Genomic DNA, 113,117 nt, shown 5'->3' with positions numbered 1-113,117 from the left:
TCAAGGGCGAGAACATCCCTGAGCCCGGCATCCCCGAGTCCTTCAAGGTGCTCATCAAGGAGATGCAGTCCCTGTGCCTCAACGTGGAGGTGCTGTCCTCGGACGGCATGTCCATCGAGATGCGCGACACCGACGAGGACGTCTTCCGCGCAGCGGAGGAGCTCGGCATCGACCTGTCCCGGCGCGAGCCGAGCAGCGTCGAAGAGGTCTGACGGGAGTCCGGCCGGGGGGACCAGTCACGGTCCCCCCGCCGGCCCCAGGACCCCCGTATCAGACCCACAGCCTTACAACCCTGAGAGGGATTGACGCATAGTGCTCGACGTCAACTTCTTCGACGAGCTCCGGATCGGTCTGGCCACCGCTGACGACATCCGTCAGTGGAGCCACGGCGAGGTCAAGAAGCCGGAGACCATCAACTACCGCACGCTCAAGCCCGAGAAGGACGGACTCTTCTGCGAGAAGATCTTCGGTCCGACCCGGGACTGGGAGTGCTACTGCGGCAAGTACAAGCGTGTCCGCTTCAAGGGCATCATCTGTGAGCGGTGTGGCGTCGAGGTCACCCGCGCCAAGGTGCGCCGCGAGCGGATGGGCCACATCGAGCTCGCCGCTCCCGTCACCCACATCTGGTACTTCAAGGGCGTCCCGTCGCGCCTCGGATACCTGCTCGACCTCGCCCCGAAGGACCTGGAGAAGGTCATCTACTTCGCGGCGTACATGATCACGTACGTCGACGACGAGCGCCGTACGCGTGACCTGCCCTCCCTGGAGGCGCACGTCTCCGTCGAGCGCCAGCAGATCGAGAACCGTCGCGACTCCGACCTGGAGGCCCGCGCCAAGAAGCTCGAGAACGACCTCGGCGAGCTGGAGGCCGAGGGCGCCAAGGCCGACGTGCGCCGCAAGGTGCGCGAGGGTGCCGAGCGCGAGATGAAGCAGCTGCGCGACCGCGCGCAGCGCGAGATCGACCGTCTGGACGAGGTCTGGTCGCGCTTCAAGAACCTCAAGGTCCAGGACCTGGAGGGCGACGAGCTCCTCTACCGCGAGCTGCGTGACCGCTTCGGCACGTACTTCGACGGCTCGATGGGCGCCGCGGCGCTGCAGAAGCGCCTGGAGTCCTTCGACCTGGAGGAGGAGGCCGAGCGCCTCCGCGAGATCATCCGCACCGGCAAGGGCCAGAAGAAGACCCGCGCGCTCAAGCGCCTCAAGGTCGTCTCGGCGTTCCTGCAGACCGCGAACAGCCCCAAGGGCATGGTTCTCGACTGCGTGCCGGTCATCCCGCCGGACCTGCGTCCGATGGTGCAGCTGGACGGTGGCCGCTTCGCGACCTCCGACCTGAACGACCTGTACCGCCGCGTGATCAACCGCAACAACCGCCTGAAGCGGCTTCTCGACCTCGGCGCGCCCGAGATCATCGTGAACAACGAGAAGCGCATGCTCCAGGAGGCCGTGGACGCCCTCTTCGACAACGGTCGTCGCGGTCGCCCGGTCACCGGTCCCGGCAACCGCCCGCTGAAGTCCCTGAGCGACATGCTCAAGGGCAAGCAGGGTCGTTTCCGTCAGAACCTGCTCGGCAAGCGAGTCGACTACTCGGCCCGTTCCGTCATCGTCGTCGGCCCGCAGCTCAAGCTGCACCAGTGCGGTCTGCCGAAGGCCATGGCGCTGGAGCTCTTCAAGCCGTTCGTGATGAAGCGCCTGGTCGACCTGAACCACGCGCAGAACATCAAGAGCGCCAAGCGGATGGTCGAGCGCGGCCGCACGGTCGTGTACGACGTCCTCGAAGAGGTCATCGCCGAGCACCCGGTCCTGCTGAACCGTGCGCCCACGCTGCACCGCCTCGGCATCCAGGCCTTCGAGCCGCAGCTGGTCGAGGGCAAGGCCATCCAGATCCACCCGCTCGTCTGCACCGCGTTCAACGCGGACTTCGACGGTGACCAGATGGCCGTCCACCTGCCGCTCTCCGCGGAGGCGCAGGCCGAGGCCCGCATCCTGATGCTGTCCTCGAACAACATCCTCAAGCCGGCCGACGGCCGTCCGGTCACGATGCCGACCCAGGACATGGTCCTCGGTCTGTTCTTCCTGACCACCGACGGCGAGCTCCGTGACACCAAGGGCGAGGGCCGCGCGTTCGGCTCCACGGCCGAGGCGATCATGGCGTTCGACGCCGGCGAGCTCGCGCTGCAGTCGCCGGTCGACATCCGCTTCCCGGTGGGCACCATCCCGCCGCGCGGCTGGACCCCGCCGGCGCGCGAGGAGGGCGAGCCCGAGTGGCAGCAGGGGGACTCGTTCCGCCTGCGCACCACCCTGGGCCGCGCGCTCTTCAACGAGCTGCTGCCCGAGGACTACCCGTTCGTCGACTACTCGGTGGGCAAGAAGCAGCTCTCCGAGATCGTCAACGACCTGGCCGAGCGCTACCCCAAGGTCATCGTGGCGGCGACGCTCGACAACCTGAAGGCGTCCGGCTTCTTCTGGGCGACCCGCTCCGGCGTCACCGTGGCCATCTCCGACGTCGTCGTCCCCGAGGCGAAGAAGGAGATCGTCGCCGGGTACGAGGCGCAGGACGAGAAGGTCCAGAAGCAGTACGAGCGCGGTCTGATCACCAAGGAAGAGCGCACGCAGGAGCTCATCGCGATCTGGACCAAGGCGACCAACGAGGTCGCCGAGGCGATGAACGCGAACTTCCCCAAGACCAACCCCATCTTCATGATGGTCGACTCGGGTGCCCGAGGAAACATGATGCAGATGCGGCAGATCGCGGGTATGCGCGGTCTGGTGTCGAACGCGAAGAACGAGACCATCCCGCGTCCCATCAAGGCGTCCTTCCGCGAGGGCCTGTCCGTCCTCGAGTACTTCATCTCGACGCACGGTGCCCGTAAGGGTCTCGCCGACACCGCCCTGCGCACCGCCGACTCGGGTTACCTGACCCGTCGTCTGGTGGACGTCTCGCAGGACGTCATCATCCGCGAGGAGGACTGCGGCACCGAGCGCGGTCTGAAGCTGCGGATCGCGGCGAAGGACGAGACGGGCGCCCTGCGCAAGACGGACGACGTCGAGACCTCCGTGTACGCGCGGATGCTCGCCGAGGACGTCGTCGTGGACGGCAAGGTCATCGCGCCGGCCAACGTCGACCTGGGTGACGTGCTCATCGACGCCCTGGTCAACGCGGGCGTCGAGGAGGTCAAGACCCGTTCGGTCCTGACCTGTGAGTCCGCCGTCGGCACCTGCGCGTTCTGCTACGGCCGTTCGCTCGCCACCGGCAAGCTGGTCGACATCGGTGAGGCGGTCGGCATCATCGCCGCCCAGTCCATCGGTGAGCCCGGTACCCAGCTGACGATGCGTACCTTCCACACCGGTGGTGTGGCCGGTGACGACATCACCCAGGGTCTGCCCCGTGTCGTCGAGCTCTTCGAGGCCCGGCAGCCGAAGGGTGTCGCCCCGATCTCGGAGGCGGCCGGCCGCGTCCGCATCGAGGAGACCGAGAAGACCAAGAAGATCGTCGTCACCCCGGACGACGGCACCGACGAGACGGCGTTCCCGATCTCGAAGCGTGCCCGTCTGCTCGTGGGCGAGGGCGACCACGTCGAGGTGGGCCAGAAGCTCACCGTGGGTGCCACCAACCCGCACGACGTGCTCCGGATCCTCGGTCAGCGCGCGGTCCAGGTCCACCTGGTCGGCGAAGTCCAGAAGGTCTACAACTCGCAGGGCGTGTCGATCCACGACAAGCACATCGAGATCATCATCCGGCAGATGCTGCGCCGCGTGACGATCATCGAGTCCGGCGACGCGGAGCTCCTGCCGGGCGAGCTGGTCGAGCGGTCGAAGTTCGAGACCGAGAACCGTCGTGTGGTCACCGAGGGCGGTCACCCCGCCTCCGGCCGTCCGCAGCTGATGGGCATCACCAAGGCCTCGCTGGCGACGGAGTCCTGGCTGTCGGCCGCCTCCTTCCAGGAGACGACCCGAGTGCTGACGGACGCGGCGATCAACGCCAAGTCCGACAGCCTCATCGGCCTCAAGGAGAACGTCATCATCGGTAAGCTCATCCCGGCCGGTACGGGTCTGTCCCGCTACCGCAACATCCGGGTCGAGCCGACCGAGGAGGCCAAGGCCGCGATGTACTCGGCCGTCGGCTACGACGACATCGACTACTCGCCGTTCGGCTCGGGCTCCGGCCAGGCCGTTCCGCTGGAGGACTACGACTACGGTCCGTACAACCAGTAAGCGAGTCGCGCTCGACGCCGAGGGCGGTCATCCCGATCACGGGGTGGCCGCCCTCGGCGGTTTCCGGCGGCTTCGGTAGGTTGGCGGCCCCGCCCGACCGAGGAGCCGCCCCGTGACCGCCCGCCCCTGCCTGCTGTACGTCACCGACCTCGCCTATCCGGCCCGGGGCAGGCGCTACGGCGACGAGGACGTGGCGCTCACCGCCCGGCTGCGGGAGGACTTCGACCTGGCCCTCTGCCACCCGCTCGACGCCACCGCCCTCCTGGACGCCTTCGACGCGGTCGTGGTGCGCAACAGCGGCCCGGTGCTCGGCTACCGGGAGGCGTACGAGGCCTTCCGCGAGCGGGCCCTGGCTCTCGGCACCCGGGTCTACAACCCGCTCCACGGACGCGGCGACATGGCGGGCAAGCAGTACCTGCTCGACCTCACCGCCGCCGGATACCCCGTCATCCCCACCGTCGACCGGGCCGAGGACCTGGAGCGGCTGCCCGGGGCCGCGTCGTACGCGGTGAAGCCCAAGGCCGGGGCCGACTCCATGGGGCTGAGCTTCCTGCCGTACGAGGAGCTGGCCGGCCTCGCGTACGGCGAGCTCCTCGTCCAGCCGCGCGTCGACTTCCGGTACGAGGTCTCCTTCTACTTCGTGGACGACCTCTTCCAGTACGCGCTGTACGCCCCCGACCCCGAGCGCCGCTGGGTTCTGGAGCCGTACGAGCCGACCGCCGGCGACCTCGCCTTCGCGCGCCGCTTCGTCGACTGGAACGCCCTCGGCCACGGCATCCAGCGCGTCGACGCCTGCCGCGCCCCCGACGGCGGGCTGCTCCTCGTCGAACTGGAGGACCTCAACCCGTACCTCTCGCTCGACCGGGTGCCCCCGCCCGTGCGCGAGGAATTCGCCGCCGCGATGGTCCGCTCCCTCGGCGCCTTCCTCGCGCAGGGGCGTCCCTGAGCGTTCCGTCACTCCAGGTCACGGGCTCGCAGGTAGTCCGTGATCAGGCGCTCCGGCAGTCTGCCCCGCTCGTTGACGGCACGCCCCCGCGCCTTGGCCCATGCCCGCACCGCGGACGCCGGGACGTCGGTGGAGGCCCGCTGCTGGTGGGGCACGGAGGTCTGTCCCGGCGGCACGGGGCCCGGTCGTCCCGGGGGAGCGGGCGTCCCCTCCCGGCTGTGGTCTCCGGGCGGTCCGTCCTCGCCGGCCGACTCGACGGCGGCGGCCAGCGCGCGCAGACGGGCCGCGATCAGCGAGGGCGGCGCCGTGATGACGTGGCCGCCGCCCTGTCGTTCCACCCCGGAGAGGAACGGGGTCTCCAGGAAGGCGAGAGCCGCCCCGGTCTCGTCCGGGTCCAGCGGCGTCTCCAGCGCCTTCCTGGTCTCCCGCCAGATGTCGTTGACGCCCAGCGCGCCGGTGGTGTGCCTGACCTCGACGGGATCGTTCCCGCTCCGCCACAGCGTATGCACCACCAGGCCCAGGGTCTCCTGCCTCCGCTCCGCCGCCCCCCAGGTGCGCTCCAGCGCGTCCGCCTCCCCCCAGGTGACGAGTGCGGCGAGCTCGCGCGGCGCGAGCGGCGTACGGGCGTGCCGCACGAGGGCGTCCGCGAGCTCGCGCGCGGTGAGCAGGGCCACTTTCTCGCTCGCGGCCTCCCGCACGAGCCTGGCGTCGAACCCGGGGCCGACCAGTACGGTCCCCTGCGCCGCGTGACGGGCGCGGTGCTCGCCCAGCCGCCGGAACCTGACGTCCTGATCGGTCACCAGCCCGGCGCCGTCGGTCTTGGCCTCCACGGCGATCCGGTGCCGCACGGTCGGCGACCGCCACAGCTCGATGACGGCGTCCGTCCTCCTGGGCCCGCCGTGGCTCTCGACGTCGACGCCGAGGGCACGGAAGGCGGCCGCGACGGCCCGCTCGAAGCGGCGGTGGTCGGAGCTGTCACCGGCTGCCCGGACGACTTCGGCGGCCAGTGATCCGACGTGGTGCGCGCGGTCGCCGTCGGCCGCGGCGGCCGACGGCGTGCCGGGACCCGCCGGGGCGGCCGGGGCGTCGGCGCAGTCCGCCGGGCCGGAGTCCGCCGGCCTGAGCAGGGGCAGGGTGCGGACCAGCGCGGCGCCCAACTCCGTTCGCCGGACGGTGAGTCCGATCCGCTCGGCCAGGCCGGTCTCGAGGAACAGCGCGACGCGGCGCGTGACGTCCTGGTGGGTGAGCGGGATGTCGGGGTACCGCTCCGCCAGGACGAGGGCGAGCGCGGACGTGGGCGCGCTGTTCTCCAGCGCGTCGAGCGTCTCGCCCAGGAGGGCGACGTGGAGGTGCAGCAGGCGGACGAGATCCACGGGCTCGTCGGACTCCAGGCAGCTGGTCGCGTACTCCGTGGCGGCGAACGTGTCGGTGCCCACCTGGGTCAGGAGACCGAGTGCGCGCAGCGTTCCCAGCGTCTGCTCCGCGGAGGACTCCAGGACGCCGAACTCCTCGGCGCAGAAGGCCTTGAAGCCGGCCCGGGTGATGTCCGGCACCGCCGCGTTGACGAGGCGGGCCAGCGCGTCCATCCGCACGCCCCCCGCGACGTAGCCCAGCAGGCGCTTCCTCGCACGCAGCGCGGCCTGGTCCGCTCCGCTCAGGGCCAGGGCCAACGGGGCCGGGAGCGGGGGGAGTTCCACGGGCTCCGGGGCGGGCGGGCGCCGGTGCGGAAGCTGGTCCCGGTCGGCGGTCTCCAGGCGCTCCAGGAACGCCCGTCCGCGTTCCGTGGGGACGATCCTGCCGTTGGTCCAGTACTCGACGAGCCCGGCCGCGCGCAGCCAGTACACCCGTCGGCGGACCTGGTCGAGGGAGTTCCAGGACAGGCCGTACTCCGTCCCCGCGACCTCGTTCAGCCCGGCGTGGGTGATGCCGTCCCCCACCTCGGCGAGCGCCTCCCCCAGGAACCTGACGTTCGCGTGGAGGACGGCGACGAGGTGGAGCTCGTCCCCGGAGTCGAGGAAGTGCCGGGCCGCGCGGGTGAGTGCCAGGCGGGGAGGGCGGCCCTCGCGCGTCACCAGTCCGCAGGAGCCGAGCGCGTGCACCGCGTTCCGCAGCGGGATCGGCCTCTCGGCGCCGGGCCAGGCGAACGGCCGGTCGATCGTTCCGTCCTCCGCGACGCTCAGCAGGAGGGCGCGGAGGTTCCCGACGATCTCCCGGGGGGTGCCGGGGACGTAGGGCGAGGCACCGGCTCGTGTCAGCCATGGGAGCGGTGTCGGGAATCCTTCGGCGGCTTGCTGCTCTGGTGAATCCACGGTTCCTCTTCGTGATGGAAGGGCTTCAGGAGGCGATGGGCCTGGAGCTTGTCACGCTGTGGAGTAGCCTGGATGCATTGAGTGAGGAAATTCAGTCCTTCGGGTTCACCGGGCCCCCGGGTCCCGCGCGGTCGCCGCCGGTCGGGCCCGGGTGCGCGTGGCCATTTGTTTTGACCGGAGTCCGTGCGATAGGTACGCTCAGACCTTGTGCCTGGGGTGTGCCTGGGCTCGCGTGCGTGTCTTCAACCGCAAGGCGAGTCATATATCGGCCGCCGCGATCCGCGCCGTTCCTTCCGCTTCCGGCGGGGGTCCGCAGGATCCGACACACCCGACCGCGTGGGTCGGTGAATGTTCCAGGTTAGTTGTACCGACGGCACACAGAAACCGGAGAAGTAGTGCCTACGATCCAGCAGCTGGTCCGTAAGGGCCGGCAGGACAAGGTCGAGAAGAACAAGACGCCCGCACTCGAGGGTTCGCCCCAGCGTCGCGGCGTCTGCACGCGTGTGTTCACGACCACCCCGAAGAAGCCGAACTCGGCCCTCCGTAAGGTCGCGCGTGTGCGTCTGACCTCCGGCATCGAGGTCACGGCCTACATCCCGGGTGAGGGTCACAACCTGCAGGAGCACTCCATCGTGCTCGTGCGCGGTGGCCGTGTGAAGGACCTGCCGGGTGTTCGTTACAAGATCATCCGCGGTTCCCTCGACACGCAGGGCGTCAAGAACCGTAAGCAGGCTCGCAGCCGCTACGGCGCCAAGAAGGAGAAGTAAGAATGCCTCGTAAGGGCCCCGCCCCGAAGCGCCCGGTCATCATCGACCCGGTCTACAGCTCTCCTCTTGTCACCTCGCTGATCAACAAGATCCTGCTGGACGGCAAGCGTTCCACCGCCGAGCGCATCGTGTACGGCGCCATGGAGGGTCTTCGCGAGAAGACCGGCCAGGACCCGGTCATCACGCTGAAGCGCGCGCTGGAGAACGTCAAGCCGGCCCTTGAGGTCAAGTCCCGCCGTGTCGGTGGCGCCACCTACCAGGTGCCGATCGAGGTCAAGCCGGGCCGCGCGTCCACGCTGGCCCTCCGCTGGCTCGTCGGTTACTCCCGCGCCCGTCGCGAGAAGACCATGACCGAGCGCCTCATGAACGAGCTCCTCGACGCCTCGAACGGCCTCGGTGCTGCCGTCAAGAAGCGTGAGGACACGCACAAGATGGCCGAGTCCAACAAGGCCTTCGCGCACTACCGCTGGTAGTCGCAACCCACATCGAGACCGAGAGAAGACTGAGCCGATATGGCTACCACTTCGCTTGACCTTGCCAAGGTGCGCAACATCGGCATCATGGCGCACATCGACGCGGGCAAGACGACCACCACCGAGCGGATCCTGTTCTACACCGGTGTCTCGTACAAGATCGGTGAAGTCCACGACGGCGCTGCCACGATGGACTGGATGGAGCAGGAGCAGGAGCGCGGCATCACGATCACGTCCGCCGCGACGACCTGTCACTGGCCGCTCGAGAATGTCGATCACACGATCAACATCATCGACACGCCGGGCCACGTCGACTTCACCGTCGAGGTGGAGCGTTCGCTGCGCGTGCTCGACGGTGCTGTCACCGTGTTCGACGGTGTGGCCGGCGTCGAGCCCCAGTCCGAGACCGTCTGGCGTCAGGCGGACCGCTACGGCGTTCCGCGCATCTGCTTCGTCAACAAGCTCGACCGCACCGGCGCCGACTTCCTGCGCTGCGTCGACATGATCGTGGGCCGCCTCGGCGCCACCCCGATCGTCATGCAGCTGCCGATCGGTGCCGAGGCCGACTTCGAGGGCGTCGTCGACCTGGTCCGCATGAAGGCGCTCGTCTGGTCCGCCGAGGCCAGCAAGGGCGAGATGTACGACGTCGTCGACATCCCGGCCAACCTCACCGAGCTCGCCGAGGAGTACCGCGGCAAGCTGGTCGAGACCGTCGCGGAGAACGACGAGGAGCTCATGGAGCTCTTCCTGGAGGGCGTCGAGCCCACCGAGGAGCAGCTCTACGCGGCTGTCCGTCGCATCACCATCGCTTCCGGCAAGGGCGGCGAGACCACGGTCACCCCCGTGTTCTGTGGCACCGCGTTCAAGAACAAGGGCGTCCAGCCCCTGCTCGACGCGGTCGTCCGCTACCTGCCCTCGCCCCTGGACGTCGAGGCCATCGAGGGCCAGGACGTCAAGGACCCCGAGGTCGTCGTCCGGCGCAAGCCGTCCGACGACGAGCCGCTGTCGGCCCTCGCGTTCAAGATCGCGAGCGACCCGCACCTCGGCAAGCTCACCTTCGTCCGGATCTACTCCGGTCGCCTGGAGGCCGGCACCGCGGTGCTGAACTCCGTCAAGGGCAAGAAGGAGCGCATCGGCAAGATCTACCGCATGCACGCGAACAAGCGTGAGGAGATCGACTCGGTGGGCGCCGGCGACATCGTCGCCGTCATGGGCCTCAAGCAGACCACCACCGGTGAGACGCTGTGCGACGACAAGAACCCGGTCATCCTGGAGTCCATGGACTTCCCGGCGCCGGTCATCCAGGTCGCCATCGAGCCCAAGTCCAAGGGTGACCAGGAGAAGCTGGGTGTCGCCATCCAGCGTCTCGCGGAGGAGGACCCCTCCTTCCAGGTCCACTCGGACGAGGAGACCGGCCAGACCATCATCGGTGGCATGGGCGAGCTCCACCTCGACATCCTCGTCGACCGCATGCGTCGCGAGTTCAAGGTCGAGGCGAACGTCGGCAAGCCGCAGGTCGCGTACCGCGAGACGATCCGCAAGACCGTCGAGCGCGTGGACTACACCCACAAGAAGCAGACCGGTGGTACCGGTCAGTTCGCCAAGGTGCAGATCGCGATCGAGCCCATCGAGGGCGGCGACGCCTCGTACGAGTTCGTGAACAAGGTCACCGGTGGCCGCATCCCGAAGGAGTACATCCCTTCGGTCGACGCGGGTGCGCAGGAGGCCATGCAGTTCGGCATCCTGGCCGGCTACGAGATGACGGGCGTCCGCGTCATTCTTCTCGACGGCGGCTACCACGAGGTCGACTCCTCCGAGCTCGCGTTCAAGATCGCCGGTTCGCAGGCCTTCAAGGAGGCCGCGCGGAAGGCTTCGCCGGTCATCCTCGAGCCCATGATGTCCGTCGAGGTCACCACGCCCGAGGACTACATGGGTGAGGTCATCGGCGACATCAACTCCCGCCGTGGCCAGATCCAGGCCATGGAGGAGCGCAGCGGCGCTCGCGTCGTGAAGGGCCTCGTGCCCCTTTCGGAGATGTTCGGCTACGTCGGAGACCTCCGCAGCAAGACCTCGGGTCGCGCAAGCTACTCGATGCAGTTCGACTCCTACGCCGAGGTTCCCCGGAACGTCGCCGAGGAGATCATCGCGAAGGCCAAGGGCGAGTAACTCTCCCGAGTTCACGCTTTAGGCTTGACACCAGACGCCGGGGCTCGGCCCCCGAGACCCGAGGACCGGGCTCCGGCGGATGGCATCCCAGCAAAGATCACCTGGCGCCGATGAGCAAGGCGTACAGAACCACTCTCCAGGAGGACCCCCGTGGCGAAGGCGAAGTTCGAGCGGACTAAGCCGCACGTCAACATCGGCACCATCGGTCACATCGACCACGGTAAGACGACCCTCACGGCCGCCATTACCAAGGTGCTGCACGACGCGTACCCGGACCTGAACGAGGCCTCGGCCTTCGACCAGATCGACAAGGCTCCCGAGGAGCGCCAGCGCGGTATCACCATCTCGATCGCGCACGTCGAGTACCAGACGGAGTCGCGTCACTACGCGCACGTCGACTGCCCGGGTCACGCCGACTACATCAAGAACATGATCACGGGTGCGGCGCAGATGGACGGCGCCATCCTCGTGGTCGCCGCCACCGACGGCCCGATGCCGCAGACCAAGGAGCACGTGCTCCTGGCCCGCCAGGTCGGCGTTCCGTACATCGTCGTCGCCCTGAACAAGGCCGACATGGTGGACGACGAGGAGATCCTGGAGCTCGTCGAGCTCGAGGTTCGTGAACTCCTCTCCGAGTACGAGTTCCCGGGCGACGACCTGCCGGTCGTCCGCGTCTCGGCGCTCAAGGCGCTCGAGGGCGACAAGGAGTGGGGCGAGAAGCTCCTCGGCCTCATGCACGCGGTGGACGAGTCCATCCCGCAGCCCGAGCGCGACGTCGACAAGCCGTTCCTGATGCCGATCGAGGACGTCTTCACGATCACCGGTCGTGGCACCGTCGTCACCGGTCGTATCGAGCGCGGCATCCTCAAGGTCAACGAGACCGTCGACATCATCGGCATCAAGACCGAGAAGACCACCACCACGGTCACCGGTATCGAGATGTTCCGCAAGCTGCTCGACGAGGGCCAGGCCGGTGAGAACGTCGGTCTGCTCCTCCGTGGCATCAAGCGTGAGGACGTCGAGCGCGGCCAGGTCATCATCAAGCCGGGTTCGGTCACGCCGCACACGAACTTCGAGGCCCAGGCCTACATCCTGTCGAAGGACGAGGGTGGCCGTCACACCCCGTTCTTCAACAACTACCGCCCGCAGTTCTACTTCCGTACCACGGACGTGACCGGCGTCGTGACCCTCCCCGAGGGCACCGAGATGGTCATGCCGGGCGACAACACCGCCATGAGCGTTGAGCTGATCCAGCCCATCGCCATGGAGGAGGGCCTCAAGTTCGCCATCCGTGAGGGTGGCCGGACCGTCGGCGCCGGCCAGGTCGTCAAGATCACTGCCTGATCTCGCACCGACCTGGTGGCTCGCAGGAGCCGCTGAGCAGTAGGGAGAAGCCCCGCACCGGAAGGTGCGGGGCTTCTTCGCGTTCCCGGGGCTTCTTCGCGTTCCCGGGGCTTCTTCCACGTGTCCGGGGCTTCCTTCGCGTGTCCGGGGTCCTACGGGCGCCAGCTCCAGGGGTGGCCGTCCGCGCCGAGCCCCACCACGGTCGCGCCCCGCGCCCCCAGGTGCAGCGCGGCCGGGCCCGCCGATCCGCCCCGCGCGGTACGGACCCGGGTCCGGCCCCCGGCCCGCACCGCCGTCCGGCCGCGCGGGTCCGTGCCGAGCAGGACCGTGCCGAGCGCCGCCGAGCGCGCGGCGACCACCTCGCCGTACCCGTCGAGACCGGTGTCGCCGGCCGGGCCGAGCAGCCGGGCGTCCGCCGGGGGCCGGTGGAACAGCTCGCCGTCCGCGCTCGCCAGGGCGGACCCGGAGAGCGGCAGCCGCTCCGCCCGCTCCCGTCCGTCCACCCAGTGCCGTACGGACTCCCGGCCCGCCGCGTACACGTGGACGCGGCCCGCCGCGTCCACCGAGACGGCCGGGCCGTCCTGGACCTCGGCGTCCCCGGGGAGCGTGCGCCAGGGGCCCCAGGAGCCGTCCGCCGCCCGGACCCGGGTCGAGAGGCGCTTGTCCGCGTTCCGTACGAAGAGGTGGACCCGGCCGTCGGGGGCCGCCACCGCCACCGGGGAGCCGAGCCGGCGTCCCCGGTCGTCGCTCCGCTCCGGGTTCCCCAGGCCCCGCCAGGCGAGGAACGGGCCGCCGGGGGAGCGCTGTTCGAGGAGCGCCACCTCGCGCCGGTTGGCGCCGCCGTGCCCGTCGAGCGCGGCGAACCGCACCCCGAGGAGCAGCACCCGCCCGTCGGGGAGGACCGCCCGGCCGAGCGCCGGGGCGAGCGGGCCGCCGCCGAGGTCCTCCGGCTCGCTCCAGCGGCCGCTGCCGGGCGCCGACTCGCGCCAGCGGACCGCGCGCAGGCCCAGCACCCCGTACGCGGCGAGCCGGCCGTCCGGCTCCTCGGCGAGGGCCGGGCGGGCGCCGGGCCAGCGGTGGTGGGTGGAGCGGACCCAGCCCTTGCGGTTGGTCAGCGGGCGGTCGCCGCCGACGCCGTAGTCGCCGCAGCCCGACGGGTTCCCGCACCGCCAGGAGGGGTCCCCGCCGTACGGGACGAGCCGGGCCGCCTTCTCCTCGAGGACCTCCGGCGGGAGGTTCTTGGGCCAGTGCCGGTTGTAGTAGCCGCGGAAGGCCGTCGTGGTGAACACCGGTATCGGCTCGCCGTCCCGGACCGCGTCCGAGACCCGGCGGCACAGCGCGGCCCAGGTGAAGCAGGCGACCGCCGTGTGGTCCCCGTGGTCCGAGTGGCCGGGCTGCTCGGAGTCCCGCCGCCGGGTGGCCTCGTCGCTGTGCTGGACGTCCGGGTCGGGGTCCAGGGTGTGCACCACCGTGGGCCGGTAGCGGGCGAGCAGCCCGGCGAGGACGTCGACAAGGCCGTCGTAGTCGTAGGCGTCCGCCCGGGCGACGGGGGAGCCGGCCGGCAGGTGGGTCCGCAGCTCCAGGGCGCGGTCCTCCCAGAGCGCGGGCAGGGCCGTGTACCGGCGGGGGGTGTGCATCGGCAGGTTGAGGAAGACCAGCTCGACCCGGCGCCCGCGGTGCGTCAGCGTGTCGACCTCGGCGCGCCGGCCGCCGGGCAGCGCCAGCGTCCCGCGCCGCCACGGCGTGAACACCGGCAGGCCGAGCGCCACGGCGTACGACTGGCGCAGGCCCTGGTGGCGGGCGGCGGCGTAGGCCGCCCGGTCCGGGGGCGTCTCGGGCATCCCCTCGATCCGGTTCCGGCCGGTGTGCTCGCCGGCCGTCACGTACACGGAGACGAGCGGGACGCCCGCGTCGAGCAGTCGCTGGGAGTCCGGGTTCATGAAGTACAGGTCGTCGTCCGGGTGCGCGGCGACCTGCATGAGGAGCGCCCGGCGCGCCCGCGTCGACGCGATCGGCTTCCCCGGTGCGGGGTCGGCGGTCGGCGCGCTCCGGCGCGGCTGCGGTACGGAGCACCCGGCGGCGGCCGCGGTGGCGGCGAGGGCGGCGGTGAGCACCGTCCGGCGGCGGGGTCGGGTGTGCGGCACTGCGGGGCCCTTCGCTCGGCGGTCTCCTGGAAGACGAAAACCTGTGCGAAAGGGTTGTGTGTGTGCGAGAGGGGCGTGCGGAGGCGGGACCGGCGGCCGTCTCGGATGGCGGACCCCGGCACCCGCTTACTGGTGCTTGCATTCACATGGATGTAACAGTGGGCGCGGCGGCGGGGACGACGGAGTCCCGGAGCGGCCGTCCGTCCCTCCCCGCGCGCGGCAACGGCGCCGAGCGCTCCCACCCGGTTCTCCGCCGGCGTACAGCCGTGCCAGAAGGGGGTTCCACGTGCCGAACCGACCCGACCCGCAGACCGCCCGCTCCAGCCTCGACGCCCTCCGCGCCGGGATCGAGCACCGCAATCCGGCGCAGCCCGAGTTCCACCAGGCCGTCCACGAGGTGCTCGACACCCTCGCCCCGGTGCTCGCGGCCCGGCCCGAGTTCGCCGAGCCGGGGCTCCTGGAGCGGCTCGTCGAGCCCGAGCGGCAGATCGTCTTCCGGGTGCCGTGGCAGGACGACCGGGGCCGGACGCACGTCAACCGGGGCTTCCGCGTCGAGTTCAACAGCGCCCTCGGCCCGTACAAGGGCGGCCTGCGCTTCCACCCCTCCGTCAACCTGGGCATCGTCAAGTTCCTCGGCTTCGAGCAGATCTTCAAGAACGCCCTGACCGGGCTCGGCATCGGCGGCGGCAAGGGCGGCAGCGACTTCGACCCGCACGGCCGCAGCGACGCCGAGGTCATGCGCTTCTGCCAGTCGTTCATGACCGAGCTGTACCGGCACCTCGGCGAGCACACCGACGTGCCGGCCGGTGACATCGGCGTCGGCGGCCGGGAGATCGGCTACCTCTTCGGCCAGTACCGGCGGATCACCAACCGCTGGGAGGCGGGCGTCCTCACCGGCAAGGGCGCCGGCTGGGGCGGCTCCGCGATCCGCCCGGAGGCCACCGGCTACGGCAGCGTGCTCTTCGCGGCGGCGATGCTCCGCGAGCGCGGCGAGGACCTGGAGGGCCGGACGGCCGTCGTCTCCGGCTCCGGCAACGTGGCGCTGTACACGATCGAGAAGCTGCTCGCCCTCGGCGCCCACCCGCTGACCTGCTCCGACTCCAGCGGTTACGTGTACGACGACAAGGGCATCGACCTCGCCCTGCTCAAGCAGGTCAAGGAGGTCGAGCGCGGCCGCGTCGCCGACTACGCCGAACGCCGGGGCGCCTCCGCGCGCTTCGTGCCCGGCGGCCGGGTCTGGGAGGTCCCCGCCGACGTCGCCCTGCCGTCCGCGACGCAGAACGAGCTCGACGGGAACGACGCGGCGGCCCTGGTCCGCAACGGGGTGAAGGCCGTCGCCGAGGGCGCCAACATGCCCACCACGGCGGAGGCGGTCCGCCTGTTCCAGCGGGCCGGCGTCGCCTTCGGCCCGGGCAAGGCCGCCAACGCGGGCGGCGTCGCCGTCAGCGCCCTGGAGATGGCCCAGAACCACTCCCGCACGTCCTGGAGCGCGCGGAAGGTGGAGGCGGAGCTCGCCGGGATCATGACCTCGATCCACACCGCCTGCCACGAGACGGCCGAGCGGTACGGTGCCCCGGGCGACTACGTCACCGGGGCCAACATCGCGGGCTTCGAACGGGTCGCCGAGGCGATGCTGGCGCAGGGCGTCATCTGAGCCGTACGCACGCGGGCGGGGGACGGGGCCCACGGGTCGGGCTCCGGGCGCGCGAGGCGGAGGCATGCGCGCGCGGCGAGGCCGCGGCCCTCGCCGTCCCGGACCGCGCTCGTCCTGCGCGCCGTCGGCGGTCTCCCCGCCGCGCGGGTCGCCGCCTTCTTCGACCTGCCGGAGGAGACCCTGGAGCGGTACGTGGCCAGGGCCAAGGCGACGATCGTGGAAGGGGGTTGGGCGCGGGCCCTGCCCGAGGGGGAGGAGCGCGCGGCCCGGATCGCCGAGGTGCGGCACGTGCTCCGGCTCGTCCTCGACCGGGGGTACGGGGCCGAGGCGGCCCGGCTCACCCGGCTGCCGCACCGGATCCTCCCGGCCGACACCGGGACGGCGGAGCTGCTCGCCCTGATGCCGCACGGCGGAGAACGCCCTCCGGGATGACCCCGGCCCATGCGCCCCGGCGCATGGATGTACGTGACGTGGGGTACAGTCTTCGATCCCGATTGGCGGCCGGATGGCCCCGTATGGCAGACTGTCGGGGTTGCTCGGTTGAGTGCCGATGCTGCGCGCCTCCCGTCGGGAGGACCGGAAGCGAGTCCCACAGTACTCGTCGCCCCTCGTCAGGGGCGGACGTACGGGAATCTTCTGGGAAGCGTCAGCGGGGTACCGGCCAGGCACTCGGCGGGCCCTTTGCAGATGTTGCAGCTGCCCCCCGGCTCCGCGGTACTTCGGGACCGCGCCCCCTTGGTTGGGAAGTCCTCAGGGACTTCTGCGTAGAGGGAGCGCGACACGCCCGACCGCGTGGGTCGGAGGTGGAGTCATGAGGACCCCCGAGTCCAGAGCGTTACGAGACAAAGGACTACTAGTAGCCATGGCGGGACAGAAGATCCGCATCCGGCTCAAGGCCTACGACCACGAGGTCATCGACTCCTCGGCGAAGAAGATCGTCGAGACGGTGACCCGCACTGGTGCGTCGGTCGCGGGCCCGGTGCCGCTGCCCACTGAGAAGAACGTGTACTGCGTCATCAAGTCGCCGCACAAGTACAAGGACTCGCGCGAGCACTTCGAGATGCGCACGCACAAGCGCCTCATCGACATCCTCGACCCCACGCCGAAGACGGTCGACTCGCTCATGCGTCTCGACCTGCCGGCGGGCGTCGACATCGAGATCAAGCTCTGAGGTGACGCGCGAGATGGCTAAGAACATCAAGGGCATCCTGGGCGAGAAGCTCGGCATGACGCAGGTCTGGGACGAGAACAACCGGGTCGTCCCGGTCACCGTCGTCAAGGCCGGTCCGAATGTCGTGACCCAGGTCCGCACGAACGACAACGACGGCTACGAGTCGGTCCAGATCGCCTTCGGCGAGATCGACCCGCGCAAGGTGAACAAGCCCCTCAAGGGTCACTTCGCCAAGGCCGACGTCACCCCGCGCCGCCACCTGGTGGAGCTCCGCACCGCCGACGCCTCCGAGTACACGCTCGGCCAGGAGATCACCGCCGAGGTCTTCGAGGCCGGCGTGAAGGTCGACGTCACCGCGAAGAGCAAGGGCAAGGGCTTCGCCGGTGTCATGAAGCGCCACAACTTCCGTGGTGGCAAGGCGTCGCACGGTGCCCACCGCGTGCACCGCAAGCCCGGTTCCATCGGTGGCTGCGCCACCCCGGGCCGTGTCTTCAAGGGCATGAAGATGGCTGGTCGCATGGGCAACGAGCGTGTGACCACCCAGAACCTGACCGTCCACGCCGTTGACGCCGAGAAGGGTCTGCTGCTCATCAAGGGCGCGGTCCCCGGCCCGAACGGTGGCCTCGTCCTGGTCCGCACCGCGGCCAAGGGGGTTTGAGGAACCGATGAGCACCATTGACATCCTTTCGCCGGCAGGCGACAAGGCCGGGACCGTCGAGCTCCCCGCGGAGATCTTCGGCGCCAAGGTCAGCGTCCCGCTGATCCACCAGGTCGTCGTCGCGCAGCTGGCCGCGGCCCGTCAGGGCACGCACAAGACCAAGACCCGTGGCGAAGTCCGCGGTGGTGGCAAGAAGCCTTACCGCCAGAAGGGCACCGGCCGCGCCCGTCAGGGTTCGACCCGCGCCCCGCAGTTCGCCGGTGGTGGCGTCGTCCACGGCCCGCAGCCGCGTGACTACTCGCAGCGGACCCCGAAGAAGATGAAGGCCGCCGCCCTCCGCGGTGCCCTCTCGGACCGGGCCACGCACTCCCGCATCCACGTCGTCACCGGCGTGGTCGAGGGTGAGGTCTCCACCAAGGCCGCCAAGACGCTGTTCGGCAAGATCTCGGAGCGCAAGAACCTGCTCCTGGTCGTCGAGCGCTCCGACGAGGCCGCGTGGCTGTCCGCTCGTAACCTGCCCCAGGTGCACATCCTGGAGCCGGGCCAGCTCAACACGTACGACGTGATCGTCTCCGACGACGTGGTCTTCACCAAGGCCGCCCTCGAGTCCTTCGTGTCTGGCCCCCAGACCGCTGAGACCGAAGGGAGCGACGCCTGATGAGCGAGGCCGTCGTCACCAGCAAGACCTTCTCGGACCCGCGTGACATCCTCGTCAAGCCGGTCGTCTCGGAGAAGAGCTACGCCCTGCTCGACGAGAACAAGTACACGTTCATCGTCGCGCCCGGCTCCAACAAGACCCAGATCAAGCAGGCCGTCGAGGCGGTCTTCTCGGTCAAGGTCACCGGGGTCAACACGATCAACCGCCAGGGCAAGCGCAAGCGGACCAAGGCCGGTTTCGGCAAGCGCAAGGACACCAAGCGCGCCATCGTGACCCTTGCTGAGGGCAACCGAATCGACATCTTCGGCGGCCCGACCGCCTGACGGCGGTCGAGTCGTCCGATATCGGACGAGGACTGAGAAATGGGTATCCGCAAGTACAAGCCGACTACGCCGGGCCGTCGTGGCTCCTCCGTAGCCGACTTCGTCGAGATCACGCGGTCCACGCCGGAGAAGTCGCTGGTCCGCCCCCTGCACAGCAAGGGCGGCCGTAACAACACCGGTCGTGTGACCGTCCGTCACCAGGGCGGTGGCCACAAGCGCGCCTACCGCGTGATCGACTTCCGTCGTCACGACAAGGACGGCGTGCCGGCCAAGGTCGCTCACATCGAGTACGACCCCAACCGCACCGCGCGCATCGCGCTGCTCCACTACGTGGACGGCGAGAAGCGCTACATCATCGCCCCCAAGGGTCTGACGCAGGGTGACCGCGTCGAGAACGGCCCCGGCGCGGACATCAAGCCCGGCAACAACCTGGCGCTCCGCAACATCCCGGTCGGTACCACGATCCACGCGATCGAGCTCCGTCCCGGTGGCGGCGCCAAGTTCGCGCGCTCGGCCGGTGCCTCCGTGCAGCTGCTGGCGAAGGAGGGCACGATGGCCCACCTCCGCATGCCCTCCGGCGAGATCCGTCTGGTCGACGCCCGCTGCCGCGCCACCATCGGCGAGGTCGGCAACGCCGAGCAGTCGAACATCAACTGGGGCAAGGCCGGCCGTAAGCGCTGGCTGGGTGTTCGCCCGACCGTCCGCGGTGTGGCGATGAACCCGGTCGACCACCCGCACGGTGGTGGTGAGGGCAAGACCTCCGGTGGTCGCCACCCGGTCTCCCCGTGGGGTCAGAAGGAGGGTCGTACTCGTTCGCCGAAGAAGGCTTCGAACAAGTACATCGTCCGCCGCCGCAAGACGAACAAGAAGCGCTAGGAGCGGGTTTAGATGCCGCGCAGTCTCAAGAAGGGACCCTTCGTCGACGGCCACCTCGTCAAGAAGGTGGACGCCCAGAACGAAGCCGGTACCAAGAACGTCATCAAGACCTGGTCCCGTCGCTCGATGATCATCCCGGCCATGCTCGGCCACACGATCGCGGTGCACAACGGCAAGACCCACATTCCGGTGTTTGTCACCGAGTCGATGGTCGGCCACAAGCTCGGCGAGTTCTCGCCGACGCGCACCTTCCGGGGTCACGTGAAGGACGACCGGAAGTCGAAGCGCCGCTAGTAGCGGGGTGGAATGACCATGACAGACACTGGAAGGACAACCATGGAAGCCAGGGCCCAGGCGCGGTACATCCGCGTCACGCCCATGAAGGCCCGCCGCGTGGTGGACCTTATCCGTGGCATGGACGCCACGGAGGCTCAGGCGGTCCTGCGTTTCGCCCCGCAGGCCGCGAGCGTGCCGGTTGGCAAGGTGCTGGACAGCGCCATCGCCAACGCCGCGCACAACTACGACCACACTGACGCCTCTTCGCTGGTCATCAGCGAGGCGTACGTGGATGAGGGCCCGACCCTGAAGCGGTTCCGTCCGCGTGCTCAGGGCCGTGCCTACCGGATCCGTAAGCGGACCAGCCACATCACCGTGGTCGTCAGCAGCAAGGAAGGAACCCGGTAATGGGCCAGAAGGTTAACCCGCATGGGTTCCGGCTCGGCATCACCACGGACTTCAAGTCCCGCTGGTACGCCGACAAGCTGTACAAGGACTACGTCAAGGAAGACGTCGCCATCCGTCGGATGATGACGTCCGGCATGGAGCGCGCCGGCATCTCGAAGGTGGAGATCGAGCGCACCCGTGACCGTGTGCGTGTGGACATCCACACCGCGCGTCCCGGCATCGTCATCGGCCGCCGCGGCGCCGAGGCCGACCGCATCCGCGGCGACCTCGAGAAGCTCACGGGCAAGCAGGTCCAGCTGAACATCCTCGAGGTCAAGAACCCCGAGATGGACGCCCAGCTGGTCGCCCAGGCCGTCGCCGAGCAGCTCTCCTCCCGCGTCTCCTTCCGTCGTGCCATGCGCAAGAGCATGCAGGGCACGATGAAGGCCGGCGCCAAGGGCATCAAGATCCAGTGCGGCGGTCGTCTCGGCGGCGCCGAGATGTCCCGCTCGGAGTTCTACCGCGAGGGCCGCGTGCCCCTGCACACGCTCCGCGCGAACGTCGACTACGGCTTCTTCGAGGCCAAGACGACCTTCGGCCGCATCGGCGTGAAGGTCTGGATCTACAAGGGCGACGTCAAGAACATCGCCGAGGTCCGCGCCGAGAACGCCGCGGCCCGTGCGGGTAACCGCCCGGCCCGTGGTGCGGGTGGCGCTGGCGACCGTCCCGCCGGCCGTGGTGGCCGTGGTGGCGAGCGTGGCGGCCGCGGCCGCAAGCCGCAGCAGCAGTCCGCGCCGGCTGCCGAGGCCCCCAAGGCCGACGCTCCCGCCGCCGCTGCCGCTCCGGCTGAGAGCACCGGAACGGAGGCCTGACCGACATGCTGATCCCCCGTAGGGTCAAGCACCGCAAGCAGCACCACCCCAAGCGCTCGGGCATGAGCAAGGGTGGTACGCAGGTCGCGTTCGGCGAGTACGGCATTCAGGCCCTCACGCCGGCGTACGTGACCAACCGCCAGATCGAGGCGGCTCGTATCGCGATGACCCGCCACATCAAGCGTGGCGGCAAGGTCTGGATCAACATCTACCCGGACCGCCCGCTGACGAAGAAGCCCGCCGAGACCCGCATGGGTTCCGGTAAGGGTTCTCCGGAGTGGTGGATCGCGAACGTCAAGCCGGGTCGGGTGATGTTCGAACTGTCCTACCCGAACGAGAAGATCGCGCGCGAGGCCCTGACCCGTGCGGCCCACAAGCTGCCGATGAAGTGCAAGATCGTGAAGCGCGAAGCAGGTGAGCTGTGATGTCGGCCGGTACCAAGGCGTCCGAGCTGCGCGAGCTGGGCAACGAGGAGCTTCTCAACAAGCTCCGCGAGGCCAAGGAAGAGCTGTTCAACCTCCGCTTCCAGGCGGCGACGGGCCAGCTCGAGAACCACGGTCGGCTCAAGTCCGTCCGTAAGGACATCGCCCGGATCTACACCCTGATGCGTGAGCGCGAGCTGGGCATCGAGACGGTGGAGAACGCCTGATGAGCGAGAGCAACGTGACTGAGCAGAAGACCGAGCGCAACGCTCGCAAGGTCCGCGAGGGCCTCGTCGTCAGCGACAAGATGGACAAGACCGTCGTCGTCGCTGTCGAGGACCGCGTCAAGCACGCGCTGTACGGCAAGGTCATCCGCCGTACGAACAAGCTCAAGGCTCACGACGAGCAGAACGCTGCCGGCATCGGTGACCGCGTCCTCCTGATGGAGACCCGGAAGCTGTCGTCGACGAAGCACTGGCGCGTCGTCGAGATCCTCGAGAAGGCCAAGTAATTCTTGAAGGGGTAACCCTTCGAGTTCGTTCCGCCAGGCTCGGCCGGGGCTTCCTCGTGAAGCCCCGGCCGGGAACCGGCAGACAATCAGGAGATAGACGTGATCCAGCAGGAGTCGCGACTGCGTGTCGCCGACAACACTGGTGCCAAGGAGATCCTTTGCATCCGTGTTCTCGGTGGCTCGGGTCGCCGCTACGCGGGCATCGGTGACGTCATCGTCGCCACCGTCAAGGACGCGATCCCCGGTGGCAACGTGAAGAAGGGTGACGTCGTCAAGGCGGTCATCGTTCGCACCGTCAAGGAGCGCCGCCGCCAGGACGGCTCGTACATCCGCTTCGACGAGAACGCCGCCGTCATTCTCAAGAACGACGGCGACCCTCGTGGCACCCGTATCTTCGGCCCGGTCGGCCGTGAGCTGCGCGAGAAGAAGTTCATGAAGATCATCTCGCTCGCGCCGGAGGTGCTGTAAGCATGAAGATCAAGAAGGGCGACCTGGTCCAGGTCATCACCGGTAAGGACAAGGGCAAGCAGGGCAAGGTCGTCACGGCCTTCCCCCGCGAGAACCGCGTCCTCGTCGAGGGTGTCAACCGGGTCAAGAAGCACACCAAGGCCGGCCCCTCGCAGGCCGGCGGCATCGTGACGACCGAGGCCCCGATCCACGTGAGCAACGTTCAGCTCGTCGTGGAGAAGGACGGCAAGAAGGTCGTCACGCGTGTCGGTTACCGCTTCGACGACGAGGGCAACAAGATCCGCGTTGCCAAGCGGACGGGTGAGGACATCTGATGGCTACCACCACTCCGCGTCTCAAGACGAAGTACCGCGAGGAGATCGCGGGCAAGCTGCGTGAGGAGTTCTCCTACGAGAACGTCATGCAGATCCCCGGCCTCGTGAAGATCGTGGTCAACATGGGTGTCGGCGACGCCGCCCGTGACTCGAAGCTGATCGACGGCGCGATCCGCGACCTCACGACGATCACCGGTCAGAAGCCGGCCGTCACGAAGGCCCGCAAGTCCATCGCGCAGTTCAAGCTTCGCGAGGGCCAGCCGATCGGCGCCCACGTCACGCTCCGTGGCGACCGCATGTGGGAGTTCCTGGACCGCACCCTGTCGCTCGCGCTCCCGCGCATCCGCGACTTCCGCGGCCTGTCCCCCAAGCAGTTCGACGGCCGTGGCAACTACACCTTCGGTCTCACGGAGCAGGTCATGTTCCACGAGATCGACCAGGACAAGATCGACCGTGTCCGGGGTATGGACATCACCGTGGTGACCACGGCGACCAACGACGACGAGGGCCGTGCCCTTCTGCGTCACCTCGGCTTCCCGTTCAAGGAGGCGTAAGCGAGATGGCGAAGAAGGCTCTCATCGCGAAGGCTGCCCGCAAGCCCAAGTTCGGCGTGCGCGGTTACACGCGCTGCCAGCGCTGTGGTCGTCCCCACTCCGTGTACCGCAAGTTCGGCCTGTGCCGCGTGTGCCTCCGTGAGATGGCTCACCGTGGCGAGCTGCCGGGCGTGACCAAGAGCTCCTGGTAACTCCCTTTCACCCTTTGGGTGTCAGGAGTTCCGGAGTCTCTCGGTAAGCATTGGGTCGGCGGAGGCCCACCCCCGTCATGCCGTAGGCTGGTGGGGTTGGGCGTCCGCCGCCCGTACGACTTACTACGCCGTAGGTCCCCGCGCCGCACCCGTCCCGCCCCTGTGTGGGGAGAGGGATGGCGCACTGGAAACCCCGGCGAGAGAGGCCGAAGGCCAATTCATGACCATGACTGATCCGATCGCGGACATGCTGACTCGTCTGCGTAACGCGAACTCGGCATACCACGACAGCGTGACGATGCCGCACAGCAAGATCAAGTCTCACATCGCGGAAATCCTCCAGCAGGAGGGCTTCATCACGGGCTGGAAGGTCGAGGACGCCGAGGTCGGCAAGAACCTCGTCCTCGAGCTCAAGTTCGGTCCGAACCGTGAGCGCTCCATCGCGGGCATCAAGCGGATCTCGAAGCCCGGCCTCCGGGTTTACGCGAAGTCCACCAACCTGCCGAAGGTCCTCGGCGGCCTGGGCGTGGCGATCATCTCCACGTCCCACGGTCTCCTGACCGGCCAGCAGGCAGGCAAGAAGGGCGTAGGTGGGGAAGTCCTCGCCTACGTCTGGTAGTCGGGAACGGAGGAATAGCTAATGTCGCGTATTGGCAAGCTGCCTATCCAGGTTCCCGCCGGCGTGGACGTCACCATCGAGGGCCGCACGGTCACGGTGAAGGGTTCCAAGGGCACCCTGAACCACACCGTCGCCGCGCCGATCGAGATCGTTAAGGGTGAGGACGGCGTTCTCAACGTCACCCGCCCGAACGACGAGCGTCAGAACAAGGCCCTCCACGGCCTGTCCCGCACGCTGGTGGCCAACATGATCACCGGTGTGACCCAGGGTTACGTCAAGGCGCTCGAGATCAGCGGTGTCGGTTACCGCGTCGCCGCGAAGGGCTCCAACCTGGAGTTCCAGCTCGGTTACAGCCACCCGATCCTGGTCGAGGCGCCCGAGGGCATCTCGTTCAAGGTCGAGTCGCCGACCAAGTTCTCGGTCGAGGGCATCGACAAGCAGAAGGTCGGCGAGGTCGCCGCCAACATCCGCAAGCTGCGCAAGCCCGACCCGTACAAGGCCAAGGGCGTCAAGTACGCGGGCGAGGTCATCCGCCGCAAGGTCGGAAAGGCTGGTAAGTAAAGCCATGGCATACGGTGTGAAGATCGCCAAGGGCGACGCCTACAAGGGCGCTGCCAAGAAGCGCCGCCACATCCGCATCCGCAAGAACGTGTCGGGTACGGCGGAGCGTCCGCGCCTCGTCGTGACGCGTTCCAACCGCGGCATCACCGCTCAGGTCATCGACGACCTCAAGGGTCACACCCTTGCGTCGGCGTCGACCCTGGACGCGTCGATCCGCGGTGGCGAGGGCGACAAGTCCGCGAAGGCCAAGCAGGTCGGTTCCCTGGTCGCCGAGCGCGCCAAGGCCGCCGGTGTCGAGGCTGTCGTGTTCGACCGTGGTGGCAACAGGTACGCCGGGCGCATTGCCGCTCTGGCTGACGCCGCCCGCGAAGCCGGGCTGAAGTTCTAAGCCCCGGTTCCGGGACTAACGGACGTAACAGAGAGAGGTAAATCCAATGGCTGGACCCCAGCGCCGCGGAAGCGGTGCCGGTGGCGGCGAGCGGCGGGACCGGAAGGGCCGCGACGGTGGCGCTGCCGCCGAGAAGACCGCGTACGTTGAGCGCGTCGTCGCGATCAACCGCGTCGCCAAGGTTGTCAAGGGTGGTCGCCGCTTCAGCTTCACCGCGCTGGTCGTGGTGGGCGACGGTGACGGCACCGTAGGTGTCGGTTACGGCAAGGCCAAGGAAGTTCCCGCGGCCATCGCCAAGGGCGTCGAGGAAGCCAAGAAGAACTTCTTCAAGGTTCCCCGCATCCAGGGCACCATCCCTCACCCGATCACGGGCGAGAAGGCCGCGGGCGTCGTCCTGCTCAAGCCGGCTTCCCCCGGTACCGGCGTGATCGCCGGTGGCCCGGTGCGCGCCGTGCTCGAGTGCGCCGGCGTTCACGACATCCTGTCGAAGTCGCTCGGCTCGTCGAACGCGATCAACATCGTGCACGCGACCGTGGAGGCCCTCAAGGGCCTGCAGCGTCCCGAGGAGATCGCGGCCCGCCGCGGTCTGCCCCTCGAGGACGTCGCTCCCGCGGCTCTGCTCCGTGCGCGTGCCGGGGCGGGTGCGTAATGGCTCGCCTCAAGGTCACGCAGACGAAGTCGTACATCGGCAGCAAGCAGAACCACCGCGACACCCTGCGTTCGCTCGGCCTCAAGAAGGTCAACGACGTGGTTGTCAAGGAGGACCGCCCCGAGTTCCGCGGAATGGTGCACACCGTCCGCCACCTCGTGACGGTCGAGGAGGTTGACTGACATGGCGGAGAACAACCCGCTGAAGGCCCACAACCTCCGTCCCGCCCCCGGTGCCAAGACCGCGAAGACCCGTGTCGGTCGTGGTGAGGCGTCGAAGGGTAAGACGGCCGGTCGTGGTACCAAGGGCACGAAGGCCCGTTACCAGGTTCCGCAGCGCTTCGAGGGTGGGCAGATGCCCCTCCACATGCGTCTGCCGAAGCTCAAGGGCTTCAAGAACCCCTTCCGCACCGAGTACCAGGTCGTGAACCTGGACAAGCTCACCTCGCTCTACCCGCAGGGTGGCGAGGTCACGGTGGCCGATCTGGTCGCCAAGGGTGCCGTTCGCAAGAACCAGCTCGTCAAGGTCCTGGGCCAGGGCGAGGTCTCCGTGGCGCTGCAGGTGACGGTCGACGCCGTCTCCGGCTCCGCCAAGGAGAAGATCGCCGCCGCCGGCGGCACCGTCACCGAGCTCGTCTGAGACGACCGCTCGATGGCTTGAACATCCGACCGGGGATGCCTCTCAAAAGGGGCATCCCCGGTTGGTCGTTCCTAGGGGGGCATGGTCGCCGGTAAGGTGGCGTGCACTGTCCAGGCTCCATGCGGTATGCCCGCGCGGAGCCGATGACTGAATCATCTATTCGTCGAACCTCAAGACCGTCACCCTTGACGCATAGCGCGGGGGTCGCAGGAGGCACCGTGCTCACCGCGTTCGCCCGGGCGTTCAAGACGCCCGACCTGCGCAAGAAGCTGCTCTTCACGCTCGCCATCATCGTGCTGTACCGGCTCGGGGCGCACGTCCCGGTGCCCGGCGTCAGCTACGAGGCCGTCCAGCAGTGTGTCAAGCAGGCCAGCGAGGGCAACAACAGCCTGTTCGGCCTGGTCAACATGTTCAGTGGCGGGGCGCTGCTGCAGATCACCATCTTCGCGCTCGGCATCATGCCGTACATCACGGCGAGCATCATCCTGCAGCTGCTGACCGTCGTGATCCCGCGTCTGGAAGCCCTCAAGAAGGAGGGACAGTCCGGTACCGCCAAGATCACGCAGTACACCCGGTACCTGACGATCGCCCTCGCCATCCTCCAGGGCACCGGTCTCGTCGCGACCGCCAAGAGCGGCGCGCTCTTCAGCGGCTGCATCGTCGCCGACCAGGTCGTTCCCGACCAGTCGATCTTCACCATCGCCGTCATGGTCCTCACCATGACCGCCGGCACCGCCCTCGTCATGTGGCTCGGTGAGCTGATCACCGACCGCGGCATCGGCAACGGCATGTCGATCCTGATGTTCATCTCGATCGCCGCCGGCTTCCCGGGCGCCCTGTGGGCCATCAAGAAGAGCGGCAAGCTCGCCCAGGGCTGGATCGAGTTCGGCGTCGTCATCCTCATCGGCTTCGTGATGGTGGCCCTGGTGGTCTTCGTCGAGCAGGCCCAGCGGCGCATCCCGGTCCAGTACGCGAAGCGCATGATCGGCCGGCGCTCCTACGGCGGTACGTCCACGTACATCCCGCTGAAGGTGAACCAGGCGGGTGTGATTCCGGTCATCTTCGCGTCGTCGCTGCTCTACATCCCGGCGCTGGTGGCGCAGTTCTCGAACTCCACCTCCGGCTGGAAGACCTGGATCGAAGCCCACTTCGTCAAGGGTGACCACCCGTACTACATCGCCGCCTACTTCCTCCTGATCGTGTTCTTCGCCTTCTTCTACGTGGCGATCTCGTTCAACCCCGAGGAAGTCGCCGACAACATGAAGAAGTATGGTGGCTTCATCCCGGGTATCCGGGCCGGTCGACCTACTGCCGAGTACCTGAGCTACGTGCTCAACAGGATCACTTGGCCGGGCTCGCTGTACTTGGGTCTGATCGCTCTCGTGCCGACGATGGCGTTGGCAGGCTTCGGTGGCGCCAATGCCAACTTCCCCTTCGGCGGGACGAGCATCCTCATCATCGTGGGTGTGGGGCTGGAGACCGTGAAGCAGATCGAGAGCCAGCTCCAGCAGCGCAATTACGAAGGGTTCCTCCGCTGATGCGAATCGTCCTCGTCGGACCGCCCGGTGCGGGCAAGGGCACGCAGGCCGCGTTCCTTGCCAAGAACCTGGACATCCCGCACATCTCCACGGGTGATCTGTTCCGCGCCAACATCTCTCAGGGCACGGAGCTGGGCCTCAAGGCCAAGGCGTTCATGGACGCCGGCGACCTGGTGCCCGACGAGGTCACCATCGGGATGGCCAAGGACCGCATGGAGCAGCCGGACGCCGTCAACGGCTTCCTGCTCGACGGGTTCCCCCGGAACGTCGCTCAGGCCGAGGCGCTGGACGCCGTCCTGAAGGCCGAGGGCATGGAGCTCGACGCGGTCCTGGACCTGGAGGTCCCCGAGGACGAGGTCGTGAAGCGGATCGCGGGTCGCCGCATCTGCCGCAAGGACAGTGCGCACGTCTTCCACGTGACGTACAACGCGCCGAAGACCGAGGGCGTCTGCGACGTCTGCGGCGGCGAGCTCTACCAGCGCGACGACGACTCCGAGACGACGGTCCGCCGGCGTCTGGAGGTCTACCACACGCAGACCGAGCCGATCATCGACTACTACCGGGCGCAGAACCTGGTCGTGACGATCTCGGCGCTCGGCAAGGTGGACGAGGTCACCGCCAAGGCGATGGACGCGCTCAAGAAGTAACCCCGGTTCGTTCGACACGGCCGCGGTGCCCCTCGGGGGCGCCGCGGCCGTATCGTTGTTCCGTCCCCCTTTTTACCCAGCGGAAAGGCCCCGGCCACGATGGTGCAGATCAAGACCCCCGAGCAGATCGCGAAGATGCGCGAGGCGGGGCTGGTCGTCGCCGCCATCCACGCGGCGACCCGCGAGGCGGCCGTGCCGGGCGCCACGACCCGGGACCTGGACGAGGTCGCGCGCAAGGTCATCGCCGACCACGGGGCGAAGTCGAACTTCCTCGGGTACGGCGGGTTCCCCGCGACGATCTGCACCTCGGTGAACGAGGTCGTCGTCCACGGCATCCCCGACGACAAGACCGTCCTCAAGGACGGCGACGTCATCTCGATCGACTGCGGCGCGATCGTGGACGGCTGGCACGGCGACGCGGCCTACACGGCCTTCGTGGGCACGGGCCACGCCCCGGAGCTGATCGAGCTCTCCCGGGTGACGGAGGAGTCGATGTGGGCCGGCATCGCGGCCATGAAGACCGGCAACCGCCTGGTCGACGTCTCCCGGGCGATCGAGACCTACATCAAGCGGCAGCCGCGGCCGGCGGTCGGCGACCACAGCCTCGGCCGGTACGGGATCATCGAGGACTACGGCGGCCACGGCATCGGCACCGAGATGCACATGGACCCGCACCTGCTGAACTACGTCTCCCGCAAGCGCGGCAAGGGCCCCAAGCTGGTCCCCGGCCTCTGCCTGGCGATCGAGCCCATGGTCTCCCTCGGCACCCCCCGCACGGAGGTCCTGGAGGACGACTGGACCGTCATCACCACGGACGGCACCTGGTCCTCGCACTGGGAGCACAGCGTGGCCGTGACGGAGGAGGGGCCCCTGGTCCTGACGGCGGTCGACGGCGGCAGGGCGAAGCTGGCCGAGCTGGGCGTCGTGGCGGCGCCGGACCCGCTGGCCTGACGGCCGGGGCGGGCGTCGGGGGCGGGGCGGCGGGGCCGGGAATCACGGTCGCGCCGGATCCGTTGGCCCAGGTCCGGAAGGTACGCGTTTTCTACCGGGTGGCGGCTTGCGTAAGGATCATTTCGGGTGGGCAGACTTCCCGATTCGTCTTTTCCTGGGCCCTGACGTAGACTGATGCGTCGGCTCTCGTGTACCCGTGTGTCCGCACGCGGCGGCGAAAGTCGATCAAGGTAGCCGATTCGAAAGGCGAAGCGTGGCCAAGAAGCAAGGTGCCATCGAGATCGAGGGCACCGTGATCGAGTCCCTCCCGAACGCCATGTTCAAGGTGGAGCTCCAGAACGGTCACAAGGTCCTCGCGCACATCTCCGGCAAGATGCGGATGCACTACATCCGAATCCTCCCGGACGACCGGGTCGTCGTGGAGCTCTCTCCGTACGACCTGACGCGTGGCCGGATCGTCTACCGCTACAAGTAGATCTTGCCCGCACCCCGCCTCCGCGCGCGGGTGGTGGCACTGACCCGGAGAACCTCACATCCCATGAAGGTCAAGCCGAGCGTCAAGAAGATCTGCGACAAGTGCAAGGTGATCCGCCGTCACGGCCGGGTCATGGTCATCTGCGACAACCTGCGCCACAAGCAGCGCCAGGGCTGACGCACGCCGACCGACCTGCATTTCGCAGTTCTTCGCGCGACGCATAGCAACACGTACATACGCAGAGCCCGTCCGACCGTGTTCCACGGTTGACGGCACCTCCGGCGGGGGCCGGGGACCCGACCTGTACCTCATACGGCAGCCGGGAACGGTTCTGCAGCAGACCCCCGAGAACACAGGAGCCATTGAATGGCACGCGTTTCCGGTGTTGACATCCCGCGCGAAAAGCGTGTGGTGGTCGCACTCACCTACGTCTTCGGCATCGGGCGCACCCGGTCCGAGGAGATCCTCGCCGCGACCGGCGTGAACCCGTCCACCCGTGTCCGCGACCTTGCCGAGGAAGACCTCGTCAAGATCCGCGAGTACGTGGACGCCAACCTCCGCACCGAGGGTGACCTCCGCCGCGAGATCGCCGCCGACATCCGCCGCAAGGTCGAGATCGGCTGCTACCAGGGCCTCCGCCACCGTCGTGGCCTGCCCGTCCGCGGTCAGCGCACCAGCACGAACGCTCGTACCCGCAAGGGCCCGCGTCGCGCCATCGCCGGCAAGAAGAAGCCGGGCAAGAAGTAGTCCTCAGCGGACGCTCGACCACGCGGTCTTCGCTGTAGGACCGACCACCTCCCGTAGGAGTTATAGATGCCCCCCAAGGGTCGTCAGGGCGCTGCCAAGAAGGTGCGCCGCAAGGAAAAGAAGAACGTCGCTCACGGCCACGCGCACATCAAGAGCACGTTCAACAACACGATCGTCTCGATCACGGACCCCTCGGGCAACGTGATCTCCTGGGCCTCCGCCGGCCACGTCGGCTTCAAGGGCTCGCGCAAGTCCACCCCCTTCGCCGCGCAGATGGCCGCCGAGTCGGCCGCCCGCCGCGCGCAGGAGCACGGCATGCGCAAGGTCGACGTCTTCGTCAAGGGTCCCGGCTCCGGCCGTGAGACCGCGATCCGCTCCCTCCAGGCCACCGGCCTCGAGGTCGGCTCGATCCAGGACGTCACCCCCACGCCGCACAACGGCTGCCGTCCCCCCAAGCGCCGCCGCGTCTGATCAGGGCGGCGGCATTCCCCGCGCGAGCGGGGGTGAACCGCGCCGCCGCGTCTGACGCACGGCTGCTTGTTCAGGACTTCGGGCGGTACGGCTCTTCGGGGCCGTGCCGCCCGTACCCTTGCAGGACAAGTCGGACGTCAAATAGTGGGCGTCCACGACTGAAGGACACAACATGCTTATCGCTCAGCGTCCGTCGCTGACCGAAGAGGTCGTCGACGAGTTCCGCTCCCGGTTCGTGATCGAGCCGCTGGAGCCGGGCTTCGGCTACACCCTCGGCAACTCCCTCCGCCGTACCCTCCTCTCCTCGATCCCGGGTGCCGCCGTCACCAGCATCCGCGTCGACGGCGTCCTGCACGAGTTCACCACCGTGCCGGGCGTCAAGGAGGACGTCACCGACCTCATCCTGAACATCAAGCAGCTGGTCGTCTCCTCGGAGCACGACGAGCCGGTCGTGATGTACCTGCGCAAGCAGGGCCCGGGTCTGGTCACCGCCGCCGACATCGCGCCCCCGGCCGGTGTCGAGGTGCACAACCCCGACCTCGTCCTGGCGACCCTGAACGCCAAGGGCAAGCTGGAGATGGAGCTGACCGTCGAGCGCGGTCGCGGCTACGTCTCCGCCGTGCAGAACAAGCAGGTCGGCCAGGAGATCGGCCGCATCCCGGTCGACTCCATCTACTCGCCGGTGCTCAAGGTCACGTACAAGGTCGAGGCGACCCGTGTCGAGCAGCGCACCGACTTCGACAAGCTGATCGTCGACGTCGAGACCAAGCAGGCCATGCGCCCGCGCGACGCCATGGCGTCCGCCGGCAAGACCCTGGTCGAGCTGTTCGGTCTGGCGCGCGAGCTCAACATCGACGCCGAGGGCATCGACATGGGCCCGTCCCCGACGGACGCCGCCCTGGCCGCCGACCTGGCGCTGCCGATCGAGGAGCTGGAGCTCACCGTCCGCTCCTACAACTGCCTCAAGCGCGAGGGCATCCACTCCGTGGGTGAGCTCGTGGCGCGCTCCGAGGCGGACCTGCTCGACATCCGCAACTTCGGTGCGAAGTCGATCGACGAGGTCAAGGCGAAGCTGGCCGGCATGGGCCTGGCGCTCAAGGACAGCCCGCCCGGATTCGACCCGACCGCGGCCGCCGACGCCTTCGGCGCCGACGACGACGCGGACGCCGGGTTCGTCGAGACCGAGCAGTACTGATTCGCCTGGGGTCCGCCCCAGAGGATTGCAACGTCGAGACCGAGCAGTACTGACGGTCGCGATTGCGCTGCGGGCCGGCTTCGGCCGGTCACGCAGTTCCCCGCGCCCCTCCGGGGTGCGGGGTCTCCGACGGGTGACCGCCCGCTCGGACACTGACATCGGTACCTCATACGGCCGGTGCAGATCACAAGGAGAAACACCATGCCGCGTCCCGCGAAGGGTGCCCGCCTCGGCGGTTCCGCCGCGCACGAGAAGCTGCTCCTCGCCAACCTGGCGAAGTCGCTCTTCGAGCACGGCCGCATCACCACGACCGAGGCCAAGGCCCGCCGCCTGCGTCCGGTCGCCGAGCGCCTGATCACCAAGGCGAAGAAGGGCGACATCCACAACCGTCGCCTGGTGCTGCAGTCGATCACCGACAAGGGGATCGTCCACACCCTCTTCACCGAGATCGCCCCGCGTTACTCGGAGCGTCCCGGTGGCTACACCCGCATCACCAAGATCGGCAACCGTCGTGGCGACAACGCCCCGATGGCCGTGATCGAGCTGGTCGAGGGCGAGATCGCCAAGAAGGCGACCGTCGCCGAGGCCGAGGCCGCCACCAAGCGCGCCGTCAAGGAGGCCGACGAGGCCCCCAAGGCCGAGGAGACCAAGGCCGACGAGGCCGCCGAGGAGTCGAAGGACGCGTAAGCGTTCTTCCAGGCTGTTCCGTGTGCGGGCCCGTACCCCCTGGGGTGCGGGCCCGTTCCCGTGTGTTTGAGAGGATCTTCCGCGTGAGCGACGACGTGCAGGACGGTTTCGTACGGGTCCGGCTGGACCTTTCGTACGACGGCAGGGACTTCTCCGGCTGGGCCAGGCAGGCCGGGGGACGGCGGACCGTGCAGGGCGACATCGAGGCGGCCCTGCGGACCGTGACCCGGTCCCAGGAGACGTACGAGCTGACCGTCGCCGGCCGGACCGACTCCGGGGTGCACGCGCGCGGGCAGGTCGCCCACGTCGACCTGCCCGTGGAGCTGTGGGAGGAGCACCGCGACAAGCTGCTGCGGCGGCTCGCCGGGCGCCTCTCGCACGACGTGCGGGTCTGGTCCCTGACCGAGGCCCCCGCCGGCTTCAACGCCCGCTTCTCCGCGATCTGGCGCCGCTACGCCTACCGCGTCACCGACAACCCCGGCGGGGTCGACCCGCTGCTGCGCGGGCACGTCCTCTGGCACGACTGGGCCCTCGACATGGACGCCATGAACGAGGCCGCCGCCGCGCTCGTCGGCGAGCACGACTTCGCCGCGTACTGCAAGAAGCGCGAGGGCGCCACCACCATCCGCACCCTCCAGGAGCTGCGCTGGGAGCGGCGGCCCGGCGGCGTCCTCGAAGCGACCGTGAAGGCGGACGCCTTCTGCCACAACATGGTCCGCTCGCTCGTCGGCGCCCTGCTCTTCGTCGGCGACGGGCACCGGCCGGTGGACTGGCCGGGCAAGGTGCTCGCGGCCGGCGTCCGGGACTCGGCCGTGCACGTCGTGCGCCCGCACGGGCTCACCCTCGAAGAGGTCGGCTACCCGGCCGACGAGCTGCTCGCCGCCCGCAACAAGGAGGCGCGCAACAAGCGGTCACTGCCCGGGAGCGCCGGCTGCTGCTGAGGCCTGGGCGCGCCCGCGGGCGTAGATCTGGTTGAAGGCGAAGGTGCCGAGGTCGTCGCTGGCCCGGAAGACGCCCTGGTCGGCCTTGGTGACCTTCCTGCCGCTGGTGAAGCCGGCCTGGGTGAAGTAGGCGTACCGGCCGATCGAGTTCGACCGGCGCAGGCAGACCGTGGCGTGGCAGAAGTCGCCCACGCCCGCGCCGACCAGGGGGGCGACGCCGCCGGTGGCCTGGCCCTTCGCCTTGAGGGCCGCGGCCTCGGAGGGGAAGACGGCGACGCCGACGGTGACCGCCACGCCGTCCCTCACGTAGGTGGCGCGGAGCACCTCCCGGCAGCCGTTCCTCTTCAGGACGGTGCCGAGGCCGCCCTGGGTGACGGCCGCGCAGTTCGTCGTGGCGGAGGTCGCGCCCTTCTTGTACGGGCGGCCGCTCATGGTCAGCTTCCTGCCCGGGAAGAGGCCCTCGGCGGTGAGCGGGGCCTTGTCCTTCTTCGGGTCCGAGATGTAGTCCTTCGGGTTCGGCGGGGGCGGCGGCGCCACCGAGGAGAACGTCGGCTCGGGGGTGGGGGCCTCGGTGGGGGAGGCCGAGGCGGTGGGGGTCCCGCCGCCCTTCCCGGCGGTGTCGTCCTTCGTGCCGCTGGCCACCACGGCGGTGGCGACGACCGCGCCGACGACCAGGGTGGCCAGGACGCCGCCGCCGATCATCAGCCGGCGCCTGCGGCGGTTGCGGGAGGCCGAGGCGTCGGCCAGGGCGCTCCAGTCGGGGGTGGGGCCGCCGCCCTGCGGGCCGGGGAAGGGGGCCGGAGCGCTGCTGCCCTGAGGGCCGGGGTAGCCGTAGCCGCCCGCCCCCTGCCCGTACCCCTGGCCCTGCCCGTACCCCTGCTGCCCGTGGCCGCCGGGCTGCTGCCCGTGCCCCTGGCCCTGCTCGCCGTACCCCTGCTGCCCCTGTTGCGGCGGCTCCTGCGGCCACTGCGGTCCCCCAAAGCTCATGCCGCGCATCCTAAACCGGTTGGGCCGGGCCGACGCGGGCGGCGACAATGCACCTCATGGGACACGTCGAGGCCGCACATCTGGAGTACTACCTTCCCGACGGGAGGGTCCTGCTCGGGGACGCCTCCTTCCGGGTGGGGGAGGGGGCCGTCGTCGCCCTCGTCGGGGCCAACGGCGCCGGAAAGACCACGCTGCTCCGGATGATCGCCGGAGAGCTCAAGCCGCACGGCGGCTCCGTCACCGTCAGCGGCGGCCTCGGCGTGATGTCGCAGTTCGTCGGCTCCGTACGGGACGGCTCGACCGTCCGCGACCTGCTCGTCTCGGTCGCGCAGCCCCGGATCCGGGAGGCCGCGAAGGCGGTCGACGAGGCCGAGCACCTGATCATGACCGTCGACGACGAGGCCGCGCAGATGGCGTACGCGCAGGCGCTCTCCGACTGGGCCGAGGTGCAGGGGTACGAGGCGGAGACCCTCTGGGACATCTGCACCACGGCCGCGCTCGGCGTCCCGTACGACAAGGCGCAGTTCCGGGAGGCCCGGACGCTCTCCGGCGGCGAGCAGAAGCGGCTGGTGCTCGAAGCGCTGCTGCGCGGCCCCGACGAGGTGCTGCTCCTGGACGAGCCGGACAACTACCTCGACGTGCCCGGCAAGCGGTGGCTGGAGGAGCGGCTGCGGGAGACCCGCAAGACCGTGCTCTTCATCTCCCACGACCGGGAGCTGCTCTCCCGGGCCGCGCAGAAGATCGTCGCGGTCGAGCCCGGCCCGGCCGGTTCGGACGTGTGGGTGCACGGCGGCGGCTTCGACACCTTCCACGACGCGCGGCGGGAGCGGTTCGCCCGCTTCGAGGAGCTGAAGCGGCGCTGGGAGGAGAAGCACGCCCAGCTGAAGAAGCTCGTGGTGAACCTGCGGCAGGCGGCCTCGATCAGCCACGAGCTGGCCTCGCGGTACGCGGCGGCGCAGACCCGGCTGCGGAAGTTCGAGGAGGCCGGGCCGCCGCCGGAGCCGCCGCGCGAGCAGGACATCCGGATGCGGCTGCGCGGAGGACGGACCGGGGTCCGGGCCGTGACCTGCGAGAACCTTGAGCTGACCGGTCTGATGAAGCCGTTCTCGCTGGAGGTCTTCTACGGGGAGCGGGTCGCCGTCCTCGGCTCGAACGGCTCCGGCAAGTCGCACTTCCTGCGGCTGCTCGCCGGGGACGACTCGGTCGCGCACACCGGGACGTGGAAGCTGGGCGCCCGGGTCGTGCCCGGCCACTTCGCGCAGACCCACGCCCACCCGGAGCTGGCCGGGCGCCCGCTCGTCGACATCCTGTGGACCGAGCACTCCAAGGACCGGGGCGGGGCGATGTCCGTGCTGCGCCGGTACGAGCTGGAGCGCCAGGGCGACCAGCCCTTCGACAAGCTCTCGGGCGGCCAGCAGGCCCGGTTCCAGATCCTGCTGCTCGAACTGGCGGGGACGACCGCGCTGCTCCTCGACGAGCCGACGGACAACCTGGACCTGGAGTCGGCCGAGGCGCTCCAGGACGGTCTGGAGTCGTACGAGGGGACGGTGATGGCCGTCACGCACGACCGGTGGTTCGCGAAGAGCTTCGACCGCTATCTGGTCTTCGGCTCCGACGGGGTCGTGCGGGAGACCACCGAGCCGGTGTGGGACGAGCGGCGGGTCGACCGGGCGCGGTAGGGCCCGCGCGTTTTGACCCGTCCGGGGGGGCGCGGGTACTGTTGCGGTTTGTTATGCGTAGTGGCTTCGTCGTTCTCACGCGAAGGGCCTCCTGCGCAGGTTCCCTGGAGCAGTTACCAGTGGCTCGCATACGGGCGGCGTCCCGGCAGTGCAGGCCCCAGCTGCATGATCGCTTCAGGTGTGTCTGGACTCCATCCACTGAAGAAGCGAAGGCTACGAAGTGCGTACGTACAGCCCCAAGCCCGGCGATGTCACTCGCCAGTGGCACATCATCGACGCGCAGGACATCGTCCTGGGCCGTCTGGCGACCACGGCCGCGAACCTCCTCCGAGGCAAGCACAAGCCGGTGTACGCCCCCCACATGGACATGGGCGACTTCGTCATCATCATCAACGCCGACAAGGTCCACCTGTCCGGCAACAAGAAGACCCAGAAGCTGGCGTACCGCCACTCCGGCTTCCCGGGCGGTCTGCGCTCCGTCCGCTACGACGAGCTGCTGTCCAAGAACCCCGAGAAGGCCGTCGAGAAGGCCATCAAGGGCATGATCCCCAAGAACACCCTGGGCCGTCAGATGCTCTCGAAGCTGAAGGTCTACGCGGGCGAGAACCACCCGCACGCTGCTCAGCAGCCGGTCCCGTTCGAGATCACCCAGGTCGCGCAGTAGTTCCGGCCACACCCCCTAAGAACGAAAGAAATCTGAGGAGCATCGTGGCCGAGACCACCCCCGAGACCCCCGTCGACGAGTTCGAGGGCGTCGAGGAGTACACCACCGAGACCGAGCTCGTCGAGGGTGAGTACACCTCCGAGTCGCTCGCGTCCCGCTTCGGCGACCCGCAGCCGGCCGCCGGCCTGGGCCGTCGCAAGAACGCCATCGCCCGCGTCCGGATCGTTCCGGGCACCGGCAAGTGGAAGATCAACGGTCGCACCCTTGAGGACTACTTCCCCAACAAGGTGCACCAGCAGGAAGTCAACGAGCCCTTCAAGGTGCTCGAGCTCGACAACCGCTACGACGTCATCGCCCGCATCGCGGGTGGCGGTGTCTCCGGTCAGGCCGGCGCCCTGCGCCTCGGCGTGGCCCGTGCGCTGAACGAGGCGGACGTCGAGAACAACCGCCCGGCGCTGAAGAAGGCCGGCTTCCTCTCCCGCGACGACCGTGCGGTCGAGCGCAAGAAGGCCGGTCTCAAGAAGGCCCGCAAGGCCCCGCAGTACAGCAAGCGTTAATCGCCTGCTCGGTCTGCATTCCGTACGCCCCGGCGGCACTGCCCGTGCCGTCGGGGCGTACGTTTTTTCATACGCTCTTTCATAAGCTCGGGCACGCATTCTCGGAGGACAGCTGTGGGACGACTCTTCGGCACGGACGGCGTACGCGGCGTCGCCAACGCGGATCTGACGGCGGAGCTGGCGCTCGGCCTCTCCGTGGCGGCGGCGCACGTGCTCGCCGAGGCGGGCACCTTCGCGGGCCATCGGCCGACCGCCGTGGTCGGCCGCGACCCGCGCGCGTCCGGAGAGTTCCTGGAGGCCGCCGTCGTGGCCGGCCTCGCCAGCGCCGGAGTCGACGTGCTGCGCGTCGGCGTCCTGCCCACCCCGGCCGTGGCCCACCTCACCGGCGTCCTCGGCGCCGACCTCGGCGTGATGCTCTCCGCGAGCCACAACGCCATGCCCGACAACGGCATCAAGTTCTTCGCGCGCGGCGGCCACAAGCTGGCCGACGAACTGGAGGACAAGATCGAAGCCGTGTACGAGGAGCACCGCACGGGCGCCCCCTGGGACCGTCCGACCGGTGCCGGCGTCGGCCGCGTCCGCGACTACGACGAGGGCTTCGACACGTACGTCGCCCACCTCATCGCGGTCCTCCCCAACCGGCTCGACGGTCTGAAGGTCGTCCTGGACGAGGCCCACGGCGCCGCCTCCCGCGTCTCGCCCGAGGCCTTCGCCCGCGCCGGCGCCGAGGTCGTCACCATCGGCGCCCGGCCGGACGGCCTCAACATCAACGACGGCTGCGGCTCCACCCACCTGGAGCCGCTCCGGGCCGCCGTGGTCGAGCACGGCGCCGACCTGGGCATCGCGCACGACGGCGACGCCGACCGCTGCCTCGCCGTGGACGCGGCGGGCAACGAGGTCGACGGCGACCAGATCCTCGCCGTGCTCGCCCTCGCCATGCGCGAGGCCGGCACCCTGCGCGGCGACACGGTCGTCGCGACCGTCATGTCCAACCTGGGCTTCAAGCTCGCCATGGAGCGCGAGGGCCTGAACCTCGTCCAGACGGCGGTCGGCGACCGCTACGTCCTGGAGTCCATGAAGCAGCACGGCTACGCGCTCGGCGGCGAGCAGTCGGGCCACGTCATCGTGCTCGACCACGCCACCACCGGCGACGGCACCCTCACCGGCCTCATGCTGGCCGCCCGGGTCGCCGCCACCGGCAAGTCCCTCGCGGACCTCGCCGGCGTGATGGAGCGGCTGCCGCAGATCCTCATCAACGTGAAGGACGTCGACAAGTCGCGCGTCACCACCTCCGGCGATCTGGCCGCCGCCGTCGCCGAGGCCGAGCGCGAGCTCGGCTCGACGGGCCGGGTGCTGCTCCGCTCCTCGGGCACCGAGCCGCTGGTCCGCGTCATGGTCGAGGCCGCCGACATCGAGCAGGCCCGGTCGGTCGCGCAGCGCCTCGCGGACGTCGTGAAGTCCGCGCTGGGCTAGCCTTTCTGAGGCACCGTCATGCGGAAGGGCCCCGTCGCACCGGACTCCGGTACGGCGGGGCCCTCTTCCGTCGGCGGCCTTCTCCCGTCGGCGGCCCTCTTCCCTCAGCGGTCCTTGCGCGACGGGCGGCGCCAGCGGCCGCGCTGGGTGTCCCACAGGGCCCGCTGCGCGTACAGCGTCGCCGTCCCGGCGAGGACGATGCCGAAGAGGTTGAGCGCGAGCTGCTCGACCGAGCCGCCCATCTGGCCCAGGTCGCCGTAGGCGAGCGCCACGGCCGCGTTCGCGCCCGCCGGGACCGTCGTCACCGAGATCGCCACGCCCACCAGGGCCCCCGACTTGGCGGAGGTCAGGGAGAGCGTGCCGGCCGCGCCGGCGAGCAGCGCCACGACGAAGGAGAACGGGTCCGGCTGCCAGATGAAGCGGGTGTTGGGGCGCTCCGCCTCCAGCTGGGCCCGGCTGAACAGGTCGAGCGCGTCCATCGCCATGCTGAACAGCGTGGTGGCCGCGATCGCCACCGCGAAGCCCACGAACAGCGCGAGCAGCGAGCGCGCGGCCAGCCTCGGGGCCCGCCGCACCACCGCCGTGCAGATCCCGGCGAGCGGGCCGAACTCCGGACCGACCGCCATCGCGCCCACGATCAGGATCGCGTTGTCCAGGACGACGCCGCAGGCCGCGAGCATCGTGGCCAGGACCATGAACGCGCAGTACGTGGCCGAGAGCGTCGACTCCTCGTGCGTCGCCTCGGTGAGCTCCTCCCAGAGCACCGCGTCGGCGGCCTCGCCGGGCGCCTCCCGCTCGGCGGCGTCGGCCCGCTCGGACAGCGACAGGTCGATGTCCTGGACGGCGATGGAGCCGTCCCGGACGATCCCGAGGCCGCGCAGCTCGCGGAGGAGCTCGTCGCCCGCCTCGCGGGCCACGTCGCACGTCACCACGTCCCCGGCCGGGTCGCGGGCCGCGCCGGGCAGGACCACCAGATGGGCGGTCCCGACGGTCGACTCGATCAGGTCGGTCGCGGCCCGGGTGCGGTCGGGCGGGACGATCATCCGCAGATGCAGCATGCGCAGAGCCTACGGAGCCCTGCGGCGGTTCAGAGCTTGCGCAGGCTCAGCTTCTGCACCTTGTGGTCGGGGCCCTTGCGGACCACGAGGGTCGCCCGGCCGCGCGTGGGCGCCACGTTCTCCAGCAGGTTGACCTTGTTGACGGTCCGCCACATGGTGCGGGCGTAGTCGAAGGCCTCCTCCTCGGAGACCTGGGTGTAGCGGCGGAAGTACGAGGAGGGGTCCTGGAACGCGGTGTCGCGCAGCTTGCGGAAGCGGTTCAGGTACCAGCGCTCGATGTCCTCCGTCCGCGCGTCCACGTACACCGAGAAGTCGAAGTAGTCGGCGAGGCCGACGCGGGTCCGGCCGTCCTTGCCGGGCAGGGCGGGCTGGAGGACGTTCAGGCCCTCCACGATCAGGACGTCCGGGCGGCGGACGACGAGCCGCTCGCCGGGCACCCGGTCGTAGATCAGGTGCGAGTAGACCGGCGCGGTGACCTCGTCCTTGCCCGCCTTGACGTCCGCGACGAACCGGGTCAGGGCCCGGCGGTCGTACGACTCGGGGAAGCCCTTGCGGGACATCAGGCCGCGCGCCTTCAGCTCCTCCATCGGGTAGAGGAAGGCGTCCGTGGTCACCAGCTCCACGCGCGGGTGCTCCGGCCAGCGGGCGAGCAGTGCCTGGAGGAGGCGGGAGACCGTCGACTTGCCGACGGCGACCGAGCCGGCGACCCCTATGACGAAGGGGGTGCCGCGCTGCTCGGCGCTCTCGCCGAGGAAGGTGTTCAGGGCGCCGCGCAGACCGCTGGTGGCCTGCACGTACAGGTTGAGCAGCCGGGACAGCGGCAGGTAGACGTCCCGCACCTCGTCGAGGTCGATGACGTCCCCGAGTCCGCGGAGCCGCTCGACCTCCTCGGCGGTGAGGGGCAGCGGGGTCTTGTCGCGCAGGGCGCTCCACTCGGCCCGGGTGAGGTCGACGTACGGGGTCGCCTCGGACGGACGGCGGTGTCCGTTTCCGTTGCGGGGGCCCTGGTGCCCGTCCCCGGGGCCATCCCCGCGGGCGCTTCGTGGCGGCGAAGTGATCACACCGCCATTGTCGGGGACCGGGGGCCGCCGTGGGTGGTGGGGTCGGTCACGCGGCAAAAGGGCTGGTCGTCCTCGCGGACCTGGGCGATCATGTCCCCTGCCGCGTGCACCTGGTCTCACGCGGGGGGAGCCGCCGTCCGGCGGCACGAAGAGAAGCAGAGAGCCACCACGCATGCGTACGTCCATCCGCACCGTCGCCGTCGCCACCACCGCCGTCTCCCTCGCCCTGCTCGCCACCGCCTGCGGCGGTGACAAGGGCACGGACTCCGGCAAGGGCTCCGCGGCGCCGAGCGCCTCCGCCACCGCCGCCCCCGCCGCCGAGGCGCTGTCCGCCGCCGAGCTGGAGAAGCTGATCGTCGAGCAGGCCGACCTGCCCGGCCACCAGGTGCAGAAGGCCAAGGCCACCGACGTGGTGAAGCCCGAGACCGTCTCCACCGACAAGGCCTCCTGCAAGCCGCTGGCCGACGCCATGTCGTTCATCGCGACCGGCGGCCCGGCCGCGTCCGCGCAGCGCAAGGCCATCGAGGTGCCCAAGAAGACGGGCTCGCCGGAGGACGCCCTGGGGGCGCTCGCCGCGCCGGTCACGGGCGTGACGCTCGGCTCGTACGAGGGGCAGGGCGCCCAGCAGGCCTTCGCCTCCCTGAAGACGGCCGGGACCGACTGCGCGGGCGGCTTCACGATCACCGGCGAGGGCGAGAAGGCGAAGGTCACCGAGGTGGCGCCGGAGACGCTGTCCGCGGGCGAGGAGGCGCTCGCCTGGACGGTGACCTCGGACGTGGACGGCGAGAAGTTCGTCACCAAGCTGGTCGCCTTCCGCCGGGGCAACACGCTGGCCTCGTTCTCCACGATCAGCTTCGGCGGCGAGGTCAAGGAGCTCCCGAAGGCCGTGATCGAGGCCCAGGCGAAGAAGCTGGGCTGACGCCGCCGGGACCCCGCCCGTCCCGCCGGACGGAGCCCGTGTCGGCTCCGTCCGGTGGGCCGGGTCGCGCCGTAGTCTTCCGACATGTGCGGAATCGTGGGATACGTCGGCGGTCAGCCGGCGCTTGATGTGGTGGTCGCGGGCCTCAGGCGGCTCGAATACCGGGGCTACGACTCGGCCGGTGTCGCGGTGCTCTCCGACGGGGGGCTCGCCGCGGCCAAGCGGGCGGGCAAGCTCGTCAACCTGGAGAAGGAGCTGGCCGAACGGCCGCTGCCCGGCGGCTCCGTGGGGGTGGGGCACACCCGCTGGGCGACCCACGGCGGCCCGACCGACGCCAACGCGCACCCGCACCTGGACAACGCCGGGCGGGTCGCCGTCGTCCACAACGGCATCATCGAGAACTTCGCCGCCCTGCGCGGGGAGCTGGCGGAGCGCGGCCACGACCTGGCGTCCGAGACGGACACCGAGGTCGTCGCGCACCTCCTCGCCGAGGAGTTCTCCTCCACCGGGGACCTGGCGGAGTCCATGCGGCTCGTGTGCCGGCGGCTCGACGGGGCGTTCACCCTGGTCGCCGTGCACGCCGACCAGCCGGGCACCGTCGTCGGCGCCCGCCGCAACTCCCCGCTCGTCGTCGGCGTCGGCGAGGGCGAGAACTTCCTCGCCTCCGACGTCTCCGCCTTCATCGCCCACACCCGCGCCGCGATCGAGCTGGGCCAGGACCAGGTCGTCGAGCTGACCCGGGAGGGCGTCACCGTCACCGACTTCGACGGGGTGCCCGCCGAGGTGCGGGCCTACCACGTCGACTGGGACGCCTCCGCCGCCGAGAAGGGCGGCTACGACCACTTCATGCTCAAGGAGATCGCCGAGCAGCCCAAGGCCGTCGCCGACACCCTCCTCGGCCGGATCGACGCCTCCGGGCGGCTCACCCTCGACGAGGTGCGCATCCCCGACACGGTGCTCCGCGAGGCCGACAAGATCGTCGTCGTCGCGTGCGGCACCGCCTTCCACGCCGGGCTCATCGCCAAGTACGCCATCGAGCACTGGACCCGGATCCCGTGCGAGGTCGAGCTGGCCAGCGAGTTCCGCTACCGGGACCCGATCCTGGGCCCGCGCACCCTGGTGATCGCGATCTCCCAGTCCGGCGAGACCATGGACACCCTGATGGCGCTGCGGCACGCGCGCGAGCAGGGCGCGAAGGTCCTCGCCGTCTGCAACACCAACGGCTCCACCATCCCGCGCGAGTCCGACGCGGTGCTCTACACGCACGCCGGGCCCGAGGTCGCCGTCGCCTCCACCAAGGCCTTCCTGACCCAGCTCGTCGCCTGCTACCTGCTCGCGCTCTACCTCGGGCAGGTGCGCGGCACGAAGTGGGGCGACGAGATCCTCGACGTCGTGCGCGAACTCGCCCGCATCGGCGACGAGGTGGAGCGCGTCCTGGAGACGATGGAGCCGGTGCGGGCCCTCGCCCGCTCCCTCGCCCACAAGGACACCGTCCTCTTCCTCGGCCGCCACGTCGGCCACCCGGTGGCCCTGGAGGGCGCCCTGAAGCTCAAGGAGCTGGCGTACATGCACGCCGAGGGCTTCGCGGCGGGCGAGCTCAAGCACGGGCCGATCGCGCTCATCGAGGAGGACCTGCCGGTCGTGGTCGTGGTGCCCTCGCCCAAGGGCCGGTCCGTCCTGCACGACAAGATCGTCTCCAACATCCAGGAGATCAGGGCGCGCGGCGCCCGCACGATCGTGATCGCGGAGGAGGGCGACGAGACGGTCGTCCCGTACGCCGACCACCTCGTCCGGATCCCCGCCACGCCTACGCTGCTCCAGCCGCTGGTCTCCACGGTGCCGCTCCAGGTCTTCGCCTGCGAGCTCGCCACCGCGCGGGGCAACGAGGTCGACCAGCCGCGCAACCTGGCCAAGTCCGTGACCGTGGAGTGAGTGGGAAATGATCATCGGGGTGGGGATCGACGTGGCGGAGATCGACCGGTTCGCGGCGTCGATCGAACGGACGCCGGGGCTTCTGGACCGGCTCTTCGTCGAGGACGAGCTGCTGCTCCCGAGCGGCGAGCGGCGCGGGGTGGCCTCGCTCGCCGTGCGGTTCGCCGCGAAGGAGGCCCTCGCGAAGGCGCTCGGCGCGCCGGCCGGACTGCACTGGACGGACGCCGAGGTGTACGTCGAGGAGACCGGGCGGCCGCGCCTGCGGGTGCGGGGGACGGTGGAGGCCCGGGCGGTGGAGCTGGGCGTGCGGCACTGGCACGTGTCGCTGAGCCACGACGCGGGGGTGGCGTCGGCGGTGGTGATCGCGGAGGGGTGAGGCGTACGCCGCGGGGCCCGGCCGTTCGGAAACGGCCGGGCCCCGGGGCGTACGGCGCGCGCGGCTGCCAGGGCCGGCGACAGGATGTGTGTACCGCGCGCGTGCGGAGCGGCATGACGCCGTCCGACTTACTTAGGTAAGCCTAAGCTAAGTTGAATGGCGGACGATGTCAACCCTCCTCCGGGCGGCCCCCCGCCGCCTGCGGCAGACTGCGGGGCATGCGTACCGCTCACCGCGTGGAGACCGTCCGGGCCGCCGAGGCCGCCCTCATGGCCCGCCTTCCGGAAGGCGCCCTCATGGGCAGGGCCGCCGCCGGACTCGCCGCCGCCTGCTGCTCGCTGCTCGGGAGGGGGCGGGTGTACGGGGCCCGGGTCGTCGTCCTCGCCGGGACCGGCGACAACGGCGGCGACGCCCTGTACGCCGGGGCCCGGCTCGCCCGGCGCGGCGCGGGCGTGACCGCCGTGCTGCTCGGCGCGCGCGCCCACGAGGGCGGGCTCGCGGCGCTCCTGGCGGCGGGCGGACGGGTCGCGGACGACCCCTTCGAGCCGCTCGCCGGCGCCGACCTCGTCCTCGACGGGATCACCGGCATCGGCGGGAGCGGGGGGCTGCGGCCCGACGCCGTCCCCGTCGCCCGGGCCGCGCGCGGCTCCGACGCCGTCGTCGTCGCCGTCGACCTGCCGAGCGGCGTCGACGCCGACACCGGGGAGGTCGCGGGGGAGGCGCTGCGGGCCGACGTGACGGTCACCTTCGGGACGTACAAGCCGGGGCTGCTCGTCGACCCGGCCCACGCCTACGCGGGCGCGCTGCGGCTCGTGGAGATCGGGCTCGGCGCGACCCTGCCCGGGGTGCCGGACCTCGAAGCGCTCCAGCACGAGGACGTGGCGCGCCTGCTGCCGGTGCCGGACGCCGAGAGCGACAAGTACCGGCGCGGGGTCGTCGGCGTCGTCGCCGGCTCCGCCCGCTACCCCGGCGCCGCCGTCCTCGCCGTGACCGGGGCGCTGCGGGGCGGGGCGGGGGCCGTGCGGTACGTCGGGGCCGGCGGGGAGGCGGTGCTCGCCGCGCACCCCGAGACCCTGGTGCACACCGGGCCGCCGCGGAAGGCCGGACGGGTCCAGGCCTGGGTCGTCGGGCCGGGCCTCGGCGAGGAGCCCGGGGCGCGGGAGGCGGTCGCGGACGTCCTCGCCTCGGACGTGCCGGTCCTGGTCGACGCGGACGGGCTGCGGGGGCTCGACCCGGCGGCCGTACGGGGCCGGGGCGCCCCGACCCTCCTCACCCCGCACGCGGGCGAGGCGGCGGCGCTGCTCTCCGCCACGCGGGAGGAGGTCGAGGCGGGACGGCTCGCGGCGGTCCGCGAACTGGCCGCCCGCTTCGGCGCGACGGTCCTCCTCAAGGGCTCCACGACGCTGGTGCACGGGGGCACCGGTCCCGTACGGGTGAACCCGACCGGGACGTCCTGGCTCGCCACCGCCGGAAGCGGCGACGTCCTCTCCGGCCTCGCGGGCTCGCTGCTCGCGGCGGGCCTCCCGCCCGTCGACGCGGCCTCCTGCGCCGCCTACCTCCACGGCCTCGCGGCCCGCCGCGCCTCGTCGGGCACGGCCCCGGTGACGGCCATGGAGGTGGCGGGGGGGCTGCGGGGGGCGTGGGGGGACGTGATGGCCCCGTCGTAGGGCCGGGGCCTTTCCCCGTCCCCTCCCTTCCCGAACCCCCGCCGGGGCGCGTTCGGTTCGCCGACTCGCCCGGGTTCGTGCGGGAACGTTCCCGTTCGTTCCGCCGTCGCGGGCCGCTCCGGGGCGTGAGGGGGCGGGGTGCCGCCCGGCAGGGTGATCGGGGCTACAGCCCGGGGAAGCGGTGGCCGGGGCCGTACCTGAGAGACTGGGCGCGATGACTGAGACACCGCCGCCCCGCAGAGCCCGCGCCGAGATCGACCTCGGGGCGCTGCGTGCGAACGTCCGCACGCTGCGCGCCCGCGTCGCCCCCCACGTCCGGATCATGGCCGTGGTCAAGGCCGACGCGTACGGACACGGCGCCGTGCGCTGTGCCCGGGCCGCCCTGGAGGCGGGGGCGGACTGGCTCGGTACGGCCACCCCGCACGAGGCGCTCGCGCTGCGGGCCGCCGGGATCACGGACGTTCCCGTCATGTGCTGGCTCTGGACCCCGGGGGACCCCTGGGACCGGGGCATCGAGGCCGGGCTCGACATGTCCGTCAGCGGGATGTGGGCCCTGCGGGAGGTCGTCGCGGCCGCCCGCGCCACCGGGAAGAGCGCCCGCGTGCAGCTCAAGGCCGACACCGGGCTCGGCCGCAACGGCTGCCAGCCCGCCGACTGGCCCGAGCTCGTCGGGGAGGCGCTCAGGGCCGAGGCCGAGGGGCTGCTCAAGGTCACCGGGCTCTGGTCGCACCTCGCCTGCGCCGACGAGCCCCACCACCCCTCCATCGCCGCCCAGCTCGACGTCTTCCGCTCGATGCTCGACTACGCCGAGAAGGCCGGCGTCGAGCCCGAGGTCCGGCACATCGCCAACTCGCCGGCCACCCTCACCCTCCCCGAGGCCCACTTCGACCTGGTCCGGCCCGGCATCGCCGTCTACGGCATCTCGCCCGGCCCCGAGCTCGGCACCTCCGCCGAACTCGGCCTGCGGCCCGTCATGTCGCTCAAGGCGGGCGTCGCGCTCGTCAAGCAGGTCCCGGCCGGGCACGGCGTGAGCTACGGCCACCACTACGTCACCGGGACCGAGACCACCCTCGGGCTCGTGCCCGTCGGGTACGCCGACGGCGTCCCCCGGCACGCCTCCGGCCGCGGTCCCGTCCTCGTCGGGGACACCGTCCGCACGATCGCCGGCCGCGTCGCCATGGACCAGTTCGTGCTCGACCTCGGCGGGGAGACCCCCGAGCCCGGCACCGAGGCCGTGCTCTTCGGCCCCGGCGACCGGGGCGAACCGACCGCCGAGGACTGGGCGGTGGCCGCCGACACCATCGCGTACGAGATCGTCACCCGGATCGGCGCGCGCGTCCCGCGCGTCTACCTGGGCGAATGAGGAGGAGCGCTCGTGGGGGAGTCCAGTAGCGGCGGCACCTGGCGCCGCGCCGGTTTCGCCGGCGCCGCGATAGGCGTCCTGGCGGCCGGAGCCGCCGCCGGAGTGGCCGTCGAGCGGCTCACGGTGGGCCGTTCCGTACGCCAGAAGGCACGGCTCGCCCTGGACGCCACCGGCCCCTACGGGGGGCTCCGGGGCACCCCCGGCCGCGCCCTCGCCGACGACGGGACCGTGCTCTACTACGAGGTCGACGAGGTCGGCGAGGTCGGTGCCGGTGACGGCGCCGAGGTCCCCGCCCGGCTCCGGCGGCTCTTCGGGCGCCGCGAACCCGCCCCCGTCACCGTCGTCTTCAGCCACGGCTACTGCCTCAACCAGGACTCCTGGCACTTCCAGCGGGCCGCCCTGCGCGGTCTCGTGCGGACCGTCCACTGGGACCAGCGCAGCCACGGGCGCTCGGGGCAGGGCGTCGCCCAGGCCGGTCCCGACGGCGTCCCCGTCTCCATCGAGCAGCTCGGCCGCGACCTCAGGGCCGTCGTCGACGTCGCCGCCCCCGAGGGCCCCCTCGTCCTCGTCGGGCACTCCATGGGCGGCATGACGGTGATGGCGTTCGCCGAGCTGTACCCGGAGCTGATGCGCGACCGGGTCGTCGGCGTCGCCTTCGTCGGCACCTCCGCGGGGAAGCTGAACGAGGTCACGTACGGCCTCCCCGTCATGGGCGTCAACGCCGTCCGGCGGATCCTGCCGGGGATCCTGCGGACCCTCGGCGCCCAGGCGGAGCTGGTCGAGCGCGGCCGCCGGGCGACGGCCGACCTCTTCGCCGGGCTCGTCAAGAAGTACTCGTTCGCCTCGAAGGACGTCGACCCGGCGGTCGCCCGCTTCGCCGAGCGGATGATCGAGTCCACCCCCATCGACGTGGTCGCCGCCTTCTATCCGGCCTTCGCGGAGCACGACAAGTCCGCCTCCCTGCCCGCCCTCCGCGACCTGCCGGTGCTCGCGCTCGCCGGGGACCGCGACCTCGTCACCCCCAGCTCCCACACCGAGGCCATCGCCGCCCTCCTCCCGGAGGCGGAGCTGGTGATCGTCCCGGACGGGGGCCACCTGGTGATGCTGGAGCACCCGGAGGCCGTCACCGACCGGCTCGCCGACCTGCTCGTACGGGCCGGGGCCGTGCCGGAGCCGACGACGGCGAGGACGGACCCCGGAAAAAGCTAGATTGGCGGCATGGAAGCAGCGCACCCGCCCGTACCCGCCGACACCACGCCCGTCTCCGAGGCCACCCTCTCCGTCGACTCCCCGGAGCGGATGCGGGAGCTGGGCCGCCGGCTCGCCGGGATCCTCCGCCCCGGCGACCTCGTCATGCTCACCGGCGAGCTCGGCGCCGGGAAGACCACCCTCACCCGCGGCCTCGGCGAGGGGCTCGGGGTGCGCGGCGCCGTCACCTCCCCGACCTTCGTCATCGCCCGCGTCCACCCGTCCCTGGTCGGCGGCCCGGCCCTGGTCCACGTGGACGCGTACCGCCTCGGCGGCGGGCTCGACGAGATGGAGGACCTCGACCTGGACGTCTCGCTGCCCGAGTCCGTCGTGGTCGTGGAGTGGGGCGACGGCAAGGTCGAGGAGCTGACCGACGACCGGCTGCACGTCCTGATCCACCGCGTCACCGGCGACACCGAGGACGACCGGCGCACGGTCGTGCTGCGCGGCGTCGGGGCGCGCTGGACGGGGGAGGACCTGGGCGCGCTCTGACCTCCGGCCCCTCCGCCCCACGTAGGTTCCGACAACGTGTCGGCAAAATGTTGCGTGGGCCGTGCGCGCCGTGGTCCCATGGACGCACGAGCTGGTTAGGTCTACCTAACCTACGGGAGGCAGGCATGGCGACGCCGGAGCGCGCGGAACCCGATCGGGAGCACGTCACGATGAGCGAGCTGCTGGCGTCCTGCGCGGCCGCCCGCACCCTCTCGACCCCACCGGGACGGCGGCCCGAGGGCGACACCGCCGAGGACGCGTACGAGGAGCACGAGGCCGCCTAGGGGGTGTCCGGCGGACCACGGCCGAGGCCGCGTCGCCGGGCGGGCCCCGGGCCCGCCCGGAGCCGTGCGGTCGCGGATCAGGCGACGACGACGATCTTCTTGCCGATCACCGCGAACGTCCACAGCGCGTCCCCGTCGGCCCGCTTCATGCGGATGCCGCCGGTCTTCTTCGCCGGGTCCGGCTCCGGCATCGAGCCGTCCACCGCCGCGCTGAAGCCGACCGCCACGTCCTGGGTCGTCGCGAACCGCACCACGTGCTCGATCCGCACCCCGTCCGAGCCGCGCACCGTGCCCGACCGGGAGGTCACCGCGTACGCGCCCGGCGGCGGGGACACCGTGCTCGGCATCACCGTGAACGTGCGGGTGGCCTTGCCGTCGCCGCCCACCAGCCACACCCGGCGGTCGGCGAGGCCGTACACGACCCGCTCCCCGGTGCCCGAGGCCGCCGGGACGGCGAGGGGGTCGCGGGCCGGCCGTTTCGGGCCGCCGCCGGGGGAGGCCGAGGGGGCCGTCGTGCTCGGGGCCTTCGGCTTGGCCGAGAGGTCCGCGGGGACGTTCGCGGAGGCCTGGTAGGCGAGGAAACAGACCGCGGCGACCGCCACCGCCGTGAGCCCGGCCACGAATCCCGAGCTGCTCCGTGCCACCGTGCCCACCTCTCGTACGAATGTGTCGAAGGGTGACGGTAGCAGCCGCCGCCCCGGGGGTCGGGGCAGCGTGCCCGGGAGCCGTAGGCTGTTCGCGTGCTGTTGCTCGCCATGGATACCGCCACCCCCGCCGTCACCGTCGCCCTCCACGACGGCGAGGCCGTCGTCGCCTCCTCGACCCGGGTCGACGCCCGCCGCCACGGGGAACTGCTGCTGCCCGCCGTCGACCGGGTCCTCGCCGAGGCGGGCCTGAAGCTCGACGCGGTCACCGGCGTGGTCGTCGGCGTCGGCCCCGGTCCGTACACCGGCCTGCGCGTCGGCCTCGTCACGGCCGCGGCCTTCTCGTCCGCGCTCGGCGTGCCCGTGCACGGCCTGTGCACCCTCGACGGCCTCGCGTACGCCTCCGGGATCGACGAGCCCTTCGCCGTCGCCACGGACGCGCGCCGCAAGGAGGTCTACTGGGCGCGCTACGACGACCACCGCACCCGCACGACCGACGCGGCCGTCGACCGGCCCGCCGACATCGCCGAGTCCCTCGCCGGGCTCCCGGTCGTCGGCGCGGGCGCCCGCCTCTACCCCGAGGCCTTCCCCGACGCCCGCGACCCCGAGCACCAGTCGGCCGCCGCGCTCGCCGCCCTCGCGGCGGAGCGGCTGGCGGCGGGGGACGCCGAGGGCTTCCTCGACCCGCTGCCGATGTACCTGCGCCGCCCCGACGCCCAGGTGCCGAAGAACTACAAGGTGGTCACGCCCAAGTGACCGGCGGCGCGGAACTGCGCGAGATGCGCTGGTGGGACATCGAACCGGTGCTCGCCCTGGAGGACGAGCTGTTCCCCGAGGACGCCTGGTCGGCCGGGATGTTCTGGTCCGAGCTCGCGCACTCCCGGGGGCCGGGCGCCACCCGCCGGTACGTCGTCGCGGAGGACCCCGGCGGCCGTCTCGTCGGCTACGCCGGGCTCGCCGCCGCCGGCGGCCTCGGCGACGTGCAGACCATCGCCGTCTCCCGCGACCAGTGGGGCACCGGGCTCGGCGCCCGGCTCCTCACCGACCTGCTCCAGCACGCCACCGCCTTCGAGTGCGACGAGGTCCTGCTCGAAGTGCGCGTGGACAACACCCGGGCCCAGAAGCTCTACGAGCGCTTCGGCTTCGAGCCCATCGGCTTCCGGCGCGGCTACTACCAGCCGGGAAACATCGACGCGCTCGTGATGCGACTGACCGTTCAAGGAACCGGGACTGAGATCTGATGGCTGACGAACCCCTCGTACTCGGCATCGAGACCTCCTGTGACGAGACCGGCGTCGGCATCGTCCACGGGACCACCCTGCTCGCCGACGCGATCGCCTCCAGCGTCGACACCCACGCCCGCTTCGGCGGCGTCGTGCCCGAGATCGCCTCCCGCGCGCACCTGGAGGCGATGGTCCCGACGATCGAGCGCGCCCTGAAGACCGCCGGGATCTCCGCCAAGGACCTCGACGGCATCGCCGTCACCGCCGGGCCCGGCCTCGCGGGCGCGCTGCTCGTCGGCGTCTCGGCGGCCAAGGCGTACGCCTACGCCCTCGGCAAGCCGCTCTACGGCGTCAACCACCTGGCCTCGCACATCTGCGTCGACCAGCTGGAGCACGGCAGGCTGCCCGAGCCGACGATGGCCCTCCTCGTCTCCGGCGGGCACTCCTCGCTGCTGCTCTCCACCGACATCACCTCCGACGTGCGCCCGATGGGCGCCACCATCGACGACGCGGCGGGCGAGGCCTTCGACAAGATCGCCCGCGTGCTCGACCTCGGCTTCCCCGGCGGCCCGGTCATCGACCGGCTCGCCAAGGAGGGCGACCCGAAGGCCATCGCCTTCCCGCGCGGTCTGAGCGGCGCCAAGGACCCGGCGTACGACTTCTCCTTCTCCGGGCTCAAGACCGCCGTGGCCCGCTGGATCGAGGCGAAGAGGGCGGCCGGCGAGGAGGTGCCGGTGCGGGACGTGGCCGCGTCCTTCCAGGAGGCGGTCGTGGACGTGCTCACCCGCAAGGCCGTCCGGGCCTGCAAGGACGAGGGCGTCGACCACCTGATGATCGGCGGCGGCGTGGCCGCGAACTCGCGGCTGCGGGCGCTCGCCCAGGAGCGCTGCGAGCGCGCCGGGATCCGGCTGCGGGTGCCCCGGCCGGGCCTGTGCACGGACAACGGCGCGATGGTCGCGGCCCTCGGCTCCGAGATGGTCGCCCGGGGCCGGGCCGCCTCCGACCTGGAGCTGTCGGCGGACTCCTCGCTGCCGGTGACGGACCCGCACGTGCCGGGCGCCCACGCGCACGACCACGATCACGTGCACGAGGTCAGCAAGGAGAACCTGTACTCGTGAGGCTCACCCTCATGTGGGAGGCGCGGGCCGCGCAGGGCCGGGGCCCCGAGCTCCTGGAGTGGGCCCGGGAGCGGTCCCGGGTCCTCGCGTACGAGCCGGTGCGCCGGGAGGTCTTCCGCGCGCCCCAGGACCGGGTCCTCGTGCTCACCTGGTGGGAGGCGGAGGCCTTCGACGCGGAGCTGCCCGAGCTGCCGGAACCGGACGCGGAGCTGATCACCCGGCCGGTCCACCGCTGGCGGTTCGAGGCGGTCGAGTAGCCGTACGGATGGATGTCCGATCGGCCACATGTTCGGTCGTCGGGCAACCTTTCGGGCCGTCCGGGCATCTCCTGGCGCGTGAAGAAGACGATCGCGCTCCGGGCGGCGCTGACCGCCGCGGCCCTGCTGGTGACCGGCTGCACGGCGGAGCGCCCCGCCGCCCCCGCACCCACCGCCCCGGCCCCGCCGACGTCGTCCGCGCCCCGGCCCACCGCGGGGACCGGCGCCCCGGGCGCCCCGGCGGCGGCCGCCGCGTACCGGAAGTGGGGGCTCAAGCCCTTCGCGGCCCCGCCCGCGCCGCCGGCGGTGAAGCCGGTGGTCCGCGGGGCGGGGGAGCCGGTGCCGGTGATCAGCGAGATCCCCACCGAGGAGAAGATCGTCTTCATCACGATCGACGACGGGGCGGAGAAGGACCCCGGGTTCGTCGCGATGATGAAGGAGCTGAAGGTCCCCTTCACGATGTTCCTCACCGACGCGGCCATCCGCGCCGACTACGCCTACTTCTCCCCGCTCGTCGCCCAGGGCCACGGCGTCGCCAACCACACCCTCACCCACCCCAATCTGCGCACCCTCTCCCAGGAGGCCCAGCGCCGGGAGATCTGCGGCCAGCAGGAGAAGCTGAAGGAGCGGTACGGCACGGCCCCGCGCCTCTTCCGCCCGCCGTACGGCAACTGGAACGAGGCCACGCGCGCGGCGGCCGGGACCTGCGGGGTGGACGCGATCGTGCTGTGGCGCGAGTCCATGCAGATCAAGAACATGCAGTACCAGCGCGGCGACCGGAAGCTCCACCCCGGCGACATCGTCCTGGCCCACTTCCGCGGCCCGTCCGAGCTCAAGGGCCGCACGATGACCGAGATGACGGCCACCATGCTCCGCCGCATCCAGGAGCAGGGCTTCACGGTGGCCCGCCTGGAGGACTACGTCTGAGGGCGCCGGGGGCGCGCCGCCCCGTGGGGACGCGGGCTCAGCGGCCCCCGCCCGCCGGCCGGCCGATCAGCATCGTCGGAGCCCCCGCGACCCGGGTGAGCAGCACCGTCGCCGCGTTCGGGCCCTTCGGTCTCACCCTGCGCCGGATCTCCTCCGGCTCGACCGCCGAGCCGCGCTTCTTCACGGTCAGGGTGCCGACCTCCCGCTCCCGCAGCAGCGCCTTCAACTTCTTGAGGTTGAAGGGGAGTTCGTCGGTGATCTCGTACGCGGCGGCATACGGGGTGGGGACGAGGGCGTCCGACGTGACGTACGCGATCGTCCCGTCGATCAGGCCGCCGTCCAGCTCCTCGGCCACCTCGGCCACCAGGTGCGCGCGGATGACCGCGCCGTCCGGCTCGTACAGGTAGCGGCCGACCGGCCGGACCGCCGGGTCGGGCAGTCCGCGCCCGGCGAGTGACGCGCCGGAGGGCAGCAGCGTGGCCCGGCGCGCGCCCGGCTCCGTGCCGCACCACAGCACCGCCTCCTTCACGTCCCCGCCGTCCGAGATCCACTCGGCCTCGGCCTCCGGCGGGACGGCCTCGTGCGGGATGCCCGGCGCCACCTTCAGGGCGGCGTGCGGGGCCCTCAGGGCCGCCTCGACGGCCCAGGACAGCGGCGGCGAGTACGCCTCCGGATCGAAGATCCTGCCCCGGCCGCCGCGCCGCGCGGGGTCCACGAAGACGGCGTCGTACGGGCCGGTGTCGATCTCCGTCACGTCCGCGCACCGGACCTCGATCAGGCCGGAGAGGCCGAGCGCGTCGGCGTTGGCGCGGACCGCCTCGGCGGTCAGCGGGTCGCGGTCGACGGCGAGGACGGAGATCCCGGCGCGGGCGAGGGCGATCGCGTCGCCGCCGATCCCGGAGCACAGGTCCGCCACGCTCCCGACGCCCAGCGCCTTCATCCGGGCCGCCCGGTACGCGCCGACCGAGGCCCGGGTCGACTGCTCGACGCCGTTGGGCGTGAAGTACATCCGGAACGCGTCCTCCGCGCCGAACTTCGCCACCGCCCGCTGCCGCAGCCGCGCCTGGCCGAGCGCCGCCGTGACCAGCTCGGCGGGATGGTCGCGGCGCAGCCGGGAGGCGACCGCCAGCTCCCGGGCGGGGTCGTAGTCGCGCAGGGCGGCGAGGAGCGTCTGCCCCTCGGGGGCGAGCAGGGCGGCGAAGGAGGCGAGATCGGTCACCCGTCCCATTCTGGGCCCTCGGGGGCTGTGGGCCGGCCGGGGGACGGTGGGGCGGGCACGGCGGTGTCGCGGCCCGGAGGAGCCGTCGCGCTGACAGGATGCGGCGCCATGCAGCTCGTACGACAAAAGGAAAAAAAGATGGCAAAAGGCGTGCACCGCTCCCGCCGGACGCTCGGGGCGGCGCTCGCCGTCGCCGCCCTCGCCTCCGCCGCCACGGCCTGCTCCGGCGCCGGGCCGGACCGCACCGCGCCGCCCTCCCCCGCCTCCGGCCGGCAGGCCCCGAAGCAGGGCGCCGCCGCCGCGCCCGAGTCGCAGGCGCGGAAGGCCGAGAAGCTCCGTCTCCAGAAGGCCGCCCGCGCGCTCGCCGCCAAGAAGTGGGGCCTCGCCAAGCCCCCGCTCGAAGCGCCCGCCCCGCCCGCCGTCAAGCCGAAGATCACCACCCGCAAGGGCTTCGAGACCAAGAGCGAGGGCGTGCCGCCCGTCTTCACCACCGTGCCGACCAAGGAGAAGATCGTCTTCCTCACGATCGACGACGGCTCGGAGAAGGACCCCGAACTGCTGCGGATGATGGACGAGCTGAAGATCCCCTACAGCGCCTTCCTCAGCGACTACGTCATCAGCGACGACTACGCCTACTTCGCCCGGATGCAGAAGTCGCAGAAGGGCGGGGTCGTCCTCAACAACCACACCCTCAACCACCGCTACCTGCCCGGACTCTCCTACAGCCGGCAGGAGCGCGAGATCTGCGGCATGCAGGACGTCATCGAGAAGAAGTTCGGCAAGCGGCCGACGCTCTTCCGCCCGCCCTACGGCAACTACAACGACGACACCCTGCGGGCGGCCGGGTCCTGCGGGATCAAGGCCGTCCCGCTGTGGGCCGCCGAGGCCTTCCCCGACCGCATGGAGTGGCGCGAGTGGGACCGGGACCTGCACCCCGGCGACATCGTCCTCACCCACTTCCGGGGCGAGGAGGACTGGAAGGGCAGCATGGCCGACATGGTCCGTCGCGTGATGAACGTGATCACGGCCAAGGGCTACGCGGTCGCGAAGCTGGAGGACTACGTGTGAGACCCGGGAGGCACCGACGGCGGCGGGCAGCCGCCCTGGCCGCGGCCGGAGCGCTGCTCGCCCTCCCGTCCCTCACCGCCTGCGCCTCTCCGGCCGGTCCGGTGGATTCGATCGAACGGCTCGGCCGGAGGGCGGCGGAGGGGATGGGCCCCCGGACCCCGGCGCGGCCGGTGGAGCGGGCGGCGGTGGAACGCGGGGCGGTCGAACGGATGGCGGTCGAACGGACGGCGGTCGAACGGGCGGCGGTGCGGGCCGGGGTCCCGGAAGGGAAGCGCTGCGAGGCGTCCGGGAAGGCCCGTACGGGACATGTGGGGGAGCCTGCCACCGGTCCCGGAAGCGGCCCCGGACGCGTCCGGGAGGTTCGTACGACCGCGCCCCCGATCACGCCACGGAGCGATGAATTGGCACTCCGCTTGACCGAGTGCTAATCGCGGTCATAGTCTCGGCTCTGGCACTCCCCACCGGAGAGTGCCAACACAGCGACGGGCAGGTCCGGCACCCGCGACGACGGATCCACCTGGTTCGCCACCTCAGACAGTCAACCCCGTGATCTCCGAAGGGGGAGGTCGGATCGTGACGACCACCAGCTCCAAGGTTGCCATCAAGCCGCTCGAGGACCGCATCGTGGTCCAGCCGCTCGACGCCGAGCAGACCACCGCCTCTGGCCTGGTCATCCCGGACACCGCCAAGGAGAAGCCCCAGGAGGGCGTCGTCCTGGCCGTGGGCCCGGGCCGCTTCGAGAACGGCGAGCGCCTGCCGCTCGACGTCAAGACCGGCGACGTCGTGCTCTACAGCAAGTACGGCGGCACCGAGGTGAAGTACAACGGCGAGGAGTACCTCGTCCTCTCGGCCCGCGACGTGCTCGCGATCGTCGAGAAGTAAGTCACCCCAGGCCAGAAGGCTTTGAGCTGCGCCCCGAGGCCCCATTCCTGGGCGCCCCGGGGCGCCGTTCGTTCCACCAGAATTCCGAGAGGGCTGAACCGCTCCCATGGCGAAGATCCTGAAGTTCGACGAGGACGCCCGTCGCGCCCTTGAGCGCGGCGTCAACAAGCTTGCCGACACGGTGAAGGTGACGATCGGCCCCAAGGGCCGCAACGTCGTCATCGACAAGAAGTTCGGCGCCCCCACCATCACCAACGACGGTGTCACGATCGCCCGCGAGGTCGAGATCGAGGACCCGTACGAGAACCTCGGCGCCCAGCTGGTGAAGGAGGTGGCGACCAAGACCAACGACATCGCGGGTGACGGCACCACCACCGCCACCGTGCTCGCCCAGGCCCTGGTCCGCGAGGGTCTGCGCAACGTCGCCGCCGGCGCCTCCCCGGCCGCCCTGAAGAAGGGCATCGACGCCGCCGTCAAGGCCGTGTCCGAGGAGCTCCTCGCCACCGCGCGTCCGATCGAGGACAAGTCCGACATCGCCGCCGTCGCCGCGCTCTCCGCGCAGGACCAGCAGGTCGGCGAGCTCATCGCCGAGGCGATGGACAAGGTCGGCAAGGACGGCGTCATCACCGTCGAGGAGTCCAACACCTTCGGCCTGGAGCTCGACTTCACCGAGGGCATGGCCTTCGACAAGGGCTACCTGTCCCCGTACATGGTGACCGACCAGGAGCGCATGGAGGCCGTCCTCGACGACCCCTACATCCTGATCAACCAGGGCAAGATCTCCTCGATCCAGGACCTGCTCCCGATCCTGGAGAAGGTCATCCAGGCCGGCGCCGGCAAGCCGCTCCTGATCATCGCCGAGGACGTCGAGGGCGAGGCCCTGTCGACCCTGGTCGTGAACAAGATCCGCGGCACCTTCAACGCCGTGGCCGTCAAGGCCCCCGGCTTCGGCGACCGCCGCAAGGCCATGCTCGGCGACATCGCCACCCTCACCGGTGCCACCGTCATCGCCGAGGAGGTCGGCCTCAAGCTCGACCAGGCCGGTCTGGACGTGCTCGGCACCGCCCGCCGCGTCACCATCACCAAGGACGACACCACCATCGTCGACGGTGGCGGCGACTCGTCCGAGGTGCAGGGCCGCGTCAACCAGATCAAGGCCGAGATCGAGTCCACGGACTCCGACTGGGACCGCGAGAAGCTCCAGGAGCGCCTCGCGAAGCTGGCCGGCGGCGTGTGCGTGATCAAGGTCGGCGCCGCCACCGAGGTGGAGCTGAAGGAGAAGAAGCACCGTCTGGAGGACGCCATCTCCGCGACCCGCGCCGCGGTCGAGGAGGGCATCGTCTCCGGTGGCGGCTCCGCGCTCGTCCACGCCGTCAAGGTCCTGGAGGGCAACCTCGACAAGACCGGCGACGAGGCCACGGGTGTCGCGGTCGTCCGCCGCGCCGCCGTCGAGCCGCTGCGCTGGATCGCCGAGAACGCCGGCCTGGAGGGCTACGTCATCACCTCCAAGGTGGCGGAGCTCGACAAGGGCCAGGGCTTCAACGCCGCGACCGGCGAGTACGGCGACCTGGTCAAGGCCGGCGTCATCGACCCGGTGAAGGTGACGCGCTCCGCCCTGGAGAACGCCGCCTCGATCGCCTCCCTCCTCCTCACCACCGAGACCCTCGTGGTGGAGAAGAAGGAAGAGGAGCCCGCGGACCACGGCCACGGCGGCCACGGCCACTCCCACTGAGGCCCGTAGCCGACCACTGAGGCCCGGTGCCCCCGTCGCGGGGGCACCGGGCCTCGGCGTTCCCCCGTACTCCCCGCCTACTCCTCCACGGCGCCGAGCCGCTCCATCAGCCCGAGCATGTCGTACTGCCACCAGTCCTCGACGACCTTGCCGTCCTCCCGGAAGCGCTGGATCAGCGTGCCGGTGATCCGGACGTCGATGCCGGTGGGCCGGAGGCCCATGAAGTCGCCGGTGTGGGTGGCGTCGCAGGTCCAGCGGGTGCAGACGCGGTCGCCCTCGGCGATCTGGTCCTCGACGGTGAAGGCGAAGTCGAACCCCTGCCGCCACATCCCGATCCCGCGGCGGACCGCGTCCATGCCGATGGAGTCCTGCACGTCCGAGGGGTCGTGGCTGTGGCACCCCTCGGCGATCACCTCGTCCAGCGGCGGAAGCTCCCCCGGCGTGCCGATGAGCTCCAGGAACCGGCGGGCGGCGGCCTTGCACAGCTGCTCGTCCCGGACGACGTCCAGGTCCGTGAAGGTCGGCATCCCGTCGCAGAGCGCGACCATCTCGTGGAAGAGCCGGTCGGTCTCGGGGAGATGGGAGTTCCGCATCGCCACGTCGTACGAGGGGAACTCGACGACCTCCACGAAGTGGGAGCCGTCGGACCGGTCCTTCCCGAGGACGCTGTGGGTGGCCGTCCGCTTCCCCTTGGTCTGCTCGGCCCACTGGTCCATGAGCCGGTTCATCTCGTCGAAGCGGCTCGTCCTGCAGTCGATGATCTGCATGAAGGTCATGACGCCTCCCGGGGCGGCAGGGACGTTTCCATCTTAGGTTCGGAAGCCGCGGGGCGCCCTGGCGGCATGGGGGCATGGAGCGGGGGATCGACATCGACAACGAGGCAGGCGTCGTCGTCATGGGCGACGGCAACCGGGTCGGATTCGGTACGGGGACGGGCGCGGAGGTCCGCTCGGCGTACCGGGAACAGGTCCGCCGGATCGCCCCGCCGGAACTCGTCGGCCGCGAGGAGGAGTTGGCGGAGCCGGCGGAGTTCTGCCGCACGGGCGGCGGATGGCGCCGGTGGCGGGCGGACGCGTGGGCGGGGAAGACGGCGCCGATGGCCTGGTTCACGCTCGACCCGCCCCGGGGCGTGCGGATCGTGCCCTTCTTCGCCACGGCCCGCCTCGGCGCCCAGAACGACGTGGTCGCGTACGTGGACGTGGTCCTGGAGCAGCTCGCCGAACTCGCCGGCGAGGGCCTTCCGGCCCTGCTGACCGCCGCGACCCGCGAGGCCCACCTCCTGCGCCTGTACGCCTCCGCCGCCGAGGCCTGCGCGGCGAGCGCCTGGTCCTCCTCGTGGACGGCCTCGACGAGGACCGGGGCGTGACGACGGGCCCGGACGCCCGCTCGATCGCCGCCCTCCTGCCGTACGGCGCGCACGACCTGCCGGTCGTCGTCTCCGGCCGCCTCGACCCGCCCCTCCCGGCCGACGTCCCCGAGGACCACCCGCTCAGGGACCCGTCGATCGTCCGCCTCCTGGCCTCCTCCCCGAAGGCACGGGCGATCCGGGCGGAGGCGGAACGGGACCGGGCTATGCCGTGGCCCTGGCCCGTCAGGGGGAGTGGGGGCGGGCCTGGGCTCACCGCGCTCGCCCTGTCCCTCGGCCCCTGGTACGACGCCCTGCCCGCGGTGCTCGTGACCGCGCCGGACGCCGTGGACCTCGTCCTCTCCGGGGCCGGCCGCCTGCGCCGCGCCCTGGAGGTCTGGGCGCGGGCCCGGCGGCTACGCCGAGCGCCGGAGCTCCGAGGCCCGCACCTCCTCCGCGAACGCCTCCCCCCGTACGTACCGCTCCACCTCTCCCACCGCCTGGTCCGCCATCCGGTGCAGTTCGTTGCCCAGCGAGCCCGCCACGTGCGGGGTGAGGAGGACGTTCGGGAGGGTCCACAAGGGCGAGTCGGGCGGCGGGAGTTCCGGGTCCGTGACGTCGAGGATCGCGTGGAGGCGGCCCGTGACGAGGTGGGGGAGGAGGGCCGGCTCGTCCACCAGGGAGCCCCGGGACGTGTTGATCAGGGTCGTCCCGTCCGGCATCGCCGCCAGCTGCGCCGCGCCGATCATGCGGTACGTGGAAGGGAGTTGCGGCGCGTGGACGGAGACGACCGTGCTGCGGGCGCAGAGTTCGTCCAGGGGGACCAGCTCCACGCCCGGGGGCGGGGTCGCGACGTACGGGTCGTACAGCAGGACCTCGAAGTCGAAGGGCTGGAGGAGGTCGATCACCCGGCGGCCGATGCGGGAGGCGCCGACGACGCCGACCGTGCGGCGGTGGTTGCCCCAGCCGGCGGACTCCTCCAGCCAGGCGTGGCCGGTGCGCAGTTCGGCGTACCGCCGGGCCGAGCGCAGGACCCCCTTCCCGGCGAGGAGGATCGCGGCGAGCGTGTACTCGGCGACCGGCAGCGCGTTGGCGGCGGCGGCCGACGTGACCCGCAGGCCCCGCTCCCAGCAGGCGTCGGTGACGTGGTGCTTGACCGAGCCGGCCGCGTGGACGACGGCCCGCAGCCGGGGCGCCCGGTCCAGGACCTCGGCGGTGAGCGGGGTCGCGCCCCAGCAGGTGAGGAGGAGTTCGGCCTCGGCCAGGGCGGCGGCCGTCCGCGCGTCCGGGGCCGTCAGGTCGTGGGCGACCAGGTGCGGGTCGGTGCGGGTCAGGGCCGCGAGGCGGGCGCGGTGGGCCCCGGTGAGCAGGCGTCCGTCGACGCCGGGGCCCATCGCGAGGAGGAGGGAGGGGCGGTTGTCAGTGGTGGGGTGCATCGTGGGAGCGGGCCTTCCTCACTTGACGCTGCCGGCGGTGAGGCCGGCCTTCCAGTGGCGCTGGAGGGAGACGAAGGCGATGACGAGGGGGACGACGGCGAGCAGGGAGCCGGTGACGACGAGGGGGTAGAAGTCGGGTTCGGCGTGGGCGTTGCTGTTCCACGCGTACAGGCCGAGGCTCAGCGGGTACAGCTTCTGGTCGGACAGCATCACCAGGGGGAGGAAGAAGTTGTTCCAGACGGCGGTGAACTGGAAGAGGAAGACGGTCACGAAGCCGGGCATGACCATGCGCAGTCCGATCGACCAGAAGACGCGCAGCTCGCCCGCCCCGTCGATGCGGGCGGCCTCCAGGGCCTCGTCGGGGACGTAGCCGGCGCAGAAGACCCGGGAGAGGTAGACGCCGAAGGGGTTGACGAGGACGGGGACCAGGACGGCCCAGTAGGTGTTGACGATCCCGATCTCGCTGGCGAGGAGGTACATCGGCAGGGCGAGCGCGGTGGTGGGGACGAGCACGCCGAGGAGGACGAGGCCGAAGAGCTTCTCCTTGCCCCGGAAGTCGTAGACGTGGAAGGCGTATCCGGCGGCGACGCTGACGAGCGAGCAGGCGAGGGCGCCGAGCCCGGCGTAGAGGAGGCTGTTCAGGTACCAGTGGAAGTAGACGCCGTCGTTGTACGCGGCGAGCCGGGAGAGGTTGCCGCCGAGGTCGAAGCCCTCGAAGGAGAAGGCGTTTCCGGCGAGGAGGCCGCCGGCGTCCTTGGTGGCGGCGGTCAGCAGCCAGACGAGCGGGAAGAGCATGTAGGCGGTGGCGAGGACGAGGGCGCCGTTGACGGCCGTCCGCGACAGCCATCCGGTGGCGGGGCGGGTCCTTCCCGCACGGACGGCGCTCACGCGGTGCGCTCCTTCCGTGCCGTCCGGCGGCCGGTCAGGCGCGTCACCGCGAAGGAGAGCAGCGCGGCCGTCAGGGCGAGGAGGACGGAGGCCGCCGCGGCGAGCCCGTAGTCGTTGCGGTCGAAGGCCGCGGTGTAGGCGTACATGTTCGGCGTCCAGGTGGAGGTGACGGCGGAGCCGGTGCCCCTGCTGAGGATGAGCGGCTCGGTGAAGAGCTGGAGGGAGCCGATGACCGTGAAGAGGCCGACCATCGCGAGCGAGGCCCGCAGGAGCGGGACCTTGACGGAGAAGGCGACGCGCCAGGCCCCCGCCCCGTCGACGGTGGCCGCTTCCAGGACGGAGCGGTCGATGGCCTGGAGGGCCGCGTAGAAGATCACCATGTTGTAGCCGAGCCACTCCCACAGGGCGATGTTCACCACGGAGGGCAGGGCGCCTTCGGGGGAGAAGAAGTCGAAGCCGATCCCGCCCGCCTCCATGGCCTTCACGACCGGGCTGAGCTGGGGCGTGTAGAGGTAGACCCAGAGCAGGGCGGCGATGATGCCGGGGACGGCGTGCGGCAGGAAGAGCGCGAGCTGGAAGAGGCGGCGGGCGCGGGCGAGCGCCGAGTCGAGCAGGAGGGCGAGGCCGAGGGCCCCGGCGAGCAGCAGCGGGATGTAGAGCAGGCAGTAGCCGAGCAGGACGCCGAAGCCCTCGCGGAAGGCCCGGTCACCCAGCGCCGCCGTGTAGTTGTCGAGGCCGGTGAAGACGGTCTCGGTGCCGCCGAAGCCCAGTCCGGACTGCTTCTCGGTGAAGAGGCTGAGCCAGACCGCGTAGCCGATCGGCACCACCATCACCGCGGTGAACAGCAGGAAGAAGGGGGTCAGCAGGATCGCGGCGGCGCGGGTGCGGGCCTTCACGCGCTCAGCCCTCGACCTTCAGGCCGCGCTTGGTGAGTTCGGCGACGGTGGCGTCGTGGCCCGCCTCGACGGCGTCGGCGATGCCGGGGCCGCCCGGGGCGATCTTGCCGAAGTGGTCCTTGACGGTGGTGTTGGTGGTGCCGGTGGTGGGCCCCAGGCCCAGTGGGGGTTGATGGAGGCGCCGGCGGTCTCGAAGAGGGCGTAGATGTCCTGGCCGCCGTAGTAGCCGGCGTCGAAGGCCTTCTTGGCGACCGGGCGCAGGGCCGTGGCGGCGGGGAAGGCGGAGGAGGTGCCGGAGGCGATGCGGGCCTTCACGCCCTCCTCGGTGGTGGACATCCACTCGGCGAAGGCGACGGCCGCGGCCTTCCGCTCGCTGTCCTTGGTCACGGCGAAGGAGGTGCCGCCGAGCATGCCGCTGGCGGGCCTGCCGTCCCAGCTGGGGATCGGGGCGACGGCCCACTTGCCGCTCTGCTCGGGCAGGGTGCCCTTGAGGACGCCCGCGCCCCAGGAGGCGCCGAGGTAGCCGAGGGTGGTGCCGTTCTTGAGGGAGCCGACCCATTCGGGGGAGAACGAGGCGTTCTTGTGGACGAGTCCGGCGTCGAGGAGCTTCTGCCAGTAGGCGGTGACCTTGGTGGTGGCCGGGTCGGTGGTGTTCACCTTCCAGGTGTCGTCCTCGGCCTTGAACCACTGGGCGCCGGCCTGCCAGGCCATGGCCTCGAAGGTGGTGGGGTCGTCGGGGAAGAAGGTGGCGACGCGGGCCTTGGCGTCGGCCTTCCGCACCTGCGCGGCGGCCTTCTCGAACGCGGCCCAGGTGGTCGGGACTTGGACCTTGTACTTCTCGAAGAGGTCCTTGCGGTAGAAGAAGGCCTGCGGGGCGGCGTCGAAGGGGACGGCCCAGGTCTTGCCGCCGAGGGTGGTGAGTTCGACGCTCTGCGGGAGCAGTTTGGCGCGGTCCGCCCCGGTGAACTCGTCGCCGATGTCCTGGAGGGCGCCGGAGCTGACGAACTCGGGGAGCGAGGAGTACTCGATGGAGACGAGGTCGGGGGCGTTGCCCGCCTTCACGGCGTTGGAGATCTTGGCGTAGCCGCCGGCGGTGCCGGAGGGGATCTCCTCGAACGTCACCTTGACGTCGGTGTGGGAGGCGTTGAAGGCGTCCACGACGTCCTTGGTGCCCTTGGCCCAACCCCAGAAGGTGATGGTCACGGGCCCGTTCGGCTTGTCCGCGGTGTCGTCACCGCCGCCGCCGCAGGCCGTGAGGACGGCGAGGGCGGCGGCGGTACCGGCTATGACGCGGGTCGTTCTGCTCCGGAAGGGGGTCACGGCACGGCTCCTGGGGACGGGGCGGCTGGGAGGTTGTGGCCGTGATCCTGTGACCGTTCATGACCGAAGTCAAGAGCGAAAGATTGATTGATCGAAAAAAGAACAGATCGATCAGGGGGCGGCCCTCAGGGGCGGAGGGCCCGCGCCGGAGCCCCGCACGAGGACCGCACCCGCAGCCACGGCAGCAGGCTCAGATGCCGCCGCGCCTGCGCCTCGCCCTCGCCGGGGCCGTCCCCGGCGCCTTCGCCGGAACCCTCGGTGAGCCGCTCCACGAGCAGCTCCGTCGCGTGCCGCCCCACCTGCCGCTTGGGCGGGGCGACCGCCGTCAGCGGGGTGTCGGCGAGCGCGGCGACCTCGTCGTCGTACGCGATCAGGGCCAGGTCCCGCGGCACCCCGACGCCCAGCTCGGCGAGGCGCCGGGCGATCTCGATGGCGTCCACGTCGTTGTGGACCAGGGCCGCGCTCGCCAGGCCCGACCCGACGGCGTCGTGCAGCGCCCGCGCCGCCCGCTCGAACCCCTCCGGGTCCGCCTCCGCCGGTACGGAGTCGATGACCGGCAGCGGCTCCGCCAGGCCCAGGGTGCCCAGCGCCTCGGCGTACCCGGCGCGCACCGCGAGCGCGGTCGGGGAGTCCCGGCGGGCGACGAGCAGCGGCGTCGCGTGGCCCAGGGAGAGCAGGTGGCGCAGGGCGAGCAGGACGCCGTGGGCGTGGTCGGAGGCGACCCGGTCCAGGCCGTCGAGCGGGCTGCCGGGCTCGGCGCGCCGCTCCAGGAGCACGGCCGGCACGGGCAGCTCGGCCAGCCAGTCCCCGTACGCGAGCCGGTCCTCGGGGCCCCGCCAGCCGGGCGCGACCAGGACGCCCTCGGCGCCCGCCGCGAGCAGCCCCTCGGCGCGGGCGCGGTCCTCCTCCGGGCGGTAGTCCGAGACCCGCAGCACGAGCCGCGCGCCGGCGCGGGCCGCCGCCTCGTGCGCGCCCCGGATGACCTCGGCGAAGTAGTACGTGGCGGAGGGCACGAGCAGGCCGAGGACCAGGCCCTCGCCGGGGCGTCCGGCCCCCGGGGCGCCCTGCCGCTCCGGCCAGGACACCTGGCCGTGCACCCGGTCGAGCAGACCCCGGCCGGCCAGGAGCTCGACGTCCCGGCGGGCGGTGACGGGGGAGACCCCGAGCCGTTCGGCCAGCTCGGAGACGCGGGCGGTGCCGCGCTCGCGCACCAGGGCCAGCAGTCGGTCGTGTCGTTCGGCGGCACTCTCGCGCACGGCGCAGATCCCCTCGCGGTGGTGGTGGTCGTCGGAGCTTAGACCAGAATGATCGAACGGAGGGAGTTTCGATCATTCGCTCCTGATGTCTTGACGTTCGATCGGAGCGTGTCCAGGATTCCCGGCGACGCGGACGTCACCACCGGGGCCCCAGGGAGCCGCCGGAACCCTCCCAGGGAGCAGCGCATGCCCACCCCGCCCGAGAACTGCGGGCCCGTCGTGCCCACCCCGTCCGAGGACCGTGGGCCCGTCGTGCCCATCCCGCCCGAGGACCGTGGGCCCGTCGCGCCCATCCCGTCCGAGGACCGTGGGCCCGTCGTGCCCATCCCGCCCGAGAACCGCGGGCTCAGCCCGTACACCGGCTGGACCCGGGCCCACTGGGAGGACGCGGCCGACCGGCTCCTGTTCGGCGTGCGCCCCTTCGCCTCGCCCCGGCACGGCCTCGTCGGCCTCCCCGGCCCGCGCCCCAGCTGGTCGGGTCCCCGCTCCGACGCCCTGGAGGGCTGGGCCCGCACCTTCCTCCTCGCCGCCCTCCGCGTCGCGGGCGCGCACGGCGAGGACCCCCACGGCCACCTCGACCGGTACGCCGGGGGCCTCGCCGCCGGGACGGAGGCGCCGGGCCGGGAGGACGCCGAGTCCTGGCCCCGCCTGGCGGACACCCGCCAGGCGGTCGTCGAGTCCGCCTCCGTCGCCCTCGGCCTGCGCCTCACCCGCCCCTGGCTCTGGGACCGGCTGGACGACCGCGTCCGCGCGCGGGTCGCGGACTGGCTGCTGCCCGCCCTCGGCCCGTCCCCCGTCGACAACAACTGGTGGCTCTTCGGCCTCACCGTCGCCGGCTTCCTCCGGGACGCCGGGATCGAGACCGACCGGGCCGCCGCCACGATCGACCGCTCCCTCGCCCGCGTCGAGGACTGGTACCTCGGCGACGGCTGGTACAGCGACGGCGACAACCGCGCCTTCGACCACTACAACGGCTGGGCCCTGCACTTCTACCCCGTGCTCCACGCCCACCTGTCCGGCGACCGCGCCCTCCTCGACCGCTACGGACCCCGGCTGCGCGCCCACCTGGACGACCACGTCCACCTCTTCGACGCGAACGGCGCCCCCGTCCCGTACGGGCGCTCCCTGACCTACCGCTTCGCCGCGGCCGCCGCGCCCTGGCTCGGCGCCCTCACCGGCCACACCCCGCTCACCCCCGGCGCCACCCGCCGCCTCGCCTCCGGGACCCTGCGGTACTTCCTCGACCGGGGCGCCACCGACGGACGCGGGCTCCTCACCCCCGGCTGGCACGGCCCGTACCCGCCGCTCGTCCAGGAGTACTCGGGTCCCGGCTCCCCCTACTGGGCGTCCAAGGGCTTCCTCGGTCTCCTCCTGCCCGCCGGCCACCCCGCCTGGACCGACCCCGAGGAACCCCTGCCCGCCGAACGCGCCGACACCGTCCGCGCCGTCGCCCCCGCCGGGCTGCTCGTCCAGACCACCGCCGCCGACGGGCTCGTACGCCTCCACAACCACGGCAGCAACCACGTGGACAGCCGCGCGGGCGGCGAGGACGATCCCGGCTACGCCCGCCAGGCCTACTCGACCCGTACGGGCCCCACCACCGGGTCCGCCCCGGCCGACAACCACTTCGCGCTGCTCGACGCCGGGGGCCGGGCCACCACCCGGGGGCCCGCGGTCCCCGCCGGCACCGGCCCCGGCTGGGCCGCCTCCCTGCACGTCCCGCGCCCCGGCGTCCGGGTCCTCTCCGCGACCCTCGCCCACGGCCGCGCCGAACTCCGCTCCCACCTCGTCCTCGGCGCCCCGGAGGGGACACCCGTACGGCAGACCGGCTGGGCCACCACGCCCGGCGGGCCGCACGCCCGGCTCCACCCGGTCCACGGCCATCCGCCGGAGGACCCGGCCGCCGTCCTTCCCGCGGGGGAGACCCTTCAGGGGCCGGGCGGCCGCGTCCTCGCCCTGTACGGCACCACGCGCGGCCCGGCCGCCCTCTTCGCGTCCCTCGCCACGCTCACCGCCGCACCCGACCCGGCCCCCGTCACCGACCTCGCGCGCGTGCGGATCGACGGCCACACCCTCCACGTGACCTGGCAGGACGGCGCCACCGCGCGCCTGGACCTCGACGCCCTGCTGTGAGACGGGGACCGGGAGCCGCCTACTTCGGGCCGTACTTCCGTCCCGCCCTGGAGGAGAACCCGCCGAGCAGACCGCGCGGCGCCAGCTTCACCACGCCCATCAGGGCCTTGTAGCGGGGGTCCGGGATCGACAGCGTCCTGCCCCGGTCCAGGTCGGCCAGCGCCGCCGCCACCAGCTTGTCCGCGTCGAGCCACATCCAGCCCGGGATGTTGTCCGTCCCCATCCCGGCCCGCTCGTGGAACTCGGTCCGCACGAAGCCGGGGCAGAGCGCCATCAGGCGCACCCCGGTGCCCGCCAGGTCCCGCGCCGCGCCCTGGGTGAACTGCACGACCCACGCCTTCGACGCGCCGTACGTCCCGCGGGGCACGAAGGCCGCCACCGAGGCGACGTTCACCACCCCGCCCCGGCGCCGCTCCCTCATCGAGCCGGCGGCGGCCGAGGTCAGCCGCAGCACGGCCTCGCAGTGCACGGTGAGCATCTTCAGCTCGTCGGCCATGGAGACTTCCAGGAACCGGCCCTTGTTGCCGAAACCGGCGTTGTTCACGAGCAGGTCCACCGGCCGCCTCGGGTCCGAGAGCCGCGCCTCGACGGCGGCGATCCCCTTCTCCTCGGAGAGGTCCGCCGCGAGCACCTCGGCCTCCACCCCGTGCCGGTCGTGCAGCTCGGTCGCCTGCTCCCGGAGCCGCTTCACGTCCCGGGCCACGAGCACGACGTCATGTCCGTCGGCCGCGAGCCGCCGGGCGAAGGCGGCGCCGATGCCCGCGGTGGCCCCCGTAATCAGTGCAGTCGTCATACGGGCACGTTAACGCCACGGCCGGACCCGGGGACCGGCCCTATGCCCCGGCGCACTTCTCCGCCCGCTCCTCGCCCCGCCCCTCCTTCTCCTTCGACGCGTACTTCTCCGCGTACTTCTCCGCGTACTGGCGGGCGAGGTCGAGCAGGCCCGACTCCATCCACTCGGCGGCGGCCAGCGTGCCGGGCAGCAGGGCCCGTTCGACGGTCGCGGCCCGGTGGAGCAGCGCGACGGTGACGTCGTGGTCCGGCCGGTGCACGACGGTGACCGGATCGCCCGCCCGCACCTCGCCCGGCACGATCACCCGCAGCAGCGCGCCGGGGCCCGCCTCCGACCGCGTGAACCGCTTGACCCAGCCCTTCTCGCCCAGGAAGCCGGCGAACGTACGGCACGGGATGCGGCCGCCGGTCACCTCCAGGACCACCTCGTCGCCGATCCGCCACCGCTCCCCGATCAGGGCGTTGTTGACGTCGACGCCCCGGGTGGTGAGGTTCTCGCCGAAGGAGCCGTTGGCGAGCTCGCGGCCCAGCTCCCGCTCCCACAGGTCCATGTCCTCGCGGGCGAAGGCGTACGCGGCCCGGTCGGCGCCGCCGTGGAAGCGCAGGTCGCAGACGTCGTCCCCGGCGAGCCCGCTCGCCCCGACGCCGGGCGGACCGGGCGCCTCGATCCGCACGGCCCCCTCGACGGGGCGCTTGTCGATGCCCGTACGGCCGACGGGGGAGTCGGTGTAGTCCACGGCCCTGGCACGGCCCACGTTCACGCTCAGCAAGGTCATGCGGGAACCCTACGGGCCCTCACCTCAAAGGTTCTCATCGATATTCGCGTCCTCTCCCAAGACTCGCTTATGCTGGTTCCATGATCGAGGCACGCCATCTCCGCGTCCTGCGCGCCGTCGCCGCCACCGGCTCCTTCTCGGCCGCCGCGCGCGAACTCGGCTGCACCCAGCCCGCCGTCAGCCAGCAGATGAAGGCGCTCGAAGCCTCCGCCGGCACGCCGCTGCTGATCCGCACGGGCCGCGAGATGCGCCTCACCCAGGCGGGCGAGGTCCTGGTGCGCCACGCCTCCGGCATCCTCGCCGGGCTCACCGCCGCCGAGGAGGAGGTCGCCGCCATCGCCGGGCTCCGCGCGGGCCGGGTGCGCCTGGTCTCCTTCCCGAGCGGCAGCTCCACCCTCGTCCCCACCGCCCTGGCCGCCCTGCGGGCCGCGCACCCCGGCACCCGGGTCTCCCTCGTCGAGGCCGAACCGCCCCGCTCGATCGAGATGCTCCGCGAGGGCGACTGCGACATCGCCCTCGCCTTCCGCTACGGGGCGGGGCGGGCCGAGTGGGACGACCTGGTGGTCCGCCCGCTGCTCGCCGACCGGCTCGTGGGCCTGGTCCCCGAGGGGCACCGGCTCGCCGGGGCCGACGCGGTCGGCATCGCGGAGCTGGCGGACGAGTCCTGGATCGCGGGCTGCCCGCGCTGCCGCCGCCAGCTCGTGGACGTCTGCGAGGAGGCGGGCTTCACCCCCCGCATCGACTTCGCCACCGACGACTACCCGGCCGTGGTGGGCCTGGTGGGGGCGGGTCTGGGCGTGGCCGTCCTGCCGGCCCTCGCCATCGAGTCCGTACGGCCCAGGGGGGCGCGGACCGTGACCGTGGAGCCCGCCGTGGAGCGGGAGATCGTGGCCCTGACCCTGCCGGACCTCGCGCAGGTCCCGGCGGTCGCCGCCACGCTGGACGAGCTGACGCGCGCCGCCACGCGCGCGTAGGCACCGCCGCGGCGCCGGAACCGGCGCCGGAGTCCGTACGCGCCGCCACGCGCGCGCGTAGGCATCCGTCCGGTGCCCTCACGCGCGTGGGCGCGGTGGGCGTCGCCGTCCCCGGTCCGCGTGCTCCCGGTCCGTCTCCGTCCCGGGCCCCGCTCGCCCCCGGGTCGTGCTCGCGTTCTCGGTGCTCGCTCGTTCTCGGTGCTTGCTCGTTCTCGGTTCTCGGTGGTTCTCGGCACGTTCCCCGGACCAACCGGAGAAACGTTCCTTCACATGGACGCCGGCGCGGTCGTCGGTGGCGTGGGGGCCGTCGTGATCAGACGGTTGCGGGCGCGTCCCATGAGCTCTTCGCGTTCGTCCTCGGTGAGGCCGCCCCAGACGCCGTAGGGCTCCCGCACGGCGAGTGCGTGTGCCGCGCACTCCGCGCGCACCGGGCACCGCATGCAGACCTCTTTCGCCGAGTTCTCACGCGCACTCCGTGCCGCGCCGCGCTCTCCCTCGGGGTGGAAGAACAGGGAGCTGTCGACCCCGCGGCAGGCCGCGAGCAGTTGCCAGTCCCACAGATCGGCGTTGGGTCCGGGAAGGCGGGAGAAATCTGCCATTGCGCTTGTCCCCTTGAAACCGTGTCGAACGGATAGGTGGGCGGGTGGATGGCTGATGGCCGGGGTCCTCCGGTCCCCGACAGCTCGGGTCGTTACACCTACTGTCTAAGTAGATGTAAATATGACTCATTGCGAATCTAGGCACAGACACCGCGAAAAGGGAAGAAATCCCGCTAAATGGGGCATAGCTCCTGATCTCAGGACGGAAGAGCCGCGTCATCCTTCTCCGCGCACGGTCCCTCACGTAGAGTGCCGAAGCCTGCCGTCCGACCCGTAACTCTTTCGAGTGACCGTCGTTGAGAGTGCGGAGGCGGTTGGAGGAACAAGCGATCGGGCAGGTGTCCGAGAGCGTCAACCGCACAGGTGACGATACGTACAGCCCTGGAGGCTCAAGGTGACGCGCAACAGCTGCGAGAGCCGCGGAGGTCAGGCATGACATCCGTCCTCGTCTGCGACGACTCCCCGCTTGCCCGAGAGGCGCTCCGCCGCGCGGTCGCGACCGTGCCCGGCGTCGAGCGCGTGACCACCGCGGCCAACGGCGAGGAAGTCCTCCGCCGCTGGGGCGCGGACCGCTCGGACCTGATTCTGATGGACGTGCGCATGCCCGGCCTGGGCGGTGTGGAAACCGTCCGCCGGCTGCTCTCGGCGGACCCCGGCGCCCGGATCATCATGCTCACGGTCGCCGAGGACCTCGACGGCGTCGCGCTCGCGGTCGCCGCGGGTGCCCGTGGCTATCTGCACAAGGACGCCTCGCGCGCCGAGCTGCGGGCCACGGTCACCCAGGCGCTCGCCGACCCGACCTGGCGGCTCGCCCCGCGCCGCCTGCGCTCGGCCGAGATGGGCGCCGCGCCCACCCTCACCGCGCGCGAGATCCAGGTCCTCGAAGGCATGAGCCACGGCCGGTCCAACGCCGAGATCGGGCGCGAGCTCTTCCTCTCCGAGGACACGGTCAAGACCCACGCCCGGCGCCTCTTCAAGAAGCTGGGCGCCTCGGACCGTGCCCACGCCGTCGCGCTCGGCTTCCGCTGGGGCCTGGTCCGCTGACGTCGCAGGTCACCCGCCGCATCCCCGTCCCCTTCCGCTTCCCTCGCGGAGCGGACGGGGTGGGCTTGTGTCACTTCCCCGCCGGATGACGCATCCTTGAGGTGTGGAGTTCCTCGGGGACGAGTCGATCGAGCGGGAGGGGAGGGCGCGGGAGATGAGTTCCGGCGCACCTGCTCATAACGCTTCGGTGCACAACTACGGACGCGGTGCCACGAACGCGGAAGCGTCGGGGCACCATGGAGCGATGCGCGACGACGAGACCGCAGGGTCCCCCGTGCCCGCCGGGCAGGGGGAGATCGGCGCGCTCGTCCGCCGCGCGGTCGACGGCGACGCGCAGGCCACGCACGACCTCCTCGCGCGCGTGCATCCGCTCGCCCTGCGGTACTGCCGCACCCGCCTCAACCGGCTGCCCGGCGACGCCCGGCACTTCGTCGAGGACCTGGCCCAGGAGGTCTGCGTCGCCGTCCTGATGGCGCTGCCGCGCTACAAGGACACGGGCAGGCCCTTCGAGGCCTTCGTCTTCGCCATCGCCGGACACAAGGTCGCCGACCTCCAGCGGGCCGCCATGCGGCACCCCGGGTCCACGGCCGTGCCCTCCGACGAGATGCCCGAGCGGCCCGACGACTCCCTCGGCCCCGAGGAGCGGGCGCTGCTCAGCGACGACGCCGAGTGGGCCAAGAAGCTGCTCGCCAACCTCCCGGAGAACCAGCGCGAGCTGCTCGTCCTCCGGGTCGCCGTCGGGCTCACCGCCGAGGAGACCGGGCAGATGCTCGGCATGTCCCCCGGGGCCGTCCGGGTCGCCCAGCACCGCGCCCTCAGCCGGCTGCGGGCGCTGGCGGAGCAGTAACCCCCGCCGGCCCCCGCCGGACGGTAAGTCCCGACGGCTCCCGTCGTCCCTTTCGTCCACGTGGGAACGTCCAAAGCTGCTCGCTGATCTTGCTCGTGGAATGAGACACCGCTCAAGCCCGTTAGCATGGACATCCCGCACCGATCAAGGCCATTTGGGAAGGTGTCATGACTGCCAACGTCGACGGAGTGCCCGAGAAATTCGCGACACTCGGGCTGACCTACGACGACGTGCTGCTGTTGCCGGGCGCGTCCGACATGGCGCCCGACCAGATCGACACCGCCTCGTACATCTCGAAGAACGTGCGGGTGAACATCCCGCTCCTCTCCGCCGCGATGGACAAGGTCACCGAGTCCCGCATGGCGATCGCCATGGCGCGACAGGGCGGTGTCGGTGTCCTGCACCGCAACCTCTCCATCGCCGACCAGGCCAACCAGGTCGACCTGGTGAAGCGCTCCGAGTCCGGCATGGTCTCCGACCCGATCACGGTCCACCCGGACGCGACGCTCGGCGAGGCCGACGCGATCTGCGCAAAGTTCCGCATCAGCGGCGTCCCCGTGACCGACCAGGGCGGCAGGCTCCTGGGCATCGTCACCAACCGCGACATGGCCTTCGAGACGGACCGCAGCCGCCAGGTGCGCGAGGTCATGACCCCGATGCCGCTCGTCACCGGCAAGGTCGGCATCTCCGGCGTCGACGCCATGGAGCTGCTGCGCCGCCACAAGATCGAGAAGCTGCCGCTGGTCGACGACGCGGGCATCCTCAAGGGCCTCATCACGGTCAAGGACTTCGTCAAGGCCGAGAAGTACCCGAACGCCGCCAAGGACAAGGAGGGCCGCCTGCTCGTCGGCGCGGCCGTCGGCGTCGCCGGTGACGCGTACGAGCGTGCCCAGGCCCTGGTCGAGGCGGGCGTCGACTTCATCGTCGTCGACACCGCCCACGGCCACTCCCGGCTGGTCGGGGACATGGTCGCCAAGATCAAGTCGAACTCCTCGGTCGACGTCATCGGCGGCAACATCGCCACCCGCGACGGCGCCCAGGCGCTGATCGACGCCGGTGTCGACGGCATCAAGGTCGGCGTCGGCCCGGGCTCCATCTGCACCACCCGCGTCGTCGCCGGCATCGGCGTCCCGCAGGTCACCGCGATCTACGAGGCCTCGCTCGCCGCCAAGGCGGCCGGCGTCCCGGTCATCGGCGACGGCGGCCTCCAGTACTCCGGCGACATCGCCAAGGCGCTCGTCGCCGGCGCCGACACGGTGATGCTCGGCTCGCTGCTCGCGGGCTGCGAGGAGTCCCCGGGCGAGCTGCTCTTCATCAACGGCAAGCAGTTCAAGTCGTACCGCGGCATGGGCTCGCTCGGCGCCATGCAGTCCCGTGGCGAGCAGCGCTCCTTCTCCAAGGACCGCTACTTCCAGGAGGGCGTCGCCTCCGACGAGAAGCTGGTGCCCGAGGGCATCGAGGGCCAGGTGCCCTACCGCGGCCCGCTCTCGGCCGTCGTCCACCAGCTGGTGGGCGGCCTGCGCCAGTCGATGTTCTACGTCGGCGGCCGCACGGTGCCGGAGCTCCAGGCGAACGGCCGCTTCGTCCGGATCACCTCGGCGGGCCTCAAGGAGAGCCACCCGCACGACATCCAGATGACGGTCGAGGCGCCGAACTACAGCAGGAAGTAACGCGCACGCGGGTGAGGGGCGGTTCCGGGATGTGGCCGGAACCGCCCCTCCCGCGCGTGTCGGGGATACTGGTAGGCGCAGACGTAGAGGGAAAGGCCACACATCGTGACTGAGATCGAGATCGGGCGCGGCAAGCGCGGCCGCAGGGCGTACGCGTTCGACGACATCGCCGTCGTGCCCAGCCGGCGCACCCGGGACCCGAAGGAGGTCTCGATCGCCTGGCAGATCGACGCCTACCGGTTCGAGCTGCCGTTCCTGGCCGCTCCGATGGACTCGGTCGTCTCGCCGCAGACCGCCATCCGCATCGGCGAGCTGGGCGGCCTGGGCGTCCTGAACCTCGAAGGCCTGTGGACCCGGTACGAGGACCCGCAGCCGCTCCTGGACGAGATCGCGGAGCTGGACGAGGCCGCCGCGACCCGCCGCCTCCAGGAGATCTACTCCGCCCCCATCCAGGAGGAGCTGATCGGGAAGCGCATCAAGGAGGTGCGCGACGCCGGCGTCGTCACCGCCGCCGCGCTCTCCCCGCAGCGCACCGCGCAGTTCTCCAAGGCCGTCGTCGACGCCGGGGTGGACCTCTTCGTCATCCGCGGCACCACGGTCTCCGCCGAGCACGTCTCGGGCGCGGCCGAGCCGCTGAACCTGAAGCAGTTCATCTACGAGCTGGACGTCCCGGTCATCGTCGGCGGCTGCGCCACGTACACCGCCGCCCTGCACCTGATGCGCACCGGCGCCGCGGGCGTCCTGGTCGGCTTCGGCGGCGGCGCCGCGCACACCACCCGCAACGTCCTGGGCATCCAGGTCCCGATGGCGACCGCCGTCGCGGACGTGGCCGCCGCCCGCCGCGACTACATGGACGAGTCCGGCGGCCGGTACGTGCACGTCATCGCCGACGGCGGCGTGGGCTGGTCCGGCGACCTGCCGAAGGCGATCGCCTGCGGCGCCGACGCCGTGATGATCGGCTCCCCGCTGGCCCGCGCCACGGACGCGCCCGGCAAGGGTCACCACTGGGGCATGGAGGCCGTCCACGAGGACGTGCCGCGCGGCAAGCTGGTCGACCTGGGCATCGTCGGCACCACCGAGGAGATCCTCGCGGGCCCGTCGCACATCCCGGACGGCTCGATGAACTTCTTCGGCGCCCTGCGCCGCGCGATGGCCACCACGGGCTACAGCGAGCTCAAGGAGTTCCAGCGCGTCGAGGTCACGGTCGCGGACGCGCAGCACAAGCGCTGACCTCCGCGCGTACGCGAAGAGGGCCCCGCACCGGGTGGTGCGGGGCCCTCCGCCGTGTCGCGCGCCCCTCAGAGCCGGTGGGCCGCCCCCGCCGGGGTGGCGCCGCGCGTGTCGAGGAGCAGCTGGGCCTTCACCGACAGGCCCTGGAGGTCGTAGGTGCGGTGGTGCTGGAGGAGGACCGTCAGGTCGGCGTGGGCGGCGGCCTCGTAGAGGGAGTCCGCGCGGGGGACGGGGAGCTCGCGGACGCGCCAGTCGGGCACGTACGGGTCGTGGTAGCTGACGGCCGCGCCCAGGTCCATCAGGCGGCGGGCGATCTCGTCGGCGGGCGAGCCCTGCCGGTCGGGGAGGTCGGGCTTGTACGTGATGCCGAGCAGCAGGATCCTGGCCCCCCGCGCCGACTTCCCGTGCTCGTTGAGCAGGGCGGCGGCGCGCCGCACGACGTACGCGGGCATGCGTTCGTTGACCTGGCCCGCGAGTTCGACGAGGCGGAGCGGGCGGTGGGCGCCGACGGTGTCGACGGGGACGCCGTGGCCGCCGACGCCGGGGCCGGGGCGGAAGGCCTGGAAGCCGAAGGGCTTGGTCTCGGCGCAGCGGATGACGTCCCAGAGGTCGACGCCGAGTTCGTGGCAGAGGACCGCCATCTCGTTGACGAGGGCGATGTTGACGTGCCGGAAGTTGGTCTCCAGGAGCTTGACCGTCTCCGCCTCGCGGGGTCCACGCGCGCGTACCACCTTGTCGGTGAGGCGTCCGTAGAAGGCGGCGGCGGACTCGGTGCAGGCGGGGGTGAGGCCGCCGATGACCTTGGGGGTGCCCGCGTAGCCGTGGGTGCGGCTGCCGGGGTCGAGCCGGCCGGGCGAGTACGCGAGGTGGAAGTCGCGGCCCGCGCGCAGTCCGGAGCCCGTTTCGAGGACGTCGCGGAGCAGCCCCTCGGTGGTGCCCGGCGGGACGGGGGACTCCAGGACGACGGTGGTGTGGGGGCGCAGCCGGGCGGCGAGCGCGCGGGCGGCGTCGGTGACGGCGGTGAGGTCCAGGGACCGGTCGGGGCCGAGGGGGGCCGGGGGGCAGAGGACCGCGGTGCGGACCCGGCCGAGTTCGGCGGAGTCGTGGGTCGGGCGGAAGCCCCCCGCGAGCATCCGGCGGACCTCCGGGACGGTGAGCGGGCCGTCGGCCGGGGAGCGGCCGGCGGCGAGTTCGGCGGCGGGGCGCGGGTCGGTGTCGTAACCGACGGTGGCGATGCCCGCTGCGGTGGCGGCTCGGGCGAGGGGGAGTCCGTGGTGGCCGAGGCCGATGACGGCGAGATCAGCGGGCATGGGGGGTGGGCCGTCCTTCCCAGTAGCCGGAGGGGGCGCGATGCGCAAGCCCGGTGAGCGGAACGGGTCGCACGCAATGTCAGACTAGGCGTAAATATGAACGATATGTCGCATTGCGGGGCCGCAGGTCGCCGAGTGTTATCCACAGGTCGGTGGCGAGGCGGTGGCTGAAGTCGCCGCGGCGGGACAGAATCGAGCTGTGAGCCGGACCACACGGTCCCGGCTCGCTCGCGGGACGGGCCCGTGCCCGTGCTCGCGGAAAGGGCCCGCACCCGTGCCTGCGGGACGGGTCCGCGTCCGCGCTCGCGGGACGGGTCCGCGTCCGCTCGCGGGACGGGCTCGTACACGCTCGCGGGACGGGCTCGTACGCGCTCGCGGGAAGGCCGTGTGCGGGAGCCGGGCGCGGGAAGCCGTGTGCGGGTGGGCCCGCGCGCGGAAGGTCGCGGACGGGAGAACCCGTGCGCGGGAAGGACCGGGGACGACGGGAGGCGGCAGACGTGAGGACAGCGACACTGGGACCGGCCGAGCGCACCGAGGCGCTCGCCGCCATGGCCGAGCGCGAGCTGGACGTGCTGGTCGTCGGCGCCGGAGTGGTCGGCGCGGGCACGGCCCTCGACGCCGTCACGAGAGGACTCTCCACCGGCATCGTCGAGGCCCGCGACTGGGCCTCGGGCACCTCCAGCCGCTCCAGCAAGCTCATCCACGGCGGCCTGCGCTACCTGGAGATGCTGGACTTCGCCCTGGTGCGGGAGGCGCTCAAGGAGCGCGGACTCCTCCTGGAGCGGCTCGCCCCCCACCTGGTGAAACCGGTCCCCTTCCTGTACCCCCTGCAGCACAAGGGCTGGGAGCGGTTCTACGCGGGCTCGGGCGTCGCGCTCTACGACGCGATGTCGCTCTCCTCCGGGCACGGCCGGGGCCTCCCCGCCCACCGGCACCTCTCCCGGCAGGGCGCCCTGCGCGTCGCCCCCTGCCTGAAGAAGGACGCCCTCGTCGGCGCCCTCCAGTACTACGACGCCCAGATGGACGACGCCCGCTTCGTCACCATTCTCGTGCGCACGGCCGCCTCCTACGGCGCGCACGCCGCGAGCCGGGCCCGCGTCGTCGGCTTCCTGCGCGAGGGCGAGCGGGTCGTCGGCGCGCGCGTCCAGGACGTCGAGGCCGGAGCCGAGTACGAGATCCGGGCCAAGCAGGTCGTCAACGCCACCGGGGTGTGGACCGACGACACCCAGGCCCTCATCGGGGAGCGCGGCCAGTTCCACGTCCGCGCCTCCAAGGGCATCCACCTCGTCGTGCCCAAGGACCGCATCCACTCCACCACCGGCCTGATCCTGCGCACCGAGAAGTCCGTCCTCTTCGTGATCCCCTGGGGACGCCACTGGATCGTCGGCACCACCGACACCGACTGGGACCTCGACAAGGCGCACCCGGCCGCGTCCAGCGCCGACATCGACTACCTCCTGGAGCACGTGAACACCGTGCTCGCCACCCCGCTCACCCGCGACGACGTCGAGGGCGTCTACGCCGGCCTGCGCCCCCTGCTCGCCGGCGAGTCGGAGGCCACCAGCAAGCTCTCGCGCGAGCACACCGTCGCCCACCCGGTCCCCGGCCTGGTCGTGGTGGCCGGCGGCAAGTACACGACGTACCGCGTGATGGCGAAGGACGCCGTCGACGAGGCGGTCCACGCGCTCGACCAGCGCGTCGCCCCCTGCGTCACCGAGGACACCCCGCTCCTCGGCGCCGAGGGCTACCGGGCCCTGTGGAACGCGCGGGCCGGGATCGCCGCCCGGCACGGGCTGCACGTCGTGCGGGTCGAGCACCTCCTCAACCGGTACGGCTCCCTGACGCAGCAGGTCCTCGACCTGATCGCCGGGGACCCGCGGCTCGGCGAACCCCTCCCGGCTGCCGACGACTACCTGCGCGCCGAGATCGTCTACGCCGCCTCGCACGAGGGCGCCCGCCACCTCGACGACGTCCTCACCCGGCGGACCCGGATCTCCATCGAGACCTTCGACCGGGGCACGCGCAGCGCCCGCGAGTGCGCGGAGCTGATGGCCCCGGTCCTCGGCTGGGACGCCCACCAGATCGACAAGGAGGTCGAGCACTACGAGAAGCGGGTGGAGGCCGAGCGCGAGTCGCAGCGCCAGCCCGACGACCTGACGGCGGACGCGGCGCGGCTGGGGGCGCCGGACATCGTGCCCATCTGACCGCTCCTGACCGCCTGCGCCCTTCCGGCCGTGGACAACTGACGGAACGTCCGGTCCGGCGGGGCGTCCGGGTCGTCCGCATACCGGCGGGAACCTCGGAGGCGTACGGCGGCGTCGTCATCCCGGAGTACGGACCCGGGGGCGCCACCGGTCCCGAGGTGAGGGACAATGGGCTCTCTTCCAGGGCGGGTTAACGCATCACGCGGGAAGCGGCAGACGCGGCGAAGACCAGGGATCGCAGAGGGGACGCATGTCGGAGGCGGAGCAGTCGCGGGACACGGCGAAGGACCCCGGGCGGGACGCCGCCGCGGGGGCCGCGACCGACAGCGACCGAGGAACGGTCCCGGCCGCGCGCGAGCCGGAGCGGGACGAGAAGGACGCGCAGGTCGGACGGGGTGCGCAGACCCCGGAGGGCGACGCGGAACCGGGGCCGGGCGGTGGGGCCGCCGGGTCCGGGGGGCCCGAGGGGCCCGAGCCCGACGGCTCCGGCGGGGCCGTCGCGGACGCGAAGCCGGCGCCGGACGCCGGATCCGCTTCGAACGCCGGGTCCGCTTCGGACCCGGGGTCCGCTTCCGGGGCCGGGTCCGTTTCGGGCGCCGGGTCCGTTTCGGGTGGTGCGGGCAGGAAGTCCGGTTCGGGCGTCTCGGTCGTGAAGGGCGCCGCCGACCCGCGTTCTGACGGTGCGACGGGTCCCGGAGCGGGCGACGCCGGCGCCGCCGGACGGCTGCCGGGGACCGAGCCGTCGACCGGCCGGGCCGGGTTCGGCGCCGGGGACGGCGACGGCCGCGGCGGCCGGGGACCGGCCGCGACCGGCACGGCGCGCGGCGGCGACAAGCTCCGCAAGGCCCCCGTCGGCGAGGGACGGCTGCTCGCGGGGCGCTACCGGCTCGGCGCGGTCCTCGGACGCGGCGGCATGGGCACCGTGTGGCGCGCCGTCGACGAGACCCTCGGCCGTACCGTCGCCGTCAAGGAACTCCGCTTCCCCACCAGCATCGACGAGGACGAGAAGCGCCGCCTCATCACCCGGACCCTGCGCGAGGCCAAGGCCATCGCCCGGATCCGCAACAACGGCGCCGTCACCGTGTACGACGTCGTCGACGAGGACGACCGCCCGTGGATCGTCATGGAGCTCATCGAGGGCAAGTCCCTCGCGGACGCCGTGCGCGAGGACGGCACGCTCACGCCCCGGCGCGCCGCCGAGGTCGGCCTCGCCATCCTCGACGTGCTGCGCTCGGCGCACCGCGAGGGCATCCTGCACCGCGACGTGAAGCCGTCCAACGTGCTGATCGCCGAGGACGGCCGGGTCGTCCTCACCGACTTCGGCATCGCCCAGGTCGAGGGCGACCCCTCGATCACCTCCACCGGCATGCTCGTCGGCGCCCCCTCGTACATCTCGCCGGAGCGCGCCCGCGGCCACAAGCCCGGCCCGGCCGCCGACATGTGGTCGCTCGGCGGTCTCATCTACGCGGCGGTCGAGGGCAGTCCGCCGTACGACAAGGGCTCCGCCATCGCCACCCTCACGGCGGTGATGACCGAGCCCGTCGACCCGCCGAAGAACGCCGGCCCCGAGCTGGAGAAGGTCATCTACGGCCTCCTCGCCAAGGACCCGGCGCAGCGGCTCGACGACGCCGGCGCCCGGGTCCTGCTGCGGGCCGTGCTCGACGCCCCGGAGCCGGCGCCCCCGGTCTCCCCCGAGGTCACCAGGGTCGTACCGCTGCCGCCGCACCCCGAGCAGGCGCCGGCGGCCCCGGCGGCCGACCGGGGCGCGGCCCCCGACGCGGCCGCCGACCGGATGCGGGGCGCCCTGAAGTCCGTGCGCAACGCGGCGGCCTCCGCGAAGGCCGAGCCGCGGTCGAGGACCGCGCCGAAGCCCGCGCCGATCCAGGGCGGCGGCAGGCAGGCGCCGTCCCGCGCGTCGCTGACCGACGTCGTGCCGCGCCGCACCCTCGTCATCATCGCCGCCGTCGTGGTCGTCGCCCTGCTCGGGACGATCCTCGCGGTCTCCCTCGGCGGCGGGGACGAGAGCAGCCGGGGCAAGGGCAAGGAGGGCACCACGGCCTCGGCCGGCGCCTCCGCGGGCGGTGACGGCTCCGACGGTTCGGGCGGGTCCGACGGCGGCAAGGGCCAGACCCCGACCGACCCCGGCCAGCAGGGCGGCGCGCAGCCCGGCGACAACGGCACCAACGGCTCGGCGGGCACCGACGGCGCGACGGGTTCGACGGGGACGACGGACGGCGGGAACGGCGCCACGCCGTCCGGCAAGCCCGACGGCGGCACCGGCACCCGACTGCCCGCCGGATACGCCCTCGTCACCAGCGACCGGTTCCACTTCTCCATGGCGATGCCCTCGACCTTCGGGCTGAGCACCATCCCGGGGTACTCCCTCGGCGGGATCTTCAGCGCGGGCGGCGGCTTCCCGCGCGTCCAGGTCGACTACAACGACAGCCCGAAGGACAACGCCGCGAGCGCCTGGGAGCTGGCCAAGATCGGCGTGGCCGCCACCAGCAAGGACTACCGGCACCTCGGCATACGGACCGTCTCGTACAAGGGCTACCCGACCGTCGCCGACTGGGAGTTCGAGCGCACGCAGAAGGGCGTGCGCGTCCACGTCCTCAACCGCGGTTTCAAGGCGGACTCTAAGCGGGGCTACTCCATCATGGTCAGCTGCGAGGCGGGCGAGTGGAACGGCGAGGAGTGCCGCACCCTGCGGGAGACGGCGTTCGCCACGTTCAGCCCCAAGGACTGACCGACGCCCCGTATCGTGGGGATCCGGGAGTCGTACGCAATCGAACAGAGCCGTTGACCGCACGGCCCCGGACCGGACCGACCGGACCCGACGGACTCGCGTGATCCCGCACGATCCGGGGTACCCGTGGGTCCACGGGGGACAGCGGGGGCGTGGGGAGGCGTCGTGGACGACTACGCGGGAAGGGTGCTCGCGGACCGCTACCGCCTGCCGCTGCCGCCGGCGGACGGGTCCGGGGACGGGCACGACCTGACGGAGACGCGGGCCTTCGACACGTACAGCGGCCAGGAAGTCCTGGTCCGCCAGGTCCCGCTGCCGGAGTTCGTCGACGCCGAGGTGCTCGACGGCGCCGGCCCCGGCGGTCCCGCGGGTCTCCGCGGCGGCGCGGGGCGGGCCGTCCGCCGGCCCGCCGAGCCCGTCGTGCGCCGGGCGATCGAGGCGGCCCAGGCCGCCGCGCAGATCCCCGACCACCCCTTACTGGACCAGGTCTTCGACGTCTTCGCGGAGGCCGGTTCGCTGTGGGTGGTCAGCGAACGGGTGGTGGCGGCACGGCCGCTGGCCGCCCTCCTCGCCGAGCGGCCGCTCAACCCGTACCGGGCGGCCGAGATCGGCGCCGACGTCCTCACCGCCCTGCGCGCGCTCCACGCCCACGGCTGGGTGCACCGGAACATCACCTCCCGGACCGTCCTGGTCTGCGACGACGGCCGGGTGGTCCTCTCGGGCCTCGCGGTCGGCGCCGCCGAGGAGGCCCTCTGCGGCTACGCGCCGGTACCGGAACAGGACGAGCCCGACGAGTTCGCGTACCCGTCGCCCGTACCGGAACGGACCGCTCCGGAGCCGTACGCCCCCGACTTCCAGGAGCGGGAGACGTACGAGCCCGGGGTGTACGAGGCCGAGGCGTACGAGCCGGAGGTGTACGAGGCCGAGGCGGACGAGCCCGAGGAGCGCGGGACCGGCGCGTACGCCCTGGAGACGTACACGACGGACACCTACGAGCCGGGCGCGTACGAACCGGACACCTACGAACCGGACACCTACGAACCGGCCGCGTACGCGCCGGACGTCTACCGGCCGGAGCCGTACGCGCCCGAGCGGTACGAGGCCGAAGGGCTCGCGCCCGTCGAGGAGTACGGCTCCGTCCCGTACGGGACAGGGGAGTACGGGCCCGGAGCGTACGAGACCCGGGAGTACGAATCGGAGGCCCACCGGCCCGAGGTGTACCGCCCCGAGGCGCGGTTGCCCGAGCCGTACGAGCCGCGCGCGCCGGAGGTCCCCGAGGGGGCCGGGCGGGACGGCGGCGAGACGGACGGCGACGGATCGGACCACGGATCGGACGGCGGACCGGGCGACGGACCCGGCGAGGGTTCCGGCGGCGGTTCCGCTCCGGGGCCCCGCCCCGCCCCCGACGCCTACGGTGCCGACCCCTACGGGAAGTCGACGCCGGCCCCCGCCGAGACGCGTCCCGCGGCCACGCCGCCGACCGCCGACGTGCGGGCCGCGCGGGCCGGGGCCATCGCCGCCTACCGGGCCGGGGCGCGGGCCGCCGCCCGGCTGGGCGAGACGGGGGCGCTGCCCGACCGGCGCCCCGCGCCCCCGGAGACGCCGGGACCGCCCCCGCAGACGCCGGGACCGCCCCCGCCGACGGCGCAGGCGGCGGGATCGCCCGAGCCGCAGTGGTGGGCGCGGGTGGCGGACGACGACGAGGACGACGAGGACGACGGCGACGAGCCGTACGGCGGCGGCCCCCGGAACGGCCCGCCGCCGCGCGTGATGCTGACCGGCAGCTGGAGCGACGGCCCGCACGCCGCGCGGGACGGCTCCGGGCCGATACCGGCCGGGGGCGGTTCGGGCCGCGGTCCGGTGCTGCCCGGCTCGGGGCGCCCGGCGCTGCCCGCCGGTTACCGGGCGGCGGGCCCGGACCCCGAGCGCCTCCCGGTCCCCGCCGGCGTCCCGGAGCCCCGGCGGGAGGAGCCGGCGACGGTCCCGGCCGAGCCGTACCGGGGCCCGACCACGCGCCTCGCGGCGGAGCGGGCCCGCCAGACCCGGATCGCGGTCATCGGTGCCGTCACCGAGCGCTGGGCGCCCGAACAGGCCGGTCCCGTCCACGAGAACTGGCGCCTCGCGGCGCCCATCGGCCCCGCCACCGACCTGTGGGCGCTCGGCGCGCTCCTCTACCGGGCCGTCCAGGGCCACGCCCCCTACCCGGAGGACAGCGCGGCCGAACTCGTCCAGCTGGTCTGCGCCGAGCCGCCCGCCTTCGCCGAGGAGAGCGGGCCCCTGCGCCCGGTCGTGGAGTCGCTGCTCCGTCAGGACCCGACCGAGCGGCCCGACTTCGAGGAGCTGCGCGGCTGGCTGCGCTCCCTCGTCCGCTCGGCGCCGGAACCGGACGCCGGTGTCGGAGTCGTACCGCTGCCGTCCTTCGACGAGACGCGGCTGCCGATCGTGCGCCGGCGCGGCGAGCTCGTGCGCCGGCGGCGCAAGGGGGAGGGCGCGGGCCGCCGCCGTCACAAGCGCGGCAAGGACCCGCGCGCCGAGGCCCGGCACGAGCCCGAGCGCGCGCCCGTCCGCGAGCACGCGCGCGTACGGGACGATTTCCGGGACGAGTCCGACGGCGGGTACCACGAGCAACTCCCGCAGCGCGCCCCGCGCGAGCCCCGGTCCCCGCGCGCCCCGCGCACCTCCTCCGGCACCTCGGGCTCCCCGCGCGCCCTGGGCTGCATGCTGCTGGCCCTGGTCCTCCTCCTGCTCGTGGGGGTCGTCGCGTACGCCGTCCTCTTCATGCCCCGCGAGGGGGAGGCGCCCGCCGGGGCGGGCGCGCCCACGACCGGCGGCACCCCGGCCCCGACCGCGAGCGGTCCCGCCACGGGCGGCTCCTCCCCGGGCGGTCCCGCCACGGGCACTCCTTCCCCGGGCGGTTCCCCCGCGACCACCCGGCCCGCCACGACCCGGCCCCCGGCGACCCCGTCGGGCCCCGCGCTCGCCGCCGGATACGCCCTGCGCCAGGATCCGGAGGGGTTCCGGATCGGGGTGCCGAACGGCTGGCGGCGCAGCCCGGTCAACGACGCCGGGCAAGTGCGCTACACGGGAGGCGACTTCACGATGATCGTGGTCCCCGGCCGGGACAGCGTGAAGGACAACGGCTCCGATCCGCTGGCGTACCAGAACGCCAGGGAGCGCGAGCTGGAGCCGTGGCGGGCGTCGAGCTGGTCGGGCGCGGAGCGGACGCTCCGGGTCGACATCGGCAGCACGGCGACGGCCACCGGAAGTTACTGGTGGCTGGACGGCACGGGACGCGAGGTGTTCGTCCGCAACCTCGCCCTGATCGACGGCGGCCGGTACCACGTCGTCCAGGTCATCGGCCCGTACACCGAGCGGGACAAGGTCTCCGAGATCTACGACGAGGCCACGAAGGCGTTCCGTCCGGGCCGCTGAACCCGGGCCGGTCCACCGGCCCCCGGTCACAGTGCTGTTCCTATGACCGCCCCGAGGTTTCGCGGTCCGTGCCCCCCTCCGTAACCTGGCGTCAGAAGGAACGGGCGGGGGCAAGTGGAACATTCACAGGGCACAGGGGCGGGGCTGCTGCTCGCCGGTCGCTACCGGCTGGGCGAGTCCATCGGACGCGGCGGCATGGGCAAGGTCTGGCGCGCGCACGACGAGGTGCTGCACCGCGTGGTGGCGGTGAAGGAGCTGACGGCGGGCCGGTTCGTGGCCGAGGCCGACCGGCTCGTGCTGCACGCCCGTACGCAGAAGGAGGCGCGGGCGGCCGCGCGGATCACCCACCCGGGCGTGGTGACCGTCCACGACGTCCTGGAACACGACGCCCGTCCGTGGATCGTCATGCAGTACGTCGACGGGCCCTCGCTCGCCGACGCCGCCAAGGAGGCGGGCAGCATCGAGCCGCGCGAGGCGGCCAGGATCGGGCTGCACGTCCTCGGCGCGCTGCGCGCCGCGCACGCGGCCGGAGTGCTGCACCGGGACGTCAAGCCGGGCAACATCCTGCTCGCGCGCGACGGGCGCGTCCTCATCACCGACTTCGGTATCGCGGCGATCGAGGGGGACTCGACGATCACCCGGACCGGTGAAATCGTCGGCTCCATCGACTATCTGGCGCCCGAGCGGGTGAAGGGCGGCGATCCCGGTCCCGCCTCCGACCTCTGGTCGCTCGGGGCCACGCTCTACACGGCGGTGGAGGGCACCTCGCCGTTCCGCCGCACCTCCCCGATCAGCACCATGCAGGCCGTGGTGACCGAGGAGCCGCCGCACCCGGAGAAGGCGGGGGCGCTGGCCTCCGTCATCGTGGCCCTGCTGCGCAAGGACCCGGAGCAGCGGCCGCGCGCGGACGAGGCCGAGCGGATGCTGCTCGACGCGATGGAGGGACGCGCGCCGGCGGCGGCGCAGGCGTACGTGCCGACCCAGCGGGTGACCAGGGAGGACAGGGAGCCGGCGGAGGGCGCCGACGGGGCGCGTACGGACCGGTCGGAGCCGGGGACCGCGGGCACCGCGGGGGCCGCCCCGCGCGGGTCCACCACCCAGTGGCCCCAGCCGCCCCAGGAACTCCAGCGGTCCCGGGTCTCCCCGCCGTCCTCGTCCACCCTGGTGCCGGGCTCCGCCCGCCCCCCGTCCGGCCGGGGCCGTCGGCGCACCGTCGTCCTGGCGGCCCTGCTCGCCGGACTCGTCGCGGGCGGCGCCGTCTTCGCCGCCATGAACTACGCGGACGGCGACCGCGTCGCCGGCGGCACCGGGGGGACGGGCACCGTCACGGCCCCGACCACGGCCCCCTCCGCCAAGAGCGGCGGGAAGGACGGGATTCCGGAGGGCTGGCACCGCGTCGACGACCCGGAGGGCTTCAGCCTCCTCGTCCCGGACGGCTGGAAGCGCCAGATGGAGGGCGACCAGATCGACTACACCCCGGACAACGGCAACCACCGCATCCGGATCAGCATCGACCGCAGCCCCGACTTCGAGAACCCGTACGTGCACGCGCTCGACCTGGAGCGCCTCCTGACGAAGCGGATGCACTACACCCGGATCAAGCTCCTCCCGACCACCTACCGGGACCAGACCCTCTCCTGCCTGTGGGAGTTCACCTGGACCGAGAAGAAGAACTTCCCGGGGCCCCGGCGCGCGATCGACCAGATGTACTACGGCGACGACGGCACCGAGTACGCCATCTACATGTCCTCGCCGGAGTCCAGCTGGGAGACCACCCGGGAGCAGTTCGACATCGTCCTCCGGCACTGGCGGGAAACGGGCGAGTAAAGGCCGGAAAAATCTGCGTGGCCGGCCTTCGGTAGTCGTGAGCCGCTGATCAGGGCTTATGTGCCAGTGATCGCTGGCGCGATGTGCGCCCCTGGTGAAAACGCGTTACCGACGGGTACCCAAAGGACGGGCCGCGCCTTACGCTCGCCCTCATGACGGACTCGCAGGCCCCCGCCGCCCCTTCGGCTCCCGACGCCCCCGCCACCGGGACGGAGGGCACCGCCCCCGCCCCCGCCACCGACGCTCCCGCGGCCGGAGCCGCCGCGGCGCGGACCGGGACCGCGCCGGCCGGAACCGCCCCCGCCGGGGCGACCAACCCGGTCGCGCCCGCGCCCGCCGGCGCCCGGACCGCCGCCGACGTCGTGACCCCCGAGGTGGTCGCCCGGCTCGTCCGCGACGTGGTCGGCTCCGGCCGGACCGCCAACCACACCCCCTTCACCGGGGAGAAGCTGGCGGACCTGCCCGAGTCCACCCCCGAGGACGTCGCGGAGGCCTTCGCCCGCGCCCGCGCCGCCCAGCCGGTCTGGGCCGCGACGCCGGTCCGGACCCGCGCCGCCGTGCTCCTGCGCTTCCACGACCTGGTCCTCCAGCGGCAGGCCGAGGTCCTCGACCTCATCCAGCTGGAGACGGGCAAGGCGCGCCTGCACGCCCACGAGGAGGTCCTGGCGGTCGCCGTCGCCGCCCGCCACTACGGCCGCAAGGCCCCCTCCTACCTGCGCCCCCGCCACCACACCGGCGTCGTGCCGACCCTCACCAAGGTCACCGAGCTGCGCCAGCCGCGCGGCGTCGTCGGCCAGATCGCCCCCTGGAACTACCCCCTCGAACTCTCCGTCGGCGACGCGCTGCCCGCCTTCGTCTCGGGCAACGCCGTCGTCATGAAGCCCGACACCGAGACCGCGCTCACCGCCCTGTGGGCCCGTGACCTGCTGATCGAGGCCGGTCTTCCCGCCGAGGTCTTCCAGGTCGTCCTCGGCGAGGGCCCGGTCGTCGGCCCCGAGGTCGTCCGCCACGCCGACTACGTCTCCTTCACCGGCTCCACCCGTACCGGCCGCGAGGTCGCGCAGGGCGCCGCCGCCCGCCTCGTCGGCGTCTCCCTCGAACTCGGCGGCAAGAACGCCATGCTCGTCCTGGCGGACGCCGACGTCGAGAAGGCCGCCGCCGGCGCCGTCCGCGCCTGCTTCTCCTCCGCCGGACAGCTCTGCATCTCCATCGAGCGCCTGTACGTGCACGAGTCCGTCGCCGACGACTTCGTCGCCCGGTTCGCCGCCCGCACGAAGGCGATGCGGCTCGGCACCTCCCTCGCGTACGGGGCCGACATGGGCTCCCTCGTCGGCGAGCGGCAGCTGGAGACCGTCAAGCAGCACGTCGAGGAGGCCGTCGCCAAGGGCGCCAAGCTGGTCGCGGGCGGCGTCGCCCGCCCCGACGTCGGCCCCCTCTTCTACGAGCCGACCATCCTCGACGGCGTCGAGGCCCCGATGGCCGTCTGCAACGAGGAGACCTTCGGCCCGGTCGTCTCGATCTACCGCTTCACGGACGAGGACGAGGTCGTCGAGCTCGCCAACGCCACCCCGTACGGCCTCAACTCCTCCGTCTGGACGAAGGACTCGCGCCGCGGCCACGCCGTCGCGGCCCGGCTGCGCACCGGCACCGTCAACATCAACGAGGGGTACGCGCCCGCGTACGGCAGCGTGCAGTCCCCGATGGGCGGCATGAAGGACTCCGGGCTCGGCCGCCGCCACGGCTCCGAGGGCATCCTCAAGTACACCGAGGCCCAGACCGTCGCCCAGCAGCGGCTGATCCCGCTCGCGCCCTCCTTCGGGATGGACGACGAGAAGTACGCGGCGTTCATGAGCCTGTCCCTGAAGGCGATGAAGGCCCTGCGCCTGCGCTGAGGCCCCCGGGCCCCCGCTCGCGGCGGGGGCCCGCGCCCTTCCTCCTTTCACCCCTTTCCGTACTCCGTACGAGGAGAGCCATGACCGCGGTACCCCCTACCCAAAATCAGGAGCAGGTGGAGGACGGCGCGTACGACTACGACGTCCTCGTCGTCGGCTCCGGCTTCGGCGGTTCGGTCACGGCCCTCCGCCTCACCGAGAAGGGCTACCGGGTCGGCGTCCTGGAGGCCGGGCGCCGCTTCACCCGCGAGACCCTGCCGAAGAACTCCTGGGACCTGAAGAACTTCCTCTGGGCCCCCGCCCTCGGCCTCTACGGCCTCCAGCGCATCCACCTGCTCGGCAACGTCATGGTGCTCGCGGGCGCCGGCGTGGGCGGCGGCTCCCTCAACTACGCCAACACCCTCTACGTACCGCTCAAGGCGTTCTTCGACGACCCGCAGTGGAAGGACATCACGGACTGGGAGGACGAGCTGCGGCCGTACTACGACCAGGCCAAGCGGATGCTCGGCGTCCGGCTCAACCCGACGATGACCCCCTCCGACGTGCACCTGAAGTCGGCCGCGCAGGCGATGGGCATCGGCGACACCTTCCACATGGCTCCGGTCGGCGTCTTCTTCGGGGACGGCGAGGACGCGGACGGCAAGGCCAGGGCGAAGCCCGGCGGCGAGGTCCCCGACCCGTACTTCGGCGGAGCGGGCCCCTCCCGGCGCGCCTGCGCCGAGTGCGGCGAGTGCATGACCGGCTGCCGCCACGGCGCCAAGAACACCCTCAACGAGAACTACCTCCACCTCGCGGAGAAGGCGGGCGCGACCGTCCACCCCATGACGACCGTCGTCACCGTCACCGAGGACTCGCGCGGCGGCTTCGCCGTGAAGACCCTGCCCACCGACCGGCGCAAGAAGGGGAAGGGCCGGACGTTCACCGCCCGCCGGGTCGTGATCGCGGCCGGCACGTACGGCACGCAGACCCTGCTCCACCGGATGAAGGACACCGGCCTGCTGCCCCGCGTCTCGGACCGGCTCGGCGAGCTGACCCGCACCAACTCCGAGGGCCTGGTCGGCGCCCAGACCACCGACCGCCGCTACCGGAAGAAGCACGGCCGGGAGAAGGCCGACTTCACCCGGGGCGTCGCCATCACCTCCTCCGTCCACCCGGACGAGAACACCCACATCGAGCCGGTCCGGTACGGCAGGGGCTCCAACTCCATGGGCAGCCTCACCGTTCTCCAGGTGCCCTACGGCGCCCACCGGGTGCGCGACTGGGTCCTCAACCTGCTCCGGCACCCCACGCTCGCCGCCCGCTCGCTCTCCAACCGGAAGTGGTCGGAGCGGACCATCATCGGCCTGGTCATGCAGTCCCTCGACAACTCCCTGACGACCTACCGCAAGCCCGGCGGCATCGGAAAGGGCCTGCTCACGGCCCGCCAGGGGCACGGGGCGCCGAACCCGGTCCAGATCCCGGCGGCCACCCGGGCCGCCAGCCTCCTCGCCGAGGAGATCAACGGCTTCGCCGGCTCCAACGTCGGCGAGCTGATGGGTACCCCGCTCACCGCCCACTTCCTGGGCGGCTGCGCGATCGGCGCGGACGCCGCGTCCGGCGTCATCGACCCGTACCACCGGCTCTACGGCCACCCGGGGATCTCCGTCGTCGACGGGGCGGCCGTCTCCGCCAACCTCGGCGTGAACCCGTCCCTGACGATCACCGCCCAGGCGGAGCGGGCCATGTCCTTCTGGCCGAACAAGGGCGAGGAGGACCCGCGCCCGGCGCAGGGGGAGCGGTACGTACGGCTCGCGGCGGTCGAGCCGAAGACCCCCGCGGTCCCGGCCGAGGCCTTCGGCGCGCTCCGCCTGCCGTTCCTGGGGATGCCGAGGATGCCGGCCCCGGACCTGTCCGAGGTCTCGCCCGAGGCCTCGTCGAAGGCGCCGTCGAAGCGGGAGTGACACCCGTCCGGGCCGGGACGCCGGCGCCCGGGCCGGAAACGACAGAAAGGGCGCTGCATCCCCCTCCGAATGCAGCGCCCTTCCGGCTTTTTGGTGTTGCTGCATGGTTGACCCGCCACCCCCGCGATTGGTTGTAGCGGTTGCACGAGATCTTGATGTGACGCGCGTCACGTCCCGGGGGCGGGTGTGCGCGCGAGGGCCCCGTGGCGCGATTCCGGTCGCGCCACGGGGCCCTCGGGGGTCGGCACCGGTGTCCAGGGCAGCGGCGGTGCCGGGCGGAACGGCGCCGGGGGGTCGCGCCGCTGGGGAGGGGGTACGGAGGGGGGGACGGGGACGGGATCTTCGGGGGTGCTGGACGGGGCCGCGGGAGCACGGCCGGAGGAGCCGGTTGCGGTCGGCCCCGGGCGTCCCCGGGACCGACCGCCCCTTCTGGGTGACCGGACCGCTGTCCCCTGCTGCCCGGTCACATGCGCTGGTGCGAGGTCCCACGGCGTACCGGAGAGGTACGCCACACGCCCCAGCGAAGCCACGCGTGGTTTCCTTCGGGCCCGCCCCTGGCTGGCACGGACAACCGGACCAACGAAGCCGGCGCGGGGCCGGTCACGCGCCGTACGGGTGAGAGCGGGTCCGAACTCGGGTGCGGGCGCCCACTCAGATGCGTCCCCGGCACAGCTCCAGCACCGTCATCGCGATGGCCGTGCCCGGCTTGCCCAGCGCGTCCCTGTAGTGGCCGAGGACCTCCATCTCGCGGTTCAGGTTCACCCGGCGGCCGCCGGAGGAGATCCGGGCCTCCTGGATGACGGCCGAGACGGCCATCCGTTCCTGGACGAGACCGATGATCCGGTCGTCGAGGGCGTCGATGCGCTCACGGGCGTCGCCGATCAGCGCCGCCGCCTCGTCGGTGCGGGCGCCGGTCTTCTCGGTGGTGGCGGTGTGCGTCGTCATGGTGGGGCTCCTGGGGTGTCGGACGCCCCCGAGACGGTCCGGCCCGGGAATGACAGAGCGCCCCGGGCCTTGTCGGCCCGGGGCGCCTGGGAAGTCGCTTGTCAGTTGCTCAAGCAGCACGACCATGGCAGCCGGTGGGCCGGTTGCCATAGGTAAAGACGAAGGTCTGGTGCTTGCGCATGGCGACAGTATGGACCCCGCCCGGGATCCGGGGCCAACCCGGGTTCGGATGGTGAGACGAAAGGTACGACCGGCGCGCCGGTAGAATCGACAAATAGCACCCCTTTCGAGGGACCCTCTCCTACCGCCGGAAGGCCGCCGTAGTGTCATCAGCGACCCCCGCTGCCGCGCCCGACGTCACCAACCCGGACGTAGTCCTCGTTGTCGACTTCGGCGCCCAGTACGCCCAGCTCATCGCCCGCCGCGTCCGTGAGGCCCGGGTCTACAGCGAGATCGTCCCGTCCACCATGCCGGTGGCCGAGATGCTGGCCAAGGACCCGAAGGCGATCATCCTCTCCGGCGGCCCGTCCTCCGTGTACGCGGAGAACGCCCCCCGCCTCGACCGCGCGCTCTTCGAGGCGGGCGTCCCCGTCTTCGGCATGTGCTACGGCTTCCAGCTGATGGCGACGACCCTCGGCGGCACCGTCGACAACACCGGCGCCCGCGAGTACGGCCGCACCCCGCTGCACGTCTCCAAGGCCGGCTCCACCCTCTTCGAGGGCACCCCGGTCGAGCAGTCGGTGTGGATGTCGCACGGCGACGCCTGCTCCGCCGCCCCCGAGGGCTTCGCCGTCACCGCCTCCACGGACGTCGTGCCGGTCGCCGCCTTCGAGAACGACGAGAAGAAGCTGTACGGCGTCCAGTACCACCCCGAGGTGCTGCACTCCACGCACGGCCAGCAGATCCTGGAGCACTTCCTCTACCGGGGCGCCGGCATCGAGCCGAGCTGGACCACCGGCAACGTGATCGAGGAGCAGGTCGCGGCCATCCGCGCCCAGGTCGGCGACAAGCGCGCCGTCTGCGGCCTCTCCGGCGGCGTCGACTCCGCCGTGGCCGCCGCGCTCGTCCAGAAGGCCATCGGCTCGCAGCTCACCTGCGTGTACGTCGACCACGGCCTCATGCGCAAGGGCGAGACCGAGCAGGTCGAGAAGGACTTCGTCGCCTCCACCGGCGTCAACCTCAAGGTCGTCGACGCGCAGGAGCGGTTCCTCACCGCCCTCGCCGGCGTCTCCGACCCGGAGACCAAGCGGAAGATCATCGGCCGCGAGTTCATCCGCGTCTTCGAGCAGGCGCAGCTGGAGATCCTCCAGGAGGAGGGCCCCGAGGTCGCGTTCCTCGTCCAGGGCACGCTCTACCCGGACATCGTCGAGTCCGGCGGCGGCACCGGCACCGCCAACATCAAGTCGCACCACAACGTCGGCGGCCTGCCCGACGACATCGAGTTCGAACTCGTCGAGCCGCTGCGCCAGCTCTTCAAGGACGAGGTCCGCATGGTCGGCCAAGAGCTCGGCCTGCCCGAGGAGATCGTCCAGCGCCAGCCCTTCCCGGGCCCCGGCCTCGGCATCCGCATCGTCGGCGAGGTCACCAAGGAGCGCCTGGACCTGCTGCGCGAGGCCGACGCCATCGCCCGCGAGGAGCTGACGGCCGCCGGTCTCGACCGCGACATCTGGCAGTGCCCGGTCGTGCTGCTCGCCGACGTGCGCTCCGTGGGCGTCCAGGGCGACGGCCGCACCTACGGCCACCCGATCGTGCTGCGCCCGGTCTCCTCCGAGGACGCCATGACGGCCGACTGGTCGCGCCTGCCCTACGAGGTGCTCGCCAAGATCTCGACCCGCATCACCAACGAGGTCGCCGACGTGAACCGCGTCGTCCTCGACGTCACCAGCAAGCCGCCGGGCACCATCGAGTGGGAGTAGCCGCTCCCGCACGCGTGTGAAACCGCCGCCCCGGCCGCCCGGGGCGGCGGTTTCGTCGTACCGGGGGGCCGACTGGGCGGTTTCGTCGCTCCTGGTTGCCCGCTCGGCGGTTTCGTCGCGTCCGGGCTCTGGTGACCCGACCGGCCGGGCACTACCTTCCGGCGCATGAGCGTGATACCGGACCCCGTCCCCCTCGACCGGCTCCACTTCGCCATGCCGCCCGTCCACGCGACGGCCGAGGAGGAACGCGTCCACCGCAAACAGCGGCTCGCGGGCGCCCTCCGCCTCTTCGGACGGTTCGGGTACGAGGAGGGCGTCTCGGGCCACATCACCGCCCGCGACCCGGAACACCCCGACTGCTTCTGGGTGAACCCCTTCGGGGCGCCGTTCGCCGAGACGACCGCGAGCGACCTCATCCTGGTCGACGGCGACGGCCGGGTCCTCCACGGCGGCCGGCACGTCAACCAGGCCGCCTTCACCGTCCACGCCCAGGTCCACCGGGCCCGGCCCGACGCCGTCGCCGTCGTCCACACCCACTCCCTGCACGGCCGGGCGCTCGCCGCCCTCGGCGAACCCCTCGACCCCCTCACCCAGGAGGCCTGCGCCTTCTACCAGGACCACGTCCTCTACGACGCCTACACCGGCGTCACCGTGGACGCGGAGGAGGGACGCCGGATCGCCGTCGCCCTCGGCACCTCCAAGGCGATCGTGCTCCGCAACCACGGACCGCTCACCGTCGGCACCTCCGTCGACGCGGCGGCCTGGTGGTTCATCGCCCTGGAACGCTGCGCCCGGATCCAGCTGACCGCCCGCGCCGCCGGGAAACCGGTCCTGATCGACCACCACGACGCCGTCGCCACCCGCGAACAGCTCGGCAACGACCTCGTCGCCTGGATCAACTACCAGCCCCTCTGGCGCAGGATCAGCCGAGCGGAGCCCGAACTCCTGTCGTAACACCATCGCCTCACCCTTCTGTACGTCAATAAGACGACACGGCAATCACTCCTGAGGGGGGCGCACGCGGCGGTCGCGAGAACCCTCGGTGCGGCACAATTCCGTGGAACCAACGGCACGTTGGCCCTCCACGGCGCACCGGAACGCACCAGAACGCACCGGACGCGTGTCGTGGAGCGAGCTCGGGAAGTGAGCACCGTGGCGGTTCAAGAGGCGAGACAGCACGGCGAGCACGCGACGGCCTGCGCCGGCTGCGCCCACTGCGGGCGGACCGGCCACCGGCGCGCGGTCGCCGCCTTCCTCGCCCGGCGCGACGAACTCGCCGCCGGACACGGCGTCCCCGCCGCCGTCGCCCACTCCCCGGTCGCCGCCCGCCAGTGGGTCTCCGACGAGCTCGCCCAAGCCGCCCGCGCGGTCACCGCGCACGGCCGGGAGGCCGGGCCCGCCCGGCTCGACCTGGTCCGGCGCGGTGGCCTCCGCGCCGTCTGGGGCGCCGTCCTCGCCCTCCTCCTCGGCCAGGCCCTCACCGCCGTCGGGGCCGGCTGGACCGCCGCCCGCACGGCCGGCCTCTGCACCGCCCTGGTCCTCGCCGTCCTCCTCAGCGCCGCCGCCCACACCCACCGGGCGCGCGGCGGCCTCCTCGCTCCCCTGACCGGCGAGGACGACCGGCTCTCCACCACCCGCGCCGTCGCCGCCGCCTGGCTCCTGCTCCTCTCCTTCTCCCTCCTCTTCCTGGCCGTCCGGTTCCTCACCCTCCGGCCACCTGCCACGGCCGTCTCCACCGCGGACTCCACGGCTGTTTCCACCGCCGCCTCCACAGCCGACTCCGCGACCGCCTTCGGCCTGACCCGGACCGCCGGCCTGCTCACCGCCCTGGCCCTGGTGGCGGCCGTCACCGTCACCGCCCGCCTCGTCGTCACCACCGGGATCGCGGCGGGGCGCCTCCAGAAGGTGCCCGCCGACCGCCCGCGCGCCGCCGACCTGCTCTGCGACGACAGCGGCCGCGCCTGCCTCGCCGACGTCCAGTACCTCCTGGTCTCCGGCGCCGTCCTCGCCCTCGCGGCCGTCGGACTCGCCCGCGATCCCGCCCGGCTCCCCGAGGTCCCCTGGTCCCTCGTGCTCCTCCTCGCCGTCTCGGCTGCCTGGCACCTCGCCGCGAAGTGCGCCGAGGGCGTCCGCCCCACGATCCACTCCGTGGTCCGGTCCCGAGAGGCGGGCGACCTCGACGCCCCGATCCGCACGGGCGACGACATCGAGATCCGCGGCCGCGGCTTCGTCCCACCGGGCGCGGGCGCCCCCGACCCGCTGACCCGCCTCGTGGTCCGCATCGGCCCCGTCCACGCCCACGTCCCGCTGGTCCCGGTCCCGGGCGGCTTCGCCAACCCCACCGACACCGCCCTGACCGTCCCCCTCCCGGCGGACGTGGAACCGGGCCGGGCGGAGGTCTCGGTCGTGACGGCGGCGGGCGTGGAGACCAACCGGGTCACGATCGACGTGGTGGATTGATCCCCGCGTGGACCGATCGAGGCCGTGTGCCCGTCCGGCCCCTTCCCCGCGCCTCCGGGGCACCACTCGGAGGAGAATCGTGCCGCGAGCAGCCGTACGGGGCGTGAGAGGTGACCGGCGATGACGGGACAGACGGACCGGGGCGACGACAGGGCGCCCGGCAGCGGCGGCGGTGCGGGTGGCGGCGCGGGAGGCGCCACCGGTGGCCCTGCGGCCCTCGGCAGTGGTGACGGGCCCGGCGCCTGGAAGGCCCTGGCCTCCCGTTACGCCCTCCTTCCCTTGCGGATCTTCCTCGGGGTCACGTTCGTCTACTCCGGGCTCGACAAGCTCACCGACTCCTCCTTCTTCGCCGACACCGGCAGCGGTTCCATCGGCGAGACGATGCGCGGAGTCCGGGACAGCTCCGCGATCCCCGCCCTCGTCGACCTCGCCCTCAAGAACCCCGCCGGCTTCGGATACGCCATCGCCTTCGGAGAACTCGCCGTCGGGCTGGGGACCCTCTTCGGCCTCTTCGCCCGGGTGGCGGCGCTCGGAGGCGCGCTGATCTCGCTGAGCCTCTGGCTGACCGTGAGCTGGCAGGTGTCGCCGTACTACCTCGGCAACGACCTCGCCTATCTGATGGCCTGGCTGCCGCTGCTGCTCGCCGGGGCCCCGGTGCTCTCGCTGGACATGCTCCTCGCCGAACGGCGCCGTATTCGATAGGCGACCCAGGTCACGAGGGCGGCCGTGCCCAGGCCGCCGCAGAGGACCGGGACCATCGCGTACCAGGGGGTCGTCCAGGCCCCGGTGGCGTCGCCCGCGTACAGGGCGGTCAGGGCGAGGGCGGTGAGGCCGACGAGCAGCCGGCCCGGACGGAACTCATGAAGCAGCACGGATGACCTCCACCTGTCCGAGTGCGACCTCCAGGGAGAGGTCCAGGGTGCCCGCCGGGACGGTCCCGGCCGGCGGCGCGAGCGTGTGGGCCTCCTCGCGGTCCGGCGCGATGTCGATGTCGTTGGGAGGCTGTCCCGGCAATCGCAGATCGCCCAGCGACACCTTGGCGCGCAGCTTCACGACCGCGTCCTTCGGGACGATCACCTTGAGCTGTCCGGCGCCCACCTCGGCGCCGGTGGCGACCGTCGTGCCCGCGGGGACCGGGAGCCGCGACAGATCGAGCGTGCCGACCCCGCTGCCCAGCTCGTAGTGCGGCTGCACGGCGGCGGCCGACACCGGTGCCCACGTCGCGCGGGCCCAGTCCGTGGTGATCCGGTCGGGCATCGCCGTCGCCAGGGCGAGCAGGCCCGCCGTGACCACGGTCATGAAGACCGTGCCGAACCCGGTCCGCCCGAGGAAACTGCTGACGACGAGACCCAGGCCGAACACCCCGAGGGCGGCGGCCAGCCCGATCTGCAGGCTGGTGCCGAGCGGCTCCGCCTCCCAGGTCAGGGCCGTGCCGAGGCCGGCCGCCACCATCGCGAGCAGCTGGACGAGACCGCTGATGGAGAGCGGACTCTTCCGGACGGAGGGCGTCGGGCGTCCGGGCGCCGGGGCCGCGGGGCCCCACTGGCTGCCGGGCTTCGGCACCTCGCCGTTCACCCTGCCGTCCTCGTCCAGCACGCCGTGCGGACCCCACAGGTAACCGACGGCCACCCTGCCGGTCGAGCCGTCCTTCACGATCGGGTCCTTCCACCAGGAGGTGTACTCGATCCGCGGCGGGGCCTTCGTCTCGGGCGGGGCCTCGGCGACCGCGAGCGCCGCGGCCGTGTCCGTCCTGCCCTCGGTCTCGACCGCGCCGCTCCGTCTCCGCCGGGACCAGACCGCCGCCCCGCACGCCGCGAACGCCACCAGCAGCGAGGAGCCCAGCATCGATCCGCTGCGCAGCATCGACAGGAAGACCCCGCAGCCGATCAGCGCCATCAGCAGGGCCGCGAGGGAGGAACCGGAGACACGGCCGGTCAGCAGCCTGCGCCCCTCGTTGTCCTCCTCGCCCGCGAGCGGGATCAGCAGCCACGCGAAGCCGTAGAAGATCAGCCCGAAGCCACCCGTCACCGCCAGCACGCCGATCACGACGCGGAGGATCACCGGGTCGAGGTCGAAGTACCGGCCGAGACCGCCGCAGACACCGCCCACGACCTTGCTCCCGCGTGAGCGCCGCAACGGCGCGGCGGAAGCGGCCTCCGCCGCCGGCGGGGCCTCGTGCTGCGAAGGCGTCGAACTCGTCATGCCTCCATGGTGACGGCCCGTGACGCGGTGCGGCACCGGGGACGACCCTGGCCCGACCCTGATATTCGCGGGGCCCTCCTCCCCGAGGCCTTACCAGGGAAGATCTCAGGGCCGACCCTGATGTCCCGGGCGGTCCGGACGTGTGACGATCGGCGCATGTCCGTATCCGCTCGTGTCACCGAGACCGACGAACCGCCCCTGCGCAGGCTCTACCGGAGCGCCGACGGGCGGTGGCTCGGCGGTGTCGCACGCGGTCTCGCGGGACACCTCGGGCTGCCGGTCGTCTGGGTGCGCACGGCGTTCGTGGTCCTCGCCATGGCGGACGGCCTCGGCGCCGTGCTCTACGCGGTCTTCTGGATCGTCGTCCCGCTCGGCGTCGGCGGGCGGACCGCTCCGCGCCCCGTCTTCGAGACCACCCCGGACGGGCGCCGCAGGCTCCGCAAGCCCGACCGGGGCCAGGTCTTCGCCCTGGCCGCGCTCGCCGTGGGCCTCGCGGTCGTCGCCGGGAACGCCAGCTTCGACGGCGAGATGGGGCGGTACGTCTGGCCCATCATCCTCACCGGCATCGGCCTCGCCGTCTTCTGGCGCCAGTCGGACAACGCCCGCCGGGCCAGCTGGACCGACCCCGGACGGCACAGACGCGCGTTCCAGCTCGCCCGCGGTCTCGTCGGCGTCGCCCTGGTCGGCACGGGCCTCGCGGTCTTCGTGGTGGTCCGCGGCTCCGTCGCCCAGCTCGGCACGGCCCTCACCGCGGCCGTCGCCGTCCTCACCGGCATAGCACTGCTCGCCGGTCCCTGGCTGGTCCGCATGTCACAGGACCTCACGGAGGAGCGGACCATGCGCATCCGCGCCCAGGAGCGCGCCGAGGTCGCGGCCCACGTCCACGACTCGGTGCTGCACACCCTCACCCTGATCCAGCGCAACGCGGACGACCCGGGCGAGGTGCGCCGGCTCGCCCGCGCCCAGGAACGGGAGCTGCGGAACTGGCTCCACAAGCCGGAGGGCACCGGCAGGGACGAGGAGCCCGAGACCCTCGCGGAGGCGGTGAAGAGGGCCGCGGCCGAGGTCGAGGACAAGCACGGCGTCCCGCTGGAGGTGGTCGTCGTCGGCGACTGCCCCCTCGACGAAGGACTGGTCGCGCAGATACAGGCCGCGCGCGAGGCGATGGTCAACGCCGCCAAGTACGGTGGCGAGGGAGGGGCGGTGCAGGTGTTCGCGGAGGTGGACGGCCGCACGGTCTTCGTCTCGGTGCGGGACCGGGGGCCGGGCTTCGACCTGGACGACGTGCCCGAGGACCGGATGGGCGTACGAGAATCGATCATCGGCCGGATGCAGCGCAACGGCGGTACGGCCCGGCTGCGGTCACCGCAGGGCGGCGGCACCGAAGTGGAGCTCGAGATGGAGAGGGCGGACGGATGAGCGACGAGACCGGGGCAGCGACCGGGAGCGGGACGGATGCGGGCGCGGCGGCCACGCCGGGCGCCGGGCGCCGGGTGCGGGTGGTGCTCGTCGACGACCACCGCATGTTCCGCACCGGGGTGCAGGCCGAGATCGGCCGGACCGAGGTCACCGGCGTCGAGGTGGTCGGCGAGGCCGCCGACGTCGACCAGGCGGTCACGGTCATCACCGCGACCCGACCCGAGGTCGTCCTGCTCGACGTCCACCTTCCGGGCGGCGGCGGGGTCGAGGTGCTACGGCGCTGCGCGAGCCTGCTCGGCGCGCCCGAGGACCCGGTGCGCTTCCTGGCGCTTTCGGTGTCGGACGCGGCCGAGGACGTGATCGGGGTGATCCGGGGCGGTGCCCGCGGCTACGTGACCAAGACGATCACCGGCACCGACCTGGTCGACTCGATCTTCCGGGTCCAGGAGGGCGACGCGGTCTTCTCCCCCCGGCTCGCCGGCTTCGTCCTGGACGCCTTCGCCTCGACGGACGCGCCCCCGGTGGACGAGGACCTGGACCGGCTCACCCAGCGGGAGCGGGAGGTGCTGCGGCTGATCGCCCGCGGCTACGCGTACAAGGAGATCGCCAAGCAGCTCTACATCTCGGTGAAGACGGTCGAGTCGCACGTCTCGGCGGTGCTGCGGAAGCTCCAGCTCTCCAACCGCCACGAGCTGACCCGCTGGGCCACCGCCCGCCGCCTGGTCTGAGCCCGCCGTCCGACGCGGGGGCGCGCCCCGGTCTGAGACCCTCACCCGGTCTGAGACCCTCACCCGGTCCGGGGCCGCGCTCCGGTCTGGGGCCGGGACCGTACCTGATTCGACGGGACCGTACCTGGCTCGGCCGGGGCCGTACCTGGCTCGACGGGGCCTTACCCGGCTCGACGGGACCGTATCCGGTCCGGGGCCGGGCGCCGCTCGGTGTCGCCGGCCGGGGTCGGTCCGCGGGGGATCGGGGGTTCGGGGCCGGGGCGTCAGTTCACGCGGGTCGCGCCGGCGAAGGGCATCTCGTCGATCGGGGCGATCCGGATCGGGGCGCCGGGCCGGGGGGCGTGGATCATCCGGCCGCCGCCGATGTAGAGCCCGACGTGGCTGATGCCGGAGTAGAAGAAGACCAGGTCACCGGGGGCGAGCTGGGAGCGGGAGACGCGTTTTCCGGCGTTGATCTGGGTGTACGTCGTGCGGGGGAGGGAGACACCGGCCGCGCGCCAGGCCGCCTGGGTGAGGCCCGAGCAGTCGTACCCGGAAGGGCCCGTCGCCCCCCACACGTACGGCTTGCCGAGCTGGGCGCGGGCGAAGGAGATGGCCTGGGAGGCCCGGGAGTCCGGGGCGCCCACCGGTCCGCGCTCGCCGCCCGAGGAGCGGTCGGCCCGCGCGGGGGCGGAGGTGCCGGGCGTGGGCGTTCCGGCGGTCCGCGCCGAGGCGCTGGAGTGGGTCCGGGCGGTGACGGCGGCCTCGTACCGTGCCCGTTCCTCCGCGGTCAGCCGGGCGAGCAGGATCCTGGCCGACTTCAGTGTGCCGAGGACGGTCGCCTTCTGCCGCCGCAGCTCGGCCTCGTGCCCGCGCAGTGCGGTCAGGCGGTCCGCCGATTCGCCGCGCAGCTGCCCGATCGCGCCGAGTTCGCGCCGTACGGCCCGGATCGCGTTCGCCTGCCGGTCGCCGGCCTGCTCGGCGAACGCGGCCCGCGCCAGGTACTGGTCCGGGTCGGAGGTGAGGACGAGCCGCACCGTCGGGTCGAGCCCACCGGAGCGGTACTGGGCGGCGGCCGCGGCCCCGAGGGCGTCCCGCGCGTCGTTGAGGCGCTGGGTCCTGCGGGCGGCCTCGTCGCGCAGCCGGTCGAAGGCGGCGCGCGCCGCGTCCGCCTTCTCCTTCGCCCCGTTGTACCGCTCGGTCGCGACCCCGGCCTCTTCGTAGAGCCGGTCCACCTGCGCCCTGACCTGGGTGGCGGTGGGCCGGGGGTCCGCGTGTCCGGACCCTTCGAAGAGCGTCGCCGTCGCCGCGGAGGCGAGGGCGAGGGTGGCGGCGGTGCGGACCGCCTGACCGCCGAGGAGGGACGGCGTGGACTTCCGGTGCGATGCCACGAGGGCGGGTCACATCCTTTTCCCTGGGGGACGGTGTCCGCCGGGCCGGCGGCGGCCCGCACAGGGGGACGGACCGCCGCCGGTTTTCTCGGCGGGGGTGACCGACGACCGCTGACCTGCCGGCGGTGGTGGGGAGCCGGTCACCTGGTGGAGGACGCTAGGCCCGGGGTCACGCCCCGATGACGGATTGACCGCTATTGGCGTCAGTTGACGGTTCGGGGACCGAATCCTTTTCCCGCGTGACGGGGCGGAACCGTTTCGGCGGACACATAGGCGTATGGACGCATGGACGGACGGGCACACGGACGCACGCGCACGTACACGGGCGCGGGGACCCAGACGTACAGGCGCGGACGCGTGGGCGTGCGCGTGGGCAGGGACGTACGGACGTTTCGCGCGACGCTCCCGCAGGCGGCCGGTCAAGGCGCCGGAAGCGCGTGGACCCGCCCGGAGGGAGGCGCCGGAGGCCCGGTTAGGCTCCGCCCCATGGACGTACTCATCAATGTCTTCGTCGCCCTGCACGTCATCGGTATCGCCTCCCTCCTCGGCGGCTTCCTCACCCAGATGAAGGCGATGGGCGCCGGTACGGCCCGCTTCAGCCCCGCGATGCTGCACGGCGCGCTGACCATGCTGGTCACGGGCGTCGCGCTCGTCGGCCTGAACCAGGCCGACGACCAGACCGTGAACAACCTCAAGATCGGCGTCAAGCTGGCGATCCTGGTCGTGATCCTCGGCCTCGTCTACGTCAAGCGGGACGACGAGAAGGTCGACAAGGGCCTCTTCGCCGCCGTCGGCGGCCTGACCACGGCGAACATCTTCATCGCGACCCTCTGGACCTGAGCCGCGGACCCGGGGCGCGGCCCCGGTGCGACCCGTGGTGCGACCCGTTCCGCACCCCGGCCGCACGGACCGGCCTCCGAAGGCGGACCCGGATGTCGGCGGGGCGTCCCAGGGCCTGTCCGGCGGATCATGGCCGGGGCCGCGACGCCTGGCACGGCACCTCGCCGCGTTGTCGAAACGGCCCGACAGCTCCGCTATCGAGCCGCTCCGGCGCCTTGCGACGCCTCCCCTGGGCCCTTGCGGGCCTGGGGAGACCCCGCGCACCAGACGCCGCGGCCTATCCGACCCTGATCCGCCGGACAGGCCCTAGACTCGTGAGGCGATGAGCAGCCTCTTTGACGACAGCTTCCTGGCCGGTCTCCAGAACCACTCCTCGGAGGAGCCCCCGCCCCGCCCCGAGGACGACGAGCACGGCTCCCCGGCCCCGGAGGAGGTCCCGCACGACCTCTTCGGAGAGCACTTCGACGCGCCCCCGACCCGGGACGCGCACTACCGCGACGGCGCCCCGCGCCCCGTCGTGGACCCCGCCGCGCTCCTGGAGGGGCTGAACGAGCAGCAGCGCGCCGCCGTCGTGCACACCGGCACCCCGCTGCTCATCGTCGCCGGCGCCGGCTCCGGCAAGACCCGGGTGCTCACCCACCGCATCGCCCACCTCCTGGGCACGCGGGAGGTCCACCCCGGCCAGATACTCGCGATCACCTTCACCAACAAGGCCGCCGGCGAGATGAAGGAGCGCGTCGAGCAGCTCGTCGGCCCGCGCGCCAACGCCATGTGGGTCATGACCTTCCACAGCGCGTGCGTGCGGATCCTGCGCCGCGAGTCGAAGAGGCTCGGCTTCACCTCCTCCTTCTCGATCTACGACGCCGCCGACTCCAAGCGCCTGATGGCCCTGGTCTGCCGCGACCTGGACCTCGACCCGAAGAAGTTCCCGCCGAAGTCGTTCAGCGCCAAGATCTCGAACCTCAAGAACGAGCTGATCGACGAGGAGACCTTCGCCGACCAGGCGCAGGACGGCTTCGAGAAGACGCTCGCCGAGGCGTACCGGATGTACCAGGCGCGGCTGCGCGAGGCCAACGCCCTGGACTTCGACGACATCATCATGACGACGGTCCACCTGCTCCAGGCGTTCCCCGACGTCGCCGAGCACTACCGCCGCCGCTTCCGGCACGTCCTCGTCGACGAGTACCAGGACACCAACCACGCCCAGTACACCCTGGTGCGCGAGCTGGTCGGCACCGGCTACGACGACCTCGGCCCGGCCGAGCTGTGCGTGGTGGGCGACGCCGACCAGTCGATCTACGCCTTCCGGGGCGCCACCATCCGCAACATCCTCCAGTTCGAGGAGGACTACCCGGACGCGACGACGATCCTCCTGGAGCAGAACTACCGCTCCACGCAGACGATCCTCTCGGCCGCCAACGCCGTCATCGAGCGCAACGAGTCCCGCCGTCCCAAGAACCTGTGGACCAACGCGGGCGAGGGCGCGCGGATCACCGGCTACGTCGCGGACACCGAGCACGACGAGGCCCAGTTCGTCGCCGACGAGATCGACCGGCTCACGGACGCGGGCGAGGCCAAGGCCGGGGACGTCGCGGTCTTCTACCGGACCAACGCCCAGTCCCGCGTCTTCGAGGAGATCTTCATCCGCGTCGGCCTGCCCTACAAGGTCGTCGGCGGCGTGCGCTTCTACGAGCGCAAGGAGGTCCGGGACGTCCTCGCGTACCTCCGCGTCCTCGCCAACCCCGAGGACAACGTCCCGCTGCGCCGCATCCTCAACGTCCCCAAGCGGGGCATCGGCGAGCGCGCCGAGGCGATGATCGACGCCCTCTCGCTGCGCGAGAGGGTCACCTTCCCGCAGGCGCTCAAGCGGGTCGACGAGGCGTACGGCATGGCCGCGCGCTCCGCGAACGCCGTCAAGCGCTTCAACGCGCTGATGGACGAGCTGCGCACCGTCGTCGAGTCCGGCGCCGGGCCCGCCGTCGTCCTGGAGGCGGTCCTGGAGCGGACCGGCTACCTGGCCGAGCTCCAGGCCTCGACCGACCCGCAGGACGAGACCCGGATCGAGAACCTCCAGGAACTCGCCGCCGTCGCCCTGGAGTTCGAGCAGGAGCGGGGCGAGGAGCCCGCGACCCTCGCCGAGTTCCTGGAGAAGGTCGCGCTCGTCGCCGACTCCGACCAGATCCCCGACGAGGACGAGGAGGGCCGGGGCGTCATCACCCTGATGACGCTGCACACCGCCAAGGGCCTCGAATTCCCCGTGGTGTTCCTGACGGGCATGGAGGACGGCGTCTTCCCGCACATGCGCGCCCTCGGCCAGGCGAAGGAGCTGGAGGAGGAGCGGCGCCTCGCGTACGTGGGCATCACGCGCGCGCGTGAGCGGCTCTACCTCACCCGCTCGGCGATGCGCAGCGCCTGGGGCCAGCCCTCGTACAACCCGGCCTCGCGCTTCCTGGAGGAGATCCCGCCCACGCACCTGGAGTGGAAGCGGACCGGTCCGATGGCGAAGCCCGCCGGGCCGACCTCGGGCATCACCTCCTCGCTCTCCTCCTCCCGCGCGCGCTCCGGCCCCTCGGGCTTCGCCACGCGGCGGGCCGGTGAGAAGCCGGTGATCTCGCTCCAGGTGGGCGACCGGGTCACGCACGACCAGTTCGGCCTCGGCACGGTCACGGCGGTGACCGGCACGGGCGCCGACGCCCAGGCGACGATCGACTTCGGCGACGACAAGCCGAAGCGGCTGCTGCTGCGGTACGCGCCGGTCGAGAAGCTGTAGGGGACGTACGCGGTCACGGAAAGAGGGCCCCGACTCCGGTCGGGGCCCTCTTCCACGTGCGAGCGGGTCAGACGGTCGGGTCCAGGCCGTGGCTGCGCAGCCAGGCCAGCGGGTCGATCGCGTAGCCGCCGCCCGGCCGGACCTCGAAGTGGAGGTGCGGACCGGTGGAGTTGCCGGAGTCGCCCGAGTACGCGATGACCTCGCCGGCCTTCACGTAACCGGAGCGGATCTTGGCGCTGCTGAGGTGGCAGTACCAGGTCTCGGTGCCGTCGGGGGCGGTCACGATCACCATGTTGCCGTAGGCGCTGTTCAGCTGGGTGCGGACGGTGCCGTCCGTCGCGGCCATCACGGGCGTGCCGCTGAACACGGGGAAGTCGATGCCGGTGTGCACGGACATCCAGTTGACGCCCGACTGGCCGAAGCGCGCGCTGAGCCGGTGGAGCTTCACCGGCAGCGCGAACTTGGGGCGCATCGCCTCCTTGCGGGCCGCCTCCTCCTCGCGCTTCTTCTTCTCGGCCGCCTGGCGGACCTTGAGGTCGATGCGCTCCTGGGTGCGGCTGGCGCGGCTTCCGAAGTCGCGGGCGTCGGCGTCGAGCGCGTCGAGCTGGGTGTTGAAGGCGTTGTTGGCGGCGACCGGCTTCACGGCGTCCGGGGCGGCGGCGAGCGCGGTCGTGCTGTCCTTCTTCCCGTCCCCGGTACCGGCGCCGGGGAGCCCGCCGACGGACGCGGCGGCGATGCCGGCGACGCCCATGACGCAGGCGGAGGGGACGGCGACGGTCAGCAGCGCGGACCGCTTGGCGGGGGTGCGGCGACGGCCGCGACCGCCGCCGGAGGAACGGCGCGCGGGGCGGCCGGCGGGGGAGTCGGTGCGGAGCTCGACGGCGGGCTCGCCGTGGGGTTCCGCATCGGTCTCGTAGGCCTCGTGGGCCGTGCCGTCCTCGTACGCGTGGGTCTCGCCGTCTTCGAAGGCCTCGGCGCTTTCGAGGGTTTCGCCGTCCTCGGCGTCGGCCTCGTCGCCTCCGGAGGCGTAGTCGGACTCGGAGGTGTATTCGGAGGCGTACTCCGGGGCGTGGTCGAAGGAGGACTCGGCGGGGTGCTCGGCGAGTTGCTCGTTCTGCGGGGTGTACTGGTGGGGGACGACGGGCTCGGGCTCCGGAGCCGCGTGGTTCCACGCGGTCGCGTCGTAGGCGCCGGTCCCGGTCTCGGTCGCGAAGGCCGGGGCGGCCCACTGGCCGGTGGCGTCGTAGGCCTCGTAGCCGTACGTGCCCTGGGCGGCGTACGCGCCGGAGTGGGCGGTCTCGTACGGGCCGGTGTGCTGGGCCTCGGTCCAGGCGGAGGCGTCCCACTGACCGGTGGTGTCGTACTGGGCCGCGCCGGTCTCGTAGGTCCCGTGGGCCTCGTAGGAGCCGGTGGTCTCGTAGGAACCGGTGGTTCCGTAGGCGGGGGTTCCGACGTTCCACTGGCCCGTGGTGTCCCACTGGCCGGTCGTGTCGTACTGCCCGGCGGTGTCGTACTGCCCGGTGGTGCCGGTGGTGCCGTACTGCGCGTCGGTGTCGTACGGGCCGAGGTCCCACTGGCCGCTGTGGTCGGCCTGACCGCCGGCGTACGTGCCGAACAGCGGGTCTGCGGCGAAACTGCCAGTGGTGTGGGCGTCGTCTCCGACGTACCCGGCGTGGGGGTGCTGGTCGTTCACCAACGTCTCTCTCGCCTCGGCAGCAGGACCAGTCCGGGGAGGGCCCGACGAGGGGTGTCCCGGGGGGAAGCAGTGGCGCGACTGTACCCGGCGGTATGCGCGGCCGACAATCTTCGGAGGGGTTGGAGGCCGTAGGAAACGGGCAATCGGTTGTGTTTCGCCAGCTCGCGGAGAGAGCTTTGGCCTTGTGTTCGAGAAACGTTCGAACGGGAGTGTCGCGGTCGGGCGGCAAACGTGTTGACGGCGGTGATGTCGTGTGATCGGGCGGTCGCGGGGCGTCGCGCGGTCAGGCCACGGAGGACGCGTCCGGTTCCTCTCCCCGCCCGGACGGGAGTCCGGGCGCGTCGGCGTCGAGCGCCTCGCGGACCCCGGTGGCCACCGTCGGGTGCACGGGCAGGGCGAGGTGGCCGATGCCGCTGACCCGCACGTTGTGCACGAGCAGGTCGGGGTGGTCGAGGCGGGCGGTCTCCACCGGCACCATCACCTGGTCGAGGTCGCTCCAGAAGCTCACGAACCGGGTCCGGCAGCCGGGCGCGGGCCCGGCCAGCTCCCGCAGCACCCCGGAACCCGGCCGCATCTGCCGCACCAGCGGATGGGCGGCGGCGAGCCGGGCCACGGTCGTGCCCGCGTGCGGGGTGCCGAGCATGACCAGGGTCCGCACCCGCGCGTCACCCCCGAGGCACTGCACGTAATAGCGGGCGATCAGCCCGCCGAGGCTGTGCCCGACGATGTCCACCTCGGCGTGTCCCGTACGGGCGCGGATCTCCTCCACCCGGCGGCCCAGCAGCTCGGCGGCGGTCCGCAGGTCGCACGTGAGCGGGGAGTAGTTGAGCGACTCGATCCCGTCACGGCCGTGCCGGGCGAGGGAGCGGCGCAGCAGGACGAAGACGGAGCGGTTGTCGACGAAGCCGTGCAGGAGCAGCACGGGGCGCCTGCTCCCGGCGGACTTCCCGGCCGGAGTGCCGGACGGGGCGGGGGCGAGGCGCTCGGCGGCGATCCCGGTGGGGTAGAGGACGAGATGGCCGGTGAGGATCGCGATCTCCAGCGCGGCGGCCTTCATCAGGGTGGTGACCTTGGCGAACTCCATGGCCGGCCTCCCGAACGGCGTACGGGGCCGGACGGTGTGTCGGCGCGCCGCGCCCCCGCGCCGCACGGACGGCGGCACGGAGGCGCGGCGACCTCGTCGCGGCTCCCTTCGCGACCGGCCCCGCCTGCGGCTGATGGGCCCAGGAGGAGGGCCCGGAAGCGGGGGACGGCCCGGAGCGAACATGTCCCACGTGTGATTTCCCCCTCGGGGGCCGTCGCGAAACGACCCCTTGCGGGATGCTGGCGATAACGTTCGTTCACCTCCCCGGCACAGAGGTGCGGGGGTCGCATGTGGAGGCAGTCATGGGTGTGACCGGTCCGATCCGCGTGGTGGTCGCCAAGCCGGGCCTCGACGGCCACGATCGCGGGGCCAAGGTGATCGCGCGAGCACTCCGGGACGCCGGCATGGAGGTCATCTACACCGGGCTCCACCAGACGCCCGAGCAGATCGTCGACACCGCGATCCAGGAGGACGCGGACGCGATCGGCCTCTCGATCCTCTCGGGCGCGCACAACACGCTCTTCGTGAAGGTCCTGGACCTCCTCAAGGACCGCGACGCGGAGGACATCAAGGTCTTCGGCGGCGGCATCATCCCGGAGGCGGACATCGCGCCGCTGAAGGAGAAGGGCGTGGCGGAGATCTTCACGCCGGGCGCGACGACGACGTCCATCGTCGACTGGGTGAACGCGAACGTCCGCGTGGCCGCGTAGGACGCGGGCCGTCCGCAGCCACGGTCCGTCCGTACCCACGGTCCGTCCGCAGCCACGGTCCGTCCGTACCCACGGCCTGTCCTTACTCAAGGTCCCGTCCGCGTTTCGCCCCTCGCCGTTCCCGTGCGGATGATCCTCAGGAGGGCGGCGCGAGTTCGGCGCGTATCGACGCGCGCAGGTGGAGCGTGGAGACCAGGCGCCGGAAGGCCTCCGACCAGTAGCCGCCCGCACCGGGGACGGTGTCCTCCCCCTCGTCCGGACGGGCCGTCAGGGGTTCGAGGTACCGGGCCGCCTCCGGGGCGAGGCAGCGCTCCGCGAGGCCCATCACCCCGCTGAAGCTCCACGGGTAACTGCCCGCCTCCCGCGCGATGTCCAGGGCGTCGACCACCGCCCCGCCGAGCGGTTCCGCCCACGGCACGGCGCAGACGCCGAGGAGCTGGAACGCCTCCGACAGGCCGTGGGCCGCGACGAACCGGGCGACCCACAGCGCCCGTTCCTCCGGGGACAGCATCGACAGGAGCTGGGCCCGCTCGGCGAGCGACGAGGTGCCGGGCCCCGTCGCGGGCGGGGTCGCGGGCGAACCGAGCAGCGCGCGCGACCAGGCCGCGTCCCGCTGCCGCACGGCCGCCCGGCACCAGGCCGCGTGCAGCTCGTCCCGCCACCCGTCGGCGACCGGCAGGGCCACGATCTCCTCCGGGCCGCGCCCCCCGAACCTGGCCGGCCAGCAGGAGAGCGGCGCGGACTCGACGATCCTGCCCAGCCACCAGGAGCGCTCGCCCCGGCCCGCCGGAGGGACCGCCACGACGCCGTCCCGCTGCATCGCCGCGTCGCACTCGTGCGGGGCCTCGACGCCGATCGTCGGCGCGTCGGCCGTCCGGTCGGGGCCGACGCAGGTCAGGGCCCGGGCCGCCATCCGGCCCGCGAGCGCGGAGGAGGGCAGGGCGGAGAGCAGTTCGGCGGCGGTGGCGCGGACGTTGCGGCTGCGGTCGCCGAGGGCCTCCTCCAGGAACCCCTCGTCCGCGTCGGAGAGTCCGGCCCGCAGCGAGTCGAGGAACATCAGCCGGTCCTCCGCGCGCTCGGCGGACCAGGTGGAGGCGAGGAGGGCGAGGCCGGCGGCCGGGTCCTCCTTCCGTACGGCGCCGAGCAGGGCGACCCGTTCGGCGAACAGGCCCTCGTCCCACAGGGCCCGCACCCCCTCCGCGTCCCCGGGGGACGGGAGGGAGCCGGCCGTCCCCGTGCCCCGGAGGGCGAACCGCCACTCGGGGTTGAGCCGGGCCAGCCACAGCCCGCGCGGCCCCGCGAACCGGAGGGCCGGGGCCCGCAGGTCGGTGCGGGCCCGGGCCGCGTCGAGCAGGGCGGGCAGGGCGGCGGGCGGCGCCTTGTACCCGTTCCCGTCGGCGAGGGCCAGCCACTGGGGGAGCAGTTCGGCGAGGTCGGGCGCGGCTCCGCGCCGCCCGTCGGGCGGGGGCGCGGTCCGGCCGGCGAGCAGTCGGTCGAGGCGCCGCCGGGCCGCCTCGGGCAGCGGCGCGCGCGGGTCCTCCGGCGCGGGCTCCGGCGGCGCCGCGGCGGGCCCGGGACGCAGCCCCGCCCTGCGCCGTACGGTGTGCAGCGCGGCGGCGTCGAGCAGCGCGGCCGCCGCGTCGCCGCCCGCCGTCGCGTGCGCGAGCCCGGTGGGCGCCCGCCGGTCCGTCCCGAGCAGCGCCGAGGTGACGAGCTCCGCCCAGAGGCGGTCGGCGGCGGGCTCGGCGGCCGCACGGTTCCCGCCGCCGGCCGTGACTCCCGTCGCGGCCGTGGCGGACGTGGTCGTGGTGGTGTCCATCGGGCTCCTCCGGGCGGTCGTGGTCGGCTGTGTCGACGGTCGGTGGCACTGGGTGGCCGGGCGGGGTCGTAACAGGGTCATGGGGCCGGGGTCACAGGAGGGGGACCGTCTCGGTCGGGGCCTCCGGCGACCAGGCGGCGAGTGGGGTGAACCCCCGGTGTCCGCACTCCCCGAAGACGGTCACCGGGGCGCCGCCGGACAGGGCGACGAGCCGCCAGAGGCCCGGGCGGGCCTGGGCGCCGGGCGTCAGGGGCAGCGCCTCGCGGCCGTCCGCGTCGGCGAGCTGCCAGCCGTACTCCGCCCGCGCCGGTACGACCCCGCTCAGCGTCACGGGCCACGCGTCCAGCCACGGGTCCCCGCCCAGCGCGCGCCCGTACGCGTCGAGGGCCTCGCCGACCGGGCCCCCCGGCGGCGGGGCCGCGGGTCCGGCGACCGGGACGAAGTGCTCGCCCGGCTCCGCCCGCACCTGCCCGGAGCCGGTGTGCGGGGTCAGTTCGCCGTCGAGCACCGCGCCCACGGGGAGCGACAGCCGGGGCGCCCGGCCCGCCGCCCCGTACGAGAGCACGAGCGCCGTGCGCCCGCCTGTCGTCCCGTACAGCCAGACGCGCCGGGTGGTCAGCCGGGCGTCGCCCGTGTCGTACTGCGCGAGGACGAGCCAGTGGTCGCGCACCGGGGCCCCGGCGACCGGGGCGGGGAGGCCGACCCGGGTCCGTACGGTCGTCGCGAAGGGGGCGGGCAGCCGGTCGGCGGCCAGCCAGGCCCGGTCGAGGAGGTGCGTCAGCGCGCACTCCTCCAGGAGCCGCACGGGCCAGCCGGGCCCCGATCCCGGTATCGCGCCCAACTCCCTCACCCGGCCCGCGAGGCCCGGCGCCTGGGCATCGACCATGCGGGCCGCCGTCTCCTCCCACAGGCCGTATCCGGTCTGCCCGGCCGCCGCCAGACCGCCGCGCAGCAGGTCGGTGAGCCGCTGCTCCAACTCCCGCGCCCCCGAGGTGATCCGGGCCGCCCTCCGCTCGGCCCTGCGGCGAGCCGCGACGGGATCCGCCGGACCCCCGCCGACCGGACCCCCGTCCGCCGCGCCGTCCCCGGCCGTGTCGTCCTCCGCCGGACCCCCGCCGACCGCGCCGTCCCCGGCCCGCCGCTCCGCGAGCCGCCGTTCGGCCCAGTCGGGCACGGCGGACTTCTCGATCGCGGTCCCGTCCGAGTCCGCCGCTTGGAGCAGCAGCAGGCCCAGCGCGTGCCCGCACGGAAGCGCGAGGCCGGGGCAGTCGCACGCGTACACGGGCACCGCGAGGTCGACGACCGTCCGGTACGACGTGCCGTCGTCGTCCCGGCACAGCCCCCAGACGGCGCCGTCACCGCACCCCGTGTCCGACCACGACCCGGCCGTGCCGAGCCTGCTCCCCGCTCTGCGCGCGGCCTCGTCAGGAGCCAGTGCCCACACCTGCTCGACCGCCGAACGCACCCCCATGCCATTCATGTCCACGACGTTAGAGGGCACCACTGACAACGCCTCCGAGCTGGGAGTTCACCGAACCGGGAGGGAGTTGAGGGGGAGTCAGGGGAG

At 72.1% G+C, this 113,117-nt stretch carries 106 protein-coding genes and 1 pseudogene (1 of these 107 running past the window's edge); 82 read left to right on the top strand and 25 right to left on the bottom strand.

Annotated features, from left to right (window positions below):
* From rpoB to ADL08_RS23670, 3 genes are all read left to right on the top strand, one after another.
* Positions 1–212, top strand: the end of a protein-coding gene (gene rpoB / locus ADL08_RS23680) for a DNA-directed RNA polymerase subunit beta (protein ID WP_053646187.1). It extends 3,271 nt beyond the left edge of the window; only the last 212 of its 3,483 coding nucleotides appear in the window; its start codon lies off the left edge, out of view; the stop codon is at positions 210–212.
* A 100-nt stretch (positions 213–312) separates the two neighbouring features.
* Entirely contained in the window at positions 313–4,212 is a 3,900-nt protein-coding gene (locus ADL08_RS23675; RefSeq protein ID WP_053646185.1) for a DNA-directed RNA polymerase subunit beta', read from the top strand.
* Positions 4,213–4,324: 112 nt separating this feature from the next.
* The gene (locus ADL08_RS23670; protein WP_053646183.1) at positions 4,325–5,158 is read left to right on the top strand and encodes a hypothetical protein; all 834 of its coding nucleotides are present in this window, start codon (positions 4,325–4,327) and stop codon (positions 5,156–5,158) included.
* An 8-nt stretch (positions 5,159–5,166) separates the two neighbouring features.
* On the opposite strand, the gene ADL08_RS23665 is transcribed toward ADL08_RS23670, so the two are convergent.
* Positions 5,167–7,467: a restriction endonuclease gene (locus ADL08_RS23665; protein WP_053646181.1), complete on the bottom strand. Its 2,301-nt coding sequence runs from the start codon at positions 7,465–7,467 to the stop codon at positions 5,167–5,169.
* A 395-nt stretch (positions 7,468–7,862) separates the two neighbouring features.
* On the opposite strand from ADL08_RS23665, the gene rpsL reads away from it, so the two are divergent.
* The 4 genes from rpsL to tuf all read left to right on the top strand — a co-directional run bounded on the left by rpsL (position 7,863) and on the right by tuf (position 12,217).
* Positions 7,863–8,234, top strand: coding sequence for a 30S ribosomal protein S12 (gene rpsL, locus ADL08_RS23660; RefSeq protein WP_003948652.1), 372 nt, complete (start codon positions 7,863–7,865; stop codon positions 8,232–8,234).
* A 2-nt stretch (positions 8,235–8,236) separates the two neighbouring features.
* Entirely contained in the window at positions 8,237–8,707 is a 471-nt protein-coding gene (rpsG, locus tag ADL08_RS23655; RefSeq protein WP_015035567.1) for a 30S ribosomal protein S7, read from the top strand.
* Between the two features lie 39 nt (positions 8,708–8,746).
* Positions 8,747–10,873 (top strand): elongation factor G, encoded by a 2,127-nt coding sequence (fusA, locus tag ADL08_RS23650; RefSeq protein ID WP_053646178.1) that lies wholly within the window; start codon positions 8,747–8,749, stop codon positions 10,871–10,873.
* A gap of 150 nt (positions 10,874–11,023) precedes the next feature.
* Complete coding sequence (gene tuf, locus ADL08_RS23645; RefSeq protein ID WP_026058274.1) at positions 11,024–12,217, top strand: elongation factor Tu; 1,194 nt, start codon at positions 11,024–11,026, stop codon at positions 12,215–12,217.
* Positions 12,218–12,369: 152 nt separating this feature from the next.
* Here the strand turns inward: tuf and ADL08_RS23640 are convergent, their stop codons facing one another.
* Positions 12,370–14,361 (bottom strand): PIG-L family deacetylase, encoded by a 1,992-nt coding sequence (locus ADL08_RS23640; RefSeq protein WP_053646177.1) that lies wholly within the window; start codon positions 14,359–14,361, stop codon positions 12,370–12,372.
* Positions 14,362–14,647: 286 nt separating this feature from the next.
* Here ADL08_RS23640 and gdhA point away from each other — a divergent pair, with 286 nt between their 5' ends.
* From gdhA to truA, 33 genes are all read left to right on the top strand, one after another.
* The gene (gene gdhA, locus ADL08_RS23635; protein WP_053646175.1) at positions 14,648–16,015 is read left to right on the top strand and encodes an NADP-specific glutamate dehydrogenase; all 1,368 of its coding nucleotides are present in this window, start codon (positions 14,648–14,650) and stop codon (positions 16,013–16,015) included.
* A gap of 192 nt (positions 16,016–16,207) precedes the next feature.
* Positions 16,208–16,447 carry a hypothetical protein gene (locus ADL08_RS23630; RefSeq protein WP_053646173.1) on the top strand — a complete coding sequence of 80 codons (240 nt, stop codon included), beginning with the start codon at positions 16,208–16,210 and terminating at the stop codon, positions 16,445–16,447.
* A gap of 430 nt (positions 16,448–16,877) precedes the next feature.
* Complete coding sequence (gene rpsJ, locus ADL08_RS23625; RefSeq protein WP_003948644.1) at positions 16,878–17,186, top strand: 30S ribosomal protein S10; 309 nt, start codon at positions 16,878–16,880, stop codon at positions 17,184–17,186.
* A 13-nt stretch (positions 17,187–17,199) separates the two neighbouring features.
* Positions 17,200–17,844, top strand: coding sequence for a 50S ribosomal protein L3 (rplC, locus tag ADL08_RS23620; protein WP_053646256.1), 645 nt, complete (start codon positions 17,200–17,202; stop codon positions 17,842–17,844).
* 7 nt (positions 17,845–17,851) lie between these two features.
* Positions 17,852–18,502: a 50S ribosomal protein L4 gene (gene rplD, locus ADL08_RS23615; protein WP_053646171.1), complete on the top strand. Its 651-nt coding sequence runs from the start codon at positions 17,852–17,854 to the stop codon at positions 18,500–18,502.
* Positions 18,502–18,825 (top strand): 50S ribosomal protein L23, encoded by a 324-nt coding sequence (gene rplW, locus ADL08_RS23610; RefSeq protein WP_053646169.1) that lies wholly within the window; start codon positions 18,502–18,504, stop codon positions 18,823–18,825. Before rplD ends, rplW begins: the two co-directional genes overlap by 1 nt.
* A gap of 39 nt (positions 18,826–18,864) precedes the next feature.
* Positions 18,865–19,701, top strand: coding sequence for a 50S ribosomal protein L2 (rplB, locus tag ADL08_RS23605; protein WP_030208986.1), 837 nt, complete (start codon positions 18,865–18,867; stop codon positions 19,699–19,701).
* A gap of 12 nt (positions 19,702–19,713) precedes the next feature.
* Positions 19,714–19,995, top strand: a complete 282-nt coding sequence (gene rpsS / locus ADL08_RS23600) for a 30S ribosomal protein S19 (protein ID WP_015035577.1) — start codon at positions 19,714–19,716, stop codon at positions 19,993–19,995.
* 42 nt (positions 19,996–20,037) lie between these two features.
* Positions 20,038–20,385, top strand: coding sequence for a 50S ribosomal protein L22 (gene rplV / locus ADL08_RS23595; RefSeq protein ID WP_004571827.1), 348 nt, complete (start codon positions 20,038–20,040; stop codon positions 20,383–20,385).
* Entirely contained in the window at positions 20,385–21,236 is an 852-nt protein-coding gene (rpsC, locus tag ADL08_RS23590; RefSeq protein WP_030214015.1) for a 30S ribosomal protein S3, read from the top strand. Before rplV ends, rpsC begins: the two co-directional genes overlap by 1 nt.
* Before the next feature lie 5 nt (positions 21,237–21,241).
* Positions 21,242–21,661, top strand: coding sequence for a 50S ribosomal protein L16 (gene rplP, locus ADL08_RS23585; protein ID WP_015035580.1), 420 nt, complete (start codon positions 21,242–21,244; stop codon positions 21,659–21,661).
* Entirely contained in the window at positions 21,661–21,885 is a 225-nt protein-coding gene (gene rpmC, locus ADL08_RS23580) for a 50S ribosomal protein L29 (RefSeq protein WP_017239580.1), read from the top strand. The genes rplP and rpmC overlap by 1 nt, the downstream gene beginning before the upstream one ends.
* Positions 21,885–22,169, top strand: a complete 285-nt coding sequence (gene rpsQ / locus ADL08_RS23575) for a 30S ribosomal protein S17 (protein ID WP_053646167.1) — start codon at positions 21,885–21,887, stop codon at positions 22,167–22,169. The genes rpmC and rpsQ overlap by 1 nt, the downstream gene beginning before the upstream one ends.
* Positions 22,170–22,268: 99 nt before the next feature.
* Positions 22,269–22,637, top strand: a complete 369-nt coding sequence (gene rplN / locus ADL08_RS23570) for a 50S ribosomal protein L14 (protein ID WP_003956455.1) — start codon at positions 22,269–22,271, stop codon at positions 22,635–22,637.
* A gap of 2 nt (positions 22,638–22,639) precedes the next feature.
* Complete coding sequence (rplX, locus tag ADL08_RS23565; RefSeq protein ID WP_030208998.1) at positions 22,640–22,951, top strand: 50S ribosomal protein L24; 312 nt, start codon at positions 22,640–22,642, stop codon at positions 22,949–22,951.
* Positions 22,948–23,505, top strand: coding sequence for a 50S ribosomal protein L5 (rplE, locus tag ADL08_RS23560; protein ID WP_104860432.1), 558 nt, complete (start codon positions 22,948–22,950; stop codon positions 23,503–23,505). Before rplX ends, rplE begins: the two co-directional genes overlap by 4 nt.
* Positions 23,506–23,510: 5 nt before the next feature.
* A complete protein-coding gene (locus tag ADL08_RS23555; RefSeq protein WP_003948630.1) occupies positions 23,511–23,696 on the top strand; it encodes a type Z 30S ribosomal protein S14 in 186 nt (61 codons plus the stop codon).
* A 220-nt stretch (positions 23,697–23,916) separates the two neighbouring features.
* Positions 23,917–24,315: a 30S ribosomal protein S8 gene (gene rpsH, locus ADL08_RS23550; protein WP_015035585.1), complete on the top strand. Its 399-nt coding sequence runs from the start codon at positions 23,917–23,919 to the stop codon at positions 24,313–24,315.
* A gap of 21 nt (positions 24,316–24,336) precedes the next feature.
* Entirely contained in the window at positions 24,337–24,876 is a 540-nt protein-coding gene (rplF, locus tag ADL08_RS23545) for a 50S ribosomal protein L6 (RefSeq protein ID WP_053646165.1), read from the top strand.
* A gap of 4 nt (positions 24,877–24,880) precedes the next feature.
* The gene (gene rplR / locus ADL08_RS23540; RefSeq protein ID WP_030209008.1) at positions 24,881–25,264 is read left to right on the top strand and encodes a 50S ribosomal protein L18; all 384 of its coding nucleotides are present in this window, start codon (positions 24,881–24,883) and stop codon (positions 25,262–25,264) included.
* A 46-nt stretch (positions 25,265–25,310) separates the two neighbouring features.
* On the top strand, positions 25,311–25,913 hold the full coding sequence (rpsE, locus tag ADL08_RS23535; protein ID WP_006126891.1) for a 30S ribosomal protein S5: 603 nt from the start codon (positions 25,311–25,313) through the stop codon (positions 25,911–25,913).
* Positions 25,913–26,095, top strand: coding sequence for a 50S ribosomal protein L30 (gene rpmD / locus ADL08_RS23530; RefSeq protein ID WP_015035589.1), 183 nt, complete (start codon positions 25,913–25,915; stop codon positions 26,093–26,095). The genes rpsE and rpmD overlap by 1 nt, the downstream gene beginning before the upstream one ends.
* A 1-nt stretch (position 26,096) precedes the next feature.
* Complete coding sequence (gene rplO, locus ADL08_RS23525) at positions 26,097–26,552, top strand: 50S ribosomal protein L15 (protein ID WP_053646163.1); 456 nt, start codon at positions 26,097–26,099, stop codon at positions 26,550–26,552.
* A gap of 218 nt (positions 26,553–26,770) precedes the next feature.
* Complete coding sequence (gene secY, locus ADL08_RS23520; RefSeq protein ID WP_053646161.1) at positions 26,771–28,090, top strand: preprotein translocase subunit SecY; 1,320 nt, start codon at positions 26,771–26,773, stop codon at positions 28,088–28,090.
* Complete coding sequence (locus ADL08_RS23515; protein WP_053646159.1) at positions 28,090–28,737, top strand: adenylate kinase; 648 nt, start codon at positions 28,090–28,092, stop codon at positions 28,735–28,737. Before secY ends, ADL08_RS23515 begins: the two co-directional genes overlap by 1 nt.
* 99 nt (positions 28,738–28,836) lie before the next feature.
* A complete protein-coding gene (gene map, locus ADL08_RS23510) occupies positions 28,837–29,688 on the top strand; it encodes a type I methionyl aminopeptidase (protein WP_053646156.1) in 852 nt (283 codons plus the stop codon).
* Positions 29,689–29,941: 253 nt separating this feature from the next.
* The gene (gene infA / locus ADL08_RS23505) at positions 29,942–30,163 is read left to right on the top strand and encodes a translation initiation factor IF-1 (RefSeq protein ID WP_003956442.1); all 222 of its coding nucleotides are present in this window, start codon (positions 29,942–29,944) and stop codon (positions 30,161–30,163) included.
* 63 nt (positions 30,164–30,226) lie between these two features.
* Positions 30,227–30,340, top strand: a complete 114-nt coding sequence (gene rpmJ, locus ADL08_RS23500; protein ID WP_003956441.1) for a 50S ribosomal protein L36 — start codon at positions 30,227–30,229, stop codon at positions 30,338–30,340.
* A gap of 189 nt (positions 30,341–30,529) precedes the next feature.
* Positions 30,530–30,910 carry a 30S ribosomal protein S13 gene (gene rpsM, locus ADL08_RS23495; protein ID WP_030209021.1) on the top strand — a complete coding sequence of 127 codons (381 nt, stop codon included), beginning with the start codon at positions 30,530–30,532 and terminating at the stop codon, positions 30,908–30,910.
* Positions 30,911–30,976: 66 nt separating this feature from the next.
* A complete protein-coding gene (rpsK, locus tag ADL08_RS23490) occupies positions 30,977–31,381 on the top strand; it encodes a 30S ribosomal protein S11 (RefSeq protein ID WP_003956432.1) in 405 nt (134 codons plus the stop codon).
* 172 nt (positions 31,382–31,553) lie between these two features.
* Positions 31,554–32,576 carry a DNA-directed RNA polymerase subunit alpha gene (locus ADL08_RS23485; RefSeq protein ID WP_030759338.1) on the top strand — a complete coding sequence of 341 codons (1,023 nt, stop codon included), beginning with the start codon at positions 31,554–31,556 and terminating at the stop codon, positions 32,574–32,576.
* Positions 32,577–32,777: 201 nt separating this feature from the next.
* On the top strand, positions 32,778–33,263 hold the full coding sequence (rplQ, locus tag ADL08_RS23480) for a 50S ribosomal protein L17 (RefSeq protein ID WP_053646154.1): 486 nt from the start codon (positions 32,778–32,780) through the stop codon (positions 33,261–33,263).
* 83 nt (positions 33,264–33,346) lie between these two features.
* Complete coding sequence (gene truA / locus ADL08_RS23475) at positions 33,347–34,204, top strand: tRNA pseudouridine(38-40) synthase TruA (protein ID WP_053646152.1); 858 nt, start codon at positions 33,347–33,349, stop codon at positions 34,202–34,204.
* On the opposite strand, the gene ADL08_RS23470 is transcribed toward truA, so the two are convergent.
* Positions 34,175–35,191 carry a hypothetical protein gene (locus ADL08_RS23470; protein WP_053646149.1) on the bottom strand — a complete coding sequence of 339 codons (1,017 nt, stop codon included), beginning with the start codon at positions 35,189–35,191 and terminating at the stop codon, positions 34,175–34,177. The two genes, truA and ADL08_RS23470, sit on opposite strands and share 30 nt — an antisense overlap.
* Positions 35,192–35,247: 56 nt before the next feature.
* On the opposite strand from ADL08_RS23470, the gene ADL08_RS23465 reads away from it, so the two are divergent.
* The 4 genes from ADL08_RS23465 to glmM all read left to right on the top strand — a co-directional run bounded on the left by ADL08_RS23465 (position 35,248) and on the right by glmM (position 39,564).
* Positions 35,248–36,870 carry an ABC-F family ATP-binding cassette domain-containing protein gene (locus tag ADL08_RS23465; RefSeq protein WP_199837072.1) on the top strand — a complete coding sequence of 541 codons (1,623 nt, stop codon included), beginning with the start codon at positions 35,248–35,250 and terminating at the stop codon, positions 36,868–36,870.
* Positions 36,871–37,090: 220 nt separating this feature from the next.
* Positions 37,091–37,534, top strand: coding sequence for a 50S ribosomal protein L13 (gene rplM / locus ADL08_RS23460; RefSeq protein ID WP_053646145.1), 444 nt, complete (start codon positions 37,091–37,093; stop codon positions 37,532–37,534).
* A gap of 44 nt (positions 37,535–37,578) precedes the next feature.
* A complete protein-coding gene (gene rpsI, locus ADL08_RS23455) occupies positions 37,579–38,091 on the top strand; it encodes a 30S ribosomal protein S9 (RefSeq protein ID WP_015035601.1) in 513 nt (170 codons plus the stop codon).
* Between the two features lie 114 nt (positions 38,092–38,205).
* Positions 38,206–39,564, top strand: a complete 1,359-nt coding sequence (gene glmM / locus ADL08_RS23450) for a phosphoglucosamine mutase (protein WP_053646143.1) — start codon at positions 38,206–38,208, stop codon at positions 39,562–39,564.
* 104 nt (positions 39,565–39,668) lie between these two features.
* On the opposite strand, the gene ADL08_RS23445 is transcribed toward glmM, so the two are convergent.
* The gene (locus tag ADL08_RS23445) at positions 39,669–40,622 is read right to left on the bottom strand and encodes a DUF389 domain-containing protein (protein ID WP_053646141.1); all 954 of its coding nucleotides are present in this window, start codon (positions 40,620–40,622) and stop codon (positions 39,669–39,671) included.
* 29 nt (positions 40,623–40,651) lie between these two features.
* A complete protein-coding gene (coaA, locus tag ADL08_RS23440) occupies positions 40,652–41,683 on the bottom strand; it encodes a type I pantothenate kinase (RefSeq protein ID WP_053646139.1) in 1,032 nt (343 codons plus the stop codon).
* Between the two features lie 172 nt (positions 41,684–41,855).
* On the opposite strand from coaA, the gene ADL08_RS23435 reads away from it, so the two are divergent.
* The 8 genes from ADL08_RS23435 (at position 41,856) to ADL08_RS37305 (ending at position 49,964) form a co-directional block, all read left to right on the top strand.
* A complete protein-coding gene (locus ADL08_RS23435) occupies positions 41,856–42,602 on the top strand; it encodes a hypothetical protein (protein WP_053646137.1) in 747 nt (248 codons plus the stop codon).
* Positions 42,603–42,686: 84 nt separating this feature from the next.
* The gene (glmS, locus tag ADL08_RS23430; RefSeq protein WP_053646135.1) at positions 42,687–44,534 is read left to right on the top strand and encodes a glutamine--fructose-6-phosphate transaminase (isomerizing); all 1,848 of its coding nucleotides are present in this window, start codon (positions 42,687–42,689) and stop codon (positions 44,532–44,534) included.
* Positions 44,535–44,541: 7 nt separating this feature from the next.
* Positions 44,542–44,910: a holo-ACP synthase gene (locus tag ADL08_RS23425; protein WP_053646133.1), complete on the top strand. Its 369-nt coding sequence runs from the start codon at positions 44,542–44,544 to the stop codon at positions 44,908–44,910.
* 218 nt (positions 44,911–45,128) lie between these two features.
* Positions 45,129–46,577 (top strand): NAD(P)H-hydrate dehydratase, encoded by a 1,449-nt coding sequence (locus tag ADL08_RS23420; RefSeq protein ID WP_053646131.1) that lies wholly within the window; start codon positions 45,129–45,131, stop codon positions 46,575–46,577.
* A gap of 214 nt (positions 46,578–46,791) precedes the next feature.
* Entirely contained in the window at positions 46,792–47,940 is a 1,149-nt protein-coding gene (gene alr / locus ADL08_RS23415; RefSeq protein WP_053646129.1) for an alanine racemase, read from the top strand.
* 12 nt (positions 47,941–47,952) lie between these two features.
* On the top strand, positions 47,953–49,149 hold the full coding sequence (locus ADL08_RS23410) for an alpha/beta fold hydrolase (RefSeq protein ID WP_053646127.1): 1,197 nt from the start codon (positions 47,953–47,955) through the stop codon (positions 49,147–49,149).
* A gap of 9 nt (positions 49,150–49,158) precedes the next feature.
* Positions 49,159–49,680, top strand: a complete 522-nt coding sequence (gene tsaE / locus ADL08_RS23405) for a tRNA (adenosine(37)-N6)-threonylcarbamoyltransferase complex ATPase subunit type 1 TsaE (protein WP_053646125.1) — start codon at positions 49,159–49,161, stop codon at positions 49,678–49,680.
* A 125-nt stretch (positions 49,681–49,805) separates the two neighbouring features.
* Positions 49,806–49,964 carry a hypothetical protein gene (locus tag ADL08_RS37305; protein ID WP_159043115.1) on the top strand — a complete coding sequence of 53 codons (159 nt, stop codon included), beginning with the start codon at positions 49,806–49,808 and terminating at the stop codon, positions 49,962–49,964.
* 77 nt (positions 49,965–50,041) lie between these two features.
* Here the strand turns inward: ADL08_RS37305 and ADL08_RS23400 are convergent, their stop codons facing one another.
* Positions 50,042–50,584 carry a hypothetical protein gene (locus ADL08_RS23400; RefSeq protein WP_053646123.1) on the bottom strand — a complete coding sequence of 181 codons (543 nt, stop codon included), beginning with the start codon at positions 50,582–50,584 and terminating at the stop codon, positions 50,042–50,044.
* 120 nt (positions 50,585–50,704) lie between these two features.
* Between ADL08_RS23400 and tsaB the strand changes: the two genes are divergently transcribed.
* The 5 genes from tsaB (at position 50,705) to ADL08_RS23375 (ending at position 54,133) form a co-directional block, all read left to right on the top strand.
* Positions 50,705–51,364, top strand: a complete 660-nt coding sequence (gene tsaB, locus ADL08_RS23395) for a tRNA (adenosine(37)-N6)-threonylcarbamoyltransferase complex dimerization subunit type 1 TsaB (RefSeq protein ID WP_078968387.1) — start codon at positions 50,705–50,707, stop codon at positions 51,362–51,364.
* 23 nt (positions 51,365–51,387) lie between these two features.
* Positions 51,388–51,849, top strand: a complete 462-nt coding sequence (gene rimI, locus ADL08_RS23390) for a ribosomal protein S18-alanine N-acetyltransferase (RefSeq protein WP_053646253.1) — start codon at positions 51,388–51,390, stop codon at positions 51,847–51,849.
* Positions 51,849–52,949: a tRNA (adenosine(37)-N6)-threonylcarbamoyltransferase complex transferase subunit TsaD gene (gene tsaD, locus ADL08_RS23385; protein WP_053646119.1), complete on the top strand. Its 1,101-nt coding sequence runs from the start codon at positions 51,849–51,851 to the stop codon at positions 52,947–52,949. Before rimI ends, tsaD begins: the two co-directional genes overlap by 1 nt.
* An 11-nt stretch (positions 52,950–52,960) precedes the next feature.
* Positions 52,961–53,206, top strand: coding sequence for a hypothetical protein (locus tag ADL08_RS23380; RefSeq protein ID WP_199837074.1), 246 nt, complete (start codon positions 52,961–52,963; stop codon positions 53,204–53,206).
* A 78-nt stretch (positions 53,207–53,284) separates the two neighbouring features.
* The gene (locus ADL08_RS23375; protein WP_199837071.1) at positions 53,285–54,133 is read left to right on the top strand and encodes a polysaccharide deacetylase family protein; all 849 of its coding nucleotides are present in this window, start codon (positions 53,285–53,287) and stop codon (positions 54,131–54,133) included.
* 37 nt (positions 54,134–54,170) lie between these two features.
* Here ADL08_RS23375 and ADL08_RS23370 read toward each other — a convergent pair whose 3' ends face one another.
* Positions 54,171–55,361 (bottom strand): THUMP-like domain-containing protein, encoded by a 1,191-nt coding sequence (locus ADL08_RS23370; protein WP_234352239.1) that lies wholly within the window; start codon positions 55,359–55,361, stop codon positions 54,171–54,173.
* Between the two features lie 129 nt (positions 55,362–55,490).
* Between ADL08_RS23370 and ADL08_RS23365 the strand changes: the two genes are divergently transcribed.
* From ADL08_RS23365 to groL, 3 genes are all read left to right on the top strand, one after another.
* On the top strand, positions 55,491–56,420 hold the full coding sequence (locus ADL08_RS23365) for a polysaccharide deacetylase family protein (protein WP_420709637.1): 930 nt from the start codon (positions 55,491–55,493) through the stop codon (positions 56,418–56,420).
* Positions 56,421–56,993: 573 nt separating this feature from the next.
* Complete coding sequence (gene groES, locus ADL08_RS23360; protein ID WP_015035628.1) at positions 56,994–57,302, top strand: co-chaperone GroES; 309 nt, start codon at positions 56,994–56,996, stop codon at positions 57,300–57,302.
* 106 nt (positions 57,303–57,408) lie between these two features.
* Positions 57,409–59,034 (top strand): chaperonin GroEL, encoded by a 1,626-nt coding sequence (groL, locus tag ADL08_RS23355; protein ID WP_053646112.1) that lies wholly within the window; start codon positions 57,409–57,411, stop codon positions 59,032–59,034.
* Between the two features lie 77 nt (positions 59,035–59,111).
* Here the strand turns inward: groL and ADL08_RS23350 are convergent, their stop codons facing one another.
* Positions 59,112–59,810 (bottom strand): ester cyclase, encoded by a 699-nt coding sequence (locus tag ADL08_RS23350; protein WP_053646109.1) that lies wholly within the window; start codon positions 59,808–59,810, stop codon positions 59,112–59,114.
* Positions 59,811–59,884: 74 nt separating this feature from the next.
* Between ADL08_RS23350 and ADL08_RS23345 the strand changes: the two genes are divergently transcribed.
* Positions 59,885–60,400, top strand: a complete 516-nt coding sequence (locus tag ADL08_RS23345; RefSeq protein ID WP_053646107.1) for a hypothetical protein — start codon at positions 59,885–59,887, stop codon at positions 60,398–60,400.
* Positions 60,401–60,795: 395 nt separating this feature from the next.
* Here ADL08_RS23345 and ADL08_RS23340 read toward each other — a convergent pair whose 3' ends face one another.
* The 5 genes and pseudogenes from ADL08_RS23340 to ADL08_RS23320 form a co-directional block, all read right to left on the bottom strand.
* Positions 60,796–61,815, bottom strand: a complete 1,020-nt coding sequence (locus ADL08_RS23340) for a hydroxyacid dehydrogenase (RefSeq protein WP_053646105.1) — start codon at positions 61,813–61,815, stop codon at positions 60,796–60,798.
* Positions 61,816–61,833: 18 nt separating this feature from the next.
* Positions 61,834–62,703, bottom strand: a complete 870-nt coding sequence (locus ADL08_RS23335; protein WP_053646103.1) for a carbohydrate ABC transporter permease — start codon at positions 62,701–62,703, stop codon at positions 61,834–61,836.
* Entirely contained in the window at positions 62,700–63,599 is a 900-nt protein-coding gene (locus tag ADL08_RS23330) for a carbohydrate ABC transporter permease (RefSeq protein WP_053646102.1), read from the bottom strand. Before ADL08_RS23330 ends, ADL08_RS23335 begins: the two co-directional genes overlap by 4 nt.
* 4 nt (positions 63,600–63,603) lie before the next feature.
* Positions 63,604–64,919: pseudogene (locus ADL08_RS23325) on the bottom strand (ABC transporter substrate-binding protein).
* Positions 64,920–65,044: 125 nt separating this feature from the next.
* Positions 65,045–66,175 carry a substrate-binding domain-containing protein gene (locus tag ADL08_RS23320; RefSeq protein WP_053646100.1) on the bottom strand — a complete coding sequence of 377 codons (1,131 nt, stop codon included), beginning with the start codon at positions 66,173–66,175 and terminating at the stop codon, positions 65,045–65,047.
* Positions 66,176–66,493: 318 nt separating this feature from the next.
* Between ADL08_RS23320 and ADL08_RS23315 the strand changes: the two genes are divergently transcribed.
* Positions 66,494–68,308 (top strand): DUF2264 domain-containing protein, encoded by a 1,815-nt coding sequence (locus tag ADL08_RS23315; protein ID WP_053646250.1) that lies wholly within the window; start codon positions 66,494–66,496, stop codon positions 68,306–68,308.
* Between the two features lie 19 nt (positions 68,309–68,327).
* On the opposite strand, the gene ADL08_RS23310 is transcribed toward ADL08_RS23315, so the two are convergent.
* Together ADL08_RS23310 and ADL08_RS23305 are read right to left on the bottom strand one after the other, a co-directional pair.
* Positions 68,328–69,101 carry an SDR family NAD(P)-dependent oxidoreductase gene (locus ADL08_RS23310; RefSeq protein WP_053646098.1) on the bottom strand — a complete coding sequence of 258 codons (774 nt, stop codon included), beginning with the start codon at positions 69,099–69,101 and terminating at the stop codon, positions 68,328–68,330.
* Positions 69,102–69,141: 40 nt separating this feature from the next.
* Positions 69,142–69,876 carry an MOSC domain-containing protein gene (locus ADL08_RS23305; RefSeq protein ID WP_053646095.1) on the bottom strand — a complete coding sequence of 245 codons (735 nt, stop codon included), beginning with the start codon at positions 69,874–69,876 and terminating at the stop codon, positions 69,142–69,144.
* 80 nt (positions 69,877–69,956) lie between these two features.
* Here ADL08_RS23305 and ADL08_RS23300 point away from each other — a divergent pair, with 80 nt between their 5' ends.
* Positions 69,957–70,850: a LysR family transcriptional regulator gene (locus ADL08_RS23300; RefSeq protein ID WP_053646093.1), complete on the top strand. Its 894-nt coding sequence runs from the start codon at positions 69,957–69,959 to the stop codon at positions 70,848–70,850.
* 266 nt (positions 70,851–71,116) lie between these two features.
* Here the strand turns inward: ADL08_RS23300 and ADL08_RS23295 are convergent, their stop codons facing one another.
* Complete coding sequence (locus ADL08_RS23295; protein WP_053646091.1) at positions 71,117–71,449, bottom strand: WhiB family transcriptional regulator; 333 nt, start codon at positions 71,447–71,449, stop codon at positions 71,117–71,119.
* Between the two features lie 432 nt (positions 71,450–71,881).
* Here ADL08_RS23295 and ADL08_RS23290 point away from each other — a divergent pair, with 432 nt between their 5' ends.
* From ADL08_RS23290 to ADL08_RS23275, 4 genes are all read left to right on the top strand, one after another.
* Positions 71,882–72,493 (top strand): response regulator transcription factor, encoded by a 612-nt coding sequence (locus ADL08_RS23290; RefSeq protein ID WP_003948568.1) that lies wholly within the window; start codon positions 71,882–71,884, stop codon positions 72,491–72,493.
* Positions 72,494–72,737: 244 nt separating this feature from the next.
* Complete coding sequence (locus ADL08_RS23285) at positions 72,738–73,340, top strand: sigma-70 family RNA polymerase sigma factor (protein ID WP_053646089.1); 603 nt, start codon at positions 72,738–72,740, stop codon at positions 73,338–73,340.
* Between the two features lie 167 nt (positions 73,341–73,507).
* Positions 73,508–75,010: an IMP dehydrogenase gene (guaB, locus tag ADL08_RS23280; RefSeq protein ID WP_053646087.1), complete on the top strand. Its 1,503-nt coding sequence runs from the start codon at positions 73,508–73,510 to the stop codon at positions 75,008–75,010.
* A gap of 105 nt (positions 75,011–75,115) precedes the next feature.
* Positions 75,116–76,240, top strand: a complete 1,125-nt coding sequence (locus tag ADL08_RS23275; RefSeq protein WP_053646085.1) for a GuaB3 family IMP dehydrogenase-related protein — start codon at positions 75,116–75,118, stop codon at positions 76,238–76,240.
* 68 nt (positions 76,241–76,308) lie between these two features.
* On the opposite strand, the gene ADL08_RS23270 is transcribed toward ADL08_RS23275, so the two are convergent.
* The gene (locus ADL08_RS23270; protein ID WP_053646083.1) at positions 76,309–77,550 is read right to left on the bottom strand and encodes a nucleotide sugar dehydrogenase; all 1,242 of its coding nucleotides are present in this window, start codon (positions 77,548–77,550) and stop codon (positions 76,309–76,311) included.
* Between the two features lie 497 nt (positions 77,551–78,047).
* On the opposite strand from ADL08_RS23270, the gene ADL08_RS23265 reads away from it, so the two are divergent.
* The 6 genes from ADL08_RS23265 (at position 78,048) to ADL08_RS23240 (ending at position 91,591) form a co-directional block, all read left to right on the top strand.
* Positions 78,048–79,754: a glycerol-3-phosphate dehydrogenase/oxidase gene (locus ADL08_RS23265; RefSeq protein ID WP_053646081.1), complete on the top strand. Its 1,707-nt coding sequence runs from the start codon at positions 78,048–78,050 to the stop codon at positions 79,752–79,754.
* 250 nt (positions 79,755–80,004) lie between these two features.
* Complete coding sequence (locus tag ADL08_RS23260) at positions 80,005–82,500, top strand: serine/threonine-protein kinase (protein ID WP_063885347.1); 2,496 nt, start codon at positions 80,005–80,007, stop codon at positions 82,498–82,500.
* A 165-nt stretch (positions 82,501–82,665) separates the two neighbouring features.
* The gene (locus ADL08_RS23255) at positions 82,666–85,932 is read left to right on the top strand and encodes a hypothetical protein (RefSeq protein ID WP_053646080.1); all 3,267 of its coding nucleotides are present in this window, start codon (positions 82,666–82,668) and stop codon (positions 85,930–85,932) included.
* Between the two features lie 114 nt (positions 85,933–86,046).
* Positions 86,047–87,759, top strand: coding sequence for a serine/threonine-protein kinase (locus ADL08_RS23250; protein ID WP_053646077.1), 1,713 nt, complete (start codon positions 86,047–86,049; stop codon positions 87,757–87,759).
* Positions 87,760–87,911: 152 nt separating this feature from the next.
* Positions 87,912–89,651 (top strand): succinic semialdehyde dehydrogenase, encoded by a 1,740-nt coding sequence (locus tag ADL08_RS23245; protein WP_053646076.1) that lies wholly within the window; start codon positions 87,912–87,914, stop codon positions 89,649–89,651.
* 80 nt (positions 89,652–89,731) lie between these two features.
* Positions 89,732–91,591 carry a GMC oxidoreductase gene (locus ADL08_RS23240; RefSeq protein ID WP_053646074.1) on the top strand — a complete coding sequence of 620 codons (1,860 nt, stop codon included), beginning with the start codon at positions 89,732–89,734 and terminating at the stop codon, positions 91,589–91,591.
* Positions 91,592–92,242: 651 nt separating this feature from the next.
* On the opposite strand, the gene ADL08_RS23235 is transcribed toward ADL08_RS23240, so the two are convergent.
* A complete protein-coding gene (locus tag ADL08_RS23235) occupies positions 92,243–92,536 on the bottom strand; it encodes a chorismate mutase (RefSeq protein WP_053646072.1) in 294 nt (97 codons plus the stop codon).
* Between the two features lie 323 nt (positions 92,537–92,859).
* Between ADL08_RS23235 and guaA the strand changes: the two genes are divergently transcribed.
* The 4 genes from guaA (at position 92,860) to ADL08_RS23215 (ending at position 97,614) form a co-directional block, all read left to right on the top strand.
* Entirely contained in the window at positions 92,860–94,452 is a 1,593-nt protein-coding gene (guaA, locus tag ADL08_RS23230; RefSeq protein ID WP_053646070.1) for a glutamine-hydrolyzing GMP synthase, read from the top strand.
* Positions 94,453–94,617: 165 nt separating this feature from the next.
* Positions 94,618–95,406 carry a class II aldolase/adducin family protein gene (locus tag ADL08_RS23225; protein WP_053646068.1) on the top strand — a complete coding sequence of 263 codons (789 nt, stop codon included), beginning with the start codon at positions 94,618–94,620 and terminating at the stop codon, positions 95,404–95,406.
* A gap of 198 nt (positions 95,407–95,604) precedes the next feature.
* On the top strand, positions 95,605–96,912 hold the full coding sequence (locus ADL08_RS23220; protein ID WP_053646246.1) for a hypothetical protein: 1,308 nt from the start codon (positions 95,605–95,607) through the stop codon (positions 96,910–96,912).
* A gap of 120 nt (positions 96,913–97,032) precedes the next feature.
* Complete coding sequence (locus ADL08_RS23215) at positions 97,033–97,614, top strand: DoxX family protein (RefSeq protein ID WP_078968384.1); 582 nt, start codon at positions 97,033–97,035, stop codon at positions 97,612–97,614.
* Here ADL08_RS23215 and ADL08_RS35845 read toward each other — a convergent pair.
* Together ADL08_RS35845 and ADL08_RS23210 are read right to left on the bottom strand one after the other, a co-directional pair.
* Positions 97,524–97,784, bottom strand: coding sequence for a hypothetical protein (locus ADL08_RS35845; RefSeq protein ID WP_078968383.1), 261 nt, complete (start codon positions 97,782–97,784; stop codon positions 97,524–97,526). The genes ADL08_RS23215 and ADL08_RS35845 overlap by 91 nt on opposite strands.
* The gene (locus tag ADL08_RS23210) at positions 97,771–99,114 is read right to left on the bottom strand and encodes a PspC domain-containing protein (RefSeq protein ID WP_053646067.1); all 1,344 of its coding nucleotides are present in this window, start codon (positions 99,112–99,114) and stop codon (positions 97,771–97,773) included. The genes ADL08_RS35845 and ADL08_RS23210 overlap by 14 nt, the downstream gene beginning before the upstream one ends.
* Positions 99,115–99,270: 156 nt before the next feature.
* Here ADL08_RS23210 and ADL08_RS23205 point away from each other — a divergent pair, with 156 nt between their 5' ends.
* Positions 99,271–100,533 (top strand): ATP-binding protein, encoded by a 1,263-nt coding sequence (locus ADL08_RS23205; RefSeq protein WP_053646065.1) that lies wholly within the window; start codon positions 99,271–99,273, stop codon positions 100,531–100,533.
* Positions 100,530–101,261, top strand: coding sequence for a LuxR C-terminal-related transcriptional regulator (locus tag ADL08_RS23200; RefSeq protein ID WP_053646063.1), 732 nt, complete (start codon positions 100,530–100,532; stop codon positions 101,259–101,261). The genes ADL08_RS23205 and ADL08_RS23200 overlap by 4 nt, the downstream gene beginning before the upstream one ends.
* 263 nt (positions 101,262–101,524) lie before the next feature.
* Here the strand turns inward: ADL08_RS23200 and ADL08_RS23195 are convergent, their stop codons facing one another.
* Entirely contained in the window at positions 101,525–102,631 is a 1,107-nt protein-coding gene (locus ADL08_RS23195; protein WP_053646061.1) for a C40 family peptidase, read from the bottom strand.
* Between the two features lie 486 nt (positions 102,632–103,117).
* Between ADL08_RS23195 and ADL08_RS23190 the strand changes: the two genes are divergently transcribed.
* Both ADL08_RS23190 and pcrA read left to right on the top strand, forming a co-directional pair.
* Entirely contained in the window at positions 103,118–103,471 is a 354-nt protein-coding gene (locus ADL08_RS23190) for a hypothetical protein (protein ID WP_053646060.1), read from the top strand.
* Between the two features lie 322 nt (positions 103,472–103,793).
* Entirely contained in the window at positions 103,794–106,241 is a 2,448-nt protein-coding gene (gene pcrA / locus ADL08_RS23185) for a DNA helicase PcrA (RefSeq protein WP_053646058.1), read from the top strand.
* Positions 106,242–106,308: 67 nt separating this feature from the next.
* Here the strand turns inward: pcrA and ADL08_RS23180 are convergent, their stop codons facing one another.
* Positions 106,309–107,934 (bottom strand): M23 family metallopeptidase, encoded by a 1,626-nt coding sequence (locus ADL08_RS23180; protein WP_053646056.1) that lies wholly within the window; start codon positions 107,932–107,934, stop codon positions 106,309–106,311.
* A 286-nt stretch (positions 107,935–108,220) separates the two neighbouring features.
* Positions 108,221–109,021 (bottom strand): esterase/lipase family protein, encoded by an 801-nt coding sequence (locus tag ADL08_RS23175; protein WP_053646054.1) that lies wholly within the window; start codon positions 109,019–109,021, stop codon positions 108,221–108,223.
* A gap of 302 nt (positions 109,022–109,323) precedes the next feature.
* Here ADL08_RS23175 and ADL08_RS23170 point away from each other — a divergent pair, with 302 nt between their 5' ends.
* Entirely contained in the window at positions 109,324–109,731 is a 408-nt protein-coding gene (locus ADL08_RS23170) for a cobalamin B12-binding domain-containing protein (protein ID WP_053646051.1), read from the top strand.
* Positions 109,732–109,867: 136 nt separating this feature from the next.
* Here the strand turns inward: ADL08_RS23170 and ADL08_RS23165 are convergent, their stop codons facing one another.
* Positions 109,868–111,550 (bottom strand): DUF5691 domain-containing protein, encoded by a 1,683-nt coding sequence (locus ADL08_RS23165; RefSeq protein WP_053646048.1) that lies wholly within the window; start codon positions 111,548–111,550, stop codon positions 109,868–109,870.
* A gap of 91 nt (positions 111,551–111,641) precedes the next feature.
* Positions 111,642–113,030 carry an SWIM zinc finger family protein gene (locus tag ADL08_RS23160; protein ID WP_234352238.1) on the bottom strand — a complete coding sequence of 463 codons (1,389 nt, stop codon included), beginning with the start codon at positions 113,028–113,030 and terminating at the stop codon, positions 111,642–111,644.
* Between the last annotated feature and the right edge of the window lie 87 nt (positions 113,031–113,117).

Origin of the sequence: Streptomyces sp. NRRL F-6492, from assembly GCF_001280125.1 — a bacterium.
Classification (GTDB): domain Bacteria; phylum Actinomycetota; class Actinomycetes; order Streptomycetales; family Streptomycetaceae; genus Streptomyces.
Note: the sequence above shows the minus strand (reverse complement) of the source record. Positions and strands in the feature narration are given on the sequence as shown.

Excerpts from the sequence above, each read along its gene's own strand:
- rpsG (WP_015035567.1), top strand. The coding sequence starts at position 8,237 with ATGCCTCGTAAGGGCCCCGCCCCGAAGCGCCCGGTCATCATCGACCCG.
- fusA (WP_053646178.1), top strand. The coding sequence starts at position 8,747 with ATGGCTACCACTTCGCTTGACCTTGCCAAGGTGCGCAACATCGGCATC.
- rpsJ (WP_003948644.1), top strand. The coding sequence starts at position 16,878 with ATGGCGGGACAGAAGATCCGCATCCGGCTCAAGGCCTACGACCACGAG.
- rplC (WP_053646256.1), top strand. The coding sequence starts at position 17,200 with ATGGCTAAGAACATCAAGGGCATCCTGGGCGAGAAGCTCGGCATGACG.
- rplD (WP_053646171.1), top strand. The coding sequence starts at position 17,852 with ATGAGCACCATTGACATCCTTTCGCCGGCAGGCGACAAGGCCGGGACC.
- rplW (WP_053646169.1), top strand. The coding sequence starts at position 18,502 with ATGAGCGAGGCCGTCGTCACCAGCAAGACCTTCTCGGACCCGCGTGAC.
- rplB (WP_030208986.1), top strand. The coding sequence starts at position 18,865 with ATGGGTATCCGCAAGTACAAGCCGACTACGCCGGGCCGTCGTGGCTCC.
- rpsS (WP_015035577.1), top strand. The coding sequence starts at position 19,714 with ATGCCGCGCAGTCTCAAGAAGGGACCCTTCGTCGACGGCCACCTCGTC.
- rplV (WP_004571827.1), top strand. The coding sequence starts at position 20,038 with ATGGAAGCCAGGGCCCAGGCGCGGTACATCCGCGTCACGCCCATGAAG.
- rpsC (WP_030214015.1), top strand. The coding sequence starts at position 20,385 with ATGGGCCAGAAGGTTAACCCGCATGGGTTCCGGCTCGGCATCACCACG.
- rplP (WP_015035580.1), top strand. The coding sequence starts at position 21,242 with ATGCTGATCCCCCGTAGGGTCAAGCACCGCAAGCAGCACCACCCCAAG.
- rpmC (WP_017239580.1), top strand. The coding sequence starts at position 21,661 with ATGTCGGCCGGTACCAAGGCGTCCGAGCTGCGCGAGCTGGGCAACGAG.
- rpsQ (WP_053646167.1), top strand. The coding sequence starts at position 21,885 with ATGAGCGAGAGCAACGTGACTGAGCAGAAGACCGAGCGCAACGCTCGC.
- rplX (WP_030208998.1), top strand. The coding sequence starts at position 22,640 with ATGAAGATCAAGAAGGGCGACCTGGTCCAGGTCATCACCGGTAAGGAC.
- ADL08_RS23555 (WP_003948630.1), top strand. The coding sequence starts at position 23,511 with ATGGCGAAGAAGGCTCTCATCGCGAAGGCTGCCCGCAAGCCCAAGTTC.
- rpsH (WP_015035585.1), top strand. The coding sequence starts at position 23,917 with ATGACCATGACTGATCCGATCGCGGACATGCTGACTCGTCTGCGTAAC.
- rplF (WP_053646165.1), top strand. The coding sequence starts at position 24,337 with ATGTCGCGTATTGGCAAGCTGCCTATCCAGGTTCCCGCCGGCGTGGAC.
- rplR (WP_030209008.1), top strand. The coding sequence starts at position 24,881 with ATGGCATACGGTGTGAAGATCGCCAAGGGCGACGCCTACAAGGGCGCT.
- rpsE (WP_006126891.1), top strand. The coding sequence starts at position 25,311 with ATGGCTGGACCCCAGCGCCGCGGAAGCGGTGCCGGTGGCGGCGAGCGG.
- rpmD (WP_015035589.1), top strand. The coding sequence starts at position 25,913 with ATGGCTCGCCTCAAGGTCACGCAGACGAAGTCGTACATCGGCAGCAAG.
- rplO (WP_053646163.1), top strand. The coding sequence starts at position 26,097 with ATGGCGGAGAACAACCCGCTGAAGGCCCACAACCTCCGTCCCGCCCCC.
- ADL08_RS23515 (WP_053646159.1), top strand. The coding sequence starts at position 28,090 with ATGCGAATCGTCCTCGTCGGACCGCCCGGTGCGGGCAAGGGCACGCAG.
- map (WP_053646156.1), top strand. The coding sequence starts at position 28,837 with ATGGTGCAGATCAAGACCCCCGAGCAGATCGCGAAGATGCGCGAGGCG.
- rpmJ (WP_003956441.1), top strand. The coding sequence starts at position 30,227 with ATGAAGGTCAAGCCGAGCGTCAAGAAGATCTGCGACAAGTGCAAGGTG.
- rpsM (WP_030209021.1), top strand. The coding sequence starts at position 30,530 with ATGGCACGCGTTTCCGGTGTTGACATCCCGCGCGAAAAGCGTGTGGTG.
- rpsK (WP_003956432.1), top strand. The coding sequence starts at position 30,977 with ATGCCCCCCAAGGGTCGTCAGGGCGCTGCCAAGAAGGTGCGCCGCAAG.
- ADL08_RS23485 (WP_030759338.1), top strand. The coding sequence starts at position 31,554 with ATGCTTATCGCTCAGCGTCCGTCGCTGACCGAAGAGGTCGTCGACGAG.
- rplQ (WP_053646154.1), top strand. The coding sequence starts at position 32,778 with ATGCCGCGTCCCGCGAAGGGTGCCCGCCTCGGCGGTTCCGCCGCGCAC.
- ADL08_RS23470 (WP_053646149.1), bottom strand. The coding sequence starts at position 35,191 with ATGAGCTTTGGGGGACCGCAGTGGCCGCAGGAGCCGCCGCAACAGGGG.
- ADL08_RS23465 (WP_199837072.1), top strand. The coding sequence starts at position 35,248 with ATGGGACACGTCGAGGCCGCACATCTGGAGTACTACCTTCCCGACGGG.
- ADL08_RS23445 (WP_053646141.1), bottom strand. The coding sequence starts at position 40,622 with ATGCTGCATCTGCGGATGATCGTCCCGCCCGACCGCACCCGGGCCGCG.
- ADL08_RS23435 (WP_053646137.1), top strand. The coding sequence starts at position 41,856 with ATGCGTACGTCCATCCGCACCGTCGCCGTCGCCACCACCGCCGTCTCC.
- glmS (WP_053646135.1), top strand. The coding sequence starts at position 42,687 with ATGTGCGGAATCGTGGGATACGTCGGCGGTCAGCCGGCGCTTGATGTG.
- ADL08_RS23425 (WP_053646133.1), top strand. The coding sequence starts at position 44,542 with ATGATCATCGGGGTGGGGATCGACGTGGCGGAGATCGACCGGTTCGCG.
- ADL08_RS23420 (WP_053646131.1), top strand. The coding sequence starts at position 45,129 with ATGCGTACCGCTCACCGCGTGGAGACCGTCCGGGCCGCCGAGGCCGCC.
- alr (WP_053646129.1), top strand. The coding sequence starts at position 46,792 with ATGACTGAGACACCGCCGCCCCGCAGAGCCCGCGCCGAGATCGACCTC.
- tsaE (WP_053646125.1), top strand. The coding sequence starts at position 49,159 with ATGGAAGCAGCGCACCCGCCCGTACCCGCCGACACCACGCCCGTCTCC.
- ADL08_RS37305 (WP_159043115.1), top strand. The coding sequence starts at position 49,806 with ATGGCGACGCCGGAGCGCGCGGAACCCGATCGGGAGCACGTCACGATG.
- rimI (WP_053646253.1), top strand. The coding sequence starts at position 51,388 with ATGCGCTGGTGGGACATCGAACCGGTGCTCGCCCTGGAGGACGAGCTG.
- tsaD (WP_053646119.1), top strand. The coding sequence starts at position 51,849 with ATGGCTGACGAACCCCTCGTACTCGGCATCGAGACCTCCTGTGACGAG.
- ADL08_RS23380 (WP_199837074.1), top strand. The coding sequence starts at position 52,961 with ATGTGGGAGGCGCGGGCCGCGCAGGGCCGGGGCCCCGAGCTCCTGGAG.
- ADL08_RS23370 (WP_234352239.1), bottom strand. The coding sequence starts at position 55,361 with ATGGGACGGGTGACCGATCTCGCCTCCTTCGCCGCCCTGCTCGCCCCC.
- ADL08_RS23365 (WP_420709637.1), top strand. The coding sequence starts at position 55,491 with ATGGCAAAAGGCGTGCACCGCTCCCGCCGGACGCTCGGGGCGGCGCTC.
- groL (WP_053646112.1), top strand. The coding sequence starts at position 57,409 with ATGGCGAAGATCCTGAAGTTCGACGAGGACGCCCGTCGCGCCCTTGAG.
- ADL08_RS23350 (WP_053646109.1), bottom strand. The coding sequence starts at position 59,810 with ATGACCTTCATGCAGATCATCGACTGCAGGACGAGCCGCTTCGACGAG.
- ADL08_RS23345 (WP_053646107.1), top strand. The coding sequence starts at position 59,885 with ATGGAGCGGGGGATCGACATCGACAACGAGGCAGGCGTCGTCGTCATG.
- ADL08_RS23340 (WP_053646105.1), bottom strand. The coding sequence starts at position 61,815 with ATGCACCCCACCACTGACAACCGCCCCTCCCTCCTCCTCGCGATGGGC.
- ADL08_RS23310 (WP_053646098.1), bottom strand. The coding sequence starts at position 69,101 with ATGACGACTGCACTGATTACGGGGGCCACCGCGGGCATCGGCGCCGCC.
- ADL08_RS23305 (WP_053646095.1), bottom strand. The coding sequence starts at position 69,876 with ATGACCTTGCTGAGCGTGAACGTGGGCCGTGCCAGGGCCGTGGACTAC.
- ADL08_RS23300 (WP_053646093.1), top strand. The coding sequence starts at position 69,957 with ATGATCGAGGCACGCCATCTCCGCGTCCTGCGCGCCGTCGCCGCCACC.
- ADL08_RS23295 (WP_053646091.1), bottom strand. The coding sequence starts at position 71,449 with ATGGCAGATTTCTCCCGCCTTCCCGGACCCAACGCCGATCTGTGGGAC.
- ADL08_RS23290 (WP_003948568.1), top strand. The coding sequence starts at position 71,882 with ATGACATCCGTCCTCGTCTGCGACGACTCCCCGCTTGCCCGAGAGGCG.
- ADL08_RS23285 (WP_053646089.1), top strand. The coding sequence starts at position 72,738 with ATGCGCGACGACGAGACCGCAGGGTCCCCCGTGCCCGCCGGGCAGGGG.
- guaB (WP_053646087.1), top strand. The coding sequence starts at position 73,508 with ATGACTGCCAACGTCGACGGAGTGCCCGAGAAATTCGCGACACTCGGG.
- ADL08_RS23270 (WP_053646083.1), bottom strand. The coding sequence starts at position 77,550 with ATGCCCGCTGATCTCGCCGTCATCGGCCTCGGCCACCACGGACTCCCC.
- ADL08_RS23260 (WP_063885347.1), top strand. The coding sequence starts at position 80,005 with ATGTCGGAGGCGGAGCAGTCGCGGGACACGGCGAAGGACCCCGGGCGG.
- ADL08_RS23245 (WP_053646076.1), top strand. The coding sequence starts at position 87,912 with ATGACGGACTCGCAGGCCCCCGCCGCCCCTTCGGCTCCCGACGCCCCC.
- ADL08_RS23240 (WP_053646074.1), top strand. The coding sequence starts at position 89,732 with ATGACCGCGGTACCCCCTACCCAAAATCAGGAGCAGGTGGAGGACGGC.
- ADL08_RS23235 (WP_053646072.1), bottom strand. The coding sequence starts at position 92,536 with ATGACGACGCACACCGCCACCACCGAGAAGACCGGCGCCCGCACCGAC.
- ADL08_RS23225 (WP_053646068.1), top strand. The coding sequence starts at position 94,618 with ATGAGCGTGATACCGGACCCCGTCCCCCTCGACCGGCTCCACTTCGCC.
- ADL08_RS23215 (WP_078968384.1), top strand. The coding sequence starts at position 97,033 with ATGACGGGACAGACGGACCGGGGCGACGACAGGGCGCCCGGCAGCGGC.
- ADL08_RS23210 (WP_053646067.1), bottom strand. The coding sequence starts at position 99,114 with ATGACGAGTTCGACGCCTTCGCAGCACGAGGCCCCGCCGGCGGCGGAG.
- ADL08_RS23205 (WP_053646065.1), top strand. The coding sequence starts at position 99,271 with ATGTCCGTATCCGCTCGTGTCACCGAGACCGACGAACCGCCCCTGCGC.
- ADL08_RS23200 (WP_053646063.1), top strand. The coding sequence starts at position 100,530 with ATGAGCGACGAGACCGGGGCAGCGACCGGGAGCGGGACGGATGCGGGC.
- ADL08_RS23190 (WP_053646060.1), top strand. The coding sequence starts at position 103,118 with ATGGACGTACTCATCAATGTCTTCGTCGCCCTGCACGTCATCGGTATC.
- pcrA (WP_053646058.1), top strand. The coding sequence starts at position 103,794 with ATGAGCAGCCTCTTTGACGACAGCTTCCTGGCCGGTCTCCAGAACCAC.
- ADL08_RS23175 (WP_053646054.1), bottom strand. The coding sequence starts at position 109,021 with ATGGAGTTCGCCAAGGTCACCACCCTGATGAAGGCCGCCGCGCTGGAG.
- ADL08_RS23170 (WP_053646051.1), top strand. The coding sequence starts at position 109,324 with ATGGGTGTGACCGGTCCGATCCGCGTGGTGGTCGCCAAGCCGGGCCTC.
- ADL08_RS23165 (WP_053646048.1), bottom strand. The coding sequence starts at position 111,550 with ATGGACACCACCACGACCACGTCCGCCACGGCCGCGACGGGAGTCACG.
- ADL08_RS23160 (WP_234352238.1), bottom strand. The coding sequence starts at position 113,030 with ATGAATGGCATGGGGGTGCGTTCGGCGGTCGAGCAGGTGTGGGCACTG.